Source organism: Crocinitomix catalasitica ATCC 23190, from assembly GCF_000621625.1.
GTDB lineage: Bacteria > Bacteroidota > Bacteroidia > Flavobacteriales_D > Crocinitomicaceae > Crocinitomix > Crocinitomix catalasitica.
This window is the reverse complement of record NZ_JHXV01000012.1, coordinates 1-115343: the sequence shown is the minus strand read 5'-3', so window position 1 is coordinate 115343 and position 115343 is coordinate 1. Positions and strand designations below refer to the sequence as shown.

112 protein-coding genes, 3 tRNA genes and 1 pseudogene (1 of these 116 running past the window's edge) are annotated in these 115343 nt (G+C 33.5%); 92 read left to right on the top strand and 24 right to left on the bottom strand.

The features are described 5' to 3' along the window. Window positions 1-87 carry the end of an isopentenyl-diphosphate Delta-isomerase gene (idi, locus tag T367_RS0109855; protein ID WP_027419690.1) on the top strand. It extends 441 nt beyond the left edge of the window, so only the last 87 of its 528 coding nucleotides appear in the window; its start codon lies beyond the left edge, outside the window; the stop codon is at window positions 85-87. Here the strand turns inward: idi and uvrA are convergent. Next, window positions 84-2882: an excinuclease ABC subunit UvrA gene (gene uvrA / locus T367_RS0109850; RefSeq protein ID WP_027419689.1), complete on the bottom strand. Its 2799-nt coding sequence runs from the start codon at window positions 2880-2882 to the stop codon at window positions 84-86. The two genes, idi and uvrA, sit on opposite strands and share 4 nt — an antisense overlap. A 326-nt stretch (window positions 2883-3208) precedes the next feature. Here uvrA and T367_RS0109845 point away from each other — a divergent pair, with 326 nt between their 5' ends. Next, window positions 3209-3805, top strand: coding sequence for an RNA polymerase sigma factor (locus T367_RS0109845; protein WP_027419688.1), 597 nt, complete (start codon window positions 3209-3211; stop codon window positions 3803-3805). Between the two features lie 118 nt (window positions 3806-3923). Further along, on the top strand, window positions 3924-4094 hold the full coding sequence (locus T367_RS24895) for a hypothetical protein (RefSeq protein WP_157454188.1): 171 nt from the start codon (window positions 3924-3926) through the stop codon (window positions 4092-4094). Between the two features lie 49 nt (window positions 4095-4143). On the opposite strand, the gene T367_RS0109835 is transcribed toward T367_RS24895, so the two are convergent. Continuing rightward, on the bottom strand, window positions 4144-4572 hold the full coding sequence (locus T367_RS0109835; protein ID WP_027419687.1) for a DUF5606 family protein: 429 nt from the start codon (window positions 4570-4572) through the stop codon (window positions 4144-4146). A gap of 87 nt (window positions 4573-4659) precedes the next feature. Further along, window positions 4660-7224 carry a S8 family peptidase gene (locus T367_RS0109830; protein ID WP_027419686.1) on the bottom strand — a complete coding sequence of 855 codons (2565 nt, stop codon included), beginning with the start codon at window positions 7222-7224 and terminating at the stop codon, window positions 4660-4662. Window positions 7225-7381: 157 nt separating this feature from the next. Here T367_RS0109830 and T367_RS22005 point away from each other — a divergent pair, with 157 nt between their 5' ends. From T367_RS22005 to T367_RS21995, 5 genes are all read left to right on the top strand, one after another. Continuing rightward, complete coding sequence (locus T367_RS22005) at window positions 7382-9001, top strand: S8 family peptidase (protein WP_035843196.1); 1620 nt, start codon at window positions 7382-7384, stop codon at window positions 8999-9001. Window positions 9002-9075: 74 nt separating this feature from the next. Then, window positions 9076-10158 (top strand): hypothetical protein, encoded by a 1083-nt coding sequence (locus T367_RS0109820; RefSeq protein ID WP_027419685.1) that lies wholly within the window; start codon window positions 9076-9078, stop codon window positions 10156-10158. A gap of 71 nt (window positions 10159-10229) precedes the next feature. Continuing rightward, window positions 10230-10802, top strand: coding sequence for a DUF4494 domain-containing protein (locus T367_RS22000; protein WP_035843170.1), 573 nt, complete (start codon window positions 10230-10232; stop codon window positions 10800-10802). Window position 10803: 1 nt separating this feature from the next. Beyond that, entirely contained in the window at window positions 10804-11445 is a 642-nt protein-coding gene (pdxH, locus tag T367_RS0109810) for a pyridoxamine 5'-phosphate oxidase (protein WP_027419684.1), read from the top strand. 9 nt (window positions 11446-11454) lie between these two features. Further along, on the top strand, window positions 11455-12705 hold the full coding sequence (locus T367_RS21995) for a glycosyltransferase (RefSeq protein ID WP_051568477.1): 1251 nt from the start codon (window positions 11455-11457) through the stop codon (window positions 12703-12705). 48 nt (window positions 12706-12753) lie between these two features. Here the strand turns inward: T367_RS21995 and T367_RS0109800 are convergent, their stop codons facing one another. Further along, a complete protein-coding gene (locus T367_RS0109800) occupies window positions 12754-13623 on the bottom strand; it encodes a mechanosensitive ion channel family protein (protein ID WP_245593039.1) in 870 nt (289 codons plus the stop codon). A 77-nt stretch (window positions 13624-13700) separates the two neighbouring features. Here T367_RS0109800 and T367_RS0109790 point away from each other — a divergent pair, with 77 nt between their 5' ends. Beyond that, window positions 13701-14468 carry a YdcF family protein gene (locus T367_RS0109790; protein WP_084274370.1) on the top strand — a complete coding sequence of 256 codons (768 nt, stop codon included), beginning with the start codon at window positions 13701-13703 and terminating at the stop codon, window positions 14466-14468. A gap of 67 nt (window positions 14469-14535) precedes the next feature. Here the strand turns inward: T367_RS0109790 and T367_RS0109785 are convergent, their stop codons facing one another. Next, window positions 14536-14796 carry a hypothetical protein gene (locus T367_RS0109785; protein WP_027419681.1) on the bottom strand — a complete coding sequence of 87 codons (261 nt, stop codon included), beginning with the start codon at window positions 14794-14796 and terminating at the stop codon, window positions 14536-14538. A 274-nt stretch (window positions 14797-15070) separates the two neighbouring features. Here T367_RS0109785 and sucC point away from each other — a divergent pair, with 274 nt between their 5' ends. From sucC to T367_RS0109750, 7 genes are all read left to right on the top strand, one after another. After that, window positions 15071-16282, top strand: coding sequence for an ADP-forming succinate--CoA ligase subunit beta (sucC, locus tag T367_RS0109780; RefSeq protein ID WP_027419680.1), 1212 nt, complete (start codon window positions 15071-15073; stop codon window positions 16280-16282). 109 nt (window positions 16283-16391) lie between these two features. Next, window positions 16392-17168 carry a type I methionyl aminopeptidase gene (map, locus tag T367_RS0109775; RefSeq protein WP_027419679.1) on the top strand — a complete coding sequence of 259 codons (777 nt, stop codon included), beginning with the start codon at window positions 16392-16394 and terminating at the stop codon, window positions 17166-17168. A gap of 2 nt (window positions 17169-17170) precedes the next feature. After that, window positions 17171-17758 carry a hypothetical protein gene (locus T367_RS0109770; RefSeq protein ID WP_027419678.1) on the top strand — a complete coding sequence of 196 codons (588 nt, stop codon included), beginning with the start codon at window positions 17171-17173 and terminating at the stop codon, window positions 17756-17758. A 62-nt stretch (window positions 17759-17820) separates the two neighbouring features. Then, entirely contained in the window at window positions 17821-18804 is a 984-nt protein-coding gene (locus tag T367_RS0109765) for a LacI family DNA-binding transcriptional regulator (RefSeq protein ID WP_027419677.1), read from the top strand. A gap of 168 nt (window positions 18805-18972) precedes the next feature. Continuing rightward, a tRNA-Ser gene (locus T367_RS0109760) sits at window positions 18973-19061 on the top strand. An 86-nt stretch (window positions 19062-19147) separates the two neighbouring features. Continuing rightward, window positions 19148-19222: transfer RNA gene (locus T367_RS0109755), tRNA-Pro, on the top strand. A 65-nt stretch (window positions 19223-19287) separates the two neighbouring features. Further along, window positions 19288-19361 (top strand) — tRNA-Arg (locus T367_RS0109750). Between the two features lie 499 nt (window positions 19362-19860). Here T367_RS0109750 and T367_RS0109740 read toward each other — a convergent pair. Continuing rightward, entirely contained in the window at window positions 19861-20202 is a 342-nt protein-coding gene (locus T367_RS0109740; protein ID WP_027419675.1) for an Hpt domain-containing protein, read from the bottom strand. A gap of 397 nt (window positions 20203-20599) precedes the next feature. On the opposite strand from T367_RS0109740, the gene T367_RS0109735 reads away from it, so the two are divergent. The 5 genes from T367_RS0109735 to T367_RS0109715 all read left to right on the top strand — a co-directional run bounded on the left by T367_RS0109735 (window position 20600) and on the right by T367_RS0109715 (window position 24869). Then, on the top strand, window positions 20600-20974 hold the full coding sequence (locus T367_RS0109735) for a response regulator (RefSeq protein ID WP_027419674.1): 375 nt from the start codon (window positions 20600-20602) through the stop codon (window positions 20972-20974). A 39-nt stretch (window positions 20975-21013) separates the two neighbouring features. Continuing rightward, window positions 21014-21721, top strand: coding sequence for a hypothetical protein (locus T367_RS21990; RefSeq protein ID WP_051568476.1), 708 nt, complete (start codon window positions 21014-21016; stop codon window positions 21719-21721). A 12-nt stretch (window positions 21722-21733) separates the two neighbouring features. Further along, window positions 21734-22885, top strand: a complete 1152-nt coding sequence (locus T367_RS0109725; RefSeq protein ID WP_084274369.1) for an ABC transporter substrate-binding protein — start codon at window positions 21734-21736, stop codon at window positions 22883-22885. Window positions 22886-22895: 10 nt separating this feature from the next. Beyond that, the gene (locus T367_RS0109720) at window positions 22896-24383 is read left to right on the top strand and encodes a sensor histidine kinase (protein ID WP_027419672.1); all 1488 of its coding nucleotides are present in this window, start codon (window positions 22896-22898) and stop codon (window positions 24381-24383) included. Between the two features lie 81 nt (window positions 24384-24464). Further along, a complete protein-coding gene (locus T367_RS0109715; RefSeq protein ID WP_027419671.1) occupies window positions 24465-24869 on the top strand; it encodes a response regulator in 405 nt (134 codons plus the stop codon). Between the two features lie 31 nt (window positions 24870-24900). On the opposite strand, the gene T367_RS0109710 is transcribed toward T367_RS0109715, so the two are convergent. Further along, window positions 24901-25515, bottom strand: coding sequence for a hypothetical protein (locus tag T367_RS0109710; protein WP_027419670.1), 615 nt, complete (start codon window positions 25513-25515; stop codon window positions 24901-24903). 215 nt (window positions 25516-25730) lie between these two features. On the opposite strand from T367_RS0109710, the gene T367_RS0109705 reads away from it, so the two are divergent. From T367_RS0109705 to T367_RS0109630, 14 genes are all read left to right on the top strand, one after another. Beyond that, window positions 25731-26357: an SDR family oxidoreductase gene (locus T367_RS0109705; protein WP_027419669.1), complete on the top strand. Its 627-nt coding sequence runs from the start codon at window positions 25731-25733 to the stop codon at window positions 26355-26357. Between the two features lie 306 nt (window positions 26358-26663). Then, a complete protein-coding gene (locus T367_RS23860) occupies window positions 26664-27500 on the top strand; it encodes an alpha/beta fold hydrolase (RefSeq protein WP_169736045.1) in 837 nt (278 codons plus the stop codon). Between the two features lie 299 nt (window positions 27501-27799). Next, the gene (locus T367_RS0109695; protein WP_027419668.1) at window positions 27800-28570 is read left to right on the top strand and encodes a DUF1963 domain-containing protein; all 771 of its coding nucleotides are present in this window, start codon (window positions 27800-27802) and stop codon (window positions 28568-28570) included. 68 nt (window positions 28571-28638) lie between these two features. Beyond that, on the top strand, window positions 28639-29226 hold the full coding sequence (locus T367_RS0109690) for a YdcF family protein (protein WP_027419667.1): 588 nt from the start codon (window positions 28639-28641) through the stop codon (window positions 29224-29226). 966 nt (window positions 29227-30192) lie between these two features. Then, entirely contained in the window at window positions 30193-30774 is a 582-nt protein-coding gene (locus tag T367_RS0109675) for a Crp/Fnr family transcriptional regulator (protein WP_027419664.1), read from the top strand. A gap of 300 nt (window positions 30775-31074) precedes the next feature. Next, on the top strand, window positions 31075-31701 hold the full coding sequence (locus tag T367_RS0109670; protein WP_027419663.1) for a hypothetical protein: 627 nt from the start codon (window positions 31075-31077) through the stop codon (window positions 31699-31701). A gap of 199 nt (window positions 31702-31900) precedes the next feature. Further along, entirely contained in the window at window positions 31901-32491 is a 591-nt protein-coding gene (locus T367_RS0109665) for an SRPBCC family protein (RefSeq protein WP_027419662.1), read from the top strand. Window positions 32492-32774: 283 nt separating this feature from the next. Then, on the top strand, window positions 32775-33545 hold the full coding sequence (locus T367_RS0109660; RefSeq protein ID WP_035843166.1) for a M48 family metalloprotease: 771 nt from the start codon (window positions 32775-32777) through the stop codon (window positions 33543-33545). A gap of 106 nt (window positions 33546-33651) precedes the next feature. Continuing rightward, window positions 33652-34320, top strand: a complete 669-nt coding sequence (locus tag T367_RS21980) for a hypothetical protein (RefSeq protein WP_035843163.1) — start codon at window positions 33652-33654, stop codon at window positions 34318-34320. Window positions 34321-34482: 162 nt separating this feature from the next. Continuing rightward, window positions 34483-34899, top strand: a complete 417-nt coding sequence (locus T367_RS0109650; protein ID WP_157454187.1) for a hypothetical protein — start codon at window positions 34483-34485, stop codon at window positions 34897-34899. A 123-nt stretch (window positions 34900-35022) separates the two neighbouring features. Further along, entirely contained in the window at window positions 35023-35466 is a 444-nt protein-coding gene (locus T367_RS0109645; protein ID WP_027419659.1) for a hypothetical protein, read from the top strand. 98 nt (window positions 35467-35564) lie between these two features. Continuing rightward, window positions 35565-36200, top strand: a complete 636-nt coding sequence (locus T367_RS0109640) for a hypothetical protein (protein ID WP_027419658.1) — start codon at window positions 35565-35567, stop codon at window positions 36198-36200. Window positions 36201-36342: 142 nt separating this feature from the next. Further along, window positions 36343-37560, top strand: coding sequence for an alpha/beta hydrolase (locus T367_RS0109635; RefSeq protein WP_084274367.1), 1218 nt, complete (start codon window positions 36343-36345; stop codon window positions 37558-37560). 72 nt (window positions 37561-37632) lie between these two features. After that, complete coding sequence (locus T367_RS0109630; RefSeq protein ID WP_027419656.1) at window positions 37633-38397, top strand: hypothetical protein; 765 nt, start codon at window positions 37633-37635, stop codon at window positions 38395-38397. A gap of 152 nt (window positions 38398-38549) precedes the next feature. On the opposite strand, the gene T367_RS0109625 is transcribed toward T367_RS0109630, so the two are convergent. From T367_RS0109625 to T367_RS23855, 4 genes are read right to left on the bottom strand one after another with little or no spacing between them, the layout of a single operon-like run. Further along, complete coding sequence (locus T367_RS0109625) at window positions 38550-39260, bottom strand: hypothetical protein (RefSeq protein WP_027419655.1); 711 nt, start codon at window positions 39258-39260, stop codon at window positions 38550-38552. Between the two features lie 9 nt (window positions 39261-39269). Then, entirely contained in the window at window positions 39270-39968 is a 699-nt protein-coding gene (locus tag T367_RS0109620) for a fluoroquinolone export ABC transporter permease subunit (RefSeq protein WP_027419654.1), read from the bottom strand. Next, window positions 39965-40816: an ABC transporter ATP-binding protein gene (locus tag T367_RS0109615; protein ID WP_027419653.1), complete on the bottom strand. Its 852-nt coding sequence runs from the start codon at window positions 40814-40816 to the stop codon at window positions 39965-39967. Before T367_RS0109615 ends, T367_RS0109620 begins: the two co-directional genes overlap by 4 nt. Window positions 40817-40822: 6 nt before the next feature. Further along, complete coding sequence (locus tag T367_RS23855; protein ID WP_051568474.1) at window positions 40823-41479, bottom strand: TetR/AcrR family transcriptional regulator; 657 nt, start codon at window positions 41477-41479, stop codon at window positions 40823-40825. A gap of 243 nt (window positions 41480-41722) precedes the next feature. Here T367_RS23855 and T367_RS0109605 point away from each other — a divergent pair, with 243 nt between their 5' ends. The 13 genes from T367_RS0109605 to T367_RS0109545 all read left to right on the top strand — a co-directional run bounded on the left by T367_RS0109605 (window position 41723) and on the right by T367_RS0109545 (window position 53478). Then, on the top strand, window positions 41723-42469 hold the full coding sequence (locus T367_RS0109605) for a YHYH protein (RefSeq protein WP_027419652.1): 747 nt from the start codon (window positions 41723-41725) through the stop codon (window positions 42467-42469). After that, complete coding sequence (locus T367_RS0109600) at window positions 42469-43053, top strand: toxin-antitoxin system YwqK family antitoxin (protein WP_211252699.1); 585 nt, start codon at window positions 42469-42471, stop codon at window positions 43051-43053. The genes T367_RS0109605 and T367_RS0109600 overlap by 1 nt, the downstream gene beginning before the upstream one ends. Next, a complete protein-coding gene (locus T367_RS0109595) occupies window positions 43022-43687 on the top strand; it encodes an SCO family protein (protein WP_027419650.1) in 666 nt (221 codons plus the stop codon). The genes T367_RS0109600 and T367_RS0109595 overlap by 32 nt, the downstream gene beginning before the upstream one ends. Window positions 43688-43924: 237 nt before the next feature. Then, a complete protein-coding gene (locus T367_RS0109590) occupies window positions 43925-44404 on the top strand; it encodes a hypothetical protein (protein ID WP_157454186.1) in 480 nt (159 codons plus the stop codon). A 249-nt stretch (window positions 44405-44653) separates the two neighbouring features. After that, window positions 44654-45376 carry a toxin-antitoxin system YwqK family antitoxin gene (locus tag T367_RS0109585; RefSeq protein ID WP_027419648.1) on the top strand — a complete coding sequence of 241 codons (723 nt, stop codon included), beginning with the start codon at window positions 44654-44656 and terminating at the stop codon, window positions 45374-45376. Window positions 45377-45418: 42 nt separating this feature from the next. Continuing rightward, window positions 45419-45952 carry a DUF5946 family protein gene (locus tag T367_RS0109580; protein ID WP_027419647.1) on the top strand — a complete coding sequence of 178 codons (534 nt, stop codon included), beginning with the start codon at window positions 45419-45421 and terminating at the stop codon, window positions 45950-45952. A gap of 188 nt (window positions 45953-46140) precedes the next feature. Next, complete coding sequence (locus T367_RS0109575; protein ID WP_027419646.1) at window positions 46141-47226, top strand: AAA family ATPase; 1086 nt, start codon at window positions 46141-46143, stop codon at window positions 47224-47226. Between the two features lie 295 nt (window positions 47227-47521). Further along, the gene (locus T367_RS0109570; protein WP_084274366.1) at window positions 47522-49696 is read left to right on the top strand and encodes a T9SS type A sorting domain-containing protein; all 2175 of its coding nucleotides are present in this window, start codon (window positions 47522-47524) and stop codon (window positions 49694-49696) included. Between the two features lie 147 nt (window positions 49697-49843). Further along, a complete protein-coding gene (locus T367_RS0109565; protein WP_027419644.1) occupies window positions 49844-50596 on the top strand; it encodes an OmpA family protein in 753 nt (250 codons plus the stop codon). 53 nt (window positions 50597-50649) lie between these two features. Continuing rightward, on the top strand, window positions 50650-51198 hold the full coding sequence (locus T367_RS0109560) for a hypothetical protein (RefSeq protein ID WP_027419643.1): 549 nt from the start codon (window positions 50650-50652) through the stop codon (window positions 51196-51198). A 103-nt stretch (window positions 51199-51301) separates the two neighbouring features. Then, window positions 51302-51817: a hypothetical protein gene (locus tag T367_RS0109555; protein WP_027419642.1), complete on the top strand. Its 516-nt coding sequence runs from the start codon at window positions 51302-51304 to the stop codon at window positions 51815-51817. Window positions 51818-51894: 77 nt separating this feature from the next. Further along, on the top strand, window positions 51895-52416 hold the full coding sequence (locus T367_RS0109550; protein ID WP_027419641.1) for a hypothetical protein: 522 nt from the start codon (window positions 51895-51897) through the stop codon (window positions 52414-52416). A 96-nt stretch (window positions 52417-52512) separates the two neighbouring features. Next, window positions 52513-53478, top strand: a complete 966-nt coding sequence (locus tag T367_RS0109545; RefSeq protein ID WP_027419640.1) for a tRNA dihydrouridine synthase — start codon at window positions 52513-52515, stop codon at window positions 53476-53478. Between the two features lie 13 nt (window positions 53479-53491). On the opposite strand, the gene T367_RS0109540 is transcribed toward T367_RS0109545, so the two are convergent. Then, the gene (locus tag T367_RS0109540; protein ID WP_027419639.1) at window positions 53492-54904 is read right to left on the bottom strand and encodes a cytochrome P450; all 1413 of its coding nucleotides are present in this window, start codon (window positions 54902-54904) and stop codon (window positions 53492-53494) included. A gap of 162 nt (window positions 54905-55066) precedes the next feature. Between T367_RS0109540 and T367_RS0109535 the strand changes: the two genes are divergently transcribed. From T367_RS0109535 to T367_RS0109505, 6 genes are all read left to right on the top strand, one after another. Continuing rightward, the gene (locus T367_RS0109535; protein WP_027419638.1) at window positions 55067-55489 is read left to right on the top strand and encodes a hypothetical protein; all 423 of its coding nucleotides are present in this window, start codon (window positions 55067-55069) and stop codon (window positions 55487-55489) included. 24 nt (window positions 55490-55513) lie between these two features. After that, a complete protein-coding gene (locus T367_RS0109530) occupies window positions 55514-56584 on the top strand; it encodes a YARHG domain-containing protein (protein WP_027419637.1) in 1071 nt (356 codons plus the stop codon). 18 nt (window positions 56585-56602) lie between these two features. After that, window positions 56603-57421, top strand: a complete 819-nt coding sequence (locus tag T367_RS0109525) for an AraC family transcriptional regulator (protein WP_027419636.1) — start codon at window positions 56603-56605, stop codon at window positions 57419-57421. Window positions 57422-57554: 133 nt separating this feature from the next. Further along, window positions 57555-58664 (top strand): chromate efflux transporter, encoded by a 1110-nt coding sequence (gene chrA, locus T367_RS0109515; RefSeq protein WP_027419635.1) that lies wholly within the window; start codon window positions 57555-57557, stop codon window positions 58662-58664. A 128-nt stretch (window positions 58665-58792) separates the two neighbouring features. Beyond that, window positions 58793-60169: an aldehyde dehydrogenase gene (locus tag T367_RS0109510; protein WP_027419634.1), complete on the top strand. Its 1377-nt coding sequence runs from the start codon at window positions 58793-58795 to the stop codon at window positions 60167-60169. Window positions 60170-60210: 41 nt separating this feature from the next. After that, window positions 60211-60690, top strand: coding sequence for a hypothetical protein (locus T367_RS0109505; protein ID WP_027419633.1), 480 nt, complete (start codon window positions 60211-60213; stop codon window positions 60688-60690). Window positions 60691-60709: 19 nt separating this feature from the next. Here the strand turns inward: T367_RS0109505 and T367_RS0109500 are convergent, their stop codons facing one another. Then, window positions 60710-61651, bottom strand: a complete 942-nt coding sequence (locus tag T367_RS0109500; RefSeq protein ID WP_027419632.1) for a hypothetical protein — start codon at window positions 61649-61651, stop codon at window positions 60710-60712. Window positions 61652-61992: 341 nt separating this feature from the next. Between T367_RS0109500 and T367_RS0109495 the strand changes: the two genes are divergently transcribed. The 5 genes from T367_RS0109495 (at window position 61993) to T367_RS24890 (ending at window position 66618) form a co-directional block, all read left to right on the top strand. Further along, window positions 61993-62748, top strand: a complete 756-nt coding sequence (locus T367_RS0109495) for an acyl-[acyl-carrier-protein] thioesterase (RefSeq protein ID WP_027419631.1) — start codon at window positions 61993-61995, stop codon at window positions 62746-62748. Between the two features lies 1 nt (window position 62749). Continuing rightward, window positions 62750-63547 carry a DUF1853 family protein gene (locus T367_RS0109490; protein WP_051568473.1) on the top strand — a complete coding sequence of 266 codons (798 nt, stop codon included), beginning with the start codon at window positions 62750-62752 and terminating at the stop codon, window positions 63545-63547. Between the two features lie 106 nt (window positions 63548-63653). Further along, window positions 63654-64991: a DNA recombination protein RmuC gene (locus T367_RS0109485; protein ID WP_027419629.1), complete on the top strand. Its 1338-nt coding sequence runs from the start codon at window positions 63654-63656 to the stop codon at window positions 64989-64991. Between the two features lie 394 nt (window positions 64992-65385). Next, window positions 65386-65844 carry an IS200/IS605 family transposase gene (tnpA, locus tag T367_RS0109480; RefSeq protein ID WP_027419628.1) on the top strand — a complete coding sequence of 153 codons (459 nt, stop codon included), beginning with the start codon at window positions 65386-65388 and terminating at the stop codon, window positions 65842-65844. A gap of 600 nt (window positions 65845-66444) precedes the next feature. Beyond that, window positions 66445-66618, top strand: a complete 174-nt coding sequence (locus T367_RS24890) for a Lacal_2735 family protein (protein WP_035843155.1) — start codon at window positions 66445-66447, stop codon at window positions 66616-66618. Between the two features lie 10 nt (window positions 66619-66628). Here T367_RS24890 and T367_RS0109465 read toward each other — a convergent pair whose 3' ends face one another. Both T367_RS0109465 and T367_RS0109460 read right to left on the bottom strand, forming a co-directional pair. After that, window positions 66629-67942: a leucine-rich repeat-containing protein kinase family protein gene (locus tag T367_RS0109465; protein WP_027419626.1), complete on the bottom strand. Its 1314-nt coding sequence runs from the start codon at window positions 67940-67942 to the stop codon at window positions 66629-66631. Window positions 67943-68055: 113 nt separating this feature from the next. Further along, window positions 68056-71508 (bottom strand): pyruvate carboxylase, encoded by a 3453-nt coding sequence (locus tag T367_RS0109460; protein ID WP_027419625.1) that lies wholly within the window; start codon window positions 71506-71508, stop codon window positions 68056-68058. 592 nt (window positions 71509-72100) lie between these two features. On the opposite strand from T367_RS0109460, the gene T367_RS21965 reads away from it, so the two are divergent. The 15 genes and pseudogenes from T367_RS21965 (at window position 72101) to proC (ending at window position 90196) form a co-directional block, all read left to right on the top strand. Further along, window positions 72101-73285, top strand: coding sequence for an efflux RND transporter periplasmic adaptor subunit (locus T367_RS21965; protein WP_051568472.1), 1185 nt, complete (start codon window positions 72101-72103; stop codon window positions 73283-73285). Between the two features lie 4 nt (window positions 73286-73289). Further along, window positions 73290-74027: an ABC transporter ATP-binding protein gene (locus T367_RS0109450; RefSeq protein WP_027419624.1), complete on the top strand. Its 738-nt coding sequence runs from the start codon at window positions 73290-73292 to the stop codon at window positions 74025-74027. 68 nt (window positions 74028-74095) lie between these two features. Then, window positions 74096-75241: an ABC transporter permease gene (locus T367_RS0109445; protein ID WP_051568471.1), complete on the top strand. Its 1146-nt coding sequence runs from the start codon at window positions 74096-74098 to the stop codon at window positions 75239-75241. 170 nt (window positions 75242-75411) lie between these two features. Next, on the top strand, window positions 75412-76674 hold the full coding sequence (locus T367_RS0109440; RefSeq protein ID WP_027419622.1) for a hypothetical protein: 1263 nt from the start codon (window positions 75412-75414) through the stop codon (window positions 76672-76674). A gap of 109 nt (window positions 76675-76783) precedes the next feature. Continuing rightward, complete coding sequence (locus T367_RS0109435; RefSeq protein ID WP_157454185.1) at window positions 76784-77182, top strand: hypothetical protein; 399 nt, start codon at window positions 76784-76786, stop codon at window positions 77180-77182. A gap of 3 nt (window positions 77183-77185) precedes the next feature. Then, window positions 77186-78106: a malate dehydrogenase gene (locus tag T367_RS0109430; RefSeq protein ID WP_027419620.1), complete on the top strand. Its 921-nt coding sequence runs from the start codon at window positions 77186-77188 to the stop codon at window positions 78104-78106. Window positions 78107-78231: 125 nt separating this feature from the next. Beyond that, a complete protein-coding gene (locus T367_RS0109425; protein WP_027419619.1) occupies window positions 78232-79575 on the top strand; it encodes a dicarboxylate/amino acid:cation symporter in 1344 nt (447 codons plus the stop codon). A gap of 87 nt (window positions 79576-79662) precedes the next feature. Further along, window positions 79663-81087 carry an SDR family oxidoreductase gene (locus T367_RS0109420; RefSeq protein WP_027419618.1) on the top strand — a complete coding sequence of 475 codons (1425 nt, stop codon included), beginning with the start codon at window positions 79663-79665 and terminating at the stop codon, window positions 81085-81087. A gap of 104 nt (window positions 81088-81191) precedes the next feature. Then, window positions 81192-81398, top strand: a complete 207-nt coding sequence (locus tag T367_RS0109415; protein ID WP_157454184.1) for a hypothetical protein — start codon at window positions 81192-81194, stop codon at window positions 81396-81398. 269 nt (window positions 81399-81667) lie between these two features. Next, window positions 81668-83512 (top strand): PLP-dependent aminotransferase family protein, encoded by a 1845-nt coding sequence (locus tag T367_RS0109405; protein ID WP_027419616.1) that lies wholly within the window; start codon window positions 81668-81670, stop codon window positions 83510-83512. A gap of 92 nt (window positions 83513-83604) precedes the next feature. Beyond that, window positions 83605-83976, top strand: a complete 372-nt coding sequence (locus T367_RS0109400; RefSeq protein ID WP_027419615.1) for a DUF3703 domain-containing protein — start codon at window positions 83605-83607, stop codon at window positions 83974-83976. A gap of 18 nt (window positions 83977-83994) precedes the next feature. Then, on the top strand, window positions 83995-84708 hold the full coding sequence (locus tag T367_RS0109395; protein ID WP_027419614.1) for an NAD(P)-dependent oxidoreductase: 714 nt from the start codon (window positions 83995-83997) through the stop codon (window positions 84706-84708). Between the two features lie 5 nt (window positions 84709-84713). Then, complete coding sequence (locus tag T367_RS0109390) at window positions 84714-85223, top strand: hypothetical protein (RefSeq protein ID WP_157454183.1); 510 nt, start codon at window positions 84714-84716, stop codon at window positions 85221-85223. A 169-nt stretch (window positions 85224-85392) separates the two neighbouring features. Continuing rightward, window positions 85393-89157: a DUF3857 domain-containing protein gene (locus tag T367_RS0109385; RefSeq protein ID WP_027419612.1), complete on the top strand. Its 3765-nt coding sequence runs from the start codon at window positions 85393-85395 to the stop codon at window positions 89155-89157. Between the two features lie 230 nt (window positions 89158-89387). Further along, a pseudogene (gene proC, locus T367_RS21960) lies at window positions 89388-90196 on the top strand (pyrroline-5-carboxylate reductase). 8 nt (window positions 90197-90204) lie between these two features. Here the strand turns inward: proC and T367_RS0109375 are convergent. The 3 genes from T367_RS0109375 to T367_RS21950 form a co-directional block, all read right to left on the bottom strand. Continuing rightward, the gene (locus tag T367_RS0109375; protein WP_027419611.1) at window positions 90205-90576 is read right to left on the bottom strand and encodes a hypothetical protein; all 372 of its coding nucleotides are present in this window, start codon (window positions 90574-90576) and stop codon (window positions 90205-90207) included. A 182-nt stretch (window positions 90577-90758) separates the two neighbouring features. After that, complete coding sequence (locus T367_RS21955; protein ID WP_051568470.1) at window positions 90759-92888, bottom strand: vWA domain-containing protein; 2130 nt, start codon at window positions 92886-92888, stop codon at window positions 90759-90761. Continuing rightward, a complete protein-coding gene (locus T367_RS21950; RefSeq protein ID WP_035843151.1) occupies window positions 92885-93421 on the bottom strand; it encodes an RNA polymerase sigma factor in 537 nt (178 codons plus the stop codon). Before T367_RS21950 ends, T367_RS21955 begins: the two co-directional genes overlap by 4 nt. A gap of 245 nt (window positions 93422-93666) precedes the next feature. Between T367_RS21950 and T367_RS0109360 the strand changes: the two genes are divergently transcribed. The 8 genes from T367_RS0109360 to T367_RS21945 all read left to right on the top strand — a co-directional run bounded on the left by T367_RS0109360 (window position 93667) and on the right by T367_RS21945 (window position 99978). Continuing rightward, complete coding sequence (locus T367_RS0109360; protein ID WP_027419610.1) at window positions 93667-94032, top strand: DUF2200 domain-containing protein; 366 nt, start codon at window positions 93667-93669, stop codon at window positions 94030-94032. A gap of 14 nt (window positions 94033-94046) precedes the next feature. Then, the gene (locus tag T367_RS0109355) at window positions 94047-94565 is read left to right on the top strand and encodes a GNAT family N-acetyltransferase (protein ID WP_027419609.1); all 519 of its coding nucleotides are present in this window, start codon (window positions 94047-94049) and stop codon (window positions 94563-94565) included. A gap of 41 nt (window positions 94566-94606) precedes the next feature. Beyond that, window positions 94607-95311 carry a hypothetical protein gene (locus tag T367_RS0109350; protein ID WP_027419608.1) on the top strand — a complete coding sequence of 235 codons (705 nt, stop codon included), beginning with the start codon at window positions 94607-94609 and terminating at the stop codon, window positions 95309-95311. A 15-nt stretch (window positions 95312-95326) separates the two neighbouring features. Continuing rightward, window positions 95327-95809: a GNAT family N-acetyltransferase gene (locus T367_RS0109345; RefSeq protein ID WP_027419607.1), complete on the top strand. Its 483-nt coding sequence runs from the start codon at window positions 95327-95329 to the stop codon at window positions 95807-95809. A 107-nt stretch (window positions 95810-95916) separates the two neighbouring features. Then, complete coding sequence (locus tag T367_RS0109340) at window positions 95917-97500, top strand: Na+/H+ antiporter (RefSeq protein WP_027419606.1); 1584 nt, start codon at window positions 95917-95919, stop codon at window positions 97498-97500. Window positions 97501-97510: 10 nt separating this feature from the next. Further along, a complete protein-coding gene (locus T367_RS0109335; protein WP_084274365.1) occupies window positions 97511-97903 on the top strand; it encodes a VOC family protein in 393 nt (130 codons plus the stop codon). A gap of 71 nt (window positions 97904-97974) precedes the next feature. Beyond that, a complete protein-coding gene (locus T367_RS0109330) occupies window positions 97975-99147 on the top strand; it encodes a glycosyltransferase family 4 protein (protein WP_027419604.1) in 1173 nt (390 codons plus the stop codon). Between the two features lie 21 nt (window positions 99148-99168). After that, window positions 99169-99978, top strand: a complete 810-nt coding sequence (locus T367_RS21945; RefSeq protein WP_051568468.1) for a class I SAM-dependent methyltransferase — start codon at window positions 99169-99171, stop codon at window positions 99976-99978. Window positions 99979-100048: 70 nt separating this feature from the next. On the opposite strand, the gene T367_RS0109320 is transcribed toward T367_RS21945, so the two are convergent. Further along, complete coding sequence (locus T367_RS0109320; protein ID WP_027419603.1) at window positions 100049-100726, bottom strand: hypothetical protein; 678 nt, start codon at window positions 100724-100726, stop codon at window positions 100049-100051. Between the two features lie 573 nt (window positions 100727-101299). On the opposite strand from T367_RS0109320, the gene T367_RS0109310 reads away from it, so the two are divergent. Both T367_RS0109310 and T367_RS0109305 read left to right on the top strand, forming a co-directional pair. After that, on the top strand, window positions 101300-101872 hold the full coding sequence (locus T367_RS0109310) for an NUDIX domain-containing protein (RefSeq protein ID WP_027419602.1): 573 nt from the start codon (window positions 101300-101302) through the stop codon (window positions 101870-101872). A 136-nt stretch (window positions 101873-102008) separates the two neighbouring features. Continuing rightward, window positions 102009-102323, top strand: coding sequence for an HPF/RaiA family ribosome-associated protein (locus tag T367_RS0109305; protein ID WP_027419601.1), 315 nt, complete (start codon window positions 102009-102011; stop codon window positions 102321-102323). Window positions 102324-102444: 121 nt separating this feature from the next. Here the strand turns inward: T367_RS0109305 and T367_RS0109300 are convergent, their stop codons facing one another. Beyond that, window positions 102445-103155: a hypothetical protein gene (locus T367_RS0109300; RefSeq protein ID WP_157454182.1), complete on the bottom strand. Its 711-nt coding sequence runs from the start codon at window positions 103153-103155 to the stop codon at window positions 102445-102447. A 304-nt stretch (window positions 103156-103459) separates the two neighbouring features. Between T367_RS0109300 and T367_RS25310 the strand changes: the two genes are divergently transcribed. From T367_RS25310 to T367_RS0109275, 6 genes are all read left to right on the top strand, one after another. Beyond that, complete coding sequence (locus T367_RS25310; protein ID WP_245593038.1) at window positions 103460-104014, top strand: serine hydrolase domain-containing protein; 555 nt, start codon at window positions 103460-103462, stop codon at window positions 104012-104014. Window positions 104015-104119: 105 nt separating this feature from the next. After that, complete coding sequence (locus T367_RS25305) at window positions 104120-104341, top strand: hypothetical protein (protein WP_245593037.1); 222 nt, start codon at window positions 104120-104122, stop codon at window positions 104339-104341. 94 nt (window positions 104342-104435) lie between these two features. Continuing rightward, window positions 104436-105899, top strand: coding sequence for a hypothetical protein (locus T367_RS0109290; protein WP_027419599.1), 1464 nt, complete (start codon window positions 104436-104438; stop codon window positions 105897-105899). A gap of 15 nt (window positions 105900-105914) precedes the next feature. Next, a complete protein-coding gene (locus T367_RS0109285) occupies window positions 105915-107318 on the top strand; it encodes a T9SS type A sorting domain-containing protein (RefSeq protein WP_027419598.1) in 1404 nt (467 codons plus the stop codon). 199 nt (window positions 107319-107517) lie between these two features. Then, a complete protein-coding gene (locus tag T367_RS0109280; RefSeq protein ID WP_157454181.1) occupies window positions 107518-108081 on the top strand; it encodes a hypothetical protein in 564 nt (187 codons plus the stop codon). 123 nt (window positions 108082-108204) lie between these two features. After that, on the top strand, window positions 108205-108432 hold the full coding sequence (locus T367_RS0109275) for a hypothetical protein (protein ID WP_027419596.1): 228 nt from the start codon (window positions 108205-108207) through the stop codon (window positions 108430-108432). Window positions 108433-108588: 156 nt separating this feature from the next. Here T367_RS0109275 and T367_RS0109270 read toward each other — a convergent pair whose 3' ends face one another. The 4 genes from T367_RS0109270 to T367_RS0109255 all read right to left on the bottom strand — a co-directional run bounded on the left by T367_RS0109270 (window position 108589) and on the right by T367_RS0109255 (window position 111574). Then, a complete protein-coding gene (locus T367_RS0109270; RefSeq protein WP_027419595.1) occupies window positions 108589-108807 on the bottom strand; it encodes a hypothetical protein in 219 nt (72 codons plus the stop codon). Window positions 108808-108833: 26 nt separating this feature from the next. After that, window positions 108834-109247 carry a hypothetical protein gene (locus T367_RS21935; RefSeq protein WP_072032185.1) on the bottom strand — a complete coding sequence of 138 codons (414 nt, stop codon included), beginning with the start codon at window positions 109245-109247 and terminating at the stop codon, window positions 108834-108836. 10 nt (window positions 109248-109257) lie between these two features. Then, window positions 109258-109797 carry an RNA polymerase sigma factor gene (locus T367_RS0109260; RefSeq protein ID WP_027419594.1) on the bottom strand — a complete coding sequence of 180 codons (540 nt, stop codon included), beginning with the start codon at window positions 109795-109797 and terminating at the stop codon, window positions 109258-109260. A 601-nt stretch (window positions 109798-110398) separates the two neighbouring features. Continuing rightward, window positions 110399-111574, bottom strand: coding sequence for an acetyl-CoA C-acyltransferase (locus T367_RS0109255; RefSeq protein ID WP_027419593.1), 1176 nt, complete (start codon window positions 111572-111574; stop codon window positions 110399-110401). A 351-nt stretch (window positions 111575-111925) separates the two neighbouring features. Between T367_RS0109255 and rpsA the strand changes: the two genes are divergently transcribed. Beyond that, complete coding sequence (gene rpsA / locus T367_RS0109250) at window positions 111926-113797, top strand: 30S ribosomal protein S1 (protein WP_084274364.1); 1872 nt, start codon at window positions 111926-111928, stop codon at window positions 113795-113797. Window positions 113798-114201: 404 nt separating this feature from the next. Continuing rightward, window positions 114202-115343: LamG domain-containing protein (locus T367_RS21930; RefSeq protein WP_035843147.1), on the top strand; the 1142-nt coding region annotated here is incomplete at its 3' end.

The following is a 115343-nucleotide window of genomic DNA, read 5'->3' as shown; positions in this document are numbered from 1 at the left end:
GAAAATCCAGAAGCATACACGGCGTGGTTCAAAATAATCTTTGATCGTGTGATAAAACACTTGGCGGATAATCCAATCTCCGTCTAAACTTTTTCAAGTATTTTTTTATTCTTTAAATGTTGACCGGTATAACTTTCCTTACAGTCAATAATTTCTTCAGGGGTTCCTTCAAAAACAATATTTCCTCCAAGTTTACCACCTTCGGGACCTATATCAATCAACCAATCAGCACATTTTAATACATCACTATTGTGTTCAATTACTAGTATCGAATTCCCTTTTTTGATTAACTCATAAAAAGCAATCAGTAGTTTGTCTATATCATGAAAGTGAAGACCCGTTGTTGGTTCATCAAAAATAAATAATGTTTGATTCGTTTTAGATGCAGATGGTCCCAAGAACGAAGCAAGTTTAACCCTTTGTGCTTCACCACCAGATAGCGTACTTGATGATTGTCCCATTGTTAAATAACCTAATCCCAAATCGAATAGTGGTTGAATTCTGTCTACTATTTTAGCTTCTGTTTTATCATCTTTACTGAAAAACAATAAAGCCTCTTCTATTGAAAGACTTAGAATATCATGAATATTTTTGCCTTTATACTCAATATCTAAAGTCTCGGGAGTATAACGTTTGCCTTTGCAATCCTCACAGGTTAATTTAACATCAGCCATGAATTGCATAGAGATTGTAATTTCACCTTCTCCTTTACATACCTCACATCTTCCACCTGGAACATTGTATGAGAAATGACCAGGTTTTAAACCTCTAATTTTTGAAAGTTGCTCGCGAGAAAATAATTCTCTGATATAATCAAAAGCCTTTACGTAGGTCGCAGGATTACTTCTCGAAGATCGTCCGATTGGATTTTGATCCACCATTTCAACATCGTGAAGTCTGCTAACATCTCCGCTCAATTTGTCAAAATCGCCAATAGGATTACTTGATTTTCCTAGCGCTTTTAATAAGGCAGGGTAAAGAATCTGCTTAATTAAAGTCGATTTTCCCGAACCACTCACGCCAGAGACACAAACCAATCCATTCAATGGAATTTTAGCTGTGATATTCTTTAAATTATTCTCTCTTGCACCTTCAATGAGCAAGTGACTATTGAGTTTTCTTCTTCTTTCAGGAATAGGTATTACTTTGCGTCCTGTTAGATAATCCGCAGTTAAACTATTCTTTGCTTTCAATAAGTCAGCGTGATTACCTTGAAAAACGACCTCTCCACCATATTTACCAGCCAATGGTCCAATGTCAATGATTTGATCAGCCGCTAACATTATCTCTTCTTCATGTTCCACTACTATAACTGTATTCCCGACAGCTTTTAATTGATTTAGAATTTGAACGAGACGTTGTGTATCGCGAGGATGTAAACCGATACTCGGTTCGTCTAATATATACATCGAACCAACTAAGCTACTTCCTAAAGATGTTGCTAAATTAATACGTTGTGATTCTCCTCCAGAAACAGATGAAGATCTTCTATTTAATGTTAAGTAGCCGAGACCAACATCATTTAAATATTGTAATCTATTTTTAATTTCTAGAATTAATCTATCCGCGACATCTGTTTGGAATTTATCTAATTTTAAACTTTCAAAAATCGGTAATAATTCATCAACAGGATATAATAAAAAGTCACTTAAATTATATTGATCAACTTTAACATAGTTGGTTTCTTTACGTAAACGAGTCCCTCTGCAATCGTGACATTTAGTTTTGCCTCTATATCGGGACAACATAATACGATATTGAATTTTATAAGATTGCGTTTCAAGAAATGAGAAGAAATCATTGATACCTTGCGTATGCACATTTCCATGCCAAAGTAAATGCTTATCCTCTTCACTTAGTTCTACAAAAGGCTTATGAATAGGAAATTTATTTTTTACTGACTGGGCAATAAAACTATCTTTCCATTCACGCATTTTTTCACCTCTCCAAGCGGCTACTGCTTCATTGAAGATACTCAGGTTTTTATCAGGAATAACCAAATTCTCATCAATGCCAATAACACTGCCGTAACCTTCGCAAGTTTGACAAGCACCATAAGGATTATTAAAAGAGAAAAAGTTAACCGAAGGTTCTATAAATTCTATTCCGTCTAACTCGAATCTATTTGAAAATTTGAATTGCTTTTTCGTGTCAAAAATTTGCACAATACAATCACCAAAACCTTCGTAGAAAGAAGTTTGAATCGAGTCAGCAATTCGTGATAAATAATCCTCATCATCGAGCATATGACTCAATCTGTCAATTACGATATATGATTTATTCTTTTGATATGATTTAGGGTCAATTTCATCTAAATTAATAATATCATCGTTAACTTGAACCTTTGTATAACCTTGAGATACTAATGTCTCAATTGATTTTTTAATGGTATTGTTCTCATGAATAATCCAAGGTGCTAGAATTAAATACTTTTCACCTTCTTTGAAGTTACGAATTACATTCACAACGTCTGTAACCGTATGCTTTTTAACTTCTTTTCCGCTTGTAGGACTGTAAGTTTTACCAATTCTGGCGAATAATACTTTTAAATAATCATAGATCTCTGTTACTGTTCCTAAGGTAGAACGAGGATTATTACTGATTACTTTTTGCTCAATAGCTATGGCAGGAGAAATACCTTTAATATAATCAACATCTGGTTTGTCTAATTTTCCTAGGAATTGTCTTGCGTACGAAGAAAGGCTTTCGACATATCTTCTTTGACCTTCAGCGAATAGCGTATCAAAGGCAATTGAACTCTTTCCAGAGCCTGAAAGACCAGTGATAACAACAAATTGATTGTGGGGTATGGTCAAAGATATATTCTTTAAATTATGAACTCTTGCCCCTTTAATTTTAATCGATTTTTTGTTCACTTTCATCGTGTGCTATTCGTTATTTAATTCGTTCAAAGATAAAGCATAATAATGACTTCACTCGGTGGATAAATATTTTTTTTGAGGTAGACTTTATATCATTAAAATTCGACCGAGTCATACATAATAAACAGTTGTGAATTGAATTTCAATTGTATATAAGGAAACAGGAGAACTATAAGTTTGATCCTTAAAATTTTGTTTTTTAATTGAAAAGTTATATATTTGGTGCTCATCACTTAAAATAAAACTATAGATAACACAAGTACACTTTGAAAATTGAAATGAAAAAAATGTCGAGCTAATTCATAGTTCGTGCTTAAAAGTGTATTATGAAAAATCTAGTTTTAACTGATCAAGAATTGATACGTTCGTATCTCGCTGGTGATGAGAAATCTTTCGAATTATTACTGAATAGAAATAGAGGCCGTATTTTTGGATATATAATGTCTAAGGTTCGTGACGAAAGTCTTGCGAATGATTTATTCCAAGATGTATTTATTAAAGTGATTCGTACTTTAAAAAATGGGTCTTATAATGAAGAAGGAAAATTCTTACCATGGGTACTTACAATTTCGCATAATATGGTCGTCGATCATTTTAGAAGAAGTAATAAAATGAAAATGGTATCTGAATCGAGCTCAAAAGGTGATGACTTTAATATCTTTTCTGTTTTATCATTAACGGATAAGAATATTGAGGATGTGATGATTAAAGAACAAATTGAGACGGACTTAGTTCGTTTAGTTGATTTTTTACCTGACGAACAACGCGATGTTTTGAAAAATAGAATGTTTAAGGGGATGTCGTTCAAAGATATAGCTGATAAAGAAGATATTAGTATTAATACAGCGCTTGGAAGAATGCGTTATGCATTAATTAATTTAAGAAAATTGGTTCACAAACATGACGTGAGTATCACAGTATAACTGAAAAATATCATTCCAGAAAAAAATCTTTGTTCTAAATGGGCAAAGATTTTTTTTTGTTAAATACAATATATTTATACTAATTCAGTTTATAATAAAAAACCCGTATAAGTAGCCTATGATGAAAATCTACAACAATGAAGAGTCTGCAACAAACAAGACTTTAAAAATGCCAAAAAAATCGACAATTGATACAATTTTGGCTTTTTCAAAATCATTTGAAGTATTGAACTCTAAAAACGAAGAATTTGACGTGAATGTCAAACAAGTTGAAATCTTATTAAACTAAAAAAGGGGCTGTTTTTTCAAACAGCCCCTTTTAAATTTATTTGATATTTTTATTCCTCCTCGCTCTGCGCGACTTCACTTTCTTGTTTTTCATTTTCTTTCGAAACAATTCCATGTTCTACTAGAATGTTATACCATTGAAATAATTTCTTGATATCAGTATCATAAACACGATCTTGATCGTAATCAGGCAAGAATTTTTCAAGTTCTGCACGCAATGATTCTGGCTTTTCTTTATGACTTAAAGACTTTTCGAAATTTGCTATTTCTGCCAATTTCGAATATACTTCCGCTAAAGGAACGTCTTCTTCGTAGGTATAAATACAAATATCCTCTAAAGCAGATATCTTATCAGTAGCGAAAGCTGGAAACTTTTTAGATGTTTCTAACGATTGTACAATGATATTATTTCTTCCTTGAGCAGCAACTTTGAACAAACCTGGTTTGCCAGCAATAGATATAATTCCTTTTAAATTCATGTAATGTTTTTTTTCAAATCGGGAGTAAAAGTAAAAATTTAATTAATGTAATTGGTATTTATTTTTACACCCATTAATGTTGGTTATTTATTTTTTTATTAAACGGTAACTTTTAAAGCTTTGATCATAATATAACGAGAGTATATATGTTCCGGAAGCGAGATTAGGCAAATCAACTGAAATGAACAAATTGTTCTCATCAATATCGTCACGCTGATAAATTAATTTACCTGAAACATCCGAAATTATAATCGAATTTAAGGCTTGGTTATTTTTTATAATATTAAATCTTTCTGTAAAAGGGTTCGGGAAAATTAAAAATTCGTTCATAGATAATTCTTCAATAGTAGAATAGTCAACAAAATATAAGTCCGATATTAACGAACAGCCATCTTCACTGAATACTTCTACTGCATAATTCCCTGTAACAGTAGGATTGTAAAACTGACTGTCAGAATCAATAATTGGGTTGTCATTTAAATACCAGATAAAAGAATCTGCAGCTGTTGTAATAAGTCCGCCTCCAGCTATATTAATAATTGGGAAGGTAGGTATTTCACCTTTTAAAACATGTATTGTATCGGAATATGCTTTACAGCCTTTTTCATCACTCACAATAACAGAAACGTCGGCTGTTTCATCTAATTCTATGCTTGATGTTGTAGCATCGTTAAACCATTTATACGCAGCAAAATCATCCTCAACAGTTGCAAAAACTTTAGGTGTTTCACAGATTAGTGTATCGCCTGTAACTGTTACATCAAAATTACTTTGATTCAACATATAGAAGGCATTTACTTTTCCGTATCCATAAGCATTATTAGGCGTTACTTCTGTAAAACCATCTTCATAACTATAGTCATGTAAATCATTTAGAAAATCTTGATAACTAGCATTGGGGCATTTCTCTAAATAAAGTGCTGCAATTCCTGCAATTACAGGAGAGGCCATTGATGTACCACCATTTCGCACATGTTGACCACCTTCAGCTAACATACTCGGATTACTTTCTCTTAATGATGCTGATAGCCAAAGAGGACAAGCACTCATTATTCCATCACCAGTTGCTGATACATCTGGTTTAATCAAACCTTTTCTATTTGGTCCTTTACTAGATGCTGGACTTAATTCGCCAGGAGGTCCTCCTGCTACAATATATGGTTCACCTGCATAATCGATATAGTCGTATTGGTTCTTGAAATTTCCAACGGTCACAACCTTTGGTGAACATGTCCAAGAACTTACAATGGTTGAATTAGAATCCGGAAGATTAAAATGAGCGATGTCAGGAAAATCCATTTCATCAGGTAAACCTGAATTTACAATCTCTGAAGCTCCTAACCAAGCTCCCGACCATAAATCATAGGTGCCTTCACCAAAAGTTTCGAATCTAAAATAATAATCAGACGAATCAGGATTTAAGATAACCATTTCTATATGGTAAACACCATTTATTTCTTCACAAAAGAATTCAACAGGCGCTAAATTATGTTCGCCAACGCGAATCGTATCATAAACTGTTGTGCCTAATAAAGGGATGATTGTATAAAAATCTGTTCTTGCTCTAAATTCAAATGTAGGATCTACAAGGTCGGCACCAAAAGCAAAATTTACATTTCTAAAGTCTGCCGTGTCTGCCCATAAATCAAAATATACGGCTGGCACACCAAAAGCCGATTCCATATTTACATCAAACCAACAAAAGCTAGTGTCTTCATCAACATCAGCTTTTAAATGGTAACTACCTTGATTTCCTGAATTTCCTGCTGCAGCGACAACTATTCGACCGGTTTTAGCATGCAATATGCTATCGATTATAACAGATGCTGGATCCGTTCCATCATGACTACCTAAGTAACTCCCAACACTTGTATTTACAACTGCTGGTTTACCCAATTCATCTGCCATAGCAAATATAAAATCAATACCATCAGCAACGGTTAAGGTCCAGTTTGCCAATCCAAAATTCGTTTCAACTATAATGATATCAGAATCTGGCGCCACACCTTTATGTGTTCCAGTTGCTCTTCCATTTCCAGATCCTGCACCAGTAACAGTTGTTCCATGAGCACTTCCGTCTCCAGAAGTACAAATTCCTGCGTCAATATCAGCATTCGACCAAAGTTGGCCGTAACCATATCTAGCAGGTGTTCTGTCTTCGTCAAAAGCAAGTGTATGATCCCAATAATATAAAACACGTGAAGTGCCATCGTCATTTTTAAAATCTTCATGATTAAAATCTAAACCTGAATCGATATAACCAACAACAACACCAGCGCCAGTTAAAGCGGTTGGGAGTGGAGCATTACCATTGTGCACACTGTCAATATTTTGAACAATCCGCATCGTATCATTCAATTCTTTAGGAACAGCAGGATTAAAATAAACTTGCGAAATCATTCCACCTTGAATCATCACTGTAAGTTCGTTAGGGGTACAACGAATAAAATGCCATGAATCTGCACTGTATTTATACGTGATGCCTTGAAAACTCTTAATTTTATCAACCTGGCCTTTTACGGCAAAGTCAGTAACTAACAAAGCGTTTTTCTGCTTATAATGTTTAAGGGAAATACTTTCCCACGTTGTATTCTGTGATAAAACTATTGGACTTGCCAATAATAATATAAATAGTGTATAGAGATGTTTCATATCGTTGTGCTTTAATGACGGACAAAACTACGAAATGGTTTATTCTAACCGAATATATTTTTTGCACGATTAAAATGGAATATTACCTTTCATGTATTCTGACGAGGATTATTCTAAGATTTCTTGTACTTTTAGCCAATATAAAATTAATCATAAAATGAATAAATTCGGAAAAATTGCTGTAGCAACGCTTTTATTGGCTTCTCAAACTGTTGGAGCTCAAGAAAACGTTGATAAAAAAATATTGAATTGGTATAATGGTGCTAAATTTGGTATGAGTACGGATAAAGCATACGCTAAACTTTTATCTGCAAAAGAATCTAAACCAGTAGTAGTTGCTGTTATTGATTCTGGTGTTGATATTGAGCACGTAGACTTAAAAGGCAAAATTTGGGTAAATACTGATGAGATTGCTGGTAACGGTATTGATGATGATAATAACGGATATATTGATGATGTACACGGTTGGAATTTCTTAGGGAATGCTGATGGTGAAAACATGAATTCTGAGCAATTAGAGGTTACTCGTTTATATGTTAGTTTATCTAAGAAATTTGATGGTGTTAACGAAAGTGATGTTAAGCCTACGGATAAAAGTGATTACGAATTGTATAAAGTGGTTAAAGCTGAATACGAAGGTGCAGTTACTAATGCGCAACAAACTTTAGGTAGAGTTGAACAAATTATTGCTAAAGTAGGAGAGACAAGAACGTCTATCGAAACAAAATTAGGAAAAAAAGATTTTACAGTAAAAGACTTAGAAGGTTTGAAAAAATCTGATCCATCTACGGCTGCTGATGTTGAGTTTATGACAATGGCTTTAGAAAATGGTTGGTCTAAAGAGAGCTTACAAGGTGCAGTTGATCATTTTACGAATCAATTGAATACACATTATAATGCTGAGGTTGCAGGAAGAACAATTATTGGAGATAATCCAAATGATTTTACTGATGTAAACTACGGGAATAATGATGTTGAAGGTCCTGACGCATTTCACGGAACACACGTTGCAGGAATTATTGGAGCGGTTAGAAATAACGGTATCGGTAATGATGGTGTAGCAGATAATATTTTAATTATGTCTGTTAGAGCTGTTCCTGACGGAGATGAAGCTGATAAAGATGTTGCTTTAGCAATTAGATATGCAGTTGATAACGGAGCGCAAGTTGTAAATATGAGTTTTGGTAAATCTTATTCACCATATCAAGAAGAAGTTGCAAACGCAATTAAATATGCTGAAGATAAAGGAGTATTATTAGTACATGCTGCTGGTAACTCATCTAAAGATATAGGTGTTGAACCTAACTATCCAACTCCACAATACAGTTTTATGAATGAAAAATTCACGAACTGGATTGAAGTAGGAGCTTCAACTAAATACAAAAAATCTAAATTGTCTAAAGATGGTCCATTTTTAGTTCGTCCAGGTTTAGCTGCAAGTTTTTCAAACTATAACAAAACTAAGGTTGATGTTTTTGCTCCAGGTTTAGAGATCTATGCAACGACTCCTAATGATGAGTATGCTGCAATTCAAGGTACTTCAATGGCGGCTCCAATGGTTGCTGGAGTAGCTGCTTTATTAAAATCTTATTATCCTTCATTAACAATGATCGAAATTAAAGAAATTATTTTTGCATCGGTTCAAGAAATTGACAGAACAACACCATTACCAGGAGAAGCAACAAACCAAGTAGCGTTTGATACACTTTCTGCAACAGGTGGAATTGTGAATGTTTACAATGCTGTTAAATTGGCAGAAGAGAAGATTGCAAAATAAAATTTAATAATTAACGTTTTAATGCCAATTTCCATGCAATGGAAGTTGGCATTTTTTTTGCTTAATTTTACAATATGAATAGAAGTTTTATCTTATTATTAGTACTCGTTTTTAGTATCAACCTGAATGCACAAGATATCAATGTGTTTGCAGGACCGAATAATCGCTTATATCAGTTTAATGCCGGTTTATTCGAACAAATCTATTATCAACAAACAGCAGATGTTTTTCTAGGAAATAAATATGTATGTTATATCGATTCGAAAGGGGATGTAATGTTGCATTATGACGGAAAGTCGACGCTTTTTGGACAAAGTTATACGCAGTTAATTAATACCGATAATTTATTGGTTATGCAAACAGCTGGCGTAATTCGAGTGTTTGATAGAGGGGTAAAACATATATTAACAACCAATGCCAATTCATTTGCTGTTGGGGATAGTATTGTTCTGTTTCAAGACAATATTGGCGGTTATTTAAAATACTATTATCAAGATGAGGTGAGAACTGTTGCGATGGTTGTTGGAGATTACCCAATGAATTCAAGCCAAATTGGGGCCAATTTGTTTGTTTATCAAGATAATGCAAGCAATTATTCTGTTTTTTGGCGAGGTAAATTCACTGAATTATTAAGTACCAATTTATCTGTCGATTTTTCAGCTGGTCAAGATATCATTGCTTTCAACGATCCACAAAACGGAACTTTTACAGTTTTTGATAATGGATACATTGTCGATGCTGAACCGCAACATGCATTGCAATATGCTTCAGGTAATAATTTTGTTTATTATCAAGATGCAGCAGGTGCGCACAAAGTTTATCGCGAAGAACGTGTTTCTGATTTAGGTTTTGACATGCAAGATGTGATGGTGAGTGATAGTATGGTTTACTTTAAAGATATTGGTATCTCTAAAATATGGTACAACGAAAAAGTGTATCAAATTTTTAATGATGTAGTCACTGCGCCTCAAATAGACGGTGGAATTATGGGTTATATCAATAAATGGGGTGGAGTAAGTGCGTTTGTTAGAGGAGAGGAGATTGAAATTACCAGACAAAAAGTCCAAGAATTTAGAGTACAAGGCAATACAATAATGGTGAAATATAGCGTCTCTGCTTTTGCTGTATGGTGGAATCATAAGATGTATGATTTTTAAATAAATAATCTAAATTTTCTAACCGATTTAACTGCTATAATTACTATTTTTGCACCAAATAAATTGGAGAAATGAATAGTTGGTATACAGTAAAAGTAAAATTCACAAAAGAATTTCAAGACGGAACATTAAAACGAGTTACAGAACCTTATTTGGTTAATTCAATTTCGTTTACTGACGCAGAAGCTAGAATCTATCAAGAGGTTGGTGAATTTACACGTGGTGAATTTTTAGTAACCTCTATTTCTAAAACTGAGTTTGCAGATATCTTTCATTATTCAGATGCTGAGGTATGGTATAAATGTAAAGTTTCTTATATCACAGAAGATGGTGATTCAGGTAAAGAAAAAAAGGTAAACAATAACTTTTTAGTTTCGGCTCATTCAGTTAAAGAAGCTTACGAAAGAATTGAAGAAAGCTTAAAAGGGATGATGGTTACTTTTGAAATTCCTATGATTTCAGTGACACCTATCGTTGAGATATACCCTTATGATGGATCTGCAACAGATGATGATGCTAGTCAATATCAAGAAGAAGCTGCAGTTGCTGCTTCAGTTTCCGTTCAACCTGAAGAGGAAGAAGAGGAGGAAATAAAGTCTCCAAATATTAACGTTGCATTCAACGCAAGCGAAGAAGAAGAGTAAAATGAATCATTTAGACGAGACACGAAATGAGCACAATGATTTTTTGAAAGGATCGTTGAGTGAAAGTCTTGTTCAAAATCCATATAAACTTTTTGAACAATGGTACGATGCTGCTTATACTGAGAAGTGTGTACAACCGAATAATATAGTGTTATCAACGGTTTCAGCGTCAGGTCAACCTAGTTCTAGAATTTTGTTCTTAAGGGAATACGATAAAAATGGCTTTGTATTTTACACCAATTATAACAGTCATAAAGGTGTAGATATTTCAAAGAATAACCGGGCTTCTATATTGTTTTTCTGGTCAGAATTAGAACGACAAATACGTGTTGAAGGAACAATTCGTAAAGTTTCTGCAGAACAATCAGACGCGTATTTTAAGTCCAGACCACGCTTAAGTCAACTAGGTGCTTGGACATCAAATCAGAGTGAGAAAGTTCCAAATCGTGCTTTTTTAGAAAAGAAAATGGCGGAGATGGAAAAGAAGTTTCCAAATGAAGTACCAAGACCTCCACATTGGGGTGGGTATATTATCGAACCAACTTTTTTTGAATTTTGGCAAGGTAGAGCAGGACGCTTACATGATCGTATCTGTTTTGAGAAAAATGAAAATAACTGGGATTCATTTAGAATTTCCCCTTAGTATTTTTCAATGAATTTTTATCTCGAAAGATTTGGTTTTCAATCACCAAAGTTCACTGATTTACCTTATCCTAATCTAAAACTTGTTATTGTAATTCCATGTTTTAACGAACCTGATTTATTAAGGTCTTTAAAATCAATATATGCTTGTGATTTAGGTGATTTTGCCGTTGAGGTGATCACTGTAATTAATGCAGGCCTAGTCCATAGTCAAGAAATTAAGGATAAAAATAGAGCGACCCTCGAAGAATGTTCGGCATGGGCGACAACAATTAATACAAGTCAACTTCAATTTAAATTTATTCATGAAGAGAATTTGCCTAAGAAGCATGCTGGGGTAGGATTGGCGCGTAAAATAGGCATGGATGAAGCTGTTGCAAGATTCGAATTGCTTAAAATAAACGGTATAATTGTTTGTTTTGATGCGGATGCGACATGTGACAAGAATTTCTTAATTGAAGTAAACAATCATTTTCAGTACAATACAAATTCCCCAGGTTGTTCGGTGTATTACGAGCATCCCATTGAAGGTACCGAATTTCAGCAAGAAATATATGATGGAATAATGCAGTACGAATTGCATTTACGTTATTATAACCAAGCTTTAAATTATTGCAACCTTCCGTATGCGTATCATACAGTGGGATCTAGCATGGCCGTTCGTTCAGAAATTTACCAAGCACAAGGTGGAATGAATAAGCGAAAAGCGGGCGAAGATTTTTATTTTATTCATAAAATTATAGCTGTAGGCGGATTTACAGAGTTAAAATCGACACGAATCATACCATCTCCTCGAATTTCAGACCGTGTGCCATTTGGAACAGGTAAGGCTGTTGGTGATTGGATAGAAAGCCAGTCGACAGCGATGTTAACTTATCAATTTGAAATTTTTAATATTCTTAAAGCCTTCGTGAGTATTGTAGATGGACTATATCAAACAAGTCTTGAGGATATTGATATGAAATTGAGTCCTGCCGCTGAGGAAGGATTAAAACGCTTTTTGAAGGAACAATTATTCGAAGAGAAATTGTCAGAGGTAAGAAAGAATTCTAAAGACTTAAAATCATTTCAAAAACGGTTCTTCAGATGGTTTGATGCTTTTAAAGTACTTAAATTCGTTCATTTTATGCGCGATTTTAAATATGAGAATCGTGTGCTTTATCCAGAAGTTAATTTATTATTCGAATCAGCCTTCGGATTACCTGCATCAGTATCAATGCGAGAGCAGTTGGAATTGTTAAGAGAAATTGAACGGAAATGAAAAAAGGGAACCGTTAGGCTCCCTTCTTCATATCAATATATTTAAATTTTAAGCATTGTGCACATGTACGTCCATCTGCGGGAAAGGGATGTTTAAACCTTCTGTACCAAATTGTTTGTAAATCTTTTCATTCATTTTAAAGAATACGTCCCAATAGTTTTCTGTTTTAGTCCAAACTCTTAAAGTGATATTCACTGAAGAATCAGCGAGTGTACCTAAGCCAATGAAGTTGGCCTGATCTTGAATAATATTATCATCTTCTTTAATGAATCTTTCTAATACTGCTTTCGCCTTATCGTAGTCGTCGCCGTAAGCAATACCTACAGTGAAATCAACACGTCTAATAGGTTGTTCAGTAAAGTTTGTCATATTACCATTTGCCATTGCGCCGTTTGGTACAATAATCGTTTTATTATCTACGGTTAAAATAATAGTATTAAAAATTTGAATTTGTTGAACAATACCTTCTTCACCTTGTGCTTTAATATAATCACCTACTTTATAAGGTCTGAAAATTAGAATCATGATACCACCAGCAAAATTCCCTAATGTTCCAGAGAAAGCCATACCAATTGCCAAACCAGCGGCACCAATAATTGCAATAAACGAAGTCATTTCAATTCCTAATTGGCCTAAAGCTGTAAGTACAACTAATACTTTTAATATAACAGATACCATGCTGATTAAAAATCCTGATAAAGAAGCGTCAAATTCCTTCTTTTTAAGCATTTTACTAAACATTTTTGTTACTTTCTTTGTGATCATAAAACCAATCACTAAAATGGCAACTGCAAATATTAAACTTGTTCCATATTCAATTAGTTTATCCCATATTGTTGACATGTCAAAACTCCATCCTGAACTTGCATCAGCGACAGGTTTTAAAGCATCATTTATCGTTTCGTTTCCTTCTTGCATTTTATTTTGTTTTTAGTTTCAACAAAGGTAATGTATTATATTTGCGTACAATAACAAACCAGTTAGCTTCATCGACTATGTTTTTCATCTTATCGAAATTTTTCTCTTTTTTAGTCCAACCGTACTCTTGGATCATCATTTTAATCTTAGTGGCTTATTTCACAAAACGCCAAATTTTAAAGAAATGGACCTTTAGATTGGCCATTTTTGGGATGTTATTTTTCACCAATTCAGTTATCTTTTTGGAGTTCGCACGGATGTGGGAATCTAAAGGAATAAAGTATAGTGAAATAGAGAATTATGATGTGGCTATTGTATTGGGAGGTATGGCTGAATATGATAATAATTTAGAACGTTTAAGTTTGCGTAGAGGAGGGGATAGATTGTGGCAAGCCTTGCATTTATATGGTGAGAAAAGAGTAAAAAAGATAATGATTGTAGGTGCTAATGGAAATTTACTGGACGAATCACTTCAAGAAGCAGCACAGTTTAAAGCTGCATTAATTCAAATGGGGATACCTGCGAGTGATATAATAACAGAAGAAAAGTCGAAAAATACCTATGAGAATGCGGTGGAGGCTAAAAAAGTACTTGAGGATTATCCTTCATTAAAGAAAGTGTTGTTAGTGACATCAGCAACACATATGAAAAGGTCTATTGCTTGTTTTGAAAAAGCAGGCTTTGAAAATATAGGTTATTTTTCAACCGATCATTTTACAGGTGAAATTCGAGGTTATAAATTAGATCAATACTTCATTCCAAATGCTTCAAATTTTACAGACTGGGGTGTGCTTATCCATGAATGGATTGGGTATACAACTTATTGGGTAAAAGGATATATTTAAAAATGTAGGGCATAAAAAAATCCTTTACAAAATTGCAAAGGATTTTTTTTCAAGTCTGAATATGAAATTATTTCGTAGCAGCCCATTTTCTGATTTCAGATCTGAACCATTCATCAGCAGCCTCTGTCCACTTATAATTATCTCTTAAATGTTTTACTGTATCTTTCTCAATGTCAGTATAACTGGCACCATCTTTAACAGCTTCTAAAATTTGACTAGCATCTTCTTTAGAAATTCTACCATCTCCGGAACCTGCAGTTAACTTGTCAGCCAATTCAATTAATTCACCGTCATATTTAACACCGTCAATCGTTTTGTAATAACTCATTATTTTATTTTTTAAATGATTAATTCTTTATTTCTACGAAAGATAATCATAAGTTTTTTTATGTTAGCCCTCATTGATTATTTTTTTCGATAATTGGTTAAAAGAACTTGATGAATTGATTACTAGGGATAAAATAGGCTAAAAAAATGGTGAACTAAAAAATAACGAGAAAATGGTAATCTGAATAAAGTCTTAAAAAAACATCAAAAAAGAAGGAATTACCTTGTCAATTTAAAGATATCAATTACTTTTACGAACCATAAAAATACTTCAAATGAATTTACACGAATACCAAGGAAAATCGATATTAGAAAGTTTTGGCGTAGCTATCCAAAGAGGCGTTGTTGTTGATAACGCAGCAGAGGCTGTAGAAAAAGCTAAAGAATTAAGTAAATCTACTGGAACTGAGTGGTTTGTTGTGAAAGCACAAATTCATGCAGGTGGTAGAGGTAAAGGATTAGTTACCGAAACACAATCTCACGGGGTTGTTTTAGCAAAAGGTATTGATTTTGTAAAAGAGAAGGCAGAAGGAATTTTAGGTGGACATTTGGTGACAAAACAAACCAATGAAAAAGGTAAAAAAGTAAATAGAGTTTTAATTGCTGAGGATGTTTATTATCCTGGAGATTCTGAACCGTCTGAATTTTACATGTCTGTACTTTTAGACCGTGAGAAGGAACAAAATATGATTGTTTATTCTACAGAAGGTGGAATGGATATTGAAACTGTTGCTGAAGAAACTCCGCACTTAATTTATAAAGAAGCTGTTGATCCTAAAGTTGGATTACAAGGTTTTCAAGCAAGAAGAATTGCTTTTAACTTAGGTTTATCAGGTACTGCTTTTAAAGGAATGACGAAATTCGTTAATTCTTTATACAATGCATATGTTGGTTGTGATGCTTCAATGTTCGAGATCAACCCAGTTTTAAAAACTTCTGATGATAAAATTATTGCTGTTGATGCTAAAGTAACTTTAGATGACAACGCATTATACCGTCACAAAGATTATGCAGCAATGCGCGATGTTTCTGAAGAGGATCCGATTGAAGTTGAAGCAGGTGATGCAGGATTAAACTTTGTAAACCTTGACGGAAACGTAGGTTGTATGGTGAATGGTGCTGGACTTGCAATGGCGACAATGGATATCATTAAATTGTCAGGTGGTAACCCAGCAAACTTCTTAGATGTAGGTGGTACTGCTGATGCAGAAAGAGTTGAAAAAGCTTTTAGAATTATCTTAAAAGATGACAATGTAAAAGCTATTTTAGTAAATATTTTTGGTGGAATTGTAAGATGTGATCGTGTTGCTCAAGGTATTGTTGATGCATACAAGAACATGGGTGAAATTCCAGTGCCAATTATTGTTCGTTTACAAGGAACAAATGCTGTTGAAGCGAAAGCTTTAATTGATGCTTCTGGATTAAATGTACACTCTGCAGTATTATTGCAGGAAGCAGCTGATTTAGTTGCTGACGTATTGAAATAGATTCCAAAGGAATATATAAAAATATCAAAACCCTGTTTTATGCAAATAAGACAGGGTTTTTAGTTTAGATAAATTTTATTATCGATTAAAGTTAATTAATTTTGCCCTCATGATAATTTACAAAACCGCCGAAGAGATCGAATTAATGCGTCAAGCAGCATTGGTTGTTTCTAAAACACTTGGAGAATTAGCTAAGGTTATTAAACCAGGAATTACAGGGCTAGAATTAGATAAGCTAGCTGAAGAATGTATTCGTGACCATGGTGCAATTCCAGGCTTTTTAGGTTTGTATGATTTTCCAAATACGCTTTGTATTTCTCCAAATGCAGAGATCGTTCATGGAATTCCTAGCACAAAACCATACGAAAATGGGGATATAGTTTCTGTTGACTGTGGTGCGATCTTAAACGGTTTTTATGGAGATCACGCCTATACATTTGAAGTTGGTGAGGTTGATCAAGCAACCAAAGATTTATTGCGTGTAACTAGAGAATGTTTGGATAAAGGAATTGAAGCGACAAGAGTAGGCAATAGATTGTCTGATATAGGATTTGCAATTCAACAACATGCCGAAGCTCATGGTTATGGAGTGGTGAGAGAATTAGTTGGTCATGGTTTAGGTAGAACGATGCATGAAGATCCACAAGTACCGAATTATGGAAAAAGGGGGAGAGGCAAGCGTATTCAAAACGGATTAACAATTGCGATTGAACCAATGATCAATATGGGTACAGAAAAAATTAAACAACTGAGTGACGGTTGGACAATTTTAACTGGTGATGGTAAGCCATCTGCTCATTTTGAACATGATGTAGCCGTAGTAGACGGAAAACCTGTAGTATTATCAACATTTAAATATATTGAAGAGGCTTTAGGTATCGCTTAATTATGACAAAGGAATTTAAAGTTGTTTTCACAATTGGATTGATTTATTTAATTTACGGTTTAAACTCTTTGTTTTCTCTAGGAGGTTTTGCGACACCCATTTTTTTGAATGCCGGTATCTTATTCTTGGTCAGTTTATACTTCCTTATTGTCCATTTAAAAGTCAAAGACTGGTTTTACCTATTAGGTTTTAATATTGCAATATTGGCATACACCCTACAAGACGGTTTTGTTCGGTATTTATTTGAACGGAACGAATTTGATGGTGTAGTTGCCTTTCTCGATCATAATTGGCTAGCATATATCGGTTTATTCCTCTATTTTAGCTTCTTTTTTATTGCTATATTTTATTTGTATAAGCAGACCAAAAACATCTTCATTGGACTTGGGTTAAGTCTTTTGCTATTGCTCTGTTTAGCATTGAAATTCAATAACTTATTTATCTATGCAGATTTAATATTTAACCTATTTTTAATCGTTTTCATGGTTGGGGTTTATCGTTTAAAACCAAATTATCGAATAATTCTTGAGGTGTTATCTGCTCAATTTACCTTGATCCTTCTTTTAGATTTTTTTAAATATATAATTTAATGAAGCTTAATATCTAAAAGTTTTAGTTAGATTTATATCGCCTCAAAAAATTGAATAAATAAATGAAAAAAGTCTCTTTAAAAGACATTGCCGAAGTGCTGGGTGTCTCAAAAGCTTTGGTTTCTTTAGTATTAAATGATAAAGGAAACGAACGTGGAATAAATGCACAAACGCAGGAACGCGTCCGAAAAAAAGCCAAAGAACTAAATTATATACCCAATCAATACGCACGTGGCCTGCGGGTAGGCCGAACAAATACTATCGGTGTAATTGTTCCAGACATTTCAAATGTTTTTTATGGTACACTATGTAAAGCAATCGAGAAGGATGCTTATGCAAAAGGTTATAATCTTATTATATCGAATAGTTACGAAGACATCCAAAAGGAAAAGAAATTAATAACAGAATTAATCAATAGAAATATCGATGGTTTGATACTGGCATCTTCGTTCGAACATAAGAATGATATTATCGGTTTAAATTTTAAACAATTTCCGGTTGTATTAGTCGATCGTACTTTTGATGACTTACCAATAGATTCTGTTTCGGTTTCAAATTATGAGGGTGCCTTTAAAGCGACAAAATATTTAGTAGACAAAGAGGTGAATATGCCAGTTTGTTTTGCGATATCACCTTCTCATATTAGTTCTATCGCAAAAAGGGTAGAAGGGTTTAAAGCAGCATTGAAAGATGAAAATGCTAAAATCTTCCAAATTCCGCATGACAATATTGAAATAGCAGTTTCAAATGCCTTGGAAGAGGTCAAAAAAATAGGTGCAACAGGAATATTTTGTAGTAATAATTCAATTGCGAAAGCTTTATTAAAAAAATCTATTCAAGAAAAGGATATTTTTAATGCTTTAACAATTGTGAGTTTTGATGATGTTGAATTGTTTGATTTAGTTAGTATGAAAATTTCAGCTATCGCTCAACCTATTGATGATTTGGGTGTTACAGCACTTCGCTTACTATTGAAACGCATTGAAAGTAAGGAAGAAAATCCTGTTGAAAATGTAGTCTTGGATACGACATTAATCGAACGTTAAAAAAAAGTTTGAAATTTATTAAAAAGTTAGCGCTACCATTATATGAATTTCATATATTTGCACCCGCGTTCATTGAAAATGAATTTTAAAAGTACTAGAGAATGGCTTTCTTAATAGCAATTGGGAGGTCAAACAAGATTAGTCTTGTAACTCTATAAATGAAATACTGGAGAGGTGCCTGAGAGGCCGAAAGGACTTGTTTGCTAAACAAGCGTACCCTTAACCGGGTACCCGGGGTTCGAATCCCCGTCTCTCCACATTATTTTTTAAAATTTTTAAAAAAAAAGAAGTATTGCGTTGCACAGAAATAAAAAAGAGTTATCTTTGCGCTCGCATACAGCTACGGGGTGTAGCGTAGCCCGGTCATCGCGCCTCGTTTGGGACGAGGAGGTCGCAGGTTCGAATCCTGCCACCCCGACTAAAAGGAGATGAATTTTTCATCTCCTTTTATTTTTAGTATTGAGTACAATACATTTATGTATTGGGCCTGTAGCTCAGCTGGATAGAGCACCTCCCTTCTAAGGAGGCGGTCGAAGGTTCGAATCCTTCCGGGCTCACAAGAACAAAAGCTTTCCGCTCTGCGGTGAGCTTTTGTTGTTTTGAGCAAGAGTCCAACCCGAAATTTCGGGTTGAGCGAGAGCTAAAGACAACAAAAGATCAAAAAAATCGCAGATTTTTAAAGCTTTTATTCGACCGGAGTCCCCAAGGATCACGAGCAAAGCGAGTAATCCGTTATATGTCGAATACCCATCGAGCAAAGCGAGCCTAAAAAACATCTCCCCTAAAAAAATACTAGAACAACGCAACCAACAAAGTTGGTAAGTCAGTTCGGTTATGGCCCCCCAAAAATTATCGAGCCTGTCGAGCCCAAAAAAATCGAACTCCCCAAAAAAAAACATCAGAACAACGACCAACGAAGTTGGTAAGTCAGTTCGGTTATGGCTTCCAAAAATTATCGAGCCTGTCGAGCCCAAAAAAATCGAACTCCCCAAAAAATACATCAGAACAACGCTACCAACGAAGTTGGTAAGTCTGCTCGGATCATGCCCCCCAAAATCAATTCCCTTCTTCACCCGAAAACAGCGCATTGAGCTCTTCAACAGCTACCAACAAAACCTCAATATCAATTTCAGTAATATCCTTACTCAGCTCATACTTATCTTCAATTAAAATACATTCCGATGAAACAGGTTTTGCACCAAAAGTTAAAGCCGAGCCTTTCATTTTATGAATAATAGCCAAAAAGGCATCAGTATCTTTTGCCTGATAAGCATTCTTCATTTGAACGACCGCCTTATTCAACTCTTGAACATAGATCGGGAGAATGGCCTTTAGAAAATTCATTCGTTTTTCATCAGCATCAAAAAATGTAGCCAGTGCTTTGGTATTATGTGTCATGGTTGGTAATAAAGGTTATTGCGTGCAAAATCCTTTTAAAAATAAGATTAGGACGGTCAAACAATATAAATGAAAATTTTTATTTGATGTCAATTATCGAGTAAAAACATGTTGTCATCGAGGTTTCTTTTTTCGCGTCTTAGTTATTTGCATCTTTACTTTAGATTAACCCAAATTATAACTTATTTAATAATTTATTCGCGAATTCATCTTTAGTAACTTTACAAAAGTGTAATTAAAAGATTTCTGAATTTTACTTATCGTTTAATATAATAATGTATATGCGTCATTATATTTAATTATAAAGTAGAAAAGGAGTGTTTTAATTGTTGCAGAGCCTTGCAATTATTACTGTGTACTGTTACTGTTTGAATTCAACAATAACAAAACCTATCCCATGAAACAGTTAACTTTTTTACTTTTAGATGACGATTCTGCTGTAACGGCTTATATTCATCACTTAATTTTATCGGAATATCAAAATGCCAATATTATCATTTTCGATGATGGTAGGCTTGCATTAGATTATATCCTCCAAAATGATCTAGACATTGATGTAATGCTCATTGACCTGGAAATGCCTGCTTTTGACGGCTTAGATGTCCTTAAAGGTGTGATTAGAAATCGTGTGGATCTAAATCATAAGAAAATTGCTATTTTAACTGGGCAAGATTTTAAAAAATATAGTGATAAATTGACATTTGCCGAAGAAATTGTATTCCTCCAAAAACCATTTACTATTAATAAATTGAATATGTTATTGGCAAGTTAATACTGAATAGCCATGCGTTGCCAATTTTACATATATTGTTTGCTTTTACTAACTGTAAATTCAAATGGTTACGCTCAAGATACAACAGAGATTAAACAAGCCAAACACATTAATAAAGGTTTTCTAGATTTTAACGGTTATTATGATACCCGAGAATTCAGTGTCATGACTTTGAATATATTGGCAATTTTGCCACATCGTATTCAATATTTTTCTTTAACGAATTTTCAAGGTCCTACACGTACATCAGATTTAAGTAATTATTATTCTGAGCAGAATGTACGGTGGAATTTCATGAAAAATATTCCTTTAGATTTTACAAGTCAATGGGTTTTAAAATCAGGTATTAATAATGATGTGCTCAAATTTGGATTTCGCTGGAGTTTGCATAAATCAAAAGGGTTACGCAATTTCTTTAAAAAATTGAATCTTTCATATTCCATTAATCCCTTTTTTATTCAATTCGCGCAGAATAAGCAAACAGAATACTTAACGCAAATAGAACATGTGTATAAATTAAAAATTTTGCCGACCGTCTTGAACGACAGAATTTATATTGGTGGCTTTATTGATCAGAATTTTTTAAGTGATAATAATAAAGTAATGATGAAGTTTGTGACAGAGCATCAGCTCGGATTAAGAATAATTGATCAACTTTATGCCGTACTTGAATTCCGAATTAATGATTATTTACCGAATGATAATTATGGATTTGGGTATGGTTTGGAATATAAAATTAGGTTTTAATTCGAATATTTTATGAAAATTAAATCGTACTTCGTTCTCTTCAATCAAATGGCATTTATTGCTTTAATTGTATGCTTAACAGGTTGTTCCAGTCATGAAATTAAAGAGATTAATATCGGATATATTGGTCCATTAACTACAAGAGCTACTGATTTGGGGATTGCTCCATCACAAGCCATGGAATTGGTTATTGAGCAATACAATAAGCAACGTGCTCCAAACGAGCCTAAAGTGAACTTTTTTATTGAAGATGATCAGTGGGATAAAAAAAATGCAATTCCAGCTTACAATAAACTAAGAAAAGAGCATAATATTGATGTCTTATTCATTAGTAATACGGATGGAACAATAGCTGTTCAAGATAAAATATTGGCAGAAAATGTCATTTTAGTGAATCCTTTAAATAATGATCATTTATTGGCCAGTTTGAATAAAAACACCTTTAACATTGCTAAGTCTACAGAGGATGCGATGGGGTTGGTTGCGCTTAGAATTATTCAATTAAATCTGCAGAAAGTTATTATATTACAATATCCTAATGATTTTATGAAACGTGGGGCAATGGAAGTAAAAAGAATTTTAGATGAAGTTGGTATTGAAAACAAAATATTGGAAGTAGGAGTAGGACAGGAAGATTTTTCTGATGACATTAGTTTGATGCAAACAGAAGCCTATGATGCATACGTTTTCTTTGGTTATAAAGAGTTTGGATTTGCGATGAAACAAATTAGGGAAGTAGGAATAACCGCACAATTTTTTGGTGCAACTACAATGATGGATCCTGAACTGTATGACAATTCTGAAGGTACCTTAATCAACACCGAGTTTCCATTTTTTACGGCTAAAGATGGAAATTACATTTTAGCGGAGAATTTTTTAAATGATTATGAAAATAAATATAATGAAAAACTATTTTCTGTTTGGCCGGCAATGCAAGCCTATGACGCTATGCGATTAACTTTAAATGAAATAAAAAAAGTAAATAAAGATAAAAAAGAAACAGAAGCTTTTGGAGATTGGTTGATAGAGTCAATTTTGAAAATGGAGCATTATCAAGGCGTTTGTGGAAATTTACGTATCAATGAGGATGGAACATCAAGAGGTATATATTTTTCGCTCTATGAATCGACTGGGAAAGGTGAGGTTAGCTTGATAAACGAATAATTCTTTGAAAATGAAGATTCAGAAAAAATTAATTATAGCATTTGGTTTCCTTATCATAGTACTCTTAGCTGAGATCGTCATTAATCAAGTGATTACTTATCGCGCCAAAAACACATTCATAGAATTAAAAGAAAATTCTGGACCTACCTTAAAATTATTAGACGAATACAAAATGTTGAATAGAGAGCTCGGACTATTGAACAATACTTGGGTGGCCAATTACGATAAAAGAGCAGTCAATAAAATAAATGCTTTAGTAGATGTTGAATTACCACATTTTAAATCTAAAATTTCAACCATTAATAAGACGCTTACCGCAAACGATTCGAAAAGTAAGTTATTTGAAGATATAATTGATCAGTCAGAAAAGTTGATAGTACTCAATAAAGAATTGATCAATATTCTTGTTACGAAGCAGGATTATGAGGATAAGGCTAAATTGAAGGAGGCACGAATTATGATTAGTCAGCAGACGGCTCCCATACACTTTATGATAGACGATGGTATTAATCGTTTACAATCACGCTATAATCATCAATATGAGTCTTCTCAGAACGAGCTGTTGAACAATTTAAAGTCGGCTTCGACCATTATTTTTATTTTAGGAATTATCGGTATTGTTGTCGGTTTTATTGTAGCGAGGCAGGTTGTTAATTCGATTTTGGACTCTATTTACAAATTGAGTGACTTAGCACAGAAGGTGAGTGCTGGAAAATTCGGCATGCAAACAAAATTAAAAGGCAATGATGAATTGGCTTTGCTGGGCGACTCTTTAAATATAATGAGTCATAGGCTGGAGGAGATTTTTAATAAGAATGAAGATAAAATAAAAGAACTACAAGAGTTTGCCTATATCGCTACGCATGATTTAAAAGTGCCTGTCGATAATATTAAAGGTTTGCATATAGCTTTAATGAAGGGATTGGATTTAGAGGATGAAAGAACGAAACAAATTAAAGAATATCTTGAGATTTCAACCGACCAAGCAAGTCGAATTATTGCAGACTTAGTAAAAGTAACACAGGAAGGGGATCTTGAGGACGACGAAGAAGAATTGAGATTGGAAAATGTATTTAAAGAAGTGCATAATAATCTGCGTATGAAAATAAAAGCGGTTGATGGCGAAGTTTCAACAGCTTTCGAATATCCGACAGTTAAATTTTCAAGAAGAGTATTGATCAGTATTTTTCAGAATTTAATAAGTAATGCAGTGAAATATCATTCACCGAATCGAAAATTAAAAATTGATATAACAGCAAAGATAGAAGGTGATTATTTGTGTTTGGCATTTACTGATAACGGTTTAGGAATAAATTTAAAAACACAACGTGAAAAATTATTTGGTTTATTCAAACGAATTTATACGCAGAATGAAGGGAGTGGAATAGGACTTTATATGATCAAAAGATCAATAGAAAAATACGGTGGAAAGATAGATGTTAAGAGTGAAGTAGATGTGGGTTCTACATTTTATGTATATTTAAAAAATAAAACTTAATCAGGCGTTTGAAATTTGTGATTTTCCTAAATATTTAAAACGTTTGGATCGATGATTGTTTAAACTACGCATGCAATTGAAATGAAAAAATTAAAGAATATATTACTCGTTGAAGATGATTTGGCAACGAATTTTTTACATAAAATGCTATTGAATGAATTGAAGCTAGTCGATTCCATCAATATTGCTGAAAATGGTCAAGAAGCATTAGATTATATTAATTCTTGCGCTTCAGAAGATCTCCCTGAATTGATTCTTTTAGATATCAATATGCCTTATATGGACGGGTTTGAATTTCTTGAGAATTATAAAGATTTACCGGCAGAAAGAAAAACAGGTGTTATTGTCATGATGCTCACAACATCAAACAACCCAAAAGATTTGAATAAAGCCAACGATTTTAAACCGACAATTAAAGGGTTAATAGAAAAGCCTTTAACTGAAGAAAAAGTAAAGGAAATTTGGGCCCATTATTTTAAGGATTAAATCGACTGCGTGTATTTGAATTGTTGATCGCTTATTTCGCAATTGCTTCATTAAAAACAGCTTCCAAATCTTTGAACAATACCATAAAACGAATTCTTTCTTCTTTTCCAGGAAAATCTGCGTCTATATATGTCTTTGGCTCAAAGGTTGAATAACTGCTAATTCCATTCCCTTTTATAAATTCAATGCGATAGGTTGCACCATGTGAAATGTCTATTGGTATGGACTGAAAATCGTTTTCTTTTGGATCAATCATCTTTTTTTCCTGAATATTTAATTGATACTGGTTAAATGTATATCTGTTCGAATCTATGATGTCATTTAATAATTCAAAGAAAGGTTTACGCGATTTACCTTTAACCTTCAGGCGTGTGGCTTTATTTTCGATATGATCGAATGACGTAGTCGTCAATTCAATTTTACCGTTTTCATAAAAAATGATATAGTTGGCTGTATAATTGTAAGCTCTACTCGTGTATATATTATAGTGCAGAATTAAAGCCGATGTATCTTTAATATGAAGGGTAGCATAAATGCTTGCGGTCGTATCCTTCCGTTCTGCAAATTGAATGTCTGAAAGGTTCGGTTTTTGCCCAAAGCTTCCACAGGTGATAGTGATCAATAAAATAGTAAGGCTTAATCTCATTGGGTGTAATATACAAATTCTAATGCCACTATTTATAAAAATATTGAAGGTAGACTTGAAGCATACTTTTTAAAATCAAATGGCTTAAACCTTGGAAAAACGCCTTATTTTACTTATATTCCTCTAAACGAGAAATGAACTGCATTAAACATGTGTCTGGTTCATTTTATTGTCCAAGACTTGGATGATTGAATCAATTAATCACAAAAATAAAGATGGATAAAGAAAAAGTATTAGTCGCCGGTGCCAATGGAACAACTGGTAGAATGATCATACAATTATTAAAAGAATCGAATCTGTATACACCGATTGCAATGGTGCGGACTAAAGAGCAGAACAATCGATTTGAAAAGGACAATGTCGCGACGGTTATGGCAGACTTAACAGCTAATTTAACTGAAGCTGTAATGGATGCAGATAAAGTGATTTTTGCAGCAGGATCGAAAGGGAAAAATGTGATAGCAGTAGATCAAGAAGGTGCAAAAAAAATGACGGACGCAGCGCAGCTCGCAGGTATTAAAAAATTCGTGATGCTCAGTTCGATGGGCGCAGATAACCCGAGCCAAAGTGAGTCCTTAAAAGATTATTTAAAAGCTAAACAAAATGCAGACGAACATTTGCGAGAAAGCGGTGTGCCATACAGTATCGTACGTCCAGGTCAATTAACGGATAACGGACCAACTGGCAAAATAGAATTGAAAGAGAAGTTGAATAAAGCAGGTAAAATATCAAGAGCCGATGTTGCAAAAACTTTGGTTGAAGTACTCAATGACAAGGTTCAAAATAATACAACCTTCGAAATTATTGCCGGAGAAGATGAAGTCGCGCAAGCTGTGCTTTAAACATTGCTATTCATCCAGATTTCTAATCCTTTATTGAAAAAGTAACATAATTTATCTGTTCAGATATTGTCGAACGAAGACTTATGCCCTGGTGTTGCTCCCAGCCCCATAATATTTCTGATGTTACGTCACAAAAGTTTAAACTTCCTTAAAGGATCTTCGATTTGCAACCTTATCATTCTAAATTCCAAAATAGAAATACTATATTTGATTAGCACCTAACGATCTAGACAGAAATAAAATCAATCTATATAAATGGAATATCTCACGGCTGTTTGATATTCGTACTGATACACAATTATGAATATGTCAAAATTAAGTCTTTTATTGTTTATCCCTTTTATAGCATGCATGAATACAAACAATAAAAATGCACAGGCCGATGATATAAAAACAAAGGGTAAAATAGAAACGGACAAAACAGTAGCATTTAACACACTTATTAAAGGAACAGGAAGTCCAACTATCATTTTTGAATCAGGATTAGGAACCCCTTTAAATAATTGGGAAAGTATTCAAACAAGCATTTCTAAAAACTATAAAACAATAGCTTACGATAGAAGAGGAATAGGACAATCACCAGCCACAGATAATCCAAGAACTATCGAAAATTTAGTAAAAGACTTAGACATTTTAATCAGCCAAAATAATATTGATGGACCTATCATTTTAGTAGGACACTCTCTAGGAGGTCATATTGTTAGAAAGTATCAACAGTCATTTCCATCTAAAGTTGCAGGCTTATTCTTAATCGATCCAACTAATGAGTACATCTATGAAGAGGTTTTCAATCATATGTCTCCAGAATCTGCAGATTCAATGAAAACGGCATGGGACACTAGTTATAAAAAAGGAACTATTGGTGTATTTAACGAATGGAAAGAAGCCTATAACATTGATCAAATAATGAGAATGTATCCACTTCCTACAGATATCCCGATCACAATTCTTGCCTCCTACCAAGCGAGTACATTTCTAACGAAGCAAAATGCTAAAATTAAGGAAAAGCAATTTTCAGATTGGAAAAAAAATAAGCCCAATGTAAAAATATTAAACACAACTAATAGTGGTCATTACATCCATCTTGGAGAACCTGAATGGGTTATCACTGAATTAGAAGCATATCTTAAAAACTTAAAATAGTGTATAACACTGCTTATTGCAAATAAGGCGTTCTGAGGTTTATTAAAGTTCAGTACAAGCTCGAAATTTTATCAATTTCTATTTATCTGTGCCCCAGCTGTGCTACTACTGATGCGACCAAATGCTTATAGCTGATCTAAAATATTTTCTCGTTTGCTACTGTATCATTCTGTAATCCAAAATAGAAATACTATATTTGGTTCACAACACGCCCCAAGACAATTAATGTATCCATTTAGATAAAAGAAGTATCACAGACATATTTGATATGCGGGTGTTTTCATCTATAAACATAAACAATGAAAAATTTAAAAACAGAATTAGACACTTTTATTAAGCAACTAGACTGGACAGAAACTGACAGTGCTGATATTATTGCAGAGATAAAAGCTCAAATTGCAATTACATATGATGAAGACGCGAATATAAAAATTGGTGATTCAAAAAAAGGTGGTATTCCTGATGTCCCTAAAAACTTTGAATGGCCTAGCGACAAAAGAGGTCCACTTAGTTTTGTTTTACAATACAACTGTAATGATTTACAGGGGTTTGATGGAAGTGAGCAATTGCCTAGTTCAGGAAATATATTGGTTTTTTTCCGTGGAGAAGATGGGATGGAAGAAGCTGTTATAAAATATGTAACCGAGACTGATTTAATCGCAGCAACAATTCCTGAAAATACGGAAGTACTGGAAGAATTCAAAATGGAATTTCATCAATTTTATTCTCTTCCTGGTAGCATGGATTTAGAATTAGAAGATGATGGAGACTTTGTTGATGATGACATTCCTACATTTTTAAATAATAAGGTTTTTAATGATGAGGATGCTGATTTTGAGGTTTTATTAGGATATCCGCAATATATTGATTTGTCTCAAGAAGATGAGTTTGAAGATGAGTTTGAAGACGAAGATGAAGATGACAATAACGAAAACGACAAAGAAGAAGTAGTTTTACTTTTTGAAATTGATGCAGAAATATTTAGTGAGGCAGGTGGTTTTATTGGTGGAATAGTACTTGCAAATGAATTAAAAGAAGGCAAACTTGATATTGCAGATCTGTTAACATAGAACTTTTTTTTGTTTGTTAATCGTCTTAGAAGCAGCTTAAAATCATTTTTTGGAGATAATTTTGAATCATGAAACGACTGAAAAAGTTCATCAAATACATTGGTATTTTATTGTTGCTTTTCATGATCTTTAACTCAATTAGAATATATAGATATTCTTTTGAATACTCAGCAAAGAAAAGTGATGTAGCAATAGTACTCGGAGCAGGAACGCACGATGGAATATTATCGCCTGTTTTTATTGAGCGTATTGAGCACGGAATCTACCTCTATCAAAACCAACTTATCGACAAAATAATTTTTACGGGAGGTAAAGGAGAAAATCAAGAAATTTCAGATAGTGACCTAGCGAAGAATTATGCAATTGAAAAAGGTATTCCTACAAAAGACATACTAATCGAAGAATATTCAAATTATACTTATGAAAATTTAATTGAAGCGAAAGGGATAATGGATTCACTGAATTATTCCAGTGCTTTAATTGTTAGTGATCCTTTACATATGAAACGCTCAATGGAACTAGCTTTCCAAACTGGAATTAAGTGTGAGCCATCCCCATCAAAAACATCTATGTATCGAACAATTATTCCAAAGCTTAAATTTTTAGCTTATGAAACATTTTTTTATACGCTAGGGAAACTAAGTTTTCAACATTAGTTTTACACTGAATGAAATAAGAACTGAATAAATAAAACAGAACATTACAAATTGTGATATTTATAGCGAAAGATTTTCTCATTTTCGTTCTTGTCAATCTATATTCCAAACTAGAAACATTATATTTGTTTATAAACTAACGATCTAAGAGAATTAATGGATCAATGCTTTACGAAAGGGATATAAGGAGTATCGCTTATGTTTGATTTGCACATGTTGCAGACTATTCAAGTGAAATACTGAAGACAATAACAAATGGAATTATTTTGCAGGTTTTTAAAAATAATTGATGTGAATCTAATTTATTGTTTGATACCAATAATTTTGACACTATTTTTCGTGGAACTATTCTTTAAAAACCGATTTGAAACCAGAAAAGCTCTGAATTTAATTCGTTGGACTATTATTTCATATACGATAATGACGCTTATCCATTTTCTGATAGGAATATTTACACAGGGTGACGAATATGTCTTTATAACAAGACCGAATGGATCATATAAAATTGCATATTTGATATCACTTTCATTCGCTTTATTTTTACCATTCACGCTGATGGTTAAAAGTTTATGGACAAAGTTTGGTTATATACTTCTGGTTGCATTTTTAATGAAAGCCGGATTTTATTTTGAGCGATATGTAATTATTGTGACAAGTTTACATGAAGATTATTTGCCCCAGAATGAGAGCTTCCAATTCGTAAATTCGCTCTTATTCGGAATTGGAATGATATTTCTGCAAGGTTTAATAATCACAATCATAATTTTGGGTTTATTCGAAATATTAAAAAGAAAAAATTTGCGAACAAAAAAGTAAAAAATTCACAGCAAATTGTTCGGCAATTGCCTTCAGTTATATAAAAAAAATATATCTTCAAACGAATTAAAAGGTATACGCCGCAATCGTTTAGTATACTCCTGCGTTATGGAGCATTGCCTTTAGTAAAATGCACCTAGTCCTATTAAAATGAATTTAGAAGAAAAAATAAGAGCATTGATCAGTAAATTCGAATTGCTGAATAAAGAAGAAGTTGAAATAATTGTTGATAAAACAATTGTAGATGAGTTTAAAAAAGGAACTTTATTATTGAAAGAAGGGCAAATTCCAACGAAATGTTACATGGTGGTGGAAGGCTGTGTTAGGGAATATATCATTAAAGATGGAGAAGACAAAACAACTGCCTTTTTCATGGAAGGTGATACTTTTACTCCTAATTCTGGGAATGGAGCTCCGTCAAAACATTATTGGGAATGTATAGAAGATTGCGTTTTAACCATTAGCAACAAAAGTTTTGAAGAGGAAATTCGTGCTGCATTACCTCGACTAGATACTGTTTTTCAAGGAATAGCCTTAGAAAAGATAAGTGCAGCGAAAGAAGAATGGAATATGTTTGTCACTTCCTCACCTGAAGAAAGATACCTTAACTTATTGGAGACCAAAGCACATTTACTAGACAGAGCGCCACATCATCAAATAGCGAGCTACCTTGGAATGAAACCTCAATCACTGAGTAGAATTCGCAAAAGAATTTTAGATCAAAAACAATAAATCACACTGCTCTGAATCTTCTTTGAAAATAGGCTGAAGAACAGGTTCGATATTTACACATCATCTATTATTTAGATACTATGTTTTAAGGCATGGACATGATAGAACGCACCATAACATACGTTTAAAACATCTTCTTTTATCAATGTACGCCATCAATTTATTTGAAAATAATAATAAATTGGGTAACGTTAACTTTAGTGAATGCACAGAAATTTCATTCCACTTAATTTTGTTATAAGTAATCAAATTAACACTTGATTTTCAAAATAACAGCCCATTTGGCTATATAACTTAGGAATGAAGAAAAATATCAAATCATTAATCACCACAATGGCAGTTTTGTTCGCTGCCAATTTAACCATAGCGCAGAGTTCATTAAAAGAAGATAAATTAGACATAAGTTTAGCTGTTGTTGATTGGGTTGAATCAAGTATAAATTTAGAAATTAGAAATCATGGGGATCTTGGTTTTTTCGATTTAAATAAACTAACAGAAAAGGGAAATAAAACATTAACTCTTTTCAGAACATATAGAACATCAATCAATAGTGGCTTTACTTTTATTGAAGTCGGTGACTCAATAAAAGCTTTAAAAATGTTGAAAGGTGAGGTTAAGTTTTCAGGTTCCGATATGGATCAAACACAAGACACGCTGATCATCGCTGTATACTATTCAAAAACAAAAGATGCATCAATAATTGAAAATTTAAACAATGATCTAATTGCTGAAAATGCAGTTGTAGTAAAAATAAGTGAGCCTTCGGAGCAATTTGAACATTTTGAAATTAATCTTACAAAATGCCATTCAGAAAAAGAACGAAAATATTTAATCATTCAGTTCTTAATAAAATCAGGAGGAGATGACAATTTTTATTATGGTATTTCGAATGCTGTTATAGAAAATCTCTATCTGACCAAACATTAACCTAATACAGCTCTACGAGAAAATTTATGCCAGATATTGAACAATTTCAATAGCATAATTCTTTTAAAAAAAAATTAAAATGACTTCATTCAAAATCCAATATTCTAATATACCGTTAAGAAGAATAATCTCACTATGCATTTTATGTGTATTATTATATACTACTGTCGGCTGTAGTTCAAGTCGAAATAGCATTTCTATGGAAGATAAAAATCAGCATTGGAAAATTGTAAAAATTGAAAAAAATGAAGCGCCTACATGGACAATATATGCGCGCAAAATTGATGATACAGGTTCCTTAGAATACAAAATTGAGGGCGAGGTACAATCAACTTCAGAGGCATGCTTGGCTTCTTTCAGAGAGGATATTCAAGACCTCGCCAATGGATCAGAAAAGAAAAAGTATCCAACCTATGAGATTGTCGAAGAAACTAAAGACAGTCTTTTAACCTATGTGATTCATAAGGAACCCTTTATATTTAAAAATACAGAGATGCGTGTGAAGTATCTCTTTATTGCGAAAGAAGACGGAAATATTGGTGTAAGTTGGCACGAATCATGGGAAGATTGTCCTAATCCGCCATCTAAAAAACTGAAGCGAATTGAATTTTATAGAGGGAATTGGCATTTCGAAAAGATCGCTAAAAATCAAACAAAAGCCGAGAATAGTGTACAATTTAATCCTAAAAAAATGCCACGCTGGCTGTTCGAACCAATGGTTACTAAATTTTTAAAAGAAGGTTTGGAAGGAATTAGAAATAAGACTGCTAAAGAAACTTTATTGAAATAAATTGATACAATAATAGGGGAGAACATAGTATCAATGACAACTTTACATAACTTTGGAAGTCCACAAGTTCTTCTAAGCCCTTCGCCAATAACCGCGCTGCTGCTGCGAAAAAATTATAGCTGACCTAAAGTTTTTTCTGATTTGCGATCTTGTCATTCTAAAAGTCAAAACAGAATACTATATTTGATTCAAACCTAACGACCTATATAACAAAATCAATCCAGAATGAACAGGATAAAAGGAGTATCATAGATATGTTTTTAGCTTGACTAATACTTAACAAATGGGATTATTCAGAAAAAAGAAAATTGAACTACCGATATCTGAGCAAAACAGAATTTGGATGGAACAAAGTTTTTCTTGGCTAAATCATGAATTCAATGATATTCGAATTAACGAACGGAAAATATACATACCTTCTAAAGAAGACTTTCCGTTAAAATTTGAGGATAAATCAGAAACGGCAGAACAAGTAGTTTCGATCATAGCGGAAGCAATGAGAATAGATACAAATGATCTTATACTCCAAATGTTTTCGAATGGTATCATAGAGTTCAATTATGGATCATCCATATTGTTTACTGCCATGGAGGATGATTCGGAAACAGCTGGTTCTTATCTTAAAGGTGCGAATGGAAAATACACCATCAGCCTTGACAAAGCTTTATTAACACAAGGAGAAAAATTAATTGCAACGGTCGCACATGAACTCTCCCATGTTAAACTACTTGGTGAAAAGCGAATCGAAGAAAATGACGAACCTTTGACCGACTTGACAACAGTTCTTTTTGGTTTTGGAATTTTCAATGCGAATTCTTCATTTAATTTTACTTCAAATACTAATTCATGGGGTTATTCTAAACTTGGATATTTACCTCAGAATGAATGGGGCTATGCCTTAGCGCTGCTTGCATATAGCAGAGATGAAAACAATCCTAAATGGGTCCAATACTTGAATAAACAGAGTCAGGCAGATTTCAGAAAATCAATGCAATTCATATTGGCTAATGAGCAGCTCATTTGGCAAATCCCTGAAGACGAAAACGAAGAATAAGATACCTGGTCTGGCTCTCCCATAAAGTTTGCAGCGTTCTAAATACGGATATTCTAAGTAAATTGCAAATCAATAAATTTTACATTTATCGTTACCAATCACAAAAATGAGAGCATACGAACTCAAAGATTTCGACACAGAAGATCTTGAAGATTTGATCTTAAAGATTGGAAATTCGTTAGATATACGCTTTGAAGAGAGTGAACTCGCTTATGTGAAAACATTCGAACAACTTTTTGATCACATTAAATCTAAAATTGATCGAGTAAAAACGGATGACTGTACGGTACAGCAAGCATTCTATAAATTGAGAAATACATTGTCTACGACGTTGAATATTGAAAAGAAAAACATTAAATCAGAAACTTTATTGGTAGATATTCTACCTAAACAAACAAGAATTCAAAACATAAAAGAAGTTAATCATTTAATTGGTTTCAAGATAGACATACTTCGCCCCCATCAACTTATAACGAGCGCACTTTTCTTCCTTTTGATAACGGCATTAGTTGGTTTGTTTTTCAATTGGCAATATGGCATTATCGGTATTGTTTTTTGCTTAGCTGGATTTTGGATTTCTAATAAAATGGGCGCTGAACTAGACCTAAAAACAGTCGGAGAAGTTGCTGAAAAAATAACTAGAGATAATTATACAAAATCAAGACGGAATTTAGACTCCTATAATGAACGAGAAATTGACCAAATAATGACTAACTTATTTAGTGAATATTTTATGATAGACAAATCTAAATTGTCAAGGAATGCTTTAAAATAAGTTTATCCTGTTGCGAAGATGAGGTAAAATGCATATGTATTCAGCCAAAATTCTATTTTTTTTAAACCTATCATTCTATAATCCTAAACAGAAATACTATATTTGATTCAAGCCTAACGACCTAATATAATGAAATCAATTCCATTTAAACAGCTCGAATTTATGAAGTTAATATTCACAGTTACTATATTAATCATTTCAACATGCGCTTTCTCTCAGAATCCATATGTGGGGACTTGGACTGCCTATGATATATTGTCATTTAAAAATATTGATACTTTGTCTGCCGAACAGAAGAAAGAATTTAGCTCTTTTATTGTTTTTAAAGAAGATATGACATTTGAAAAGAATACTAATGGTACTACAACGCATGGTAAATATGAGTTTAAGAAAAATAAGTTTAGATTTTTAGAAAAAGATCATCGAGGAATTTATAAAGTTGCATGGGAGATTCGTTGGCCAAAAAACACATTAGATCCAATGCCTGATACGTTAGAAATAGATTTAAGCTATCCTGAATTATTCAAAATAAACGGTAAATATGCTGAATTAGATGTCTACTATATAAAAAAAGAATAGAGGGTTGATTATACGGTATAAATGAGATGTTTTAATATTCAGAATCGTTACCTTTAATTAATTCAGATATTAATAAAAGAATCGAATTCTTATGTCTGGCATTCGGATGTTAAAGCATATAAAATGAAGAGTCTTCTAAAATTTAAATTAGAAAAGGAACATTGTTTGAGACTGTTAAAAGCGGAAACAAATGAAACGCATTCGAGTTGGAATGCATTCTCAAATTTTAGATCAATTGTAAAAGGAAAAATATTTTATGGTAATTTTTTTGAAGATGATAGCTTCGATCTTCAATCGACAACTTTTGCAAAAGGCTCATTGGGTCCAAAACAAAAAGAGAAAATACAAGAATTAGAAGGTGAATATAAATGCCATATTCTTGTTGAAGGTAAGATACCTAAATGGAACTGGGCATTACTCCTTGCTTTTTTATTGATAGCAATTTTAGTTGCTAAAGTCTACTTTATTGTAGTAGTAATTATTATTGGTCTAATACTTATAGCCAATTCAGAACGTCAAATTAGGAGAGGGATTAACTGTATTATTGAAACGATTGAATCTAGATAATAATCAAAAAATACTTCTATACTCACAGTTAATAATTCAACACTTCAATTACTATAAAGAACCACCTCCAACAATCGAGGATCTTATACATTTGATGCATGAAAATCACAGTCCCTTTGATGCTTGTAGTATTATCATCTTGTCATTTAGAAGCTTCTAAAACAGATATAGCGAAGAAAATGGCCGCTGACCTTTGTCAGTCGAGGATGAAGTTTAGTTTTGATAAGATTGTTAATGTGCAAGATAGCGTTTTCAAAATCTTTAGAAATCCTATAGATTCGATTAACGAAATAATTGAATTATACAATATAAAACCAGCGCAATTCTCATTACATATTAATGCCGAAGGGCATAAAAATATTTGGTTTAAAAATAACGCGATAATTAAAATTGAGAATGACTTTGATTTGTATAACACCCCAATAATTCAACGGTATTATTTCGTTGACAATTGCCATTGGTTTTATGAGCATTTAAAATATGATGAAAGTGAGACGGATTCACTTATTCAGTTTAATTTATTCGCATATGAGGATACGACAATTCTTAATCTATTTGTCGGAGCGGCGAATCAAGCATTCAAATTTAAGGTATCGATTGACAATAATCATTTTGCTATAAATAAAGCAAAACAGGTTCGGAAAAGATTGGAGCGAGATTTGGAGTGGTATGGTGATGAGTATATTATGTCGTCAACAATCTCACATCCTATCACTGGAAAAATTTCGGGATAAGAAGCGCTATCCAGCTAGTTTTTTTAGTGAGTTTTGCAATGGCTACAATTTAATCCAAAATAGAAATACTATATTTGGTTCATACCGAACAACCTAGACTGTTGTCCAGTTTAAACAAGGATAAACCTTCTAAAAACAATAAATGAGAACCTATTGCATATTTTTTATACTGCTGATTGTTACAAGTACAACAAAGGCTCAAGAATTCTATTCGTATGAAAAACCGATAGCCATAAGTCTGTATTCGGAAGCATTACGTGACACTGTGCAACTCGAGATAACCTTGCCTACAGAATTGAAAGAGCAAACAAATACAGCATATCCGATTATATATCTTTTAGATCGGCAATTATCGAGCAACTATCAGTATAATCTATCTACTATTGAGTATCTAAGCACATTACAATGGATGCCGAATGCAATAGTTGTTGGTATTACTTTTTATCGGAAGAATAGAAATTCATGGACAAACCCTAATGCAACTGGTGGAAAAGCTGATGATTTGATATTGTTTTTAGAGAAAGAGCTGAACGCCGAATTGAAAAAAAAATACCCAGTCTCGGACTTTAATTTATTGATTGGACATTCACGCACAGCAATTTTCTCATCATACGCCTTATCAAAAAGACCTGATTTTTTCAACGGTGTAATTGCAAACAGTGTCTCCAATTTCGATTTTGGGGACAAGTACCAGCAAAATCAGTTTGAGGATTTCTTGAGTACGATTGGTTCAAACGCACATAAATACTATTACTATTTTTCAGTAGGAGAGCAGTCGTATGGTGATTTACATGAGTCTTCAGTAGATACTTTAAACGCTTATTTGAATGCTAAAAAATTGCCAGAGAATTTTGAATGGAAATATTATAAGCATCAAGTCGCACATGATATAACACCAGGTGTCACCGTAGCCAATGCTTTAAGTGAAATTTTTAAAGAATATGGCAGACGAATAGACATATGTTTTCAACTGGCAAAGGGATCGCGAACGAAAGTTCCATGGAATGATTTTTTAGGTTTCTATGCAACACTTTCAGCTGATTTAGGATTTAAAATTGAACCATCTGTATTATTCTACAATAGCATTGCTTCAGATTATTACAATGATTATAATGGTATTTATGGTGAGAACCGATTAGGTTTTACATTAGAAGTTTTGTTAAAGGCAATAGAAAAATATCCTAAAAATTTTGAATATTACAGTTGGATCGGTGAAATTTATATGACACGCAAAGAAATTGAGAAAGGAAACGAATATCTCAACAAGGCAATTGAACTCATCAATAAAGACACATCTATTTCAGATCTCGATCGAACATACTACCTTAACGAAATAGAAGCTTTAAGGAAATTGGAGTAGTTTGTTTCAATTTTATATGAAGGAAAATACTTTGTAAATAGCCTATAAAATATTTGAGAAACCTAAAGAAAAATGAAGCAAAACAAAATAACAATTTTACTGATTTTATTTATAGGATTAACCGCTTGTAATCCAGAAATAAAGACTGAACCTGCAAAAATTAAAATAAAAAAAGAACAACCACTTCCCATTGAAGAATCAATTAGTGAGGTCATACAAGAAACAAAGTTTGCAGATACAATTCACATTAATTATTCTGAACATAAAACCTTACTGAATATTCTGAAAATATTACCTGAAACAACGATGGAAAGCTGGGCTTGGAGTAAAAAAGATCGAGAAAAAACAGTCGCTTTTATCGAAAAAAATAATTTTCTAATTGATACCACTGAAATGTATAATAATATAAAGTATATCAAACCAAATACAATTGGAATTCAGGTTGTTGACGGGTTTTGGACTTTATCAATTTATGATTATTTAGATGGCAACTATTTTATTGTGACCAATGACATTGTTGGAGACGGAAATGACATTCGAACTTTTAACTTTTCGAACAATAAAATAATACCTTTAAAAATGATAAACTGGTTTGATGGGTTTGAATACAATTTTCTCTTAGATATCGATTCAACAAAATGTATTGAATTGCTTAAAGAAAATGAACTGACTTACGACTATGATTTCAGTGACGAAAATATAATTACGATCTCTTCATGGCTCATCAATAAAAAGGAATCGGAAAATTGCTTATTAGGAAACTCTATTCAATATAAATTAAATAGAGCAGACAGAACATTTGACATTTTAGATATTTATTGGAAAAAGCAAGACTGATAGAGGCGCTATTTAGCATCTAGTTACACGCAAAAATGATGGCTGACATTTAGTGTTGAACTGAATGGTAATCATAATTTAGACTGGTTCATACCTCAATAAAATCGCGAATGAATCAACTAAATATCGTTATTGGTCATTAGGATTTGCGTTTAAATAAAATGCCGTTTAATAAATATCCGTGAAATGAAGAAAATTAGGCATACAAAAAAGACAAATCCTATGACTAAAAATAGATTAGATGATAGGCCTAGAGTTGTATTCTCAACACTTTGAAAAATCCAATGCGTTGGTATAAAACCGAATAAATGTTTGAAATTTTCAGGAACAAAAAAGGCTGCTAAAGGCAGAAGAACAAGCATATTGAATGCTTTGATATAAATCATTCCTTCCATTCGGTTTTTAACAATCGAATTAATAGACAACACATAAAGGGGGACAACCAATGAACTTGTAAAAGAGATCAATAAATTAACACCGATACCTATTTCAAAAAAGGGTTGTACAACAAACAGAATGATATTCAATGCAACGGTGAATAAATAAGGGATTAAAAACCGAGAAAAGATATATGCTACTTTAGAAAGTGGAACGATGCCATAGACTTTAGCGACATCAGTTTCTTTTTCATCTATTAAAACCATAGAACCAATAAAGCTAAAAGTCTGAGTGTTTTCTATAACAGCAACAGCTAAAAATAGATGTAAATAGGGTGTTAAAAATTCATATTTTTCAACCAATGGTGGTACTCCCCAAATAATTAATGCAAATAGAATAAACGGTAATGCAAGCATACCTTTTAATGTATTGTCTCTGAAAATTATTTTAAAGTCAACAATCGCAAGTTTTATAATCTTTTTCATGATATAGATTTATTGTGAAACAATTTTTTTAACAAACCTTTTATACGCTAGTAAATAGAATAATGGAGTTGATATTATAATCGAAGTATAGGCAAATATCAAATTAATTTCTGTTCCACCTATAGCGTGATCAATCAAATCCAAACTCCCTTTTATTGGCATTAAATATCCAAAAAAGCCGAAGTCCATAATTCCTAAATATTGCAAAAGAGGAAGATTAATAAAAGCTAAGAAAACAGGAATTGAAATCATTCCGAATTGCAAAAATCCGTTAGCATAAGTGAGCATAAATAATCCAAGTAAAGTTGAAAGTATGCAAATTCCTGCCGCTCCAATACTAAAGTTAAGCATATCAAAATCAAAACCTTTAACAGAAATAATCAATCCCAAAGAGCAAATGAGGCCGATAAACGAAATGGAAACTATTTTGGATAATAGAAAGGTGTGGATATTTAATGGAGATGTAAATATGGCAGGTAAAATCTGGTGCTTAATTTCAGTGTAAATGGCCAAGGCGACAAAAAAGTACCCAATAACTGAAGGATCATTTAATACCAGAAAAACGACTAAAGCGTCTAATGGCCCAATATCTTTAAGGAAAAATAATAGTAGTCCATAAATGAAAGTAACAGCTATACTAATGCTAATTATATTGTTTTTCTGTAATAAAGTAAACTGCCACTTTAATTGCGTGATAAATGTTTTCATACTTTAAGAGCTTTACCTGTTACTTTTATAAAAACTTCTTCTAAACTCGCTTCTTGAGTGTGAATTCTTTTAACCCCGTCTGATTTGATAAAGGCTAAGAATTTTTCATTTACGCCTAAGTTGACTAATGGGAATTCATGAAGTTTACCATTGTTCAATTCAACATTTACAGCTTCGAGTCCATATTGTTTTTTTAGATTTTTTGGTGTATCAGTAGCGCGTAATTCTCCGTCCACAATAAAAGAGACTCGGTCGCAAATTTCATCTGCTGTAGCCATACTATGTGTTGTGATGAAAATGGTTTTTCCTGCAGCTTTTAAATTTATTATATGCTGTTTTATCTTGTGCGCACTAACAGGATCAAGACCCGAAGTTGGTTCATCGAAAAATATAATATCTGGATCATGTTGAATAGCTCTTATAAAATTTAACCTCATTTTCATTCCTTTTGAATAGGCTTCAACGGGCTTATTCATTGCATCACTCAAGTCTACCATGCCAAAAAGTTCTTCCATACTTTTCTTGGGTTTATTTTTGTAAAAAGTTGCGAATAGTGCTAGGTTTTCCTTTCCAGTCAATTTTAAATAATGATTTGGGAGCTCAAAGCCAACGCCTATTTTTTCGAAATATGAATTGTCCCAATCAGATAAGTTTTTACCATCTATTTTTGCAAGACCTTCATAGGTATTAAAAATTTTATATAGGACCTTTTGTGCTGTACTTTTACCTGCCCCTGATGGACCTAAAAAACCGAATACTTCACCCTTTTCAACATTAAAACTAATTCCTTTCAAAGTGGCTGTAACACTTTTTGGATATTTAAATACTAAATTTTCTACTTCTATCATTGTTATTTATTTATCAAAAGATGGTTTTATTAATCTGATATAGTCATCTACAGTTTTCATTAACTCTTCCTTCTTATTCAGAAATACTGACGTATTGTTCTCAATGCTTTTAAGAGGTTCTATTGTTTTAGAAAATATTAATTGCTCTTGAATACTGACACCTACTTTATATAACATAAACCCCATTACCTTAACAGGTATATCTTCTCGAAAAAGCGCCGCAGATATTTCATATTCTACCATTTCTTCAAATGCCTTTACTGTTTGTGATAACATTTCATTATGTAAATGTTTTATTGAAGGAGAGTTAAGGTTTTCAATTAAATTAAAGAGGAAATGACTTTGTAGTGGGTTTTCGCTATCGAATTTATATCCGCATTCATAAAGAGCACGAAAGAAGGCCCAAAAATCAGGGTAACTTTTTCGTGTTATTTCTCCAATGTATTTCATTTTGGTCTGATTACATTCTCCTACTAGATATAGGAACAAATCTAATTTGCCTTCAAAATATTGATAAACACTTCCTTTTGCAATACCAAGTTCTTTCACCACATCACTTAATGATGCTTGGTCGTATGGTTTAATCGCAAACTCTCTTAGAAAAGCATTCGTAATCACTTTTCTTTTAGATCCTTCTAAGTTTAAAAATGTCTGTTTTGGCATTGTATAATTATGGTTATGACTGCGTGGTCACAAATGTAAATAAATTTTGTGACTAGTGAGTCACATTTTTTTTAAAAAAATCAAAAAGAGCGATATCCCCGTTTTACAATATATGTCTAAAAAGGCTAATTTTAGCTAGCTGCAAAGAGCTGCAAAAAGATTTCTAGCAAAATAAAAAAAAACAATTAAACCTTTTAAAGATTCATCAGTCTATAGTCAGGTAAGGAATAATAAACAATTTTTATGAAAACAATGACAATGAATATCTCTGTAGTACTAATGATCTTATTGAGCATGTTTAGCTGTAAAAAAGAAGAAGCGGTAGAAGAGGAATCTGAAACAATACCAGCTGTTTATACCAAAATTTATGGTGCTTCTAGTATCACAAGTGACGGGACATATATCACGATTAAAACTACAGGTACACCTGACCATAAAAGTGTTTATTACCCAGTAGCGAACGATTTATACGAAGATTTCAGTGGGACAACTTTCGAAGGATATACTTTTGTGAAAAACCCGAATACCATTGCTTCTTTTGATTATTCGTTTAAAATTCCATTGAATCCAACAGCCGCAGCAACGCATGCAGCGACACCACTTGGAGCAATAGGCGTTTCGTTGAATGGCGTTCCATTATTCAATCAATATGCAGGTCCAGATCAACCACTGACAGATGAGTTTAAAAGTTTTGATCAATATTATGGGCATCCAACGGCAAACGGAACTTTTCATTATCATATCGAACCAATCTATTTAACAACAGTTACTGCAAATAAGTCGGCATTATTAGGTTTTCTATTAGACGGTTTTCCAGTTTATGGTCCTGAAGAAAATGGGGAAGAGGTAACAGGATTAGACGAGTTTCATGGGCATTCACATGCGACGGATGATTATCCTGATGGCATCTATCATTATCACATCACCAATTCAGATCCTTATATTAACGGAAATGGATTCTATGGAACACCTGGAACAGTAACGCAATAATGAAACATTTTTATTTCATTTTACTATTGATTGGGTTTTACGCGTGTGCAAATAACGAAGAAGTGCGTGCTTTAACAAAAGAAATTCCAAATACTTATGTTTTAGAATCCACAACAACAGCAAAAGAAGGTTTGCTTTATTGGGATAATAAAAAGTATTCAGGTTTTGTTTACGAATTGAATGCTGAAACTGGCGATACATTGCTTTTAGAAAGTTATTATAAGGGATTAAAAGATGGTCTTTCTAAAAAATGGTATACGGGAAATGAATTAATGGAATTGCGCCACTATGCTGATGGGCAAAAAAACGGTGAGCAAATAGCGTATTGGGTCAATGGCAATACAAGGTTCGAATATACTGCCAAAGATGATGCTTACGAAGGAGAATTGAAAGAGTGGAATGAAGATGGCTTTTTATTCCATATCGCCCATTATGTCAATGGGCAAGAGGAAGGCGAGCAAAAACTATGGTATGATAATGGAAAAGTTAGAGCAAACTATGTTATTATTGATGGTAAAAGGTACGGATTATTAGGAACTAAAAATTGTGTAAATGTATCGGATAGTATTTTTTTTAATCAGTAGTATTATACTTTTTAGCTGCTCCGAATTTAATATAGAAGAGGGGAGTGAAAAGATGGCAATAGGTCTACCTTATTATAATGAGCCCATTTTTACACCTGTTTTTATTCAAGATAAATCTGACGTGGAAAAGACAATTAATCATACCATTGGTAATTTTGAATTTTTGAATCAAGACAGTGTTTTAGTCGATCAAAATATAATTGAAAACAAAATTCATATTGCCAACTTTATTTTCACAAGCTGTGGCTCAATTTGTCCTAAGATGACCAACCATCTGAAAATTGTTAGTGATAGTTTAGCAGGTAATAATGACGTCGTATTTTTATCCTATTCTGTTACCCCATGGATAGATACGCCACGTGTTTTAAAAACGTATACGAATAATCATGGCATCACCAATAAGAATTGGCAATTTCTAACGGGGTCAAAAAGTGAGATCTATCAATTGGCTCGGCAATCTTATTATGCCGAAGAGGATATTGGCTACAGCAGAGATAGTACAGAGTTTTTACATACAGAACATTTAATTCTTGTAGACAAAACCAAAAGAATTCGAGGTATTTACAATGGAACCTTGGCTTTAGACATGCAAGGACTTATTCATGATATCAATACTTTATTGGCTGAAGAATAATTAGTAGGTTTATTTTTCGAAAATTGGATAGGAAATTCTCTTCTGAGTTTCTAAAACATTCGTTCTAAATAGAAATATTATATTTGGTAGAAGCTTGATATATAAGTCAACTAATCGAGCTGGTATTATCATCCTTTAAAACTAATGTTATCAATAATTGTGAACGCTAAATTTATCTACTTTTTAACTTTGATAATTCTTTTGACTACGAGTTGTAATCATCCCGAAAAACCTGATTTGGATTCTAAAATTTTAGAAAGGCCTTTAGATATAGATTTAAAAGTGAAAAAGGAATGTGACTTTTATATTCCGATGCAATATGTTTCAAAGAATGATTCTATCAGTTTAAATTTTGCTGACTCTTTGATTAGATATTTCAGAACAGAAAGTAAATCATTAGTTGTCGTACGACATGATTTAATTTCTGATAGTGTTGATATACTTGAATTAAATCAAAGTATTATTCATTTCCCAATTTCTAAAAGTTTGGAATACTCAATTCATTTTGATGATTCACCATGGGCAATTAATGATGTTGTATCATATCAAATTCATCATCATGATAATAAAAAAAAGGATTCTTCAGAATATATAATTTTCAAAAGGCATAATGAAAATTCTTTTTGTCAAGGAGTCAATGAGATAGTATCAAAATTTAATACCCAAAAAGGCAATTCTGAAGAAGTGCGCATAAAGCATAAAGAACTTATAGAATAGACTTTCTAAATGTCGTGAGATCATATTAAAATCAAAACGAATAGAAATGTTATCTTTGGTTTACACCTGACATGCAAAATTAATTAGTTGATCAATTTATATAAGCGAGCTATAATACATGTGTTTTATAATGTCTGTAATTGAATATGCTATTAATTCAAAATGAAATAATTGAAATGAAACTACCGACATCAAAACCTAAGCTTAGCTAAAACCAGATTTAACAAAAAGAATTATTGAAATTTAAAAATGAGAGTATATTTAATCGCCATCCTAATTTTATTCAGTAAAGTAGTTTATTGCCAATTTCAAGACACCATATTTTTTGACAAGAAATGGGAGCAAACGGAAAATAAAAAGGCTAAATATTTTAGATTATTCAAAGTAACAGATTCAATTGTTGAAGTAAAAGATTATTATAAAACGGGCGAAATACAAATGACTGGTACGTTTCTTTATAAGCCCCAAAAATATTCGATCGTTGAATATTTCAAAGAATCTTTGCATAAAGGAAAAGAAATAAAAACGCATACTTGGTATGAAAAAAACGGAAATAAATATCATGTTATTATTTACAATCCCTTTGATATTGAAAATAGACAAATTGTAAAAAATCAAAAACCAAATGAATTTCCGGACACGCTAAAACCACGTATTTCATACGAAATATACTTCTACAGAAATGGTCAAAAAAAAGATGCAGGTTATTATGTTGATGAAATATACTTACATGGTACCTGGATTAATTACAATAAAAAAAGTCAAATAATATTTTATACAGAAGAATACGAATTTGATTTATTAAATGGAAATAAAACTTATTATTATAGTGATGGAGTTAAAATGGAATCTATTCAATATAAAGATGATAAGAAGTCCGGTGAGACGCTAAAATACGATTGGAATGGGATTCCCAAGACAAGAATGATCTATGAAAATGGAAAATTACAATCCAAAGAAAAAATCAATTAGAACTTTTTTTTAATTTAAAATTCAATCCTTTAAGAAAAGACAATGCAAGACTATATTGATTTAGCTGCAAAGAATGGGGTGACACTTTTAGATGATGGAAATTGTCAATTTTGCGGTGCCAATACGCAAAGAGGAATACATGAATGTTTAGAAATTTTTAATCTCGGATTTCAAATAATTGATTTTTCACCGATTGAAAATCATATTTATAGATTTTTAATTGTGGATGCGCACACCTTACAGCATCCTGAGATTCACGGTAGGTGGAATAATCACTTTCATTTAACAAGGCTGCATTTGATATTTAAATATCAAATGCAATGGACTTATGCTTTATCTCCTAAACTAAGTGATCATCTCAATAAATACAAATTACAGAAAGAAGATGAGTATCTCAATCCTCCCGAATTATTAAAAAGAGGGAATATTACAACGACTGATATCAAAGAAAAAGCAATCAATGAAGAAGTATGTAAAGAAATGATAAGGGAATGGGCACTGACTGTATATGATAAATGGAGTAAGTATCACAACATTGTTGAAGAGATTGCGAAAGGCTTTTTAAACCGGAATTGAAATCAATGAGCTGTGTTAAGATGAAAATCCGAATTTAGATTTTAAAACATAGCAGGACTGCATATGGCATTCAGAAAAACAGACAATCAGATAAAAAAGAGAGCAAGCTGAATTAAACCGAACTTAATCATTGGTATTTTACCTATTTTAGCCTATACTTTTAAAAAAATAACAGAACTATTTACGCCATGATTGACCTTATCAAATCGTTTGATGCTTATAATGAGTTTGAAAGAACGTCTTATTTTACAATCTGCTTCAATGCTCTTCCTTCAGAATTATTTGCTGAGGTGGCCATAGAGGGCAATAAAGAAAATATCGAGAAGGTTTTAGAGATTATTGATCTAAAATCAATGGAATTCAAAGTCATTTTTAAGTCGTGGATTACAGAGGACGATAAAGATTCGGACTTAACTGAAGATTATGCAAATATCTATCTTTTAAAAAGTGAGAGTAAAAACCTCGTTGTTTGGGTTTCTTTGGCGAATAATTATTTAAATGTAGATTTTTTATATGATGTTGCGCAGCCTGAAACGGAGGAATGGGTGATCGCGACCAATCATAAACTAAGAACAAGTTTAGGAGAGAATAAAGCCCCAACCTTTAATATTTTATCTAAAACAAAAGAAAGTTTTAGAACAAAAGAAGTGAAATTAGAACGTTTCGAATTCAATGGAGCGCAAACGTATAACGACGACTTTTTAGATGTAAATGAGGTAATAGTTTCATCATTAGATCAAAATAAAGCAGGTTTGATTCTCTTACATGGCAAACCGGGAACTGGAAAAACAACTTATATCAAGAATTTGATTGGTTCCCACCCAAAAAAGACCTTTATTTTTATTCAAAACGAATTTGTAAAGGAATTACTAGATCCTGAATTCATTTCCTTCTTATTGAAACATAGAGACTCTGTTTTAATTATAGAAGACGCCGAGAAAGTGATCACAAGTAGGGAGCATTCGAATGAAAACTCGGTGGTATCAACAATTTTGCAACTCACTGATGGATTATTCAGTGATTATTTAAACATTAAAATTATCTGTACTTTCAATACAAGTATGGATAAAATAGACAAAGCTTTATTGAGAAAAGGTAGGATGATTGCATATTACGACTTTCAACCTTTATCTGTCGATAAAACAAATGTTTTGATGGGAACTTTAGGATTAGAACAGTTGAATAAAGAATTGACTTTAGCTGAGATTTTTAATTATAAAGCGAAAGAATTCAACCAATTATCTCGAAAGAATAAAATTGGTTTTCAAAGCTAGAAAATTCTGTAAAATAAATAGCCTAGAGGTATCCAACGTAATCAGGATAAGATTCAATGTTTTTTATTAAGTAAGTTTAATGTGCTATATTCTAGCTAGATACATTTTTATGACGTTTATGATACTTTTATTTTGTGGTTTTTTAGTTCCCAATGTTGAAAACTAAACCTTTAGGTTGGGAGTAGATATTTTTTAAATTTTTATTTTTACAGTACTTTTATTGTGAGGATGTTGATAAAGAATAAAGTAGAAGTATAAAACGAATAAATTGAATACCTAACAGAGTAGCCTTATTATGAAATCTATAATATTATTTTTGTTCGTAATCCTTATTAACTGTTTTAATAACAATGCTTTATGTCAATTGGATACGATACATTATATGCCGCCAATGCATGCACGTGCAAATGCTCAAGTTGAGCAACATTATTTATATTTAAGTACACCTGAAGGGGCTGAATTTACTGTGACAATCAGAGATGGAGCAGGCGGAGTTGTTGCCACACCAACCATTTCATCAGGTTCACCAACTGCGGTTTATATTGGGAACGGGCAAAGTCCATCAACAGAATTATTAGTAAAGAGTGATAGTGTAGGAAGGGTTTTGAAAGCTAGTGGGATTATTGCATCTGCCGATTCAGAATTCTACTGCAACTTTAGGGTTACAGATAATAATCAAGCAGCTTCTGCTACCGCGAAAGGAAGAGCGGCTTTTGGAAAATTATTCTATTTGGGGTCCATGCCGCAATTAGCTGAAAATAGTACAAGGTCCTTTATCGCAAGTGTAATGGCAACAGAAGATAGTACTACAGTTACTGTCTCAGGTTATGATCCAGGTGTAATATTTAAAAATGGAGCAGGTGCTGACCATACAGATAATGTAATGAATATTAATCTAGATGCAGGTGAAAGTTATATTTTTACAGGTTATACGAATGTGGTTGCTAATCGACAAGGATTCGTTGGAGCGAAAGTAGTTTCCAATAGAGACATTGTAGTGAATACTGGGAATATGTGTGGATCAATAACGGCACCAACGAATACGCAAGACCTAGGTATAGATCAAATAGTACCAGCTGATAGACTCGGTGATAAATACGTGCTTTTACGTGGAAATGGGAGTAATGACATGGAGGAACCGCTGGTTGTCGCAATTGAAGGTGGTACAGAAATATTTGTTAATGGCTCAGCAGTGCCAATAGTAACTTTAGCTTCTCCTGGTGATTTCTTCTCTATACCAGAAGCGAATTATTCAGGAACTTTGCATGAAAACATGTTTGTGACAGGCTCAAAAAACTTTTATATGTATCAACCTCTAGGAGGCTCTTCTTCTACTGCCACAGGAGGGTTGAATTTTATTCCACCTGTTAGTTGCTTTTTACCTAATTCTGTTGATTTAGTACCGGATATTGATAAGATAGGTCCAGATTCATATACAGGTTCTTTAGTTGTTGTTACCGTTGGAGGTTCTACAGTATTGGTAAATGGCTTAGCTGTTGACCCTTCTTTTGGACCAGAATTGGTAGATGGTTCTGATGGAACTTGGGAGACTTATAATATTACTGGTTTAACTGGCGACGCAGATATTATTTCGGATAATGCGATGGCTGTAGGTTTTTTTGGTTTTAATGGAAACGCTGGATTTGCAGGTTATTATTCTGGTTTTGGTGCATCGCCTAATATTATACTATCGTCAAGTAATTTAGTAGGAGGGGTGCCTTGTTTACCTGCGGATAGTCTTTATTTAGCTGATTTTTTTGACTCCTATCAATGGTATAAAGATGGTGTAGCACTTGTAGATGATACAACCGAGACTTATACGCCAATGGACGAAGCTGAATATTTTGTCATTTTAACCACTGCTGCATGTATAGATACCTCACAAACACTTATGGTATGGGATTGTGGGACCTTGGTACCTATTGAATTATTGAGTTTTGAAGCTGAAGGAATCGATAATGATTATGTTGAAATCTCTTGGGTGACGGCTTCCGAAATTAACAATGATTATTTTGATATAGAACGGTCCTTGGATGGAGAATTATGGGAGCCTATTCTGACTAAGGATGGTGCAGGTAATTCATCACTCGTGATTAAGTATTTAGCATACGATCGAGATCCTTATCTTGGCTATTCTTATTACCGCCTGAAACAAGTAGATTTTGATGGGAGTTATACTTATACTTCTCCTGTTTCTGTTTATTTTAGTGACGTTGAGACAATTTCAATTTATCCCAATCCGGTTACGGATGAGACGATGCTCAGAATGAATAGTGCACAAAATGGAATCGGACAATTTTTAGTTTATAGCGTCGATGGGAAGCTTGTCGAATCAATTAATTTTGAGGTAATTGTAGGTGACAACAAGATAAAATTAGATTTAAACGTACTCGCAACAGGCACGTATAATGCAAAAATAATATCTCCAGATTCTAAATCTTACGATGAAAAAATTATCAAATTGAACTAATTCTACTTTAAGGATTACTTCAATTGAATACTAGATGTAATAAATCTAACATGAAAAGGATAATAAGCGGATTTGTCTTTACGAGGTTTACGCAGCAGAATTATTAACTCATAGGTCGTTATAGTATAATGTGAATAAAATAATTGAATGAACCTTTCGAATTTTTCAGCAGTATTTTCAATTGTGTTTATGACTCTAGGAGCCATTGCTCAGAAGGATAATCAAAATTATCTTATTGAATTATTAATACAAATTGAACCAGAAGAGCACTGTAATGAAAAGATGAAGGATTCGATCTATCTATTCCAAGATTCTATTCTAATTTTTCAAGAAGTATTAGACATTACAGGTGAAATAATATTGAAAAATAAAGCAGATGGCTCAAGATGGATTCTTCCGGATCATACATACAAGATTGAAGTGAGCTCAGCTAGTGGAAGTATTGCTCATATTTCGCCAGATGTATTTAATACGTACAATTTAAATGCAAATACACGAATAATTAGAAACCTAAAGCGAATGAACATTTGTCAAGGACCAATTCTATCTCCCATTTTTTCATTTAATAAAAATAGTTTTAAACTTGAATCTGTAAATTCAGAGGACCTATATTTTTTAGAATTATTTTTTTGTGAATATCCAAATGGCAAGGTCGAACTAACTGGATTTAGAAGTGAAAATGAAGCAATAAATATTGATAAAAAAAGAGCTTTGGAAGTAGTTAAATATTACGTTGATCAAGGCATTTCAAAAGAACACTTTATTGTCTTTAACAAAGGGATAGCAAGCCATAACTTAGGTGATAACGTGCAACAAGGTGTTCTCGATGGCGCTGAGCGGAATGAATCAATCTTAGGCAATAGGGTTGTAACATTAAAAATAGTTTCCTTAAATGACTAACAACCTTTTCACGCCGCAGTTGACGTGTAATTATTAAATGTATTATTTATGATATGACAAATATTAATTGGAATACAACAGAACTTAAATTGGATCGACTAAATGTCAAATTCGATTATGACGGCATTACAAATCGTTTGAGAATAGGAGGAATTAATAAATTGAGAATAATAGCAATTTATGTTGGAATTCCACTTTTTTTATTGATAATTACTGGTGGAATAGGCATTTTTAATTTAACAAATGGAATGGCTGATTTTAAAGTGCTTCTCATTGTCGCTGCCATGTTACTTGCGAGTATTTATGGTTTTTTCACAGTAAGAAGGTTGATTGAATCGAATAAAAATTCATCTATTTTAAGTCGTGGTATCATACAAATAAAAGGTGATGATATCATTGAATTAAAAAGTCATTACATTGATAAGTTTGATTTTGAAATTGATTCGGCTGAAAAACAAGGTTTTCATGGCATCATCAAAGTGTATTCACATAACTCAGAAGAATATAAGATTTTAGGTCTGATGTCCGACGATGGCAGATTACTACGAGATGATTTAGCATACCTTGTCAAATTCTTTAATCAACTTGTTTTAAGTCAATAGATATAAAACATCATAAGCAACAGAATTTAGTACTCAATCACAATAAAAACGACCCAAATTATTATCTTTAGGATTCAAATTATTCAATATTAAGCTAAAATCAATGATGAAAACAGGATTAAGTAAAGACTTTGAAAATAACTTATTGGCTAAAATTGATGAGCTGTCTTCAAGTCGAAAGGCTATCGCAAAAGATCCGAATAGTCAGATTTGTGTTTATCTTCAAGCTACCAGTCTAAATGGATTTAACTATTTAGAATTTACATTTATTAGTCCAATTCTATTGAAGACTATGGGAGGGTGTAAATTGACATTCAAAACAAAGGACAATGAGTATGTACTTAAATCCGAATCAGACATCATTGAAACTGATTATGCAACCGCTAGTAAAATAGGAATTACAATCGTTGATACAGATTTCGATGAAGAATTTGATGCTTTTATCAAAGCCAATATTGTCGAAGAAATCATTATTAATTGCAAAGTAGGACAAATCTTTAAAAAAGCAGTTTCGGTTAATTATACTGAAATCGACATGAGTGCTTTTAGGACTTCTATGGTGCCAATTGAAACAATTTCTACTGGCGAAATTTCTACCCCTGGTGGAGCAATACTTTAATTTTGTTTTGATTATACGTTTAATATTGTTTAAGCATTAGCAAACAATAATTTTCTTCTATTCAACGTTTTAATACTATGAAAGTATTAGAATATTTACCTCTATTTTTATTTTGTCTTATCGTATCAACACAAAGCGCTTGCACCAAGTATGACGAAGGGGCTCCAAGTTTAAAATCGAAAAAAAATAGGTTAGCGCAAAAATGGAAAGTTGATCAAGCTTTGGTTGTATTTGATGACACCTCAAATTATGAATTAGATGTCACACCAGAATGGCTCAACGGTTCAATTGAATTTACGAAGGATGGGGGATACGAAATGAATCAATTTATATATGAGGATCCAACTGTAACTGATCCAACAGCTGTCTTCAAGGTTGAAACGAAAGGTGATTGGGAATTTTTCGGAAAGAAAAAGCAAATCTATACGAACGAACATGTTGTAGAAATAAAAGTTGAAGACAATACTATTCTGGAAGAATATGATATTGAGCGAAGAGTATGGTATATTGTCAAATTGCAAAAAGATGAACTTTATGTAAAGTATTACACGCCGGGAAACGATATCCAACATTATGAATTTCAATTGTCACCATTCTAAAATCGTTGTGACCATTTTGAGTTAATTCAATCTTCATTTCTTACTTTTAAACTGGCATCAATCAATTATTCTATCTTTGCGCAACTAAACAATAAGATGGCTGCCACATTACTTTCATCACCTTTACAAGGTTTTACTGATTTCAGATTCCGCAACGCGCTCAATCATTTTTTTGGTGGAATAGATACTTTTTACGCACCTTATATTCGATTGAATGGTAAAATGGTGATCAAACCAGCTTATCAACGCGATTTAGCACTCGAAAATAATACAACCTTAGAGGTCATTCCACAGGTGATTACCAACGATCCTGATGAATTTCTTTTCGTTGCCAAATATGTTCAAAGTCTTGGGTATAAAGAACTGAATTGGAACCTTGGTTGCCCTTATCCTATGGTGACAAAGTCAGGAATGGGCTCGGGTCTAATTTGTAATCCCTCTCGAATTGATGAGGTTTTGGATAAAGCCCATAAAGAGACTGATATCCTTGTCTCCATGAAAATGAGAATGGGATATGAAAATGCTGAAGAAATTCTAGATGCCTTTCCTATTTTAGATCAATATCCATTGAAAAACATCGCCATTCATGCGCGAATAGGCAAACAATTATACAAAGGGGCTGTGAATTTGGATGCTTTTGAAAAATGTATCAGCAGCACCAAACATAAACTCTATTATAACGGTGATATTACGAGTGTAGAAGCGTTTCGAGCGATTCAAGAACGATTCCCAAGTATCGATCATTTTATGATTGGGAGAGGTTTAATTGCTGATCCTTTTCTGCCGAGTATGATCAAAAATAATACGACAGTGTATCCCGAAAATCGTTGGGCTATTTTTTCTGAATTTCATGATACGATCTATCGACAATATGATGAGTTTTTATCAGGACCAACTCCAATAAAGATGAAAATGCAAGGTTTTTGGGAATATTTTTCACAATCAACTTCCAATCCGCAAAAAACATTTAAAGCGATCAAAAAGGCTTCGAATCCTACTAAATATCAGCATGCCGTTCGAGAAATTATTAATTCAGAAACACGCATCCAACTCGGCCTTTAATACAAACGCGCTTTTAGATTCGTTGCAGATTAACTTTTAAATGTTTTGGGTACATTGTGAATGCAAATTGTTCGATGATCTCTTTAGGATCAACAGCTAAGGAGAAATCAAATTGTTTGCAAATGGCCGAAATAGTAATCGTCATTTCATGCATGGCTAAATTCTTTCCTGGACAAAAACGCGGTCCACCACCAAACGCTTTAATTGTTTCTGGATTGTGATTTTCATGCATCGGGCATCCTCCTCGAATCCATCTTTCTGGAATAAATGAATCTGTATTAGAAAAATTTGCCTCAGTTGTTTGTGCAATTTTTGTTTGCAACATCATGACCATGCCTTTAGGAATCAAGAAATTATTAATCGTCACATCTGAAATGGCTTCCATATATAAATTAGGGGAGACTGGCTTCATTCGAATGGCTTCTTGTGCCACTGCATTGGCATATTTTAATTGGGTTAAGTCTTTATCCGTTGAAGGAGTTAATTGATCTGCATAAACCGCGTTAGCTTCCGAACGAACTTTTGATACAATTTCTGGATTTTGTGCCAAATAATAAATAGCCCATGCAATCGAATTCGAGGTGGTATCCTCACCAGCCAGCAGCATTGAGAATACATTACCAAATATTTCTTTGTCCGAGAATTTATCAGCTATTTCTTGCTCCACCAGCAAAGCCTCTAAAAAATTACTAGGATTTTCTTTCCTGTTCGAATCGTTTGCCAAACGGGTTTTCGCCTCATCAATAAATTTATAAATGATTGTTTCAATCGATTTGAGTGCTGCATCCAATTTTTTATCCTTCGAACGCTTAATCCAGCGCCAAGTTGGAAGAGGAGCAGTAATTCGTTCGTTGATCATGGGAAATATATGTTCTAAATCTCGTTGAAATTGATCCGACTTATTATTGATCGTATCCATTTCATACCCAAAAGCAATCGCAGTAGTAATATCGACAGTATATTTCATCAATTCCTTCTGTACATCTAAAGTCTCTTTTTGGTCAGCAAAACCAATCCATTTTTTGATTAGATTTTCTGTTTTTTGAGCGATAATTGGATAAAAAGACCGAACATTCTTCAAATTTAACGCTTCAGAGGTCGGTTTTCGATGTTTTTCCCAAACTTTACCTTCCGCATTAAAAACCCCAAGAATACCCATTTCTTCAAGAATTTCAGTGATTTTATTAAATCGCCTAAAAACTTCTGGACGCATCCTTAAAATCTGTTCATTCATTTCGTGATTCGCAGAGACAATAAATGGTTTTCCAACAAAGTTAATTTTGAATAGATCGCCGCATTCTTCCACCCAACGTTCAAGCACCAAATGTTTACTCTCCGTATTAAATTGTGGTAAATGTCCAAGAATTAGATGTCCTTTTGGACTGGGGAGCTCAGAAATTTTTGTATAGGTCATGTTCTTTTCCATAATCCGTATTAATGGTTAGCTAAAAATACACAAAACTCTCATTTACTGCACTCCAGATTTATTTTTTAAGATGATATTTAATCGACCCCCCAAGTAACAATGGCAGAATATTAGGCTTAAAGGGAAGTTGTTTTAAATGCTGAAGTTGTATCTTCGTATCCAATGGAGCAAAGAGATATCATCAAAGATCAAATAGAGCAATTAGGAAAAGTACTGGGCAAAATGCTATCAGATTTTCTAAAACTCAAGTCTATAGGCAAAGGGAGTGAAGGTATAATTGTCTCGAATGAGCAATTAAAATCTGAATTGGACCTGTCAATCCATGATTTGATTACTTTGTCTAAACCGGCTCTGAAAAAATACTTAGAAGACCGTCGATTGGCAAGTGGTCATTTTGAAACGCTAGCCAAATATCTCAAGGAAATAGGAGAGGACGCTGCTGGCAATGATAAGCCAAAGGCAATGCTTTATTTCACAAAATCAATCGAATTACTAGATTTGGAAGATGAAATTACGGAAGTTTTGTCCTATGATCGACTACAATTAAAATTAGAAATAGAAGCGTTAATTGAAGGGCTTAGTTAATCCAATCAATCTTAAAATAAGCATATGAAATACATCTTCCTATTATTTAGTCTTGCATTAGGAACTTATTCTTTTGCAAATGATGGCGTTTTTTACGCGAAAGGAAATCAATTAATTCCCATTTTCGAAACTGAAATAGCCGTTCAAAAAGAGATTCTTACACTAAAAAAAGTCCGTAATCAAATGATTGAAGTCACGGTCTATTACGAGTTTTTTAATCCTGGTGAAGAGAAAATACTGACAGTTGGTTTTGAAGCCATTTCACCAACAGGAGATGTTGATGGTGCTATGAAGAACGGTAAACATCCATTCATGCATGATTTTACAGTGCAATCTAATGATGAAATTTTAAGCTACGATATTGCTTATGTTAGTGATGAACTTTACGCAGAAAATGGAGCAATAAAATCAATTGATTTTGATAAGTTTAAAGGAAGTACAGATGGGAATTATGTGGAGTTTTATTATGTCTATCATTTTCAAATGAAATTTAAAAAAGGACTAAATAAGGTGAAGCATACCTATAATTATAATGTTTCAGGCGGTATCTGTTATAATTATAATTTCGAATATGTTTTAACTGCTGCAAATAGATGGGGGAATAAACAAATTGATGATTTTACATTGATTATTGACAATGGTGAATTCGAAACATTTACAATTGCTCAAACCTTCTTTTCAGATAAAAACGATTGGTTAATCAATGGAATAGGTAAGTCAAAAAACGTGTTAATATTAGATGAAAAAGAAACCCGATTTCACATCCAAAAAGGAACTTTGATCTTCCAGAAGAAGAACTTTAAACCAAGTGGAGAATTGTTCGTTACATCATCTTATTGCAATTGGGAAGAAGAGAAGACGAAAGATTTACCCTTTTCTTATTATTATCAGCATCGAATTCCAGAACCGACTACTGATTTTGAAAAAAGAGCATTGAGAAACTTGCCTTTTGCACGTCGTGGGTATGTTTTTAAGAACCCTGAATTGCAAAAATATTTTGAAAAAATGGATTGGTATATACCGAATGAGCATTATTTTCCTGATGTCAATCAACTCACAAAAGTTGAACAGGAGTGGGTTAAAAAATACAGTTGAATCAATCAAAGGGTATAAATGAAATCACCACTCGAAATAAAGGATAAAACAAAGCAGACTGAGGGACTCAAAATTGCACCATTCAGACAACATATCCGTAAAACTGTTCCACATAAACACAATAATTATTTTGAAATAATTTATTTGACTGCTGGAAGTGGTGAGCATACTATAGATACTAAAGCTTATGAAATAAAGCCTCCAATAATTTTTAATATTCGCAAAGAACAGGTCCATTTCTGGGACATCAAAACAAAACCTGAAGGTTTTGTTTTGATCATTAAAAAATCTTTTATTGAAGGAACATTAGATCAAGATATCAAACGACTCATAGCTGAATTGAGCGCATATACTTGCTTGTTTCCAAAAGACAATACCGCAGTCGAAATCTTTCATTTATTATTGAGCGAAAATCAAAGAGATCAAGGTTCGAATAAGCCCGTTATTGAAGGACTCCTAAAGGCATTATTGGGGAAATTACGCGAAGCTGCAACGGCCGATTCTAATAAATTAGGAACCAACTCGATCTATCAAAAATTTATAGAATTACTCAGTAAAGAGAATAAATTGACCAATAAAGTGATGTATTATGCTGAAATATTAAATACAACACCACAAAATTTAAATGCTATTTGTAGGAAAGAGGGCGGGAGTTCTGCATCAGAAACCATAGCGGAACATATTATTCGTGATGCGAAACGATTGCTCTCGTATACAGATTTCACAGTGAGCGAAATATCAACCAGACTTGAATTTAAGGACCATTCACATTTTACAAAATATTTCAAACGACAAGTCGGTGAGACTCCTATTGGATATCGGAAGAGTAATAGTTAAGACCATTCTTTTTTCAAATAGACCATTTATTTAGCTGATTGTTGTATAATTTTGTGCAAAAAATAATTCAACCTCTGAAATGGTTAATTTTTTAGAAAAAACAGCAAAATAGAATTTAAACAGTTCATTAATCATGGGTAAAAACTTAAAAGAAGTCGCTTTACTTTTTTTCAAATTGGGAAGTATAGCATTCGGTGGTCCAGCTGCGCACATTGCAATGATGGAGGACGAGGTGGTCAAAAAAAGAAAGTGGATGACACATCAGCATTTTCTAGATTTAGTTGGTGCTACCAACTTAATTCCAGGACCGAATTCGACCGAAATGACCATGCATTGTGGGCATGAGCGAGCAGGTTGGAAAGGTTTGATTGTAGCAGGAGCTTGTTTTGTTTTTCCTGCAGTTGTTATTACAATGGTTTTAGCTTGGCTATATGAGAAATATGGCGAGTTACCGGCAGTTGAACCTTTTATTTATGGTATCAAACCAGCTGTTATCGCGATTATTTTAGGAGCGGTTTACCGACTGGGTAAAAAAGCATTAAAGAATGTCGAATTGGGCATTTTAGGTGCATTAACTTTATTTGCATGTTTATTGGGCGTACATGAGATTATCGCCTTATTTTCTTGTGGAATTTTGGGCTTGATTTGGTATTTCATCAAACAAAAAAAAGGGAGTTTAAATAGTTTTACACCGCTGATATTATTGAATTTAACGGTCTCAGTTAGCAGTTTAAAAACACTATGGATCTTCTTTAAAGTAGGAGCATTGTTATATGGAAGTGGTTATGTACTCTTTGCCTATTTAGATGCAGAACTTGTTGCAACGGGCTTATTAACCCGGCAAGAATTGATTGATGCGGTGGCCATAGGACAGTTTACTCCAGGTCCTGTTTTATCTACAGCGACCTTCATTGGTTGGCAATTAAATGGATTTTGGGGCGCATTGGCTGCGACTATTGGCATTTTCTTACCCTCATTTATTTTCGTCGCAATCCTAAATCCATTGATTCCAAAAATGCGAAAATCTAAAACAATAGGCGCTTTTTTAGACGCTGTCAACATTGCAGCGGTGGCCGTTATAATTGCGGTTTGTATAGAAATGGGGAAAGATACTTTGACGGATTGGCGTACTATTTTAATCGCTGTTGCTAGTATTGTTGCCGTATTTGTCTTCAAGAAAATGAACAGTGCATTTATTGTGATTGGTGGTGCTTTATTAGGTTTTTGTTTGACAATGTTTTAAGTCAATAAGATCATTTGTTTCCTCTATTTATCTTTATAGAATAGCTTAGAAAGCTTACCTTTGACAGTACCCTAAACGCGTTCGTATTTATTCGTTCGCTTGAAAAAGTACCCCATAAATCAAAGGAAATGAAAGAAACAGACGAAAAGAGTATCATTCAACTTCATACCAAGCAACGCCAATTTTTTGCAACCCACCAAACAAAGGACATTCCTTTTCGTTTGAAACAATTGCAAAAATTAAAAAAGGTCATTCTTCAAAATAAAGAAGAAATTGAGAAAGCTTTATGGCAAGATTTGCATAAGTCGTCGGAAGAGGCATATATCACTGAGACGAGTATTGTATTGGGGGAAATCGACTATCACATTAAACATTTAAAAAAATGGGCACGACCGGAAAGAGTTTCAACTCCACTTCAGTTAATGCCCTCTAAAAGTAGAATAATAAGTGAGCCTTTAGGTGTTGTCTTAATTGTGGCACCGTGGAATTATCCCTTTCAATTATTAATGAATCCTTTGGTTGGCGCAATTTCTGCAGGTTGCTGTAGTATTTTAAAACCTTCACCTGATACGCCAACTATCGCTAAATTGATGGAGAAGATGATCGCTGAAAACTTCGATGAGCAGTATGTTTCATTGGTTCAGGGTGGTAGAGACACCAATACCAGATTATTTGCCCAGCATTTTGATATTATGTTCTTCACAGGCAGTCCAACAGTTGGGAAAGTCGTGATGAAAGCAGCAGCCGAATTTTTGACACCTGTAATTTTAGAATTGGGTGGTAAAAGTCCTTGTATTGTGGATGCAGATGCCAACCTTGAAGTTGCAGCGAAACGCATTGTTTGGGGCAAGTTAATCAATGCTGGACAAACTTGTATTGCGCCAGATTATTTATTTGCACACAGCTCCATAAAAGACCAACTGATTCAAGAAATCAAGAAGCAAATTGTTTTAATGTATGGTGAGAATATAAAAGAAAGTCGTTTCTATCCGCGTATTGTTAACGACCGCGCTTTTGAACGATTGATCGGCTTATTACATGAAGGCGAAATAGTATTAGGTGGGGAATTTGATGCCGAAGAAAGGTTCATAACGCCAACTATTATTGATCATGTTTCTCCACATTTTAAAGTCATGCAAGGTGAGATTTTCGGACCTATTCTTCCTGTTATGACTTTTGACAAGATTGAAGAACCAATAAATTATATCAATTCGCACGAAAAACCGTTGGCTTTCTATTATTTTGGGAAGAATGATAACGCTAAAAATGTGCTGTATAAAACAACCTCCGGAGGTGCATGTGTCAATGATACATTAATGCATATTGGGAATCATAAATTGCCTTTTGGAGGTGTTGGTAATAGTGGCATGGGTAAATACCACGGTAAGGGAAGTTTTTCGGCTTTCAGTAACCAAAGAGGGGTCGTTATAACACCAACTTGGATTGATCTACCTTTAAAGTATGTGCCGTTCAAATATTTTAAACTCTTGAATAAAATTCTTTAATTTAGCTTGAAACTTATATTGTTTAAATTTTAAATAGAAAAATGAAGCATTCCATCATCTATATTTTAGGACTCTTATTATTTAGTTGTACTGACGGATCTGAAAAAAATGTCCCAATTGAAGAGGAGTTACAGAGTCAAATTATCGTCGAAGTAATAGATTCGGCTGTGAAGGAGGATGTAGCAGTAATTGAAGAAAATAAAGGCGAGAAAATTGAAAACTTCTCTTCGCAATTGCATCCCGAAAAATCAGATTGGTATGCCGATGAAATATATACGGATACTTTAAAAATGATAGAATTTAATACTGATTATGACTATTCTTTTTTGGTATTTAAAAATAGAAAAGGAGTCGAAGTTACTATTCATGCCAATGAAGAATCTGATCCTTTTGTTCCGACGGAGGTTTATTTGGTGAAATGGAAAATTGGTCAATATGCTGAGGCTGGAGAAGGAGATGCTCCTTATTATAAAGAAAAACTGGTCGAATTATTCCTTTTAGATATGCCGGAATTTGAGTGAATTTAGTTTGAATCTATTATTAATGTCGGTTGTCACAATTGATATAAATACTGTGTGATTCTTTTTCTATAGAATGAATTCCAGAACATCCAAAAGAGTGAGACATAAATCCTAAAATCATAGGTGGGTTATCTTTAAATAATTGCCCCGCAAATTGATAGACGTAGGGGCCGTAATCTGGATGAATTCCATTTAATGGTGATGGAGAACCTCCCTCAGAGCCTCTAAAATAAAATTCGGTTATTATTTCATTCGATTTGACGATAGCAATATGTCTACCATTTAAATTTCCGTTTAGCCCAATATTTTGTAAATAAATGGTCATATCGTCCAATTCGAATTGATAGGTCTCCATAGGTATACATTTTTCTACATATTTAATTTCGTTCATTAAAGTGGTTTCAGTAGGGAATTTATTATTGTCAATTTTCTTCCATTTGATGGCTTCCATTTTTCCTCGCGTGAATGGATTGGTCTTTCCAATGGCCACTAAAACATGTGTATAATAAGGCTTAAAACCAGTCAAATATTTCGGGTTTATTTTAAAACCTATTCTGTAATCGCGTTGCGAAAGATACTGGTAATCGACACTCGAATAGTGGCTCAGCACTGCAGCTAATTCTAATCCTCTCACATAAAAACGAAGCAATTTATCTTGCGCATAATCATAGACATAAACGACATCATTTTCAGATATGTTTAAAGCATTCAAACAGCGTTTTCGATAAATTCCTTTCAACTTGAATGAGTTGGGTGCTGGACCTTCTTCAGGACGGATGATGTCAGTCGGAACAGCCGAAGAATCTTCGTGATCACTGAGTCGATATTGGTCGGATAAAGAAATAAGATGATGCACCTTTCCGCCATTATATTCTTCATGCCATTCCAAATTATAGACAATAGGATCTTGGGCAATTAGATTGATCGAACCAAATAAAACGAAGAACAAAACAAATTTCATAAGTATTATTTTTTAATAAAGGTAGAGTTCCAAATGCAAAGTGAAAGCATCTTCAATCCGCTAAAAGAAAAAGGATTATTATTCGTTCTGGTTGAGTTATAAATTGTAAAAAAAAAATGGTCAAGTCGAAAGATATTTTTATAATTTTTGAATCGTTTGGTGAAATTGCCTTTTTGCTTTAAGTGAGAAAAATAGGACATTTGAGACTGAAGAATTTAAGTCATTAATAAAAGATAAATTTTATCACTTTAAATAAATAAAATCCGCCTTTAACTGTAACTTTATAGGGTTAGATAGAAAGAGTGAAAATTTAAATAAAGTAAACAATTAGGGGAAGGATCATGAAAAATTATTTCGACAAAGAATACGAATTAAGGTATTTCGAAATGAATGAATTTGGAGTAGCTTCACCAACCAGTATGTTGACACTTTTAGAAGAGACAGCAGCCGAACATTGTTCTTCAATCGGCCATAGTTTATATCAATTGGCAGAAGAGAATAAAGGTTGGGTTTTGGTTTCAGGGATGATGCAAATGGATCGATATCCAAAGTACAAGGAAAAGATTACAATTCGAACCTGGTTATCTGACTATTCCTTAATTAAAGGCACACGAGAGAATTTGATATATGATGAGGATAAAAATATCATCGGAAGGGCGAAAGGGATGTGGGCATTTTTTGATATAGAAAAACGACGGCCGATTGCATTAATCGATGAGATTATTGAAAAATGGGGGAGTTGTGAAGAGGTTTCTTTAGAGGCTAATATTGCGAAAAAAATTAAAGCGGTTGAATCTCCCGATTACCAATTAAAATTCAAAATAAATCGATTCGACACGGATATCATCAAACACCTGAACAATATTCGTTACCTGCAATGGTTGATAGAAACAATTCCTTTAGCTATTACTGATAGCTATTATTTGATTTCAATAGATGGGAGATTTATTGCCGAAGCACATTATGGTCAAACCATCCTATTATTAACCAAAACGATTACTGACGGGGATGATATTTCTTACCTGCATACAATGAAAATTGAAGAGACAGGGAAAGTCTGTGCGACCGCTAAAACAGTGTGGAGGGAAATCGATTAAAATGGAGAATAAGTCACGGATAGCATCTGTTTTAAAAGCGCATAATTTGGATAGTTCTATAACAGGCATAAGGACATTTAATTTGTCGTCGTTAAAGCTGCCATCTTTATTGTCATTTGAATTACCAACGAATTTAAGGTTAGGGCATTTAGTAGAAAAAGTGGTAGGAGAATTAATCAAGTCATCCACAAATTTTAGAATATTGTATGAAAATATTCAGTTAATAGAAGATAAAAAAACGATAGGTGAAATTGATTTTATAATTAAAGATCTAGCCTCAAATCAGGTAATACATTTGGAATTGGCATATAAGTTTTACTTATTCGATCCGATTATTTCTTCTGATGTTATCAATAACTGGATTGGTCCCAATAGAAATGATTCGTTAATTGAGAAATTAACTAAATTAAAACGCAAACAGTTTCCATTATTGTACGATCCAAACGCCCGTTCGAGATTCGATCAGATTGAAATAGATGAAGTTCAGCAATCACTTTGTTTATTGGTTTCATTGTTCGTTCCATTCGAATTTAAAGGCCGGTTTAGTCCCGTTTATGAAAAAGCGATAAAAGGTTATTATTTAGATTTTGAAACATTCAAAAGATTAGATAATTCAAACAAAACATATCATATTCCGTCTAAAAAAAAATGGGGAATCTCACCCGACGAAAACGAAAATTGGACCAATTTTGATGGTGTAGAAACTTGGTTAATCACTTGTATGGAAGAACTGCAAGCACCGCTTTGTTGGCAAAAAGACAACGACGTTTATTCCGAGTTTATTATTGTTTGGTGGTAGCGCTTCAAGTAACAAGTCTCAATAAAATCGTTTATACTACTACTTTGATTGGAGGTATTTCATCAGATGAACAAAAATCATTCATTATTAATAATATAAGCAGTGTATGGAAACTATTTTTTTAATCATTTTAATCATTCTCGTTACCTTTAATATTTGGCTGACATTTTCGAAACAGCGCACAGGAGATGATGATCAAACTAAAAACGCCTTGGTTAAGTTTGACAATACGCTTGAAAAGACCGAAAGAACCTTAAAGGATGAATTCCAAAGAAATCGACAAGAGCAAAATCATTCTGCAAAAAATCAACGAGAGGAATTGTCAAAATCATTAGAGAACTTCAAGTCAGGTTTTGATTCGAATACCAATCGTTTAAATGAATTATTGCAGACCAGGTTCGATGATTTTAGTAAACAGCAGATTGAAATAAACTTGGTTGCTGAAAAACGAATAAAAGAGGTTCAAGTAGCTGTTGAAAATCAATTAAAAGATATCCGAAAGGACAATACCGAACAGTTGAATGAAATGCGGAAAACGGTGGATGAAAAATTACAGAAAACGATCAATGATCGATTAAGTCAATCTTTTGAAACTGTCGGAAAACAGCTTAAATCTGTTCAAGAAGGACTTGGTGAAATGAAAAATTTAGCTGCTGATGTTGGCGGTCTGAAAAGAGTATTGAGTAATGTTAAAATGCGTGGAGGAATAGGAGAGGTGCAATTGGCGATGTTGTTGGAGCAAATTCTTGCACCCGATCAGTACGAAGCAAATGTGAAAACAAAAAAAGACAGTGCTGCAACGGTTGAATTTGCAATAAAATTGCCAGGTAAAAATGAAACGAATGATGTTGTTTGGTTGCCGATAGACGCGAAGTTTCCTAAAGATATTTATGAAAAACTACAAGACGCTTATGATGAAGGAGACAATAATAATATTCTAATTGCGCAAAAAGAATTAGACAATACCATCAAAAAGATGGCGAAAGATATCAGTGAAAAGTATATCGATCCACCAAATACGACCGATTTTGGAATCATGTTTTTACCGTTCGAAGGGATCTATGCTGAAGTCGTTCGAAAGTCAGCCTTACTCGATGTTTTACAAAGAGATTATAAGATTATAGTGACCGGTCCGACAACATTAGCTGCGATATTAAATAGCCTTCAAATGGGGTTCAAAACATTGGCCATTCAAAAAAGAAGTGGTGAAGTTTGGACTGTGTTAAGTGAAGTCAAAAAGGAATTCAAAAATTTTGGAGGTATGATGCAAAAAGCGCAGAAAAACATTCAAACCGGTCTGAACCAATTAGATGATGTGATGGGCATTCGAACGAGAGCGATCGAACGCAAACTGAAGCAAGTGTCAGTGCTGGAAGAAACAACCGAGCAAACCCTTCCTGATTTAGGTAAGGATGTATTAGGTTTAGACGAGGGGGAAGAGTAGTGGTGTGCCTTCGTCTTTGTTCATAGAGCATATTTATGATGATGTATACTTGATAACTGCTCCCATACCGCCATAAGATATTGCTACGCTGTAGCAAGTTGGAGCCACTACGTGTCTAAGTTATAGATGTTTCGCTACGCTGTAGCGATGCCTATAATTTATGAAATTAGTTATTACTATTTCTCTCCGGTGAAGTAGTGAAGTGTTCCCTCACCTTTGTTTATTAAAAAATGAATTTAGAATATACTTAATGATTCGTTTATAGATGATTATGATAAAAAAACACTATATTAATCACTCGTAGAACATTAATGATCTCAACCCAAGGATCGTTTAAGTATTTGTCTCACAATCTAAAGTGTATTCCAAATGGTTGAGTGTTAAAATTAAGTATATGGCAAACACTTATACACAACTTTATTTCCATATTGTAATTTGCGTTAAAAGCCGCAGGTGTTTAATTGCTGAAGACTGGGAGGTTGAATTACATAAATATATGACAGGTATCATCACCAATCGGAATCAAAAATTGATGATAATTAATGGTGTCCAAAATCACGTACACTTGCTGATTGGGACGAAACCAGATTGTAATTTATCAGATTTAATTAGGGACGTCAAGAGTCATTCATCGAAATGGGTAAATGAGAAAGGGTTCCTAAATAAAAAGTTCGAATGGCAGTTAGGGTTTGGGGGCTTTACCGTGAGTCAAAGAGGAGTGAAATATGTAATTAAGTATATTGAAAATCAAAAAGAACATCACAAGAAAAAGAGTTTTAAGGAAGAGTATATAGCTTTATTAGAGCATTATGAAGTTGAATATAAAAAGGAGTATATTTTTGATGATGTATAATTGTTATTTGGCCCCATCGTGCCATAAGATATTGCTACGCTGTAGCAAGTCGGAGCCACTGCGTGTCGAGGTTATTGATGTTTCGCTACGCTGTAGCGATGCCTATAATTTATGAAATTAGTTATTACTATTTCTCTCCAGCGCTGCAGCGCAGCCGCCCTCTCCATATCCCAAAGCAACCCCGCCGTAACCAAAGCGCTGCAGCGCAGCCGTCCTCTCCGTCCCCCATCAAACAAAGGCTCCGTAACCAAAACGCTGCAGCGCAGCCGCTCTCTCCATATCCCAAAGCAACCCCGCCGTAACCAAAGCGCTGCAGCGCAGCCGCTCTCTCCATATCCCAAAGCAACCCCGCCGTAACCAAAGCGCTGCAGCGCAGCCGCCCTCTCCGTCTACCTAACAAACAACCCGCCGCAATCAAAACGCTGCAGCGCAGCCGCTCTCTTCGCCCAGTCTATCCTCTCAAAAGATCGGCAAAGCTTAAAGACTTAAAACGAAAATAATTCAACAGCATTCGCATCAATAATATGTTTACCTTTAACAGGACACTATCACTGCTTTTTTTATATTGATAATGACTAATAAATCTTAAAATAAATAAGAATGTTTGGATTATTTAAAAAGAAATCGGAAGTTGAAAAACTAGATAAAAAGTATGAGAAATTACTTGAAGAAGCGTATAAATTATCGACTACAAATAGAACTTTGAGTGATGCTAAAACGGCGGAAGCGAATGCTGTACTCGATGAAATAGAAAAATTAAAAAAGAAAGGATAATTTGACTCCTTTATTTTTTGTATTCAAATTGAGCCAATTTTTTTTCAATCTCTTCAAAGTTTGGGCGTGATTGAACGTTCGGTAGCGAGCATGCAACAATTAACGCTTGCCATTCCTTTCTCCAATCAATGCTGATTTTATGTTCAGGAATCAGTCCTAAGATGTCTTCGATTAAGCAACCAAAAGCACGAACTTCAACCCGTTCAATCTTTGCAGCAAGATTTGATTCCTTATTATAAAATGATGCCGCACCAAAGTCGCCTAGAAAACTTTCAGCTTTTTCATCAATAAGAATATTATGTGCGTATAAATCTCCATGGTTGATGCCTTTAGCGTGTAGCTGTGCACAAACCGAAGCCATTCCTTTGGCCATCTTTAATAATTCGTCTCCGTTATAAGTAACATCTTCTTCGAATACATCTCTTGTGCAAGTTTCCATACTTGGAGGATATCCTAAATTAATATAAGACGTAGATATAAGCTCCATGATTAAAGCACTTTTACCTTCAGAATGATTTTTTATTTTACCTAAAACAGGAATTAAATTTTGATGTGATCCAGCTGCGATTGAGACTTCCATTTCATCTTCTGGTAATCCATCACTCGTGACATCTCCTTTAAAAACTTTAACTGCAACAGGTCTGTTTTTTGTGTTCCAATTTGCTTTAGAAATGAAACCGGAAGCACCTTCCCCAATTAATTCTTCAACTTCAAATTCGTTCCAATCGAATGCCGTTAAATCATCCTCGAATTGAATGTGATGTGAAACCGGATTCCCGCTGAATGCTATCCATGATAATTTAGGTAATTCAAATAACCAATCTGGAATTGCTTGTAGTTGATTCGCAGAGATACGTAGGAGTTCTAAATTCGTACACTTCGCCATTTCATCGGGCAATTCTTCAATTCTATTACCCGATAAAGCACATTTTTGAAGCAAGTGAGCATCACCAATACTTTTAGGTAGTTTGTCAATTTGATTATCTGTTAGAATCAACCAATTTAACTTAGGAGGAAAGGCATTTTCTGGAACCGTTTTCAACTGATTCGACTTGAAACCGATCATGTTTAAGTTCTTAAACTTAGCGAGAATAGGAGGGAACACCGTGAAATTATTCCGTGCAAAAAACAGAATTTTTAAATGTTTAAGCTTTATAAAATTTTCAGGCAGTTCTGAAAATTGATTGTCTGATAAATCCAAAATTTCCAAAGTATCAGCAAGTGTATAAATTTCTTCTGGAAACTCTTTTAAGCCACAGGCTAGCTTCAGTCTTTTGGTGCCAATTAATTTTCCAGATTTTAAATCTTCTAAGTCGTGCGTCATTGTTCAGATATCAGCAAACAAAAATAGCTATTATTAACTCCAATAAAAATTAAAGTCAATAATAGCTAAATATGCTTTTTATAGAACGAGACTTTTTACAGTCTGAGCGTTCATTATTCTAATACAATTACTAAATCCTCAGAATTCACCATTAAACCAGATTTTAGAACAATTTTCTTCACTGTAGCATCATTTGCGGCAGTAATTGTTGTTTCCATCTTCATGGCTTCGATTATAAATAAGGGTTGGTTTTTTGTGACTTTTTCTCCTTTTTTAACAAGGATAGTTGACAACATCCCCTGTAAAGGCGCACCAATTTGATTTGGATCAGTCTTGTCAATTTTCACATTTTCAACCTTGTCAACTTTAATAGAAGTATCCTTAATTTCGACACTTCTACCTTGGCCATTCAATTTGAAATAAACCGTAACAATTCCTTCCTCATTCGGCACACTTTTCGAATCTAAAGTAATTAAGAGTGTTTTTCCTTTATCTAATTCAACAATAATCTCTTCGCCAATTTCCATTCCATAAAAGAAGTTCTTGGTCGGCAAATTAATAAGACTGTCGTATTTTAAATGTTGGTTGTACGAATCTGTAAAAACTTTTGGATAAAGTTGATAAGAAAGGAAGTCTGTATAATCTATATTTCTACTTAAACTATTCTCAAATGTTTTTTTGAAAGCTTTGAATTCTTTATCTATATCCAATGGGGGAATATGCGCATTTGGTCTGTCGGTGAATGGTTTTACATCCTTCAGAATTATTTTCTGAAGATCCTTTGGAAATCCACCTACTGGTTGTCCTAAATCACCTTTAAATAAGTCAACGACAGATTGAGGGAAGGACATTGTTTCTCCTCGTTCTAGTACATCCTGAATCGTTAGGTTATTACTAACAAGGTATTGTGCCATATCTCCAACCACTTTAGAGCTCGGCGTAACTTTAACTATATCTCCGAAAAGCATATTAACGTCGCCATACATTTTTGTGATTTCGTGGAACCTTTCCTCTAATCCTAGTCCACGAGCTTGTGGTCTTAAATTCGAATATTGCCCACCTGGAATTTCATGTTTAAAAACTTCACCAGAACCTGCTTTTAAGCCCGATTCGAAAGGATAATAATAGTCTCTAACATTTTCCCAATAATTAGAATATTCATTCAAAGAATCAATATTAATATCACTTGCGCGGTCTTGAAATTTCATCATTTCTACAATCGAATTAAAGTTCGGCTGAGAAGTTAAACCAGATAAACCACCTAGTGCAACATCTACAACATCTACACCAGCTTCAATAGCTTTTAAATAAGTCGCTGATTGAATAGAGGATGTATCGTGCGTATGTAAATGAATTGGAATTTTAAGTTCTGATTTTAAAGCAGAAATCAATTCGTAAGCTGCATAAGGTTTTAATAATCCAGCCATATCTTTTACACCTAGAATATGTGCACCAGCATTTTCAATTTCCTTTGCTAGATCGACATAATATTTTAGGTTGTATTTTTTGTTCTCGGGATTCAAAATATCATTGGTATAACAAATCGATCCTTCAGCTAAACCTCCTGTTCGCGTTCTAACATGTTCAATACATGGTCCAATAGATTTCATCCAGTTCAATGAATCGAAAATTCTGAAAACATCCACACCATTCTCCCAAGACTGTTCTACAAATTCACCAATCAGGTTATCTGGATAAGCTTTATAGCCTACACCGTTTGATCCTCGGATCAACATTTGTAAAAGCACATTTGGCATCGCTTTACGCAATAAACGTAACCTCTCCCATGGATTCTCTTGTAAGAATCGCAAACAAACATCAAAAGTAGCGCCGCCCCAAACTTCCATACTAAATATGTCGGAATGGTTTTTAGCATATCCTTCAGCTACTTTTAGCATATCATAGGTACGCATACGCGTCGCTAATAAACTTTGGTGTGCATCACGCATGGTAGTGTCCGTAAAATGGACTTTTTTCTCATTCAATAACCATTGCGTAAATTTTTCAGGTCCTAATTTTGTGAGCAAATCTTTCGTTCCTTCAGGGTAAGCAGCATTCGCATCAAATTTTGGAACTTTTGGTTTTATAAAGGTTTTAGAATGATCAATTTTTTTAACATCTGGGTTCCCGTTGATTGTAATATCCCCTAAATAGGTAATCAATTTTGTCGCTCTATTCCTCGGCGCTTTAAAAACAAATAAATCAGGATTGGCTTTAATAAAGTTAACCGTAACTTTACCTTCTCTAAAAGTTTCGTGTTTTAGAATATTGTCTAAGAATGGCATATTCGTTTTTACACCTCTAATTCTAAACTCAGCTAAAGCACGACGCATTTTTCTACTCGCGCCATTCAATGTTCTACTATTCGCTGTTACTTTTACTAACATCGAATCGAAAAATGGAGATATTTTAGCACCTTGATACAAACTTCCCGCATCTAAACGTATACCAAAACCGGAAGCACTTCTGTATGCCGAAACTGTGCCGTAATCCGGTTTGAAATCATTTTGGGGATCCTCTGTCGTAATACGACATTGCAATGCGAAACCATTAATTTTTATCGCTTCTTGATTCTCTATTTTTATTTGCTCATCTGATAATTTATAATCACCAGCAATAAATATCTGCGTTTTAATTAAATCAATATTGGTTACTACCTCAGTCACTGTATGTTCGACCTGAACTCGAGGGTTAACTTCAATGAAATAAATAGAATCGTCATCATCCACCAAGAATTCGACGGTTCCAATATTATTATAGTTTACAGCTTTACATATTTTAATCGCATAATTATATAATGCATCTTTTGTTTCATTAGTCAAGCCGTAAGAGGGCGCAAATTCAATAACTTTTTGATAGCGTCTTTGAACCGAACAGTCCCGCTCGAATAAATGCACGGTATTGCCAAAATTATCTGCAACAATTTGAATTTCTATATGTTTAGGATTTTCGACAAACTTCTCTAAGAATACAGTATCGTCTCCAAATGCATTTAAAGCTTCACGCTTACTTTCATTAAAAGCTCCTTTCAATTCATCCGCTTTTCTGATTACACGCATGCCACGGCCTCCTCCGCCAGAAGCAGCTTTAAGCATAATTGGATAACCGATTTTTTCAGCTTCTGATAACGCAATTTCAACACTAGTTAATGATTTTTCATTACTTCGAATAATTGGAATGTCATTATCTAGCGCAACTTTTTTGGCCGTTATTTTATCACCAAGTGATTTTAAAACAGAGACTTTAGGTCCAATAAAAATTATCCCGCTATCCTCACAAGCTTGAGCAAAGGCAGCATTCTCAGATAGAAAACCATAACCCGGGTGAATAGCATCTGCTCCGCATTGTAAAGCCACTTTAATAATGGCATCAATATTTAAATAAGGTTTTAGTGGCTCATTGTCTTCTCCAATTTGATAAGATTCGTCCGCCTTGTACCGGTGTAAAGAATACCTATCTTCATAAGTATAAATACCAACAGTGTTGATACTAATCTCTGTACAAGCTCTAAAAATTCTGATTGCAATTTCACCTCTGTTGGCTACTAGGATTTTTTTAATTTTCAATTTAAAATGGTTTTAATTGGGTAAAAATTAATGGATGAACTAAAGTTATTAAATCTTAAGGGAAGATTAATCATATTTTTAAGAATATTTTTTTGCCCTTTCTGTAGTGTTTTAATTAAAAATAATCGAAAATGGATTCTTTTTAAATGATATATTCTATCTAAGAGGTAGATTATTTGAACAGTTAAGATTTTAGATAGATTTTTTTTAGTTTTAATATTTTTATAATCAATCAATTATAATGTTTAATTTTTGATAATGGAGAAATTAAAGAATTTTGAGCCGTTATTTTTTTTGTAAACTTTTGATGATTTTCTGTCTGAAATTTTAAACATATGATTTGCTAAATGTTAGAATTTAAATGCTATAAACAAATGACGTATATTAAACGAATTCGAAATTAATTAAAGAAGGAATTTTAAACGCTATTTGAAGGAGATATTATGAAATACATCACCAAATTAAATGACGTAAATCATCTAATTCCGTAAATGTTCGAATTATCTTTGTTGTTAGGTTGGATTCATCATTAAAAGATTGAATAAGCATTACAATAAAGGATATTGACCTTAAATTTGATTAAATTGTAAAAATGAATAGTCGTTATAAACGAATTAAGAATATAATAATTTGGAGTATTGTAATCATCCTTTTGGGATTATTCATTTATAAACAATTCATCCAAAAGGAACCTGTGTTTATAACGATCCAAAAAGAAGTTGTACTCGAAGAGACTTTATTTGCTGAGGTTTCGGCAACGGGTACAATCAATCCAATAGAATTGGTCGAGGTGGGAACGCAAGTTTCAGGTATTATTTCTGAAGTCATGGTTGATTTTAATGATCTAGTGAAAGAAGGTCAAACCTTGGCGCGAATGGATAAGCGAATTCTCAATTCATCACTATTGGAAAGCAAATCCAATCTGATTAAAGCTGAAGTAACGCTAAAGCAAGCGAAAAGAGATTTGGATAGAAGCACTGGACTTTTTAAAGACGGGTATATCGCCGAAATTGAGTTAGAAAAAGCACAATATGACTTCGATAATGCGGAGGCAACGTATGCGATTGCAAAGCTTCAACGAGATAAAAATGCTGTTAATTTAGGTTATACAAATATTGTCTCTCCGATAGACGGTATTGTCATTTCTAAAAACATAGATGTCGGACAAACTATTGCTGCTTCCTTTACAACACCTGTTTTATTTAGTATTGCGAATGATTTAAAGCATATGAAAATTGAGGCAAGTGTTGATGAGGCAGATATAGGTATGGTAAAAGCAGGTCAAAAAGTGATTTTCACTGTAGATGCTTTTCCTACTGATGTTTTTGAAGGAGTAGTAGAGCAAATTCAATTAGAGCCAACTGTTGTCCAAAATGTTGTAACGTATAATGTTATTGTTTTTATTCAGAATCCAGAATTGAAATTAATGCCTGGGATGACAGCAATATTAATTATTCGAACGGAAGAGAAGCCGAATTCGATAGCGGTGCCCAATTCTGCCTTATCGTTCTATCCGAACGAAGTTGAAATGAAAGATTTGGCACGGAAAAAATATAAAGTGGTCGGATTAAATCAACCAGAAAAAAGCACTATTTGGGTCATTAACAACCAATCGATTATTGAAAGGGAAGTGAAAGTTAATTTTACGAATGGGATTCAATCCGCCATTTCTGGAGAAATAAATCCTGGAGATACAGTGGTGACGAATATTAATATCACGATTGGAGAAAAGAAAACGGGTAGTTTTTTTAGTGGTAGAAACGAAGAAGAGGAGTAGATAAATGGCTAAATGTATTATCGATATTCAAAATGTTTCTAAGGTCTTTAATCCAGGAGAAAATGAAGTACGTGCTTTAAATGATGTATCCTTAAAAATTAATGCAGGAGAATTTGTTTCGTTGATGGGGGCAAGTGGTAGTGGGAAGTCGACTTTATTAAATATTTTAGGATGTTTAGATCAACCTACTTCAGGCAAATATTTATTGGATGGAAAAGAGGTCAATGGCATTTCAAAATCAGCGATCTCTTTAATTCGAAATAGAACGTTTGGTTTTGTTTTTCAGTCGTATAATCTTCTACCTAAAACAACAGCGCTTGAAAACGTTGAATTGCCTTTATTATACAATTCTGAAATTAGTAAAACCGATCGACGTAAAAAAGCGGAAGCTGCTTTGATTAGCGTAGGTTTAGCTGAACGGATCTATCATAAAACAAATGAATTGTCAGGAGGACAGCAACAAAGGGTTGCAATTGCTAGAGCTTTGGTAAACGAACCTGAAGTGATTTTCGCAGATGAACCAACCGGTAATTTAGATTCGAAAACCAGCTATCAAGTGATGGAACTTTTTCAAAATTTAAATGATAAAGGAATTCTAATTGTTATGGTAACACACGAACCGGATATCGTTGAAATGAGTAAACGCAAAATCATCTTACACGATGGTAAAATAATAGAGGATATAAAAATATTAAATCCAAAAAATGCACACGAATTATTTTTGGCTGCTGAAGGAAAATGAAATTAACTGATCTTATATCGTCCGCTTTACGTTCTATTAACAGGAATCGTTCTCGTTCTCTTTTAACCATGTTGGGAATTATAATTGGGGTCGCGTCAGTCATTGGTATGCTTGCTCTGGGGAATGGTGCAAGTGAAAGTATAAAAGGTGAGCTCGGAAAACTCGGCACAAACTTGATTATGGTTCGACCCGGTGCCGACCAACAAAGAGGGGTAAGTTCTGATGTCGCGAATGCAGAGATTTTGAAAGAGTCAGATATTCAGTCAATTCTAAATTACTGCCCAACAGTTGCTTATATTTCTCCAATTGTTCAGACTAAAAGTCAAGCAGTTTTCAGTTCAAAAAATTGTCGTCCTACTGTTACTGGAGGATATCGCGATTATTTCTATATGAATAATTACGATATTAAATTAGGGCAATTATTTGATGATAGGACTGGAAAATCATTACAAAAAGTATGTGTGATAGGCAAAACAGTGGCAGAAGATTTATTTGAAAATGAAAAAGAAGCTGTTGGCAAAATTATAAGAATAGATAAAATTCCTTTCAGAATTATTGGTGTTTTAGATGAAAAGGGAGAAACGATGGGGATGGATGGTGATAATATTATCATTGCGCCATTCCGAACAGTTCAAAAACGTTTATTGGGTTTATCTTATATGCATATGATTCATGCTGCAACCTTCGATGAAAACGATGTTGATAAAGCTGTGGTAGAAATTGATGAAGTGATGACCAAAGTTCTTAAGAAGACGAGTGGGGGAGAACCTCAATTTAGAATTGCAACACAGAAAGAAATGTTGGATGTGATGGGCACAGTACTGGGAATGCTGACCTTGCTTTTGGCAGCAATCGCGGGTATTTCGTTGTTAGTAGGTGGAATTGGAATTATGAATATAATGTTGGTGTCAGTGACGGAACGTACACGTGAAATGGGTTTAAGATTAGCTGTCGGAGCACCCTCAAACGTGATTTTATTGCAATTTTTAATTGAGTCGATTGTCATCAGTTTGATAGGTGGGATAATCGGAATCTTATTGGGGTATACTTTGGCATCGGTAGGCGGTAATGTGATGGATATGACAGCTGAAGTTACGATGACATCGGTAATAATGGCTTTTGGATTCTCCTTTTTAGTCGGCGTTATCTTTGGATTTTTTCCCGCTAGAAAAGCAGCGAAATTAAATCCAATTCAAGCGTTGAGACATGAATGATTGTTTTGCGGATTTGATCTTTGCATGCTATTAATACCTGGATATAACAAACATAATAATCTGGAAAGTTTATCTTTGAGTGCTTTAGCAATAAACACAGAAAAACAACTTGTTGAATTGAACATCTTGCGTTGTTAATTGTAGTCAATAAAAACAAGCTTAAACCCAAAATGAGAATTACATTTTTAACAATACTTGGTCTACTTCTATTTCAATCGGTTATATACGCACAATCAACAGCCGAACTATTGAAGGTGAAGACAATTGAAGGTTGTGACTGCTTTACGCAAATCGATTATATCGATAATAAAGCAGATTTTGAGATTAAATTCGAAGATTGTACGGCCTTGACAAAGAAAGAAGCTGCACAAATTGAAAAGAAAGGAAGTGTTGATGAATTTAAGAAACAATTACAAGCTGCTTTAAGCGATAATTGTCCTGCATTTGCATCAAAATTATATTCATTAAGGAATAGTTATAGCATAGGTATTCCAGATTCGATTTACAATGCTGAACCGAAGTGCAAATCGGTGGAGGAAGAGATTATTGGACAATATTCTTTATCATTCGGGAATCATTCACCTGAAGGTGGAGCACGATTATACGTATTACCTGATTATAAATATATGATTGTTGCTTTTGGTGAATTACAAGTTGGCTCATGGAAAATTTTAAAGGAAAAATATTTGCATTTTATTCCTAAAAAAATGGAATATCCTTTTCATGTTTATGGCCGCTTTAATCCTGCCATTGGAGATTCAACAATAACATCCTTTTTAGGTGATGATTTTAGTTATCGAACATTAATTCATTATGGTCTTGTAAAGGATTCACAACCGAATTTGATTCCAATTTTTAATGAAGAAGCGAATTGTTTTGATTTTCCCTACCTTGGATCAATAGCCGGTAAATACGATGAAATTGCCTTGGCCTATCAAAAGCGTTACGAATATGACGAAAATGAGCCGATTGATATTTATTCTTTTAAAAATGTAAATAAATTCAATGATTTTGTTGTGTTAGAGTATACTGATATGGAAGTTTTAAGAACTGAAAGGGTGAATATCCAAGGAGATCAATTGATTTTTGGTTTGAATAAAGTAACAAAACGATACCCTTTACCCGAAGTGAATAGTGAGGATGCTCTTTTTATCAATGAATACACAAAGCGACAGGTAGTACTTCCTGAATTGTATTATAATGCAATGTATAGAAGTTTTGATAAGAATCAGGTTAATTCTGAACTGTACGAATTTGATGAAAAGTTGAATTCATTTATTTACATCAATGGTGAGGGGATAGAATTTTCAGAAAGTGAGGAATACACAAATTATTTAGTAGTGAATAAATACGAATTACTTGATAATGTATCAAAACAAACTAAGCGCTATTCGATTGCTGAAGCGTCAATAATTTATACGGTTTGTGAGTAAATTATAGCAGAATTAATCAATGGAACCGTATAAAACAAATAATTTCAAAAAAACTGAGAGTTGGATAAGGCGCGCTGCTTTTATCGCGATGTTTATTTTCCTAATAACTATGGGTAATGTTCTTGAGGATATTTTTACGATGACTCAATTACTTGTTCTTTATTCAGTATCGATATTACTGTTAATTGCTGGGCAAATTGATGAATTAGAAATCAATGACCATAAATTAATTATTTCACAAAAATCATTCATTCCATTCTTGAGAAGTAGACGCGCATATGATTTAGTAGAAATTGAGAGAATTACTAGGACTATAGAACGTCTAAATCAAAAAAAGACACTTTTTTCATTTGATATTAATATGAAGGAGGATTTAATGATCGCTTTTAGAAACGGCGACACAGAAGTATTGTCTAGTCGACTTCATAAAGATGGGTTTACTGGATTAAGGTATGAGATTAAAAAACGAATTGACATGAATAAAGATGATAATATCTTAACTTTATAAGTAATGATAGATATTACCGTCATAGGATTTGGGAATGTGGGATCCACACTCGCCTTGCTTTTATTGCGCAATAAACATGACATTCGATTAAATGTAATGGATCCCAAAGAGGGCTGTAAAGGTGCTTTTCTCGATCTTGCACATAGTGTTTCTGAATATGCGAATAAAGAGTTAATTATCAATGATGATGAACTTTTTAAAACGGCTGACTTTATTTTTTATACAGCGGGATCAGTGAATGCACATGGTAGTTCACGCCTCTCAATAATGAAGGATAATGTGGCACTAAGCAAAGAAATTTTTCAATCAATTACATTCGTTAAAAAGCCGTACATTATTGTCATCACAAATCCTGTTGATATTGTGTCTCTGGCTATTCAACATTATAGCGATTTGCCAGCTAATCGGGTGATTGGAACGGGAACAATGTTGGATAGTAGGCGCTTGGCACATTACCTTTCTTTAATTTCAAACGATAAACCAAGCGACTTTAGGGCAATCGTATTAGGAGAACATGGCGCGACACAAGTTCCTGTCTTTTCGAATACATTATTGAGAGGGCAACCTATTTTGGAAGTTGGCAATTTCACAACAAAAGACCTTGAATTGGTACTACAGCAAACCGTAAATGCTGCGAATACAATTCGAGAAACGCAACCTGCGACGTTTTATGGCGTTGCCGCTTGTGCAGCTGATTTATTCAATTATTTATTAGAAGAAAATAAACAACTCTTAACGTTATCCGTGTTAACAAATGAGTATTATAAAAATTTACTTAATCTCGACAAAGATATTTATATTGGATTGCCAGTCATCGTTCAAAAAGGAGGGTTTGAGATTGATAATTCGATTGTATTAAATGAAGAAGAGCTCGCGGCATTTCAAGCATCAGCTGCCATGATTGCTAAATCTATTGCTATCTAATTTAGACTTTTTCTTGATTACTGTATCCTATCTGCTATTTTGGTAATAATTTAGCACAATTGGTATCTTTGTAAAGCTTGATTATTAAACTAGTTAAGTAAAAATAATTTTTGCAAAACCAGTATATGTTAGAAATAAAATCACTGAATACTTTGTCTGTACATTTAGATCGTTTGGTAAATGGTCGCTTATGGCTAAAGGTTATAATAGGGTTGATTTTAGGAGCCATTCTAGGGTTAATAATTAATCCTTCTTCGGGATTTGTTTCAGAACGTTTCAGTTTATCTCTTGCTAGTTGGCTCGACTTACCGGGAAAGATCTTTATGCGCCTCGTTCAAATGATCATGATTCCTCTGATATTTGCATCCATTATATCAGGAATTGTAAGCAATACCTCCGAGAATCTAAAGACATTTGGATTAAGGCTTTTATTGTATTTTGTTTTTACAACCATTGTTGCTATTTCTATTGGATTGCTGGTCACTTTAATTATGAAACCAGGTCAATATGTATATAAATTAGGTGGTTTTCCGAGTAGTGGTGATCAAACGATTGAAACGGCCGAACAAACCAGTATTATTAAAAATATACCGGAAACAATTTCTAATTTAATTCCCAATAATCCTTTGGAGTCAATTTTAACAGGGGAAATGTTGGGTGTAGTTGTCTTTACAATTATTATAGGGGTGGCAATTACGCAACTTCAACAGGAAACTTCACGCCCAATCATTCGCTTGGTAGAGTCAATACAAAAGATCTGTATGATTGTTGTTTCTTGGGCCATGCGACTTGTTCCCTACGCTGTTTTTGGATTAATCGCTGCTTTATTGTCGCGCATTGGCATTGAAATATTTTTAGGGCTAGGATATTATATGTTAGTCGTGATTATTGGCTTGTTCATTTTAATGACTTTCTATTTAGTATTGGTATTTGCATTTACACGCCAGAATCCTTTTAAATTTTTGAGTCTGATTAAGGAACCACAACTATTGGCTTTCTCAACAGCAAGTTCTGCAGCAGTTATGCCAGTGTCAATGCGAACGGCTGATCAGAAATTAGGCGTTTCTTCCAATATAAGCGACTTTGTTATTCCAGTAGGGGCAACAATTAATATGGACGGCACCGCACTCTTTCAATGTGTTACGACTGTTTTTATGGCGCAAGCTTATGGTGTCGAATTGACGTTAGTTAACTTGGTTTTAATTACGGCTACCGTGGTAGCGGCATCGATTGGTACACCTGCTATTCCAGGAGGAGGGGTGATTATTTTAGCTTCTGTTTTACAAAGTGCTGGTATTCCTATGGATGGGTTGATTATCATTATAGGTATAGATAGAATTCTGGGTATGTTTAGAACAGCTGTAAACGTAACAGGAGATTTGACCGCTAGTGTGATTTTTGATAAGTTTTATGGCAGTAAAAACATTAAAGTTGCTGAGGAAGGAAAGATTATAGAGGCCGTTAGTTAATTACTTGTAGAGATAAGACCTTCAAGATTATCTTTAAACAAAGAAAATAGTTAGCTTTAACTCAACGGCTAAACATCTTTTATAAATATGAGAGTATTACTTACAGGAGCATCAGGATATATAGGGAAACGATTGCTTCCGATATTAGTAGAAGCTGGTCATGAGGTGATTTGTTGTGTGAGAGATGTGAAAAGATTTACTCCACCCGAATCTTTAAAATCAAGAATTACAATTATCCAAGTTGATTTGTTAGATGAGGCTTCCTTAGTAAACATTCCTAAAGATATTGATGGCGCTTATTATTTGGTGCATTCAATGGCGACATCTTCTGATTACCAATCGTTAGAATTGTCATCTGCAAAGAATTTTAGAAGGGCTTTAAGCGAAACCAAGGTCAAACATGTCATTTATTTAAGTGGTATTGTGAATGAATCGGCATTGTCCGAACATTTAACCTCGCGTAAAAATGTTGAAATAGAATTGGGTAAGGGCAACTATAATTTAACGACGCTAAGGGCAGGAATTATAATAGGGTCGGGTAGTGCTTCGTTCGAAATAATGAGAGATTTAGTTGAGAAATTACCAGTCATGATTACACCAAAATGGCTCAATACCAAATGTCAACCTATTGGAATTTCAGATGTATTACAGTTTCTTTCTAAAACGATTTTTAACGAAAACACTTACAATAGGGATTTTGATATTGGCGGTCCCGATGTGCTTACCTATAAAGAGATGCTTTTGGCATTAGGTCGTGCTAGAAACTTAAAACGCTATATTTTTATAGTGCCTGTAATGACGCCCAAGTTATCTTCTTATTGGCTGTATTTTGTTACCTCTACATCTTACAAATTGGCCGTTGCACTTGTGCATAGTATGAAGATAGAAGTGGTGTGTAGAAATCATGATATTGATAAAATATTAGGCATTGAAACGATTAGTTATCAAAAAGCTTTGGAAAGAGCTTTTGTTAAAATAGAAAAAGATGAGGTGGTATCGAGTTGGAAAGATGCCTTTATAAGTAGTGATTTCAATTTGAATATCTCAGAATTCATTCATGTCCCAACACATGGTTGTTTTATAGATGTTAGGGAAGAAATAATAATAGATAGGAATGAATGTGTTGAGCGAATTTGGAGTATTGGCGGAGAAACGGGTTGGTACTACGGGAATTGGCTATGGCGCATTCGAGGTTTAATGGATAAATTTGTTGGAGGAGTAGGTCTAAGAAGGGGTAGAACAACCGAACATTCACTAAATGCTGGTGATGCATTAGATTTTTGGCGTGTGATGTATGCCGATAAAAATGAAGGCCGCTTGCTATTGTTTGCAGAGATGAAACTGCCAGGTGAAGCTTGGCTTGAATTTAGAATTGTAGACAATAAATTAATTCAAACTGCTACTTTCAGACCATTGGGTCTACTTGGAAGGTTGTATTGGTATTCAGTGCTGCCTTTCCATGGGTTTATTTTTAAAGGCATGATCCGAAAATTGACAGATACATTAAGTTAAGGTTATGTTATTTTTCTAACTATCTGATCAATATGATATTATTGCTATATTAGCATCACTTAAATAAATAATCCCACATCTTTAGATGTCTAAAATATAAGAATATGAAAAAGACTATGTTAATTGGAGTGTTTAGTTTGTTTGCTATGAGTTCATGTATGAAAGATTATGTTTGTAAATGTAGTGATCCAACTGGTTCTGGACAAAAACATATCGATTTACAAGCGAAAAATGATGATGCTGCTGCTACGTTATGTGCGGCGGAAGAAGGTCAAGCTTATGGCTATGAATTTACATGCGCAATTCAGTAGATTTAAATCTGCTAATTCAATCAACTTTTTTATTCTTTCTAACTGAGCTTTTTGACTTGGAAAGTAATACTCATGGATTCTTATTCTTGAGTATTTGTGATGATCTGCCTATTTAAAAAGGCAACGAATGGAAGGATGCTTTATTCGAATGTTAAGCGAGCAACTTTTGGTACCTTCTCAGTTCCTTTATCATAATAAGGAAAGGTCTGCTATATTTTTAAAATCTATCGATTTAATGTATCTTGGCACCTTGATAAAGAATGATAATTATGGAAGACAATAAAATGCATAACTATATAAAAGATATCCTTAAAAATATGCCAGCTGATTGGTTGAATCTAACGACCCATCGACTAGATATTTATGATGAATCATTGGCTAAAACTGAATTTTTAGAGCAGTTAGAAAACTTATTTCAAAATAATACGGCTGATGCTGCTAAATTGAATGAGTTACCAACCGCTTATGATTATATTCGTTTAGGTCACCCATTGTCTAGTATTTTAGAATGGGCAATTGCTCATTTACAAGATTTAAAAGCTGAAAATGTAATTAGCTTTTCATCGAGAACTGTTCCTATTTTAGCAATTTTAAGAAAGAATTTATTAGAAAATAAATCCACGCAAATTCTATATACAGATCAGCTACCAGAATTTTTTGATGCTGATGTAATTCGATCTGTTTATGGTTATAATTTCGACTTGAAAAAGGTTGAAAAAGGAACTGCTATTTCAAGATTTGAAGGAAGTACAGTTTTGATCTCATCCGCTACAAATCTTTGCCATATTGAACTCCTTTCAAATGTTGATTTTGTCATTAATATTGATGCAGCATTGGGAAGTATATTGGTTGTAAATGGGGAATCGAATAATGAATATATTTCTGAAATTCAACATGTAAGAAGAAGAGAAACGATTGCAATTACACCAGCTAATTCCTTAGCCGCATTGAATAGATTAGTAGGGAATAACACTATTGATCCAACCATTACAACAGTTGCAGCAAATAAATCTTCAGTGATCGATTCAATTAAAAAGGTTACTGAAGCACCTACAAAAGGATTAGTCGCTTCAAGTGGATTGTCTATGCAATATGCTATTGTAATGGGACTTATTCACGATGCTTTAGACAAACATAAAGGTAAAGCAATAAAAATTATTGTTCCACCTAACTGTTATGGTGGAACGAATGATCAGGCGAGACGTGTTGCTGCTTGTATCGATAATGTTGAGGTAGTTGATTTACCTGTAGATGGTGGTCAAGATATGGTTCAAAGTATTGATGTTGTATTGACTAAAATAGCAGCTGAAGATGCTGTTCCTTATATCATTGCTGAAATACCAACAAATCCAAGAGTTGAGGTGCCTGATTTGGTGAAATTAAAAGAGGTATTAAGTGTAGAACGAAAAACTGCTGCTGGCACCAAAGCTATTGATCCTGTTTTTATTTTGGATCAAACTTTCTGCCCGAACTTTCACTTTTTAGGGGAGGATGAAATTTTATCACCTGTTCGAACGATATCTTATGTCAGTGGCTCTAAATTCCCAAGTGGCGGTAAATGTACTGCAGGTTATTGTGTAGCGAATCAAAAGGCTGCGGAATTAATGCCAAAAATAGAATTGCATTTAAGTCTTTGTGACAATGAAGCTACAACACTTCAATATGATATCTTGGCAAAACAATTGCCTTCTATGAATCAACGTATTCATGATGCTTATTTGAACACAAGAGCATTCGTTAATTTCATCGAAAAAACGTTGCCAACAGCAAAAATCAACTTCGTTTCGGAAGAATTAGCAGCTGAAGGATTTACGCCTTCTGTTTTTTCATTAGATCTTCCTACAAAAGGTAATACTGCTGAAGAAAAAGAAGCGTATAAACGCGAATTAAATTTGAAATTGATCAATTTAATGATTACTGAAATTCCTACTGAAAGTAAGTACTGTGTGAGTTATGGACAATTAAAAGGTTGTTATTGGACCATTCCAGCAACATCAACACAAGGAACGACGAAAGAAGGAGATAAAGATTATATAGCCCGTGTGGCACTGTCCGCAAATATGGATCTTGAGAAACATAAAGAAGTTTTTCAAGCATTTGTTGATAGCATTTAAAAATTGAAGGGAGGTTTTAAAAGCCTCCCTTTTTTTTTGCTTTTGTTCGGAAGAAATAATTAAATTAGAGAACCGAACTATTCGTATAATTTATGAAATTTTATACTTCAATCCCTAAAAAATTAAAGCCGTTTTACCAGCAAGAATTAGCAGCTTATTATTCGGCTTATCACCTGCATGATTTAAACAAAGCTTGGAACCATTTAGAGCGAGCCCACATCATTGGTCAAAAATATCCCATTCCACATTCGTTCGTTCATTGGAAAATGCTGCAATTTGGTTTTAAAATAAAAAGTAGAAAGGAGATTCTTGGTCAAATTCCTCGTTTATTTTTTGGTGGTGTAAAATCGTTTGTTGGTACGATACCAATTGGTAACCCTGGAGGTGCAAATGTTCCACCATTAAAACCATTCCCTTTAGATGATGATTTGCAAGAGATTTTTTTAAAATCAGGTGTGGTATAAACGTAATAATTCTGAAAAATGAAAACGCTGGTTTTAGGCGCTAGTGGAGCAACAGGGAACCATGCCGTTAAGCAATTGTTAGCACTTGGGGGTAAAGTGAAGGTTATAATTCGTTCGACTTCAAATCTGCCAAATGAATGGTTGGAAAATGAGAATGTAACCATTATAAAGACCAATATTGATGAAATAAGCATCAATGAAATGGCCACATATATCGAAGATTGCCATGCGGTTGTTTCATGTTTAGGACATAATATAAATCTAAAAGGTATTTATGGTCAACCTAGAAAATTGGTAGCTAATGCCATAAAACTAGTCTGTGACGCGATTAAAATTAAAAATGGACCTGTAAAAATTGTTTTGATGAATACAGCAGGCAACAGGAATAAAGATTTGATGGAAACAATTCCATTGGTAGAAAAAATGGTAATCGGATTGATGAGGTTATGCTTACCTCCACATGTAGATAATGAGAATGCTGCCGAATATTTACGTTCGAATATTGGACAAAATCATCCAAATATACAATGGGTAGTTATTAGACCAGATTCGTTGATAAATACAGAAGCAGTTTCAGCTTATACTATTCATTTTTCGCCAACTACAAGTGCATTACTCAATCCGGGTAAAACCAGCCGAATTAATGTTGGCAATTTTATAGCGAAACTTTTAATTGAAAATGATACTTGGAAAGAGTGGGTAGGAAAAATGCCAGTAATTTATAATAAATGATTAAAGTGAAATTTAAAGAAGTTGCGAACCAAATAGGAGGGGAATATGTATTTCATGCGCAAAAAATTAAATCATTGGGCGGTTCGAATATAGCGTCGAATGCCCATGAAATTACATTGGTTTACAAATCAATTCTGATCACATTGATTTATGATTTCGGTATTACAAACCTTGCAGAAATTGAATGTGTCATTAAATCAAGAAAGGCCTTACCTGAATTTTCGGTTGCGACTAAAAATCAAATTAAACGATTGTTTTCTAGAGATAAATCTCCCTTTAAAGTTAAGTCCTCTGATCCTTTATTAGATTCAAGAATATTAAAATGTTTAGTTGATAGTAATTATCAAACTTTGGCAAACGAAACTCAATTCGAACCTGAAATTCAAGGATCTTATCGCGAAGATATGTATAGAATTTATACTAAATTTTATTTAGGCTTTGAGCATAAAGAAATGTCAATCCTACCATCGATTGATTTTTATAAAATGGTAATTGATGAAATTTTACGCCAATAAATAACGCTCGAATTATATCGGTTAAAGGAATCAGGGTAAAGTCTTATATCAGACCGAATTATTAAAAAAAGAGTATTCATAAAGAAATGAATTATGATACTTTTTCAATTGAAACGGTTTTTTTTAGAAAAAGTAATTATTTTAGCGAGTTACAACTTTTAACTTAGCTATGAAAAAATTATTAATTGTCTTGACAATTTTGTCAAGTAATCTTACCTTATTCTCTCAGTTTGATCATGTTTGGACTTTAATAAGTCAAAATAATTATACTGCAGCAATTGACGAATTAAAAATATTGTCGGAACAGCCAGAAACTGCTGTTGATGCTGGAGCCTTAGGTATTATGATAAGTGAATTAGGAATGAAAGTAGATGGTAATCTGCAGCTCATGAAAAATTTAGTTGCGAATACTGACACCCCTTCTCCGTACCTGTTTTCGCTTTATAGATCGTCAGGTTTAACCAATGATTTTGATCTTGATAATCCCGAAAGAAAGAAATTTATAGAAGACTTATTGAAAAGTCCAAAAGTAAATGAAAGTATGAAAACGTCCTTTCATTATGTATTGGCCTATCATTCCACTTTTGCTTACGAAGATGCTGAGAGATTAAGTCATTATAATTCAATGTCTGCAATAACCGATTGGCAGTTCACTGGTTTATTTGATAATACTTCAGGTAGCGGACATAATAAATCATATGGTCCATTGGCACATCCAGAACCGGAAGCTGTTTTTTACTCCAAAAAGAATGCTGAAATTGCTTGGTTTACGCCAGGTTATACTGATTTTGATCCATGGAACATTTTTAGAACAATGTTACCTGGTTCGCAAGGTGTTGTATATGCCCAAACATTTCTTGATAACCCAACGGAACAAGAGGTTCTATTGAGCGCAGGAGCGGAAGGCGCAATTAAGATATGGGTGAATGATTTATTAGTACTTGATATTGAAGAAGAACAAAGAACTGAATTAGATTATTATAATTCGTTGCTCACGCTTCCGGCAGGTAAAAATAGAGTGCTTGTTCAAATCAGTTTCACTAACATGTCTAGCTATCCTAATTTTATGGTTCGACTGTTGAACAAAGACACCTATAAACCAATTAATAATATAAAGTCGACGACGGAATATGCAAAGTATAATTCTGTATCTGACACAAAATTTTCGAATTTTGTGCCGCATTTCGGAGAGACTTATTTTGAGGAAAAAATAAAACTTGACTCAACAAATATTATCGATTATCTATTACTATCCAAATGCTACAGTCGAGCTAAAAAAAATAATGAAGCAATAAAAGTATTAGAATTAGGGAAGAAAATAGACCCCTCAAATGTATTATTGAACTTAGAACTAATTAATAATTATTCGAAATTAAATGATCGAACGGCACTGCTTTTTCAACTTGAAGACATGCGGCAAATTAATCCAAATTTACTCTTCTTAAAAATCTATGATTATAATATTGCAAAAGAGAATCAGAATTATGATTTAGCCAATACACTACTTTTAGATCTGAAATCTGAACTAGGTGAGAAAAGTATCGAATATTTAGATTATCAGATTGATATGAGGTCGGCTAAAAGTGAGTATCAAGAATTATTTGATTTAATTGATCAAGCTTATAGCTTATATCCTAACGTCGCAAAATTTGCAGAATTGAAGTATTTACTTGAAAAGAATCAAACACAATCTGTAAAAAAATCATTACCTATTCTAAAAAAATATTTAAAAAGTGAGTACAACTATTCTCTGATGCTTTTATTGGCTAAAGAGTATCAGGAGATTGGTGAAAATGATAAGGTGGTAAAGTTACTTGAAGGGAATATGAAAAGATTTCCTGATCATATTAGTGTCTTAAAAGAACTTTTAAGGATCGATTACAATCAATTAAATTATACTGATGCATTAGCAATTATTAATAAAATGATTAGTATATCGCCATATACAGCAGGTTATTATTCTGATAGAGCGTATATTAATTTAGCCTTGAATAATTATGATTTAGCTAAAGCAGATTTTAAAAGAACGATTCAATTAGAACCAAATACTTTTGAAGCAAGAGAGAAATTAAGATCCTTAGAGGAAAAAGAATCTTGGACCAAAATAATGGAAAATAAAGATGCTTATGACATTATTAAGAAAAGCTTTGAAGAAGAAATAGATAGTGACGATCAGTACGATTTTATATTTTATGAAAACAGTACCGTTAAATTTGAAGAAGGAGCAGGAGTTGAATTTACTAGTATTGGTATTAGGATCTTAAATAAATCAGGTATTGATGCTTGGAAAGAATTATCTATACCATACAATTATAATTCGGAGGAATTATTAATTTCTAAAGCGGAATTAAATAAAAAGAATGGACAAAAACTTGAAGGTGAGAGAAACTACAATGACATCGTTTTTCCTTCATTAGAGGTTGGTGATATCATCTATCTTGAATTTAGAAAAGACGTATACACAGGAGGGAAGCTTGCAAAAGAAATTTCTGAAACTTATAATTTCTCGAGATTTGCACCAACACACAATTCTCTTTATAGAATATACGTACCTAAAAGTTATAATATAGAGATTAAAGAACAAAATTTATTAGCTGAAAAGAAGGTTTTTGAGTTTGAAAATTATGTTTGTACAGAATATACACATGATTTTATTGAAAAAATTAAAGATGAGGATTTTATGCCTCAAATCTCTGAGATTGGTCAAACAATTTACATCACCACTTACGATTCTTGGGATAGAATTTCAGATTGGTATTCGGATTTAGCCATGCCAATGGCAAAGGAAGGTTATAATATTGATGAAGTTTATAACGAAATATTTAAGGCTGATGAAGACTATACGGATCAAGAAAAGGCAGAGAAAATTTACGATTATTTATGTGAAAATATAAACTACAGTTCAGTTTCTTTCCGTCAAAGTAATTTAGTACCACAAAAACCAATGGTAACGATAAGTACTAAATTAGGAGATTGTAAAGATTTATCGACATTGTTTTATACACTGGCGAAAAAGGCAGATTTGAAATCAGAATTAGTATTGGTAAATACACGAGCAAATGGTGAAAACACGATGCAATTTCCCTCAACTCAATTTAACCATTGTATTGTGAAAGTAGACATTGATGGAGAACCATTGTTTCAAGAATTGACGGATAGTAAACTTCCGTTTGGATCAATGCCAACGTATCTTTATAATTCACAAGCGCTTGTTATTCCAGCAACCAACGCTAAGTTGGATAAAAATGATTTAATTCATATTCCTTTAACGCGATTAACAGAAAATAATATAAAGCGAGATGTTAAAGTGAATATCACTGATGATGGTATGACTTTAAATACAAAAGTGGATTTGACGGGATCTAACATATCAAATTATAGATGGTTTTTAAGCGATTTAACTAAAGTAGAGACCAAAGAAAAAATTGATGATTATTGTTCTGATTATTTTAGTAGTGATTTTAAAGTGAATAATTTTGAAATCAGCCATCTAGAAGGAAATAAGAATGATTTTAGTCTTGAAATAGATTTAACTTTAGAAGATGAAATTAAATCAATTGGAGCTTTAAAAACGTTTGCTGTTCCATTCTTTGAGAAGATCTTCACGATTGACAAATTCCCTTCTGATGACAGAGTATATCCTTTAAATTATTGGGAGTATGAAGAGGTGAATAATTACTCAACCGATATCTATTTAACAATCGATGAAGAATTTGAATTTGCTGAAATTCCTGCAAACGTGATGATAAAAAATAAATTCATCCATTTTGAAATTATTGTAGAGAAAGTGAATAACAACGAGTTGAAAATAACACGAAAAGTTGCTCCTGTTGCGCATACAATTGCGAGTGAAGACTATGCAGAATTTCGGAAAATGGCAAAAGAAATTTCTAATACTGAAGAAGTATTTGTAGCTTATAAGAAGAAATCATAATAGAGAAACCTTAATTTCTATTTTCCACTTTATAGCAAATGTTAATCTCATTCTCGCCTCAATATTTTTGATTATGAAATAATATTCCGGATTGATTTAATTTGAAATTTAGAATATTTCAAATTAGAACTAAAATTGCTAGTTATTCACAAAGTAATTCTGTATACTAAGGGTATAGAATAAAGAATAACTCTTCCAATTAAAGATGGAGTTAAAATCAAATCGAAAATATGAAAATTTTAATGATTGGGGCGGGGAATATGGGATTAACTTATGCGCTTGGTATGGCTAATTCGCCTTTTAAGAATAAACGGAATATCATGTTTATGATGTTGCCAAAGAAGTCTTAGAGGAATTGTCAGAGAATCCAGATTTCGATACATATTCGTCTCTTCAAGATTGTGCACTAATTGCGGATATCATATTTTTAGCCGTTAAGCCCTATCATAGCGAAGAACTATTTGAGGAATTAAAACCGTTAATCAATCAAGAACAATTGATTGTATCATTGATGGCGGGTGTTACGATCGCATCTATTCAAGACGGATTGGGAATTAAAAAAGTCATTCGAACAATGCCTAATTTACCAGCGAAAGTAGGTAAGGGTATCACTTCTTATACGGAGGCAAAAGAGGTTTCACGGGTAGAGTTGATTATGGTTCGAAATTTATTAGACACAACCGGTGAATCCATTCGCGTAGAAAATGAGAACTTTATAGATGCTTCAACAGGAATATCAGGATCGGGACCTGCTTATGTCTTTTATTTTATGCAATCAATGATGGATGCTGCACTAAAAATGGGATTCTCTGAAAACGATTCAAAAGTATTGGTCAGTAATACTTTTGAAGGTGCTGTAGAATTGTTTAATCAATCGAGTCTTACAGCTCAAGGGTTAATGGATAAAGTGGCTTCAAAAGGCGGAACAACACGAGCGGCTTTGGACTCAATGGACGATAATAATATTAAAGAATTAATACAAGAAGCAGCTTATGCAGCCTTCGATCGTGCTGTTGAATTAGGTAAAAAAGGAAACTAGATTAGGTTTTATAAACGAATGGCGTTCTTTTGTAAATTAAGATCGCTTAACATTTCTTGTGTAAACTTATAATTTCCTCGGGTCGTGATGATTTTAAAATTATGATTTTTTGCCCTTGTATAGACATCTAGAAATCGCCATTTTGTTTTCAATTGATTGGGTTTATCAGATTTTTGACTGATCTCAAAATAATGTTTGCGACCATTTTTAAAAGCAACAATATCTGGAGTAATTGTCGATTTGTCCGACTGTTTTGTGTACGATTTTGGAGTTTCTAGCCCTTCCACATCGGCTTTGATATCCTCATAACCGTCATTCTCTAAATAATTAACTGATTTTAATAAAATCGCCTTGTTTGCTTCCTTTTGTTCTGATATCATAATTCATAATGTACGGAAAATATAGCAGTTAGCCAAGTTTAGGGAGTGTTAATGGATTTTGCTAACATAAATATTAACTGTAATGATGTTTTTTATCTGTGTGAATTTAATTTATATAAAAATGAAAACCGACTAGCTATTTTTTTTAATAGTTAGCCGGCATTATTAATACATTTTGCTCATTAATTGTTTACTAAATCCTTATATTCTTTCATTAGAATTGATGTTTGAGTAACTAAGCGAATGAATTCCGCTCGATAACCCATTTCATCTTTCCCCTTATTAAGACTTGCGCGTTTAATAACTGATTCGAAATTTGCTTTTCCTTTATATTCAGAATTCCGCAATAGCATTCCAAACTCGGCTACGGCTGAGGCAAAAAGGAAATTTTTAGTCAATCGATTATTTATTTTATAGTCTATAGTTTGCTCGATTAATTGACTTTTAGTAGTATTTGTTTTTTTATACCTGAATTTAATTAACGCTAGTTCTTCATTATTCTCATTTGATTGATTGATGATTGTCTTTTGATACCTTAAATTGTCAGTTGTAGAAATTTCCTTTTCATTATTGGTAATAATTTCGTACAGAGCGACTATTGTATGACCTGAACCTAATTCACCCGCATCTTTCGTATCGTCATCAAAATCTCGAGTGCTTAACATTCTGTTTTCATACCCTAATAAACGATATCCTTTTACATGTTCTGGATTAAATTCGATTTGTAATTTTACATCCTTCGCAATTGTTATCAAAGTTCCACCAATTTCATCGACCAATACTTTTTTAGCTTCTAATAAATTGTCGATATAATAATAATTTCCATTTCCATTATTCGCTAATTTCTCCATTTTATTACTTTGGAGATTTCCTGTTCCGAATCCTAAAACAGACAAATAAACATTTGATTTGCGCTTTTCTTCAATCAACTTTACTAAACCAGTATCACTTGAAATTCCAACGTTGAAATCTCCATCTGTAGCCATTATTACGCGGTTATTTCCGTCATTAATTTTCGCTTCATTAGCGATTTTATATGCTAATTCTATACCTGCTCCTCCAGCTGTTGATCCGCCTGCACTTAAATTTTCAATTGCATCATAAATCTTGGCTTTGTTTCTGCCCGAAGTAGAGGGGAGCACTAATCCTGACGATCCTGAATAAACCACTAAAGCTATTCTATCATCCGAACCCATTTGTTCAACTAATAGATTCAAACTTTTTTTCAATAAAGGCAATTTGTCTTCACTTTCCATCGAACCTGAAACATCGATCAAAAAGACCAAATTATTCGATTGATTTTTATCCATTTTAATCTCTTCACCTTTTAATGCGACTTGCATGAGCAAATGGTTCTTTGCCCACGGGCATTTCCCAACCTCTGTAGTGATTGAAAATGGATGGTCGTCCTTAGGTTCGGGCAGATAATAATCAAAATAATTTATCATTTCTTCGAGTTTTACCGCATTTTTTGGAGGCAAATAGCCACCTTGTATAAAACGACGAACATTACTATAACCTGCGCCATCCACATCAATTCCATAGGTAGATAAAGGTTTATCAAGAGTTGTTTCGAATGCGTTTTCTGTAAACTCTTCATATGGTTCATAATATCGGTCAACATCATAATGAACAATAGTTTGCGCTTCGGTATAATAAGTGCCTTGATTAAATAGAGTCTCTGGTTCGTTTACGGGGTATGAGCCACCTGAGAATGGTAACGGCTTTGTTCCGTTTGCTTTCAAGGTGAGTTTAGGACTTCCATCATCTACGGTTAAGACGTCAATATTGCCATAAGAATAGAGATTTGTATTCTCATCAATTGAGCATCCATTTTCATTTTTAACTGTTACATTGTATGCGTCAGCACTTGATCCATCACTCAATCCTGTGACACCGTTCTTTGTCCAAGCATAAGTATATTCATTATTCAATACTTTATTTTGGACTTCCCTATTACTATGTGTAACTATATTGCGAAACCCTTTAATTTGACTTTTGTCACCCGAAGAAAGTTCAAACTGATTTTCATTGCGATAATCGATATCTTCTGTTCTGATTGTCTTCGCATCAGTAACAATATCCTTCGTTTCATTGTCCGCATAATTTCCTGAATCGGTTTTAAAAGGATTTACGATCAATAAACCTACAATTAGGACTGCAGCGATACCACTAGCGTACCAAATCGCAGGTTTCTTTTTAGGTTTTTCAGCGATTTCAGCTTGTATTTTATCCCAATTGGCATTTGCTGGAATTTTAGAATCGAGACTTTCTCTATTCTCTTCGATATACTTTAAGATTGGATCTTTCATAATTGGACTAATTTTTTAAGTGAAAAATGGAGTAAATTTTTCGCCCTAATAAATTGAGATTTAGAGGTAGAAAGACTGATTTTTAATTCATCTGCAATTTCTTGATGCGAATAACCTTCGAATGCTTTTAAGGTAAAAACGGTTTTACATCCAGAGGGTAATTTATCAATGGCTTCATTCAAAATATTCGGCTCTATGATATAATCATTATCTGTAGGCTCTTCAGGAATTTCAAAATCCAATTCGAGCCAGTTTAATTTTCGTTGCCTTAATTTATTCAGGCAATTATTAATTGTAATTCGTTTTAACCAGGCACCAAATGTTACACGATGATCAAATTTCTTAAGATTTTTAAATGCGTTGATAAAGGCTTCTTGCAATGCATCTTCGGCTTCAGGAGTATCACCCAACATGCGTACGGTAGTTGAGTACATAGCTCTCGAATATCGATTATACAGTTCGAACTGCGCTGATTTATCAGGCTTTAAACAATCATTGATTAAATCTTTTATGTCTTTCTCCTTATTTTTCAATTGTCAAGGTTTTATATGAAGTACACATAGATTGAATCAAAGTTGGAATTTGTTTGAAATAAAAATAGAAAATTCTTATCCGTTATTTCTTTTAAAACTGTTTTTTCTAGCGAGAAGTCCATTTAAAAAATTGTTGAAGTTGAAATAATTTTAAAACTTTATATTTGAATACTCACTAAAAAAATGAATGATTGAAGGAAATAACACGGAATTAATTCACATAAATCTAATTTTTAAACCATAATATGAAAGTAACACCAGCGCATATTGAACGAATGGAAAAATTGACTTTTGCATCAGTTTATCCACATTATATCTCAAAAATTGAAAAGAAAGGTCGTACGATAGAGGAGTTACAAACAGTGATTCAATGGTTGACTGGGTTTGATGCGAAGAAAACACAAGAATTAATCGATGAAAAGGTCACTTTTAAAACCTTTTTTGAAAGGTCGAATTTACACCCAAATGCACATTTAATTAAAGGTGTAATTTGTGGGTATAGAATAGAAGAAATAGAGAACGAATTAACGAAAAACGTTCGCTATCTTGATAAGTTAGTCGATGAACTAGCAAAAGGGCGCAAAATGGAGAAAATTTTACGCGAAAAATAAATTTATAGCTATCCATGGAGCACTTGATCGAATCTGAAAGACTTATACTACGTGAACTATCAATCGAAGATGCAGTAGATTTCTTTCGCTTAAACGAAGATCCAGAAGTCTTAAAATACACTGGCGATTTGCCATTTGAATCTGTTTCTGAAGCAAAAATATTTCTAGAGAACTATAATGAATATGCATTGAATGGATTTGGAAGGTGGGCGGTTATTGATAAAGAAACGCATCAGTTTTTAGGCTGGTGTGGTTTAAAATTGAACGAAGAGGGACTAGTCGATTTAGGATTTCGCTTCTACCAAAATCAATGGGGAAAAGGTTATGCCACCGAAGCAGCTCAGGCCTCAATAAATTATGGATTAAAGCAATTAGGCTTGAACGAAATTATAGCACGCGCAGCTATAGAAAATGTAGCATCCATAAAAGTTTTAGAAAAATTAAATATGAAATTCTGGAAAAATGGGATTTGTAATGGCATTCCAAATGCCGCTTATTATAAAATAACGCTTAAAAATAGTTTAGATAAGTGATAATTAATTAGTTTTAAAATGAGCCAAATAATTTAATTAGAATGAAAAATAAACTGCTAACAATCACATTATTCGGATTGATAGGATGTAGTACACCTATCACTCCAAATGCCATTCCTAACGATGATCCAATTACTCCTGTTACTGAGAAAGTGAACGTAATTGAGTCAATAACGGATGAAACTGATTGTGGTGAATTAGAAACTTTTACTGTTGATCAAGATTATTGTATCAAATATGGTTTATCCAATATCGCATTTACCTTACAATATCCAAAGAACTTGATCACTGATCCCCCTGAAGTTGGTTATCAAAATATGCATTATAATTATTTTCTAATGTGGGACGAAAACGAAGTGCAAACGGAAGCTATTTCTGTCGGTTACAGTACGACAAAAAGAAATACCTTCATGAAAAAGAACTTGAAACTTGATATATTGAGGCAAGTTCGAACCTTTTGGAGGCAAAATGGATTCACCATGGCTGAGGAGTTTATAGGGACGGGAGAATTCGAAGGGGAGGAATATTCTATGTATCGCTGTAAAGGGAACATTAATAATCCAGACATGGAACTGGTAGGCGACTATTTAATTCAATGTTTAGTATTAGAAGCTGAAGTTGATGATGAAAATGGACTTTTCTTAATGATGTTAGCCAATGAAAAATCTGAAATTAAGACTTTTGAAGATTTTGCTGATAAAGGTTGTATTTCCACCATTTGGCAATCTTTAACGTTAAATTACTAAAGTAATTTATTCGGTATGATAACGCTGAGAACTGCAAATTTGGACGATCTTGATCTGTTGAAGTATTGGGATACCAAACAACATATAATTGACTGTGATCCTGATGAAGATTGGGACTGGGAGGTGCAATTACCATTTTTTCCTCCTTGGCGAGAACAATTGATGGCTGAATTGGATGGCGAGCCGATTGGTTTTATACAAATCATTGATCCTTATCTTGAAGAGACACAATATTGGGGAGACGTTCCTCCAAATAAAAGAGCTATTGATATTTGGATAGGAGAGGAGTCTAATCTGAATATGGGGTATGGAACTATGATGATGAAATTAGCAATAGATGCTTGTTTTAAGAATGAAGCAATAACCGGTATTTTAATCGATCCTCTTAAGTCGAACCTCAAAGCGCATCGATTCTACGAACGAATGGGGTTTCAATTCATTGAAGAAAGAAAATTTGGTGATTCGGATTGTTTTATTTTTGAATTGAAAAGACCCTAAACTTTACGCTTCAATTTAGTCTATCCTAAAAGGGAAAATGATCTATTGAAGACCGTTAAAAAAAAAAGATACTTTTGTAATCATAAATCAGCTTTAAATAAATTATAATGCATACAATTTTACCGTTTTTACTAGCAATGATAGGGATAATTGTCTTGCTGAATATGTGGGCGGCAAAACTTAAGGTTGCTTATCCTATATTGTTGGTTATAGGGGGCTTATTGGTTAGTTTTATTCCAGGGCTACCTGTTGTTAGAGTGGATCCAGATTTGATCTTCTTATTATTCCTTCCTCCTATATTGTTCGAAGCTGCTTGGTCGGCATCTTTCAAAGAAATGAAGAAATGGTGGCGAATAATTGGTAGCTATGCCTTTCTAGTTGTGTTTTTTACAGCTTTAACTGTGGCTGTGGTCACTAATTATATGATTCCGGGGTTCTCAATTGCCATCGGTTTCCTATTAGGTGGAATCGTATCTCCGCCTGATGCTGTTAGTACTGGAGCAATTACCAAATTCGTTAAAATTCCTAAATCTACTTCCGCGATTCTTGAAGGAGAAAGTCTATTAAATGATGCATCATCATTAATAATCGTTCGTTTTGCATTGGTTGCAGTCGGTACGGGGCAATTCATTTGGCAAGACGCTGCAATAAGTTTTGTTTGGATGTTGGTCGGAGGATTAGGGATCGGCGTTTTAGTTGGATGGTTATTTACATTGATTCATAAACGTTTGCCTGCTGATGCACCTTCGAATATTGCCTTGACAATTATTGAACCTTATTTTATGTATTGGATTGCTGAAGAATTTCATAGTTCGGGCGTTTTAGCAGTGGTTAGTGGAGGTTTATTTATGTCTGCGCGAAGACTTAAGTTTTTAGATAGCACCAGTCGATTGAGGGCCTATAATGTTTGGGAAAGTTTTATTTTTATTTTGAATGGCGTCGTCTTTTTAATTATTGGTTTAGAACTGCCTGAAATTATTGAAGGAATGAATGCTAGAGGTTTTCCACTGTCTGTAGCTATAGGTTATGGTGTGATTGTTACAGTAATTTTGATTGTTGCTCGAATAATAAGTTCTTATGTCGCCATGTTTGCTACAATGATTTTTAGGCCGAGCGTAACCCCTTCAACGTCTTCAAGAAAAGGAATGTGGACAATACCGTTAATCTTAGGTTGGACAGGGATGCGTGGTGTTGTTTCTTTGGCTGCTGCTTTAGCTATTCCTGTTACATTAGAAAATGGCGATGCCTTCCCTTATAGAAATCTAATCTTATTTATCACCTTCGTAGTGATCTTGCTCACATTAATTGTTCAAGGTTTAACCTTGCCATACTTCCTCAAACGAAGCAAAGCTTTTAATATGATGTTCAACGAAGAGGCCGATAAATTGGCAAAAATTAAGATGAAACGAGGCTTAAAACATCATATCTTAAACTATTTAAAAGATAAATACAAAAATGATCTTCCTCAAAACTCAAATATTGAAAAATTTATTCAACAATGGGAAGAGCGAGCGAATGATGTTGAAGACAAATGGATGAACGAGGAAACCAAAGTGATTTTTGTTGAAATATTAGAAAGTCAAAGAGAGTATTTGACCGAGTTGAATAAGGATCCTTCAATTGATGAAGAAATTATTAGACAGCAATTGTATCAAATTGATTTGGAAGAAGAACGTTTAAAAATAATTTAATTTCGAAATTATGAAATTTGCTTATACCATTCTATACGTTGAAGATGTCGAGAAAACCTTAAGTTTTTACGAAAACGCATTTGGATTTAAAAGAAAAATGTTGACACCAGAAAAGGATTATGCCGAATTGAATACTGGTGAAACAACAATTTCTTTTGCTTCGATTGAATTAGGTAAGTCGAATTTTAGCAAAGGATTTCAAAAGTCTGTGATTACTGAAAAACCATTCGGTGTAGAACTTGCATTCACTACTGAACAAATTGAGATTGATTTTGAAAAAGCTCTAAATGCAGGAGCAATTGAATTTGAATCGATAAAACAGAAGCCTTGGGGTCAAAAAGTAGGTTATGTCCAAGATATTAATGGCTTTTTAATTGAGATTTGCACACCTATTTCTATGTAATCTACGTGCAATTATTCTAATAATAAATTAGATATTTCACCTAAATTAATACCTTTATTTTTTTTAATAGGTTGAAGCAAAAACTAAATATTCTTTTCCTCACATCATGGTATCCTAATCTTGAAGATGAGGCACATGGTAATTTTATACAACAGCATGCAAATGCAGTCGCTGAATATTGTAATGTGCACGTATTAAACGTGGTTGCGCGTGAACAAGAAGCGTCATTAGATGTCCAGCATAATGTTGTTAGTGATTCATTGACGGAAACTATTGTTTACTGTAAAAAATTGAACGGAACTTTATATAAAGTTTTGCCACTTCTCCGATTTAAATCTAAGCAACACGGTTTTAAGGTTGGTTTTGAAGTTATTCAAGAAAAATATGGACGTATAGATCTGACGCATTTAAATGTTTTTTATCCTGCCGGATATTTTGCTTTAAAATTGAAGAAGAAGTTTAAAACTCCATTTATTTATACTGAACATTGGACTATTTTTCTGCCGTCTAGCAAGGTGCAACCAAATGCGCTAGAAAAGCTATTGATGCGAAAAATCGTCGAAAAAGCAACCTTTGTTTGCCCTGTTTCAGAAGGTTTGGCGAATGAGTTGCAAATTTATGGACATGGTGAAAAATTTAGGATCGTGCCCAATGTAATTGATACCGAATTATTTTATCCTGTCGAATCCCCAAAAGTTAATCAGCCAATAAAATTGATACATATTTCAGGAATGAATGACTATCAAAAGAATATTTCAGGCTTATTAAAAATGGTACAATATCTAAAAATTGCAGGATTGGATTTTGAGATTTCTCTGATTGGTGAATTATTGAATGATGCGCAATTAGAAATGATACGCAGTTATGATATCGCGGATAAGGTGAATAATGTACAAAATCTAAAACCCAATGAAGTTGCTGATTATTTAAGAGCAAGTGATTTATTTGTTTTAACAAGTCATTATGAAACATTTTCTATTGTAATTGCAGAAGCATTGGCTTGTGGAATTCCTGTTATTACAACAAATGTAGATGGTGTAGCACAGAAATTAACGGAGGAAGATGGATTTGTAGTAGATTTAGGCGATATGAAAGGTATGGCTGCTCAAATTGTTAGCATGATTGAACATTTACCCACCTACAAAAAGAATATTAAAGCAAAAAATTACGGTGAGATTTATAGTAAAAGCGCTGTAGGTAAACAGTATACTGAATTATATTTTAAAGCGTTAAAAATCAATTAAATATTACATTTTAAGAACAATATGTCAAAAATATCAAAGCTAATTAAAGGGATTACTACATTGGTTGCAAAACCATATATGATTAATAAAATCATCGACAATGAAGATGTTCATATGGAAGCATGCCATAAAACCTATCCTCAATTTAAAAGCGGTTTACCAATTATTGATTTTAGGGCTGTCGTTCCAGATGCGTCTATTGAAATTAATCCTTTTGCTTTTATGGATGGAGGAAGCTTGGTAACAGATATAGCATTATTGAAATCTCTAGCGGGTCAAAAAAATGATTGCCAATATTTTGAAATAGGCACATGGAGAGGGGAAAGTGTGGCAAATGTTGCCGCTTATGCAAAAGATTGTTTTACACTTAATTTAAGTGAGCAAGATTTATATAATTTAGGATTGAATGAGTTAATTATAAAAGAACAAGATTCCTTCTCTAAAAATCTTAATAATGTGACTCATTTAAAAGGCAATTCTTTAAATTTTGATTTTTCACCATATCATAAAAAAATGGATTTAGTATTCATTGATGGCGATCACCATTATGATGCGGTAAAAAAAGATACTGAAAAAGCATTTAAGTTATTAAAAGACAATGAATCAATTATGGTTTGGCATGATTATGCTTTTAATCCAGAGCGTGTGCGTTGGGATGTGTTTAGAGGTATTCTAGATGGAACACCTGCTGAATTGCGTAAAAATTTATACCAAGTTTCGAATACGATGTGTGCAATTTATTATCCGCATCCAGTAAAAACTATTCCAATCGAAACGAAATACACCGCAGACAAGAAGTTTATTGTGAATTTAAGTTTGGGTGAGCTTTAAGAGTCCCCTTTATGTCAATAGTCAATTGAATAAAGATAATGTAGCGTTCTTTATTGATGTCAATATTTTTTTAATATTTACTTTTTGGTCCAAAACTAACAGCGACACCAATCTTTACAGATGTTCGGATTTGATTTTGTTTATCAATAAATGTAATTTTTTTATTAATGTGTTGATAAGAGGCGCCAACATCTAATGTTAACGATAAATAGCGAAGAAAGTATTCAAAAGTGACACCTCCACCATAAAAATAACCAAATCTAAAAGGATCAAAGGAAGATGGGCCTTCAACCAACGTATTTGGAAAGATTGATTCAGTTTGAACGACTTGTACCACAGGTCCACCTCTTGCGTCAATTCTTGCCGTAAACCTGTTATGGTTTGGATGGAGTATGTAATAGTGAAAATTAAGATGATAGGGTACTAAATGTAAATTTGTGGCAATATCAATATCTTTAACTTCTCCTGAAAAAAAAGCTTTTTCTTTACCAGGAACAGAAATACTGTTTAAACTAAAAAAAGGTTCCAAGCCAATGCCAGCTAAAAGACGATTGTTTAACAGTCGATATTGGGCAACGACGTTGAATCCAATACCATAAAAGTCTCCCATATTATCTGCTCCAATTACTATTGAAGAAACTATTTTTCTTGGAGGGTTTGGAGATACTTTTTTCTCAGTCTTTTGCGCAAAAATCGTAGAGATACTAAAAAGAAAGAGGGTAAAGAGGGTAATGGTTAAAAATTTCATAGCTATCAACAATATTAATCTTGGTATAAAACTAAGAATTATCAGATCATTTGAATTCCTTTTCTAATCATATTGTAATTAAACCTCCAAAATTGAATACTTTATTCTAATTTTGGTTCAGAATTCTACACATTGGTGGAAAATCGCCTCATTAATTCTAATACAATATCAAGCGAATAATAGTGAAATACTGCTTAGACACAGGGGGATAGCTAATAATTCGAATTCAAGGACTGATTTTTGTGTTTTCTAAGACAAAAAACAAGTTATGGACAATTCAACATTAATATTTATACTATTTGCAGGATTAATAATTATTATTAGCCTAATCTGGAGATTTCGCATTAGAAAAAGTAAAACAGATGATTCTGATTTTGATAGAAATGATAGAGCTAAAAGAAGTCCAGATTTGCAACGTAATAATAAATAAGAGAGAAAAGGCTTATAGAGACTTTGGCAAGGATTTAATTTTAATGAACCGGATGCAAGTCATTTTATAAAAATAGTTTATCTTCAATGCATAGTGATGCAGATCATGAATTCTATTTGTATAAAACCTAATAATTCGAATTAATGAAATACAATATCCTTAAGGAAGAGATCGTTTTTGATCATTTTTTCAAAATCAAAAAGGCAAGTATAGTACATGAATTATTCGATTCTAAATCTGTTCAAATAGAACGTTTGTGTTTTGAACGAGGAGACTCAGTTGCAATTGTGATTTATGAAAAGGATACTGATTCATTGCTGTTTACCAATCAATTTAGGTATCCTACTATCAAGGAAAAGAGTGGCTGGATTCTTGAATTAACTGCCGGCTCAATAGAAGCAGATGAAGATCCTGCTGATAGAGTTAAAAAGGAAGTTGAAGAAGAGATCGGGTACAAGATTGATGGAGTAACATTTATTAATTCATTTTTTGTTTCTCCAGGAGGTACTTCTGAAAGAATTTGGTTATATTATTCAACCGTGGAATCTACAGAAAAATTATTTGAAGGTGGCGGAATGAAATATGAAAATGAAGACATTGAATTAATCAAAATTAAAACCTCCGATGTTATAACCCAACTCCAAAATAATCAGTTTAGAGATGCTAAAACCATCATCGGTTTGCAATGGTTCTTGATGAATAAAATTAATGAGTAGAAAAACAGGGAAAATTGCTAGAAAATCTTTAACAATTTTTCACAATTAAGCGCAAAGAAGTTATGCGTGTTTACTATGTAAATAGCTAAAATGATGTTAACTTTGAATAAACAAATGATAAACTAAAAACAACAATATGACAATTCAAATTAATACAGATAATAACATAAAAAGTGACGCAGCTCAACAAGACTATTTCAATACACAAATTTCTGAAGCATTAGAAAGGTTTGATTCACATATCACACGAATTGAGGTTCATTTGAAGGATGAAAATGGAAAAAAGGATGGTGTAAATGATAAAGTATGTGTACTTGAAGCTAGACTTAAAGGTAAGCAACCAGTTGCCGTTACAAAAAATGCAGAAACGATTGAATTGGCTGTATTTGGAGCGATTGATAAAATGAAAGCAGTTGTAGAATCAGCAGTAGGAAAAGCACAAACGCATTAAGCTTTTACATAATTTCAGAAGAGATTATTCTAAAAAAATATAGAATTGAAAGTCATCGTTTTTTACGGTGACTTTTTTTTTAATACAATTCATATTTAGAAAACGGTTCAAAAGCATTAATCTATTTGTTCCGCAGACCATAATTAAATGCAATACCCAATTTAACTGATGCGCCTATTTGATGGTGTGTATTAAACAAGTCAATATTTGGGTTGATATAATTGTAATTTGCACTTAAATCCAATGTCAAAGCGATAATATTATAATAATATTCAAAGTTAAGCACGGCTCCTGTCATAAAACCAAGATAAGGAGATCCAAACTTTGGAGGCCCCGTTATTCTTTTGTTCGGGAACGGCATTTTTGTATGTACTATTTGTAGTGAAGGACCAGCTTTGCAGCCAATTCTAGCTGTCAATCTATTGTATTTCGGACTGATTAAATAATAATGATATTCGAAGTGAATAGGGAATGAAAAAAGTCGTGACTGCCCGATGGTATTAATTGTATCAAGATCAAAAAAATCAATTTCTAATGCTGGAAATTTTTTACTATTCAAAGCAAAAAAAGAGGTAATTCCTAAACCTGCAATTTGTCTATTGTCGTCATATCTAAATTGGGCATATATATTTAAACCAATTCCCACGAGACCTCCAATGTATTCAGTGTTAAGACCTAAACCAGAAACGATTCGTCTTGGTTGATATCTTGATATTTCTCGCTCTGATATTTGCGCAAGAATGGTGGTTGAAAAAAATAACAACAAAGAAAAAGTGATGAATTTCATAGCACATAAATATATTAGGTCTGCTAAAACTATGTAAATATTCATGATTATTAATGCTAAATCCTATTCTTTTCTCATCGTTATGGATGATTAGATACTAAGTTTTTGATTAGGAATAGAAATATTTTAATGTTCTGATTAAAAAATGATATTTTTTTTAAGCAAATAAAACCTATTCGCCGAAACCATTTTAAATGAAAAAATTATTACAGTCCATCCTCGATAAAACAGTAGATAAGAAAAAGATATTTGGCACTTCATTCGCTAATTAAAAAGAGAACTTTTATTGGCAAGGTACATCTGGTAATTTGGCTAAGGAGCACCTTGTTTTATTGCGAGTAAAACAAATTTGTTCACTACCACCATTATTCTAAATTTATTATCGCAACGTAAATTACGTCTGGAGGATAAGATTGGTAAATACTTAGACCATCAAATTCTAAAAGGTTTACATACTAATAAAGCAAAAGATTATTCAAACGTTATAACAATTAAACAATTATTGGCGCACACTTCAGGCTTGCCTGATTATTTTCAAGGAAAGGGGAGAAGTGGTAAAAGTTTGGAAGATGAAATTAAAAATGGAGATGATCAATTTTGGACGTATGAATCGGCTATTGAAATGGCTAAACAAATGTTACCTCTTTTTATTCCTAGAGCAAAAAATAAGGCAAATTATGCGGATATTAATTTTCAGTTATTGGGTCGTATTATTGAAATAATTACAGATAAAACTTACGCTGCAAACTGCAATCAGTTAATCATTGAACCTTTAAAGATGTCCAAAACGTATCTTTATCAAGATGCCGATGATATCACGCCGAAAACACTTTATTATAAGTCGAAAGTATTAAATATTCCAAAGGCAATGACTTCATTTGGTCCTGATGGCGGCATTGTTTAAACTGCTACTGATATGCTTGTTTTTATTGAAGCGTTCTTTACGGGAAAACTATTTCCCATTTCTTATATCAACGAACTGCAAGAATGGAATTGAATATTTTTTTCTATGCGTTCAGGAATTGGCATTCATTTATTTAAATTGCCTTGGATTTTTAATCCAATAGAAGCAATGCCATCTTTTATCAGCGATTCGGGGCTTTCAAGAGCATTGGCTTATTTCTGTGTTAAAGAACAGGTATTTGTAGCTGGAAGAGTAAACCAAGTAGCACACCCAGATATCTCTTTCAAAACAATGTTAAAGTTGACACAGGTTTTAAAAAAAGGTTAAAGAATTGCTAATTTTTATTTGAACTAGGTGTTTATACTGTTGTAAGTCCTTAGTTTATTGTGTAAATTTTAGGCTTAACATTAACCCAACTCTTATGAATTCTTTAAAAAACAGGCAACCTATGGTGGGTTATGCCTTTAAAACACTCAGTGTAGCATTTTTATTATCTTTTAGTTTCAGTGCATTCTCACAAATTAAAATTGGTGATAATCCAACACTTATTGATGATAATTCTATTTTGGAATTGGAACATACCAATAAAGGTGTTTTAATTCCTCGCGTGTTGATTCCTGATTTAACAACCGAAGATCCCTTAACGGCTCCAGTACCAGAAGGAACTTTAGTTTTTAATATTGATGCGGCCACAGAAAATGGATTTTATTATTGGGATGGATCCAGTTGGCAACGATTATTAACCGATGTTAGTTCAAATCAACGAGACAATTATGTTTTGGTGAAATCAGTTGCAGATCTACCTGCTCCTTCGGGGGGAATTATAACACTTACTGCTGGTGTTGTATATGAAATAAATGGTACGATAACTTTGACAGATCAAATAGATATCAATGATGCCTATATAGAAGGAAGAGATGCAACCAATGACATTTTGATGTATACGCCCGCAACTGGTTCGTTATTTACAGGAGATCAAGGTGGAACGATTAAGATTTTAACTTTATCGGCACCTTCAGTTGGCGCAAAAGTATTCGATCTTGACGATGCTGCTGGAACAGAAAATATTATTGTTCGAGATTGTAATATCGGAGCAAGTGACAATATCGGCAATATAAAAGGGTATAAAATTGCTTATTTGAGTGTGATTAATTATGCGGCGAATAAAAATGGCATTACTTATGAAGATATCGATGCTCTTTTACTCGAAAATATGGCATGGTTTTCTACAAATGAAAATGTTTTTGAAAGTTTTGTTGGGGATTTTGAATTAATTCAAAAAATTGGAGGTTTTTCAACTACATTGCTTGCTAATAGTGCAACAGCAGTCGACGTTTCAGGTATTTCAACAATATTAAGTGGATCAATGAAGTCTGTTGATTATGCTGGAGATGGAATAAGAATAACGGGTAGTTTCAGTAAAGAGTGGGAGGTAGCGTCTTCTGGAATTACAACCGAAACGGATGATGTCGCAGGAGGGAATATTTATTTATCCACACCGACTACAACTTCAATATCAGGCTCTGATGATCCTACAAAAATATCAGGGACAACAGCTACAGCCAACTTATTTCGTTTTACGTCTGCTGTTGACAATCAGATGGTTTATGCAGGTACTAAAACGCGTACTTTTCAAATTTTCGCAGCTATTTCAATGACTTCACCTGCAAACAATAAGATCTATCAATTTCATATTGCAAAGAATGGAAGTATCGTGCCTGGGACAGCTCAGTCTCGTAAAATTGCATCTGGTTCGGATGTTGGTGCCCTATCTATTTCTGGCGTGGTAGAATTGTCAACTGGTGACTATGTTGAAGTTTGGGTCGAAAATATAAGTGATGGTACAAATATTACAATTGAATCGATGAATTTAACGGTAAGATAATTAAGACTAAAGGTTATGCGAAATACAATAATTGCAGTCATGGCATTATTTTCCGCCCAATTAACTGCTCAAAATACCTTATATAATAATGGCTCATTTCAAATGCATACTGATGCAAAGTTGGGATGTTTCGGCGATTTTATGAATGATGGAACAATGACCGAGAATAACGGTAAATTGTATCTCGTCGGAGATTCAGGTGGACAATTATTTTCCGGATCAGGAAGCTTTATTTTTGATAGCGTTGTCGTTAATACTTCAGATGATATTATAATAGAACAGGAATTTAAAATTGCTAAAAACGTTAATTTTACGAGCGGTAATTTAATAACTGACCGTGCTGCTATAGTTAGTGAATTCGTTCATTTTTTAGCTGGTAGTAATTATAATGGTGCTTCAGATGCTAGTTTTATCGATGGTGTTACTGTGAAAACAGGAAATACCGAATTCGAATTTCCCGTTGGCGATTTGGGTGAAATGCGTAAACTTAAAATATCGGCTCCTGATCTAATTACGGACCAATTCAAAGCGTTCTATTTGAATGATGATCCAGATTCTATTTATTCAACATTGGCAGTAGATTTGACTTGTTTAGATCATGTCAGCAGATGTGAATATTGGATTTTAAATCGAACTATTGGAATTGCTGACGTAACGGTTGATTTGAACTACGACCTTACTTCATGTGGTGTGAATGACCTTTGTGATTTAATTGTATCGCGTTGGGATGGTACAGAATGGGTTAGTGAGGGTAATGGTGGCGTTGTTGGGACTATTACTTCAGGAACTATTACAACTGGTGACGGTTGCGGTGATTGTGGTCTTCCAGAAGATGTAACCGAATTTAGTCCATTCACAATAGGGTCTGCATCACCTTTGAATCCTTTGCCGATCGAATTGATAGATTTCCAAGTACATCAAAATGAACAATCTGTTGATTTAAAATGGGAAACGGCCAGTGAAATCAATAGTGATTACTTTGAAATTGAACGGTCGAATGATGGTGTTTTATGGCAATTTATTGGTGAATTGGAGGGAAACGGTAATAGTTCTCGCCCAAAATTTTATAATTTGAAGGATTATTATCCATTGATGGGAATCTCTTATTATCGTTTGACACAAGTTGATTATGATGGTACCAAAGAAGAAATAGGAGTGAGGTCCGTAAACTTCATTAGGGATGGAGATTATAGGGTGCAGCCAATTCCAGCTTCAACTTCAATTGATATTTATTATTCAGAAGTACTTCCTACTCAAATCATAATATATGAGAGTAATGGATCTTTTATTCGAGCAGTAGAGGTCATTCCTCAAGACGAATTTATCACGGTTGATATCCAAGATTTGCCACCCGGAATCTATTATATCCATATTCGTGAGAACGAAGCATTGACAGTTAAAAAAGTTGTTGTGATTTAAATTGTACATATTTCTACCTGTATCGTCCAATTTAGTGAAACGAAACTTTAGCTATGCAAATCTAAATTAGTTATAAGATTTTTCTGCTTAGAATTTTTAATCTTTGTGTATCCTATTTAATCGGGTATTCAATGAACTGCGACCAATAATTATTAGTCGCAGTTCATTCTTTAAGGTCAATTTTGTTAATTTTACTTGGATGAGGTTTTTGCACTATTTTTTTATCATTTTCATATTTAGCGTGTTGCCAATGTATGGGCAAGAAGGTGATAGTACATACATCAAACAATTCTTAAATAAAGCTGATTATTCTGAGATTGACACAGTCTTTTATGAAAAGAAATATAGGTTTAACAGATTAAAAGAAGAAGGGTGGAGAGTAATTGAAAACATTACAAAGGAATCTAAAATAATTAGGGAAACCAGTGGGCTTGAAGGTTATACTGGTGAGTATAATTTAGGTGTGTGGAAATTTTATAAATTTGGAAAACTCAATCGGATTGATACAAATTCTTTTGTAAACCAATCTTTCATATCAAAGGAATATTATTATTATTATTATTGGAAAAATGGGAATTTAAAATGTTATTTTTTTGATAAAATTGATTACAACCATGAAGATGCACCTAAAATTAGATCAGGAAATATAAACGATTGGAAATTTCCAGGTGACTCGCGTTACTTTTATTATAATCGAAAAGGAGAATTAAAGGAAAAATATATTTATAAAAATAATGAATTAATAGAAAAAATGAAATATTAAAATGGAGTGCTGCTTGTTAATTATTAAATAAAAAATGTAATGCGCTCCTAAATTATTACCTTGAATTTAAATGAGGGTTTAATCGTTATTTCATTGAATAAATTCCACACCTGATCAATATCTATGAAAATTAAAATGAAAAGCTATATTGGCTTATTTGTTGGAATTGCAATCTTGTGTCTTACCAGTTGTAAAAAAAGTGATTTTAGCGATACTGAAACTGGATTTGAAATGTATACTGTTTATAAAGTGAAGAGTAACGGATTTTTAAATGTTGAATTTAAGTTTACCGGTGCAGGTTATACTTTGGAGGAGGCTAAGGGTGAACTCTATATTGGAGATGCTAAGTAAGCAGATGAATTGACGACTAATATATTTTTTAATTCATCCACACCAATTAAAAAGAACAGGTATTGCAAGTCGTAAATCTGACCGAAAATAACTTGATCATCAGTTGGACTCCATACGAATAATTTGTTCAATCTATTAAAGGCGCGATTGGGCTATTTAATTTTCCAAAACTTCGCATTTATGCCCCAATTGTTGGACCAGGGCAATTATTTCAATTTCGGATAAAAGTCCACCCAATTCAATGCGTAATACCTTATCGATGTCTTCAGTGTCAACCGTTAATTTAGTGATTGCGGGATGATCAATGATTTTTTGCTGCACTTGATCTACTTCTTCTTTAGAAGTAATATCAGTTTTAAATATCAAAACGTTCATCAGTTTTAGTTTTAAAGTCAGAAGATTTACTCTTCTTCCGTTGGAATTGATTTTTTACCAGCTACATATTCATTAAAGGCTTCGTTGCCTTGTTCTTCCCAAAATTTATCGTAGAATTTCCATTTAGAAATTTCATTTTTAGAAGATTCACGACATTCTGAATTGTAATGGTGTTTATCGTGGTGCTTTTTATGCCCGCCACCTTTGCCACCGCCAATACCTCCAAATAAGATCTTAGACAATAAACAAAGACCCATTCCTTGCCAATAGGTAATAGTTGAAAGACCAAATAAATCTGGCATTAACCAATTCCACAACCACATAATGATGAATCCGAACAGGATAACCAACGCTGATATTCCGATAATAGCGAGCAGCACCCAGCCAACAATTTCACCGATACTTTTGCTGCGAATTTTATGCTTAAAATAATTTGACATAATGTTGAGTTTAAAGTTTATTATTTTTTTTAGTAATTAATTTTTTATTTAAAATAGCCAAAGCCCTATGTCTTCGGGACATTAAAGTGCCTTGTGAGATGCCTGTTTCTGCCGCCAATTCTTTATAGGATAATTTTTCAAAATCAATGGCTAGAATTACTTCTCTATAATTAGGCTGAAGGGAAGCTATTGCTTCTTTTAATTCATGTTTCATTCGTTCGGAATATGCATTGTCAGCATGACTGTAAAGCCATTCCATTAAATCGATGATCTTATCTTCTTCCTCAATTTCAATATTTGTATTTTGTTTGCGCGTCCGCATAATGTCAATAATTTTATTCCTTATTGAGCCATAAACAAAGCCTGCAATATTGTTAATCGGTGAAGAACTGTTTCGAGATAATAGATTCAAAGCAACATCCTGAATAATATCTTCAGCATCTCTATCTGCACTATGCGTAATTCGTGACTGAACATATCTTTTTAATGACACATATTCGTCACTAAAAAAGGTGTTTAATTTATGTTCGTTTTCACTATCTTGTTTCATTCAAAGTGCTTCTAAAGTCTCTTCACCGATAAAGACGAAACTTTTATAATCTATTGCAATAAATTTACGTTTTGTATTACATTTTTTGAATGTTAATATGGTAAATGGTTTATTTTGTGGTGGTTATGGTTTTGGTTTTTTTGTATTTATGACAGATAAGAGTCCCAGAAAGTTCAAATGCTCCCTATTAACAGCATTTAAAAGGATAAGATTATAGTTGGAAAGTGGAATGAATTTGCAAGTAAGGCCAAGAGCATCTAATTGATGAACGGTTGTTAGGGAAGGGAATAATAGTTAATCGATTGTCTTTCTTCTTATTTATTAAACACAAAAAAGACGCTAAAACCAATTAGCGTCTTTTTTTACAACCAACAAAATTAATACTAATATTTTTCCCAAAACATATTGTATTTATTTGAATTGGTAATCGACGTTTCAATTACCGTGATACAAATATTGCAATTACTTGTCAGGGAAAAAAGGGGGGAATTCCTGTTTCTATACAGGAAAAACCCCTTTTTTTAGTTTTTGGACATAAAAAAAGCCTCAATTGAACTCTATAAGCGAGTACCAATGAGGCTTTTTTAATATTATTCGAATTTTAGATGTTCTCAATCACCATTGCAGAAGCACCACCGCCACCGTTACAAATAGCAGCAGCACCGTATTTACCACCGTTTTGTTTCAATACATTAATTAAGGTTACAATAATTCTAGAACCAGAATTCCCAAGAGGGTGTCCAATAGCAACTGCACCACCATTAACATCAACTTTTGTTGGATCTAATCCTAATATTTTAGTATTCGCTAATCCAACAACAGCAAAAGCCTCGTTTAATTCCCAATAATCAATATCTTTTACTTCTAAATTTGCTTTAGCTAATGCAACTGGGATAGCTTTTGAAGGAGCAGTTGTAAACCAAATTGGTTCGTGAGCTGCATCACCATATCCTTTAATTTTTGCGATAGGTTTTAAACCGTATTTTTCAACAGCTTCAGCACTTGCTAAAATTAATGCAGATGCACCATCATTTAAAGTTGATGCATTAGCAGCAGTTACTGTTCCTTCTTTGTCGAATACAGGACGTAAAGTAGGAATCTTATCCATTTTTACGTTTTTGTATTCTTCATCTTCGCTTACTATAATAGCGTCACCTCGTCTTTGAGGAACTTCAACAGGAACTACTTCGTCGTTAAATTTACCGTCAGACCATGCCTTAGCCGCTTTATTATAAGAATCGATTGTAAAAGCATCTTGCTCTTCACGAGAGAAGTTGTTTTCTTTAGCACATTTTTCAGCACAAACGCCCATGTGTACAGAATTGTAAACATCGGTTAAACCGTCTTTTACCATTCCGTCAATCATTTTAACATCACCTAATTTAGTAGCTACACGCGCGTTATAATAATGCGGTACCATACTCATGTTTTCCATTCCGCCTGCTACAACAATTTCATTGTCACCAGCCAAAATAGATTGTGCAGCTAAACTAAGCGCTTTCATACCCGAAGCACATACTTTATTTACAGTTGTTGCAGGAACGTTTTCACCTAAACCAGCAAAAATAGCCGCTTGACGTGCTGGAGCTTGTCCTAAATTAGCAGACATTACATTCCCCATAAAAACCTCATTGATTAATTCTGGTTTTACATTGCCTTTAGCCAATGCACCTTTTATAGCAGTTGCACCTAATTGTGTAGCTGGAACAGTTGATAAAGCACCGCCGAAACTACCAATTGGTGTTCTTACAGCTGATATGATAAAAATATCTTTCATTATATTATTTTTGGTTATATATACTTTTGACGCCTATCTAGTATAGACGGTGCAAATTTACGATTCCATATTCAATATTCAAAATGCGTTAAGGACAGGAGTAACTGTTTGAGCTCTTTTATTTTTGCGAAAAATAAAAAGCGAGTGCAGATGGCCTGGCATAAGCTGTTTTTTTACAGCTTTTGCAACGCCCAAATTGTACAAAAATAGGCCTACTTTATTTTTTTTGGATAAATTCCTGAAAAACACTATCTTTGCAGCCCGTTTAAAGGTAAACGAACCGAACCTGGTCGGAAATTTTATAAAAACCTCTCAATGTCAGGTAGTTGAGATACAAGATTTAATGCCGACATGGCTGAAGAAAAAACAAACAAAGAGGAAGTAACTCAAGAAGTAACTACTCAAGTAGAAGAAACAGAAACAATTCAACCAGTTTCTGAACCAGTTCAAACTGAGTTTGATTGGGATGCGTACGAAAACGAAGGTCGTTCAGCTGCTGAAATAGCAGAATTAGACGGTGTTTATGATAGTACGTTAAATGAAATTACTGAAAAATCAGTAATTGATGGTAAAGTAATTTTATTGACACAAAAAGAAGTTGTTGTTAATGTAAACTACAAATCAGAAGGTGTAATTGCAATTAACGAATTCAGATATAATCCGGATTTAGCGATTGGTGATACTGTTGAAGTATTTGTTGAACAATTAGAAGACAAATATGGACAATTAGTATTGTCTCATAGAACTGCAAGAACGCACAGAGCATGGCAACGTGTGAACGATGTATTAAAAACTGGTGAAATTATCACTGGATTTGTTAAATGTCGTACTAAAGGTGGTTTAATTGTTGATGTATTTGGTATTGAAGCTTTCTTACCAGGTTCTCAAATTGACGTTAAGCCTATCCGTGACTATGATCAGTTTGTAGGTAAAAATATGGAATTCAAAGTGGTTAAAATTAATCACGAATTCAAAAACGTTGTTGTTTCACATAAAGCACTTATTGAGGCTGAATTGGAAGAGCAAAAGAAACAAATTATTGGCGGCTTAGAAAAAGGACAAGTATTAGAAGGTACTGTTAAAAACATTACTTCTTATGGTGTGTTCATTGATTTAGGTGGTGTTGATGGTTTAATTCACATTACTGACCTTTCTTGGGGCCGTGTGAATCATCCAGAAGAAATTGTAACATTAGATGAGAAAATTAATGTTGTAATTTTAGATTTCGATGACAATAAGAAAAGAATTGCATTAGGTTTAAAACAATTACATGCACACCCTTGGGATGCTTTAGATGACAAATTAAATGTTGGCGATAAAGTAAAAGGTAAAGTTGTTGTAATTGCTGATTACGGTGCATTTATCGAGATTGCTGCTGGTGTTGAAGGATTAATTCACGTTTCAGAAATGTCTTGGTCTCAGCACTTACGTACTGCGCAAGATTTCATGACTGTTGGTGATGAAGTTGAAGCAGTGATTTTAACGTTAGATAGAGATGAGCGTAAAATGTCATTAGGTATCAAACAATTGATGCCAGATCCATGGGCTGATATCGAAAATAAATACCCAGTTGAATCTAAGCATAACGCAGTTGTAAGAAACTTTACAAACTTCGGTGTGTTTGTTGAACTTGAAGAAGGTGTTGATGGTTTAATTCATATTTCTGACCTTTCTTGGTCTAAGAAAGTGAAGCATCCATCAGAATTCTGTAAAGTTGGAGATAAATTGGATGTTGTTGTTCTAGAATTAGATCGTGAAAACAGAAGAATTTCATTAGGACACAAACAATTGGAAGAAAATCCATGGGATGTTTTTGAAACTACTTTCGCTGAAGGAACTGTTCACCAAGGAACAATTATTGAAGAGAAGAAAGACAAAGCAGCTATCGTTTCTTTACCTTACGGTTTAGAAGCTATCTGTCCTAAGAAACATTTAAAGAAAGCTGACGGTACTAATGCTGTTGTTGAAGAATCACTTGAGTTTAAAGTAATTGAATTCAGCAAAGATGCACGTAAAATCGTTGTTTCTCATACTAGAATGTTTGAAGAAGGTGATGATACACCTACTAAATCTACTTCTAAAGGTAAAAAAGCAACTGGATCTACAGGCGGAGGTGCTAACAAAGCAGTAGACGCAGTAAATAGTTCAAACGAAAAATCAACATTAGGTGATTTGGATGCATTATCTGCTTTAAAATCAGAAATGGAAAAAGGCGAAAAATAATTCGGCTTTAACTTAATAAATTTAAAACCCTATCTGCTTTGTGTGGATAGGGTTTTTTTTGTGCCTTTAACTTTTGTAGATCTATATAAATTAGATTAAAAAATGAATTTTGTCGATTTGATATAGGTATCATATATTCTCTTTTTAGTCTTTTTTGAACAAGCAACGCTAGATATTTTATTTTCGTCAATAATTAAAATCTCTGCTAATATTTTGATTATTATGAGATGAAGATACTTCGGTGTTGAGTAATGAAGAATGTGTTATAGAAATTACTTTATTCGAATGATTGGAGTTTAGAATGTTTTAAGGGATTGTAATTCAGAAATTGATGTAGGTATCTAAAATAATTTAATATATTAAGGATTGATTCTATAATTAACAGTTACCTAAGTATATAGACTATGAAAAAGAAGAAATTAATTGGGTTGTGTTTATCGTTTCTAATTTCAGTAAATACCACTTTCTCTCAGGATGCTGAATGTTTAACTTTTGACGGTACAGATGACTATGTTGTGGCAGATAATGACGCCTTAAATGCAATTGGGACAGGTGATTTTACAGTTGAAGCATGGGTGAATGGAGAACTCGCTGGCCAAAATGCACATCCAACAATATTTTCTAATAGACCTGTATCAGGGGTTGGCATGACATTTTTTTTTCATAATATTTGGGGAGGTTCACTTTATAAAATGTTAAGTGTGCAATTAGGCGGTATAAATTATTTTGTTTTTAATAATGGAACTTATGACGCTACTTTTTTTGATGGAACATGTCATCATGTTGCCGTGTCAAGGGAAGGTACGACTTTAAATTTTTATGCTGATGGTGTTTTTTTTGGTACCCGTGAAATGAGAGTTGACCTGACTACTGCTTCCGTTGGTGACCTTTGGATTGGTAAGGATCTTCCCACTAATAATTCGTACGAAGGTAATATCTCGCAATTGAGAATTTGGGATGTGGTTCGAACAGCAGATGAAATTTTAGATAATAAAGATTTAAGTATTCCAGGTGATTCACCGAATTTAGTGGGATATTGGGAATTGAATGATGGATCTGGTCAAGTTGCAACAGATAAAACAGGAACAGCAGACGGTCAATTAGGTTCTTCTCCGAGTGCTGATGGTTTAGACCCAATTTGGGGTAGATTGTGTTGTATTGCTGGCTGTGAACCTTTAACTACAGTTGTCTCAACTACTGATATTTGTATTGGGGGAGAGGTAACGCTTGAAGCGACTTCTGAAATTGGTGGAACAATTACTTGGTCTGACGGAGTTGAGAATGGCGTTCCTTTTACAATTGACGCAGAAGGAGTTTATACCTACATCGCTACAAGTGATGATGATGCGGATTGTGAGTTTGAAGTTGAAATTACTGTTCATGGTCCACCAGAAGTAGTGGCAGCAGTTGACGAAGAAATTATTTGTTTAGGTCAATCAGTTTTCTTTTATGGTTTAGGAGCAGACACTTATGTATGGGATAATGACGTTCTTGATCGTGTAGAATATACACCTACAGAGGTTGGACTGATGACTTATACCGTAAC

Bases quoted from the DNA above. Each gene is read 5' to 3' on its own strand.
- uvrA (WP_027419689.1), bottom strand. From the start codon at position 2,882: ATGAAAGTGAACAAAAAATCGATTAAAATTAAAGGGGCAAGAGTTCAT.
- T367_RS0109845 (WP_027419688.1), top strand. From the start codon at position 3,209: ATGAAAAATCTAGTTTTAACTGATCAAGAATTGATACGTTCGTATCTC.
- T367_RS24895 (WP_157454188.1), top strand. From the start codon at position 3,924: ATGATGAAAATCTACAACAATGAAGAGTCTGCAACAAACAAGACTTTA.
- T367_RS0109835 (WP_027419687.1), bottom strand. From the start codon at position 4,572: ATGAATTTAAAAGGAATTATATCTATTGCTGGCAAACCAGGTTTGTTC.
- T367_RS0109830 (WP_027419686.1), bottom strand. From the start codon at position 7,224: ATGAAACATCTCTATACACTATTTATATTATTATTGGCAAGTCCAATA.
- T367_RS22005 (WP_035843196.1), top strand. From the start codon at position 7,382: ATGAATAAATTCGGAAAAATTGCTGTAGCAACGCTTTTATTGGCTTCT.
- T367_RS0109820 (WP_027419685.1), top strand. From the start codon at position 9,076: ATGAATAGAAGTTTTATCTTATTATTAGTACTCGTTTTTAGTATCAAC.
- T367_RS22000 (WP_035843170.1), top strand. From the start codon at position 10,230: ATGAATAGTTGGTATACAGTAAAAGTAAAATTCACAAAAGAATTTCAA.
- pdxH (WP_027419684.1), top strand. From the start codon at position 10,804: ATGAATCATTTAGACGAGACACGAAATGAGCACAATGATTTTTTGAAA.
- T367_RS21995 (WP_051568477.1), top strand. From the start codon at position 11,455: ATGAATTTTTATCTCGAAAGATTTGGTTTTCAATCACCAAAGTTCACT.
- T367_RS0109800 (WP_245593039.1), bottom strand. From the start codon at position 13,623: ATGCAAGAAGGAAACGAAACGATAAATGATGCTTTAAAACCTGTCGCT.
- T367_RS0109790 (WP_084274370.1), top strand. From the start codon at position 13,701: ATGTTTTTCATCTTATCGAAATTTTTCTCTTTTTTAGTCCAACCGTAC.
- T367_RS0109785 (WP_027419681.1), bottom strand. From the start codon at position 14,796: ATGAGTTATTACAAAACGATTGACGGTGTTAAATATGACGGTGAATTA.
- sucC (WP_027419680.1), top strand. From the start codon at position 15,071: ATGAATTTACACGAATACCAAGGAAAATCGATATTAGAAAGTTTTGGC.
- map (WP_027419679.1), top strand. From the start codon at position 16,392: ATGATAATTTACAAAACCGCCGAAGAGATCGAATTAATGCGTCAAGCA.
- T367_RS0109770 (WP_027419678.1), top strand. From the start codon at position 17,171: ATGACAAAGGAATTTAAAGTTGTTTTCACAATTGGATTGATTTATTTA.
- T367_RS0109765 (WP_027419677.1), top strand. From the start codon at position 17,821: ATGAAAAAAGTCTCTTTAAAAGACATTGCCGAAGTGCTGGGTGTCTCA.
- T367_RS0109740 (WP_027419675.1), bottom strand. From the start codon at position 20,202: ATGACACATAATACCAAAGCACTGGCTACATTTTTTGATGCTGATGAA.
- T367_RS0109735 (WP_027419674.1), top strand. From the start codon at position 20,600: ATGAAACAGTTAACTTTTTTACTTTTAGATGACGATTCTGCTGTAACG.
- T367_RS0109725 (WP_084274369.1), top strand. From the start codon at position 21,734: ATGAAAATTAAATCGTACTTCGTTCTCTTCAATCAAATGGCATTTATT.
- T367_RS0109720 (WP_027419672.1), top strand. From the start codon at position 22,896: ATGAAGATTCAGAAAAAATTAATTATAGCATTTGGTTTCCTTATCATA.
- T367_RS0109715 (WP_027419671.1), top strand. From the start codon at position 24,465: ATGAAAAAATTAAAGAATATATTACTCGTTGAAGATGATTTGGCAACG.
- T367_RS0109710 (WP_027419670.1), bottom strand. From the start codon at position 25,515: ATGAGATTAAGCCTTACTATTTTATTGATCACTATCACCTGTGGAAGC.
- T367_RS0109705 (WP_027419669.1), top strand. From the start codon at position 25,731: ATGGATAAAGAAAAAGTATTAGTCGCCGGTGCCAATGGAACAACTGGT.
- T367_RS23860 (WP_169736045.1), top strand. From the start codon at position 26,664: ATGTCAAAATTAAGTCTTTTATTGTTTATCCCTTTTATAGCATGCATG.
- T367_RS0109695 (WP_027419668.1), top strand. From the start codon at position 27,800: ATGAAAAATTTAAAAACAGAATTAGACACTTTTATTAAGCAACTAGAC.
- T367_RS0109690 (WP_027419667.1), top strand. From the start codon at position 28,639: ATGAAACGACTGAAAAAGTTCATCAAATACATTGGTATTTTATTGTTG.
- T367_RS0109675 (WP_027419664.1), top strand. From the start codon at position 30,193: ATGAATTTAGAAGAAAAAATAAGAGCATTGATCAGTAAATTCGAATTG.
- T367_RS0109670 (WP_027419663.1), top strand. From the start codon at position 31,075: ATGAAGAAAAATATCAAATCATTAATCACCACAATGGCAGTTTTGTTC.
- T367_RS0109665 (WP_027419662.1), top strand. From the start codon at position 31,901: ATGGAAGATAAAAATCAGCATTGGAAAATTGTAAAAATTGAAAAAAAT.
- T367_RS0109660 (WP_035843166.1), top strand. From the start codon at position 32,775: ATGGGATTATTCAGAAAAAAGAAAATTGAACTACCGATATCTGAGCAA.
- T367_RS21980 (WP_035843163.1), top strand. From the start codon at position 33,652: ATGAGAGCATACGAACTCAAAGATTTCGACACAGAAGATCTTGAAGAT.
- T367_RS0109650 (WP_157454187.1), top strand. From the start codon at position 34,483: ATGAAGTTAATATTCACAGTTACTATATTAATCATTTCAACATGCGCT.
- T367_RS0109645 (WP_027419659.1), top strand. From the start codon at position 35,023: ATGAAGAGTCTTCTAAAATTTAAATTAGAAAAGGAACATTGTTTGAGA.
- T367_RS0109640 (WP_027419658.1), top strand. From the start codon at position 35,565: ATGAAAATCACAGTCCCTTTGATGCTTGTAGTATTATCATCTTGTCAT.
- T367_RS0109635 (WP_084274367.1), top strand. From the start codon at position 36,343: ATGAGAACCTATTGCATATTTTTTATACTGCTGATTGTTACAAGTACA.
- T367_RS0109630 (WP_027419656.1), top strand. From the start codon at position 37,633: ATGAAGCAAAACAAAATAACAATTTTACTGATTTTATTTATAGGATTA.
- T367_RS0109625 (WP_027419655.1), bottom strand. From the start codon at position 39,260: ATGAAAAAGATTATAAAACTTGCGATTGTTGACTTTAAAATAATTTTC.
- T367_RS0109620 (WP_027419654.1), bottom strand. From the start codon at position 39,968: ATGAAAACATTTATCACGCAATTAAAGTGGCAGTTTACTTTATTACAG.
- T367_RS0109615 (WP_027419653.1), bottom strand. From the start codon at position 40,816: ATGATAGAAGTAGAAAATTTAGTATTTAAATATCCAAAAAGTGTTACA.
- T367_RS23855 (WP_051568474.1), bottom strand. From the start codon at position 41,479: ATGCCAAAACAGACATTTTTAAACTTAGAAGGATCTAAAAGAAAAGTG.
- T367_RS0109605 (WP_027419652.1), top strand. From the start codon at position 41,723: ATGAAAACAATGACAATGAATATCTCTGTAGTACTAATGATCTTATTG.
- T367_RS0109600 (WP_211252699.1), top strand. From the start codon at position 42,469: ATGAAACATTTTTATTTCATTTTACTATTGATTGGGTTTTACGCGTGT.
- T367_RS0109595 (WP_027419650.1), top strand. From the start codon at position 43,022: ATGTATCGGATAGTATTTTTTTTAATCAGTAGTATTATACTTTTTAGC.
- T367_RS0109585 (WP_027419648.1), top strand. From the start codon at position 44,654: ATGAGAGTATATTTAATCGCCATCCTAATTTTATTCAGTAAAGTAGTT.
- T367_RS0109580 (WP_027419647.1), top strand. From the start codon at position 45,419: ATGCAAGACTATATTGATTTAGCTGCAAAGAATGGGGTGACACTTTTA.
- T367_RS0109575 (WP_027419646.1), top strand. From the start codon at position 46,141: ATGATTGACCTTATCAAATCGTTTGATGCTTATAATGAGTTTGAAAGA.
- T367_RS0109570 (WP_084274366.1), top strand. From the start codon at position 47,522: ATGAAATCTATAATATTATTTTTGTTCGTAATCCTTATTAACTGTTTT.
- T367_RS0109565 (WP_027419644.1), top strand. From the start codon at position 49,844: ATGAACCTTTCGAATTTTTCAGCAGTATTTTCAATTGTGTTTATGACT.
- T367_RS0109560 (WP_027419643.1), top strand. From the start codon at position 50,650: ATGACAAATATTAATTGGAATACAACAGAACTTAAATTGGATCGACTA.
- T367_RS0109555 (WP_027419642.1), top strand. From the start codon at position 51,302: ATGATGAAAACAGGATTAAGTAAAGACTTTGAAAATAACTTATTGGCT.
- T367_RS0109550 (WP_027419641.1), top strand. From the start codon at position 51,895: ATGAAAGTATTAGAATATTTACCTCTATTTTTATTTTGTCTTATCGTA.
- T367_RS0109545 (WP_027419640.1), top strand. From the start codon at position 52,513: ATGGCTGCCACATTACTTTCATCACCTTTACAAGGTTTTACTGATTTC.
- T367_RS0109540 (WP_027419639.1), bottom strand. From the start codon at position 54,904: ATGGAAAAGAACATGACCTATACAAAAATTTCTGAGCTCCCCAGTCCA.
- T367_RS0109535 (WP_027419638.1), top strand. From the start codon at position 55,067: ATGGAGCAAAGAGATATCATCAAAGATCAAATAGAGCAATTAGGAAAA.
- T367_RS0109530 (WP_027419637.1), top strand. From the start codon at position 55,514: ATGAAATACATCTTCCTATTATTTAGTCTTGCATTAGGAACTTATTCT.
- T367_RS0109525 (WP_027419636.1), top strand. From the start codon at position 56,603: ATGAAATCACCACTCGAAATAAAGGATAAAACAAAGCAGACTGAGGGA.
- chrA (WP_027419635.1), top strand. From the start codon at position 57,555: ATGGGTAAAAACTTAAAAGAAGTCGCTTTACTTTTTTTCAAATTGGGA.
- T367_RS0109510 (WP_027419634.1), top strand. From the start codon at position 58,793: ATGAAAGAAACAGACGAAAAGAGTATCATTCAACTTCATACCAAGCAA.
- T367_RS0109505 (WP_027419633.1), top strand. From the start codon at position 60,211: ATGAAGCATTCCATCATCTATATTTTAGGACTCTTATTATTTAGTTGT.
- T367_RS0109500 (WP_027419632.1), bottom strand. From the start codon at position 61,651: ATGAAATTTGTTTTGTTCTTCGTTTTATTTGGTTCGATCAATCTAATT.
- T367_RS0109495 (WP_027419631.1), top strand. From the start codon at position 61,993: ATGAAAAATTATTTCGACAAAGAATACGAATTAAGGTATTTCGAAATG.
- T367_RS0109490 (WP_051568473.1), top strand. From the start codon at position 62,750: ATGGAGAATAAGTCACGGATAGCATCTGTTTTAAAAGCGCATAATTTG.
- T367_RS0109485 (WP_027419629.1), top strand. From the start codon at position 63,654: ATGGAAACTATTTTTTTAATCATTTTAATCATTCTCGTTACCTTTAAT.
- tnpA (WP_027419628.1), top strand. From the start codon at position 65,386: ATGGCAAACACTTATACACAACTTTATTTCCATATTGTAATTTGCGTT.
- T367_RS24890 (WP_035843155.1), top strand. From the start codon at position 66,445: ATGTTTGGATTATTTAAAAAGAAATCGGAAGTTGAAAAACTAGATAAA.
- T367_RS0109465 (WP_027419626.1), bottom strand. From the start codon at position 67,942: ATGACGCACGACTTAGAAGATTTAAAATCTGGAAAATTAATTGGCACC.
- T367_RS21965 (WP_051568472.1), top strand. From the start codon at position 72,101: ATGAATAGTCGTTATAAACGAATTAAGAATATAATAATTTGGAGTATT.
- T367_RS0109450 (WP_027419624.1), top strand. From the start codon at position 73,290: ATGGCTAAATGTATTATCGATATTCAAAATGTTTCTAAGGTCTTTAAT.
- T367_RS0109445 (WP_051568471.1), top strand. From the start codon at position 74,096: ATGTTGGGAATTATAATTGGGGTCGCGTCAGTCATTGGTATGCTTGCT.
- T367_RS0109440 (WP_027419622.1), top strand. From the start codon at position 75,412: ATGAGAATTACATTTTTAACAATACTTGGTCTACTTCTATTTCAATCG.
- T367_RS0109435 (WP_157454185.1), top strand. From the start codon at position 76,784: ATGGGTAATGTTCTTGAGGATATTTTTACGATGACTCAATTACTTGTT.
- T367_RS0109430 (WP_027419620.1), top strand. From the start codon at position 77,186: ATGATAGATATTACCGTCATAGGATTTGGGAATGTGGGATCCACACTC.
- T367_RS0109425 (WP_027419619.1), top strand. From the start codon at position 78,232: ATGTTAGAAATAAAATCACTGAATACTTTGTCTGTACATTTAGATCGT.
- T367_RS0109420 (WP_027419618.1), top strand. From the start codon at position 79,663: ATGAGAGTATTACTTACAGGAGCATCAGGATATATAGGGAAACGATTG.
- T367_RS0109415 (WP_157454184.1), top strand. From the start codon at position 81,192: ATGAAAAAGACTATGTTAATTGGAGTGTTTAGTTTGTTTGCTATGAGT.
- T367_RS0109405 (WP_027419616.1), top strand. From the start codon at position 81,668: ATGGAAGACAATAAAATGCATAACTATATAAAAGATATCCTTAAAAAT.
- T367_RS0109400 (WP_027419615.1), top strand. From the start codon at position 83,605: ATGAAATTTTATACTTCAATCCCTAAAAAATTAAAGCCGTTTTACCAG.
- T367_RS0109395 (WP_027419614.1), top strand. From the start codon at position 83,995: ATGAAAACGCTGGTTTTAGGCGCTAGTGGAGCAACAGGGAACCATGCC.
- T367_RS0109385 (WP_027419612.1), top strand. From the start codon at position 85,393: ATGAAAAAATTATTAATTGTCTTGACAATTTTGTCAAGTAATCTTACC.
- T367_RS0109375 (WP_027419611.1), bottom strand. From the start codon at position 90,576: ATGATATCAGAACAAAAGGAAGCAAACAAGGCGATTTTATTAAAATCA.
- T367_RS21955 (WP_051568470.1), bottom strand. From the start codon at position 92,888: ATGAAAGATCCAATCTTAAAGTATATCGAAGAGAATAGAGAAAGTCTC.
- T367_RS0109360 (WP_027419610.1), top strand. From the start codon at position 93,667: ATGAAAGTAACACCAGCGCATATTGAACGAATGGAAAAATTGACTTTT.
- T367_RS0109355 (WP_027419609.1), top strand. From the start codon at position 94,047: ATGGAGCACTTGATCGAATCTGAAAGACTTATACTACGTGAACTATCA.
- T367_RS0109350 (WP_027419608.1), top strand. From the start codon at position 94,607: ATGAAAAATAAACTGCTAACAATCACATTATTCGGATTGATAGGATGT.
- T367_RS0109345 (WP_027419607.1), top strand. From the start codon at position 95,327: ATGATAACGCTGAGAACTGCAAATTTGGACGATCTTGATCTGTTGAAG.
- T367_RS0109340 (WP_027419606.1), top strand. From the start codon at position 95,917: ATGCATACAATTTTACCGTTTTTACTAGCAATGATAGGGATAATTGTC.
- T367_RS0109335 (WP_084274365.1), top strand. From the start codon at position 97,511: ATGAAATTTGCTTATACCATTCTATACGTTGAAGATGTCGAGAAAACC.
- T367_RS21945 (WP_051568468.1), top strand. From the start codon at position 99,169: ATGTCAAAAATATCAAAGCTAATTAAAGGGATTACTACATTGGTTGCA.
- T367_RS0109320 (WP_027419603.1), bottom strand. From the start codon at position 100,726: ATGAAATTTTTAACCATTACCCTCTTTACCCTCTTTCTTTTTAGTATC.
- T367_RS0109310 (WP_027419602.1), top strand. From the start codon at position 101,300: ATGAAATACAATATCCTTAAGGAAGAGATCGTTTTTGATCATTTTTTC.
- T367_RS0109305 (WP_027419601.1), top strand. From the start codon at position 102,009: ATGACAATTCAAATTAATACAGATAATAACATAAAAAGTGACGCAGCT.
- T367_RS0109300 (WP_157454182.1), bottom strand. From the start codon at position 103,155: ATGAATATTTACATAGTTTTAGCAGACCTAATATATTTATGTGCTATG.
- T367_RS25305 (WP_245593037.1), top strand. From the start codon at position 104,120: ATGCGTTCAGGAATTGGCATTCATTTATTTAAATTGCCTTGGATTTTT.
- T367_RS0109290 (WP_027419599.1), top strand. From the start codon at position 104,436: ATGAATTCTTTAAAAAACAGGCAACCTATGGTGGGTTATGCCTTTAAA.
- T367_RS0109285 (WP_027419598.1), top strand. From the start codon at position 105,915: ATGCGAAATACAATAATTGCAGTCATGGCATTATTTTCCGCCCAATTA.
- T367_RS0109280 (WP_157454181.1), top strand. From the start codon at position 107,518: ATGAGGTTTTTGCACTATTTTTTTATCATTTTCATATTTAGCGTGTTG.
- T367_RS0109275 (WP_027419596.1), top strand. From the start codon at position 108,205: ATGAAAATTAAAATGAAAAGCTATATTGGCTTATTTGTTGGAATTGCA.
- T367_RS0109270 (WP_027419595.1), bottom strand. From the start codon at position 108,807: ATGAACGTTTTGATATTTAAAACTGATATTACTTCTAAAGAAGAAGTA.
- T367_RS21935 (WP_072032185.1), bottom strand. From the start codon at position 109,247: ATGTCAAATTATTTTAAGCATAAAATTCGCAGCAAAAGTATCGGTGAA.
- T367_RS0109260 (WP_027419594.1), bottom strand. From the start codon at position 109,797: ATGAAACAAGATAGTGAAAACGAACATAAATTAAACACCTTTTTTAGT.
- T367_RS0109255 (WP_027419593.1), bottom strand. From the start codon at position 111,574: ATGAAAGATATTTTTATCATATCAGCTGTAAGAACACCAATTGGTAGT.
- rpsA (WP_084274364.1), top strand. From the start codon at position 111,926: ATGGCTGAAGAAAAAACAAACAAAGAGGAAGTAACTCAAGAAGTAACT.